Source organism: Stenotrophomonas indicatrix (assembly GCF_002750975.1).
Classification (GTDB): Bacteria; Pseudomonadota; Gammaproteobacteria; order Xanthomonadales; family Xanthomonadaceae; genus Stenotrophomonas; species Stenotrophomonas indicatrix.
Genome location: NZ_PEJS01000001.1, coordinates 3,414,993 through 3,527,710, shown reverse-complemented (window position 1 = coordinate 3,527,710; position 112,718 = coordinate 3,414,993). Strand labels below are relative to the sequence as shown.

The following is a 112,718-nucleotide window of genomic DNA, read 5'->3' as shown; positions in this document are numbered from 1 at the left end:
GCCACCTGCGCTCGGTATCCTTGCGCGATGCGCCCGCCCGAACCGCCCACCACCAAGGACCTGCCAACGCCCGCCCGGCCGGTGCGGTTCCGTTGGGCGTGGTGGCTGCTGGCCTATGCCAGCCTGGGCACCGGCATCGTCGGCATCTTCGTGCCGGGGCTGCCTACCACCGTATTCATCCTGATCTCGGCCTGGGCCGCCTCGCGCGGCTCCGAGCGCCTGCACGGCTGGCTGCTGCAGCACCCGCGCTTCGGCCCGGCCATCGCCAACTGGCAGGCACATGGTGCGGTGAGCCGCTACGGCAAATGGATGGCCACGATCACCATGGCGGTGTGCGCCGGCATCATGTTGTGGTGCGTGCCGGTGGCCTGGGTGAAGTGGTTCTCGATCGGCAGCATGACCTTGGTGGCGATCTGGCTGTGGACCCGGCCGCTGCCGCCGGCCGATTGATCTCTCCCGCCGGGCATGGCCCTGCGTTGCCACGGTGCCGGGTTGCGGCAGCGCCGGGCCATGCCCGGCGGATGCGTGGCGCGGCGCCCTGCACCAACCGCTCAGCCGCCAATGGCTATACTCGGGGCATGAACATCCCCCATCGCAATGTCATCCTGATTCCGCTGGCAGCGGCCTCGCTGCTGTTCCTCGCCGCATGCGGCAACAAGGGCCCGCTGGTGCTGCCGCAGAAGCCGGTGCCGGTGGAAGAAGCCGTCGAACCGGCCGCTGATGCCGACGCCACGCCTGCTGCCACCCAGGCCCCGCGCGACGGCAGTCCGTCCGTCACTCCTGATCCGGCCAAGAAGGTGGACGACGGGAATGAGTAAGGCCGGTACCAACGGCCTGCGCTTCAGCAAGATGCACGGCGCGGGCAACGATTTCGTAGTGATCGACCTGCGCGACGGCACGCCGCCGCCCACCCCGGAACTGGCCGCGCGCCTGGCCGACCGCCATACCGGCGTCGGCTGCGACCAGATCCTGACCATCGAGCCGCCGCGCGCCGAAGGCTCCGTCGCCTCTTACCGCATCTGGAACGCCGATGGTTCCAATTCAGAGCAGTGCGGCAACGGCGCGCGCTGCATCGCTGCCTGGCTGGTGCGCGAGGGCAGTGCGCAGGGCGACCGCTTCGTCATCGACAGCCCGCTGGCCAGCCACGCCGTGGATGTCCTCGGCGATGGCCAGTACGCGGTGGCGATGGGCGTGCCGCTGTTCGATCCGGCGCAGGTGCCGCTGATCGGCTTCGCCCACCCGCGTGAGGAGTACCTGCTGCCACTGCAGGGTGAGACCGTGCGCTTCGCGGCGGTGTCGATGGGCAATCCGCACGCGGTGATCGAAGTGGGCCTGGTCGATGCCGCACCGGTCGAGCGCGTGGGCGGACTGCTGCAGCAGCATGCCTCGTTCCCGAAGTCGGTGAACGTGGGCTTCGCCCAGGTAATGGGCCCGGAACATGTGCGCCTGCGCGTGTTCGAGCGCGGCGCGGGTGAAACCCTGGCCTGCGGCAGTGGCGCCTGCGCGGCGGCAGTGACCCTGATGCATCGCGGCCGCCTGCAGCGCGATGCGCGCATCAGCCTGCCTGGTGGCGACCTGCGCATCCAGTGGCCGGGCGATGGCCAGCCGGTGGTGATGGCGGGCCCGACCGCATTCGTCTTCGAAGGGGAGTGGATCGCATGACTGAGACCGTCGACAAGCTCGGTGCCCATGAAGTCGCCGCCTGGTTGCGGCGCCATCCGGGTTTCCTCAAGCAGTTCCCGGACCTGGCGCTGACCCTGGTGGTGCCACGCGATGACGGCCCGACCGCATCGCTGGCCAGCTACCAGCTGGAAGTGCTGCGCGAGAAGAACCGCGAGCTGGCGCGACGGTTGGCCGACCTGGGCGCGACCGCGCAGGTCAACGAGCGGTTGGCGGTGCGCACGCATCAGCTCACCCTGGCCCTGATGAAGCAGGACAACGCCGCCGACACGCTGCGCGCGATGGCGGCGTCACTGCAGGAAGATTTCGCCGGCGATCTGGTGCGGCTGGTCGTGCATGCGCCGGTGGCCGGGCTGGAGCAGGCCGAGTGGCTGCAGGTGCTGGCTGCCGATGATGCGCAGCTGGGCCCGTTCCGCGACTGCCTTAAGGATGGTGAGCCGATCTGCGGCCGCCTGCACAGCGACAAGAACGCGGTGCTGTACGGCGCGCGCAGCGAGGAGGTGCAGACCACCGCGCTGCTGCCGCTGCCGGGTGTTGGCCTGATCGCGGTGGGCAGCCATGATCCGAACCGCTTCTATCCCGGCATGGGCACGCTGTTCCTGCGGATGATGGGCGAGGCCCTGGTGACCGGGCTCAAGCGCTTCGCGGATTGAGCGGGAAACGACGACGATGAGCGCGGTGCAGGCGTTCCTGCAGCACCTGCAGGTGGAGCGGCGGATGTCGGCGCATACGCTCGACGCCTACCGCCGCGACCTGGATGCGTTGTCGGTGTGGGCCGAACCCCGCGGGGTGGCCGTGGAGGCGCTGGATACCGATGCGGTGCGCCAGTTCGTTGCCGATGAACACCGCCGTGGCCTGTCGGCCAAGAGCCTGCAACGCCGGCTGTCGGCCTGCCGCAGCTTCTATGCCTGGCTGCTCAAGCATGGCCGCATCGAGGCCAGCCCGGCAGCGACACTGAAGGCGCCGCGTGCGCCGCGACGGCTGCCGCAGGTGCTCGACGCCGATGAAGCCGTGCAGCTGGTTGAACTGGAACCGGAAGGCGAGCTGGGTCGTCGTGACCGCGCGCTGCTGGAACTGTTCTATTCCTCCGGCCTGCGCTTGAGCGAAGTCTGTGCGCTGACCTGGCGCGATCTGGATTTCGCCAGCGGCCTGGTCAACGTGATGGGCAAGGGCAACCGGCAACGTCGCGTCCCCTTCGGAAAGCCGGCACGCGAAGCGCTGCTGACCTGGCGCAGCGAAAGTGGCGGTGGTGGCGCCACACCGGTTTTTCCCGGCCGCAACGGGCCGATCAGCCAGCGCGCGGTGCAGATCCGCATCCGCCAGCTGGCGCAGCGCCAGGGCCTGTTCAAGCACGTGCACCCGCACATGCTGCGGCACAGTTTCGCCAGCCACATCCTGGAATCCTCCGGTGACCTGCGCGGTGTGCAGGAACTGCTCGGCCATGCCGACATCGCCACCACGCAGATCTACACCCACCTGGATTTCCAGCATCTGGCCAAGGTCTACGATGCTGCGCATCCGCGCGCGAAACGTCGCAAAGACCCGCCCGACACGGGGGGGTAGCGCCGGGCCATGCCCGGCGGCTGTGCGATCCATGTGGCGTGTATGCGCCGCCGCCCGCGCTGCGCGCTCGCCGGGCATGGCCCGGCGCTACCGGAACGGCCGCCGCTTGATCTGGATCAGGGCGGGGGCAGTGGTCGCCGGTGCATCGTGGCCGCAGGCCACGACGAGATGCCGACCATGGCAAAGCCCATTCCGCTGCGTCCCAATCACCCCGAGCGCATCTGCTGGGGCTGCGACCGTTACTGCGCTGCCGACGCACTGGCCTGTGGCAACGGCTCGGGCCGCACCCAGCACCCGATCGAGACGCAGGGTGAGGACTGGTACGTGGCATGGGGCATTGAACCCAATCCGGACCGGCCATCGCATGCCAAGCGCTGAACGGCAGCTATCGGCGCAGGCTTGATCGCTTCGGCGGCTGTCCCCATGTCCCGTGAACAGCTATCGGAGGCCGCATGGACCCCAGTCAGAATCCCACCGTTTTCCACGCCACCACCATCGTCTGCGTTCGTCGCGGCGAGCACGTGGCCATTGCCGGCGACGGCCAGGTCACCCTCGGCCACACGGTGATGAAGGGCAACGCACGCAAGGTCCGCCGCCTTGGCCGCGATGGCCAGGTGCTGGCCGGCTTTGCCGGTGCCGCCGCCGATGCCTTCACCCTGTTCGAGCTGTTCGAAGCCAAGCTGGAAAAGCATGGCCAGCTGCAGCGTGCCGCGGTGGAACTGGCCAAGGATTGGCGCACCGAGCGCCGCCTCGGCAAGCTCGAAGCCCTGCTGGCGGTGGCCGACAAGGAAACCTCGCTGATCATCAGCGGCACCGGCGACGTCATCGAGCCGGAGGACGGCATCATCGCCATCGGTTCCGGTGGTTCGTATGCGCTGTCCGCTGCACGCGCGCTGATGGCGCACACCGAACTGGATGCACGCACCATCGCCAGCGAAGCGATCAACATCGCCGGTGACATCTGCATCTACACCAACCGCAACGTGGTGGTCGAGGAGTTGTGACGGGGAACCGTCACACGCATTCCTGATCCGCCGGGCATGGCCCGGCGCTACCGACAACGCATTCGTGAGCACACCCATGCCGCACAAGATCGAAGTTTCCTCCGCCACCATGACCCCGCGCGAGATCGTGCAGGAGCTGGACCGGCACATCGTCGGCCAGCACGACGCCAAGCGCGCGGTCGCCATCGCCCTGCGCAACCGCTGGCGCCGCATGCAGCTGCAGCCCGAGCTGCGCAACGAGGTCATGCCCAAGAACATCCTGATGATCGGCCCGACCGGCGTCGGCAAGACCGAGATCGCGCGCCGCCTGGCCACGCTGGCCAACGCGCCGTTCGTCAAGGTCGAAGCGACCCGCTTCACCGAAGTCGGCTATGTCGGCAAGGATGTCGAGCAGATCATCCGTGACCTGGCCGATACCGCGGTCAAGCTGTACCGCGAGCAGGCCAAGGTGCGCGTGCGCACGCAGGCCGAAGAGCGCGCCGAAGACCGCATCCTCGATGCGCTGCTGCCGCGCCGCAGCGGTGGCATCGGCTTCGACCCGGAGGCTGCGCGCAACGAACCGTCGGCGCAGGACAACGAGACCCGCATCAAGTTCCGCAAGATGCTGCGCAACGGCGAGCTGGACGATCGCGAGATCGAGCTCGACCTGACCGCCAACGTCAGCATGGACATCATGACCCCGCCGGGCATGGAGGAAATGGGCCAGCAGCTGAAGTCGATGTTCGCCAACCTCGGTGGTGGCGCCAAGGCCCACAAGCGCACGCTGACCATCAAGGCCGCGCGTCCGCTGCTGCAGGAGGAAGAGGCTGGCAAGCTGGTCAACGAGGACGACATCCGCACTGCCGCGATCGAGGCCTGCGAGCAGCACGGCATCGTGTTCATCGACGAGATCGACAAGGTCGCCAAGCGGGGTGACAACGTGGGCGGTGGCGATGTCTCGCGCGAAGGCGTGCAGCGCGATCTGCTGCCGCTGGTGGAAGGTTCCAACGTGTCCACCAAGTACGGCACGATCAAGACCGACCACATCCTGTTCATCGCATCGGGTGCGTTCCACCTGGCCAAGCCCAGTGACCTGATCCCGGAACTGCAGGGTCGCTTCCCGATCCGCGTGGAGCTGGGTGCGCTGAGCAAGGCTGATTTCGTGCGCATCCTGACCGAGCCGAAGGCTGCGCTGACCAAGCAGTACGAAGCGCTGCTGGCCACCGAAGGCGTCAAGGTCAGCTTCACCACCGATGCCATCGACCGCCTGGCCGAGATCGCCTTCCAGGTGAACGAGCGCCAGGAGAACATCGGTGCGCGCCGCCTGCATACCGTGCTGGAGCGCCTGCTGGATTCGCTCAGCTACGAAGCACCGGACCGCGATGGTGAAACCCTGGCTATCGACAGTGCCTATGTCGATGCGCACCTGGGTGAACTGGTGCAGGACCCGGACCTGAGCCGTTACATCCTGTAACCGGGAATGCGAAAAGGCCGCCGAAAGGCGGCCTTTTTCGTTATGCAGGGTCGGCTCCCTCGCCATGGCGAGGGCTCCGACCCGTTACGTACTCGCCGGGCATGGCCCGGCGCTACATTTGTGGCCGAATCTGCGGTAACGCCGGGCCATGCCCGGCGGCGCCGTCACGCCTCCGGCAGCGGCTCGGGTACCGAACCCGGTACGAACACGCCTTCCTTCACGTAGGCGGCCAGGGTCATGTCCAGCGCCAGCATGCCGTCGCGCTTGAGGTCCATCAGGTCCGGTTCGACCATCGCCCCGTGCAGCACGCCGAGCACGGTGGCGTGCAGCATGCGCGCGGCGATCTTCGGGTCGGCGCCGTCGCGCAGCTGGCCCAGGTCCTGGGCACGGCGCAGGGCGCGTTCCATCCGGTCCAGGGCATCGCGGAAACCGCTCTGCTGCAGTTCGGTCAGCACCCTGGTGTCGGCCGAGGCATCGCTGCGCAGCATGATCTCCATGGTCTTGCGCAGGCGCTCGTCCTCGGACAGCTCGATGAACGAGTGGATCATCACCGCGCGCAGGTCATGCACCGGCGTGTCGCGCTGGTCGGTGGAGGTGCGCTCCAGCTCCTGCATGAAGGGCAGGTGCACCCGTTCGACGATCGCGGTCAGCACCTCGCCCTTGTTCTTGAAATGCCAGTACACGGCGCCGCGGGTGTAGCCGGCGCGGGCACCGATCATCTCCAGCGTGGTCCGGGCCACGCCGTGTTCGTGGAAACAGGCTTCGGCGGCATCCAGGATGCCTTCGCGGGTTGCCTGGGTGTCCTCTTTGGTTTTGCGGGCCATGAGCGGGTACGAGTGCGGGTGAAACGTGGCTGAATTGTACCGCTTTACAAACAAACACGCATGTATGTATATTTCCCTCCCATCATTCCCGTCGTGTGCGTGGCAGGCCTGTCCTGGCTCCCACTTCACGCGGGTGGGCGCTGTCCGCGCGGTCTTCACTCCTGCAAGGGGAGGGGCCGTCGTATCAGCACCTGCTGAGATCCCTCCCTTCAAGAGCCATTCCCATCATGTTGCTGAGCCGAATCCGACCCTTCGCGTTGTCGCTGGCCATCGCTGCCACCGTCGCTGCCTGCGGCGGCCAACCCCAGGCACCCGAACAGGGGCCGGGCCAGGTCAGCGTGGTCACGCTGAAGTCCGAGACCGTCGGGCTGACCCGTGAGCTGCCGGGCCGCACCAACGCCTTCCTGGTGGCCGAAGTGCGCCCGCAGGTCAACGGCATCGTCGCCAAGCGCCTGTTCACCGAGGGTGGGATGGTCAAGGCCGGCGAGCCGCTGTACCAGATCGAGGACGCCAGCTATCGCGCCCAGGCCAACAGTGCGCGTGCACAGCTGGCCCGCGCCGAAGCCACCGCCAATGCGGCGCGGCTGAGCGCCAAGCGCATCACCGAGCTGGCCAAGGTCGACGCGGTCAGCCAGCAGGATCTGGAAAACGCCGTGGCTGCGCAGAAGCAGGCAGAGGCCGATGTCGGCGCCGCCAAGGCCTCACTGGATGCCGCCAACGTGACCCTCGGCTATGCGCGCATCACCGCGCCGATCAGCGGCCGCATCGGCAAGTCCACCGTCACCCAGGGCGCGCTGGTCAGCGCCGGCCAGGCCACGGCGCTGGCAACCGTGCAGCAGCTGGACCCGATCTACGTCGACCTGACCCAGTCCTCGGCCGAGCTGCTGCAGCTGCGCCGCGAGCTGGCCGCCGGCCGCCTGCAGGACAACCAGCAGACGCCGGTCAGCATCCTGATGGAAGACGGCAGCACCTTCGAACACAAGGGCACGCTGGAGTTCTCCGAAGTCAGCGTCGATCCGGCCACCGGCAGCTTCGCGCTGCGGGTCAGGGTCGACAACCCCGATGGCCTGCTGATGCCGGGCATGTACGTGCGCGCGGTGATCGGCGGCGGTGTGCGCAGCGATGCGGTGCTGGTGCCGATGCAGGGCATCGCCCGCGATCCGAAGGGCGATACCAGTGCAATGGTGGTCGGCAAGGACAACAAGGTCGAAGTGCGCCCGGTCAAGGTCAGCCGCACCGTCGGCGACAAGTGGCTGGTCGAGGACGGCCTGAAGGCCGGCGACAAGGTCATCGTCGAAGGCCTGCAGAAGATCGGCCCGGGCATGCCCGTGAATGCCACCGAACAGGGCGCCGCCCCGGCCAAGCCGGCCGCCGCCCAACCTGCAGCTGCGGCCGCAGGCGCGAAGTAAGCGGAGAACTCCATGGCACGTTTCTTCATCGATCGACCCATCTTCGCGTGGGTCATCGCGATCATCATCATGCTCGCCGGCGGCCTGGCCCTGTTCAAGCTGCCGATCTCGATGTACCCCAACGTCGCACCGCCGGCGGTGGAAATCAGCGCCAGCTACCCGGGTGCTTCGGCCAAGGTGGTCGAAGACTCGGTGACGCAGATCATCGAGCAGAACATGAAGGGCCTTGATGGCCTGATCTATTTCTCCTCCAACAGTTCGTCCAATGGCCAGGCCACCATCACCCTGACCTTCGAGAGCGGGACCAACCCCGACATCGCCCAGGTGCAGGTGCAGAACAAGCTGCAGCTGGCGATGCCGCTGCTGCCGCAGGAAGTGCAGCGGCAGGGCATCAACGTGGCCAAGTCCAGCTCGGGCTTCCTGAACGTCATCGCGTTCGTGTCCGAAGACGGCAGCATGGATGCCAACGACATCGCCGACTACGTTGGTTCCAACGTCGTGGACCGTCTCAGCCGCGTTCCGGGCGTGGGCAACATCCAGGTGTTCGGTGGCAAGTACGCCATGCGCATCTGGCTGGACCCGAACAAGCTGCACACCTACGGCATGTCGGTGCCGGAAGTGGTCGCTGCGGTGAAGGCACAGAACGCGCAGGTGGCCATCGGCCAGCTGGGTGGTGCGCCGTCGGTGAAGGGCCAGCAGCTCAACGCCACCATCAACGCGCAGTCGCGCCTGCAGACCCCGGAACAGTTCCGCAACATCATCGTGCGCGGTGCGCAGGACGGTGCCGAACTGCGCCTGGGCGATGTAGCCCGCGTCGAGCTGGGCGCCGAGTCGTACGACTTCGTCACCCGCTACAACGGGCAGCCGGCCAGCGGCCTGGCGGTCACCCTGGCCACCGGCGCCAACGCGCTGGATACCGCTGCCGGTGTTGATGAAACGCTGAAGGAACTGGAAGGCTTCTTCCCGGCCGGCCTGAAGGCCGAGATCCCGTACGACACCACCCCGTTCGTGCGCGTGTCGATCAAGGGCGTGGTGCAGACCCTGCTCGAAGCGATCGTGCTGGTGTTCGTGGTGATGTACCTGTTCCTGCAGAACTTCCGCGCCACCCTGATCCCGACCATCGCCGTGCCGGTGGTGTTGCTGGGTACCTTCGGCGTGCTGTCGGTGCTGGGCTTCTCGGTGAACATGCTGACCATGTTCGCGATGGTGCTGGCCATCGGCCTGCTGGTGGACGATGCCATCGTGGTGGTGGAGAACGTCGAGCGCATCATGTCCGAAGAGGGCCTGTCGCCGCTGGAAGCCACCCGCAAGTCGATGAGCCAGATCACCGGCGCGCTGGTGGGCATCGGCCTGGTGCTGTCGGCGGTGTTCGTGCCGATGGCCTTCATGAGCGGCTCCACCGGCGTGATCTACCGGCAGTTCTCGGCGACGATCGTCTCGGCGATGGCGTTGTCGGTGCTGGTCGCGATCGTGCTTACCCCGGCGCTGTGCGCCACCATGCTCAAGCCGCTGAAGAAGGGTGAGCACCATGTCGCCCACCGCGGGTTCGCCGGTCGCTTCTTCAACGGTTTCAACCGTGGCTTCGACCGCACCAGCGAGAGCTACCAGCGCGGCGTGCGCGGCATCCTGCATCGCCCGTGGCGGTTCATGGGCATCGTGGCCGCGCTGTTCCTGCTGATGGGCGTGCTGTTCGTGCGCCTGCCCAGCTCGTTCCTGCCCAACGAAGACCAGGGTGTGCTGATGGCGCTGGTGCAGGCACCGGTAGGCGCAACCCAGGAGCGCACGCTGGAATCGATCGCCGCGCTCGAAAAGCACTTCATGGAAAACGAGAAGGGTGCCGTCGAATCGGTGTTCTCGGTGCAGGGCTTCAGCTTCGCCGGCATGGGCCAGAACGCGGGCATGGCCTTCGTCAAGTTGAAGGACTGGAAGGATCGTGACGCCGACAACGGTGTGATGCCGATCACCGGACGTGCGATGGCCGCGCTGGGGCAGATAAAGGATGCCTTCATCTTTGCCTTCCCGCCGCCGGCCATTCCGGAACTGGGTACGGCTTCCGGCTACACCTTCTTCCTGAAGGACAACAGCGGCCAGGGTCACGAGGCATTGCTGGCGGCCCGCAACCAGCTGCTCGGCTTGGCGGCCGGCAGCAAGAAGCTGGCCAACGTGCGACCGAACGGCCAGGAAGACACGCCGCAGTTCCGCATCGATATCGATGTGGCCAAGGCCAGCTCGCTGGGCCTGTCGATCGACCAGGTCAACACCACCCTGGCCACCGCGTGGGGCAGCTCGTACATCGATGACTTCATCGATCGCGGCCGCGTCAAGCGCGTGTTCGTGCAGGCTGACCAGCCGTTCCGCATGGTGCCGGAGGACTTCGATCTCTGGTCGGTGAAGAACGACAAGGGCGAGATGGTTCCGTTCAGCGCCTTCGCCAGCAAGCATTGGGACTACGGCTCGCCGCGCCTGGAACGCTACAACGGCGTGTCGGCTACCGAAATCCAGGGCGAGCCGGCCCCGGGCGTGGCGTCCGGTGATGCCATGGCCGAGATCGAACAGCTGGCCAAGCAGTTGCCGGCGGGCTTCGGCGTCGAGTGGACGGCGATGTCCTACCAGGAGCGCCAGGCGGGCTCGCAGACGCCGCTGCTGTACACCCTGTCGCTGATGATCGTGTTCCTGTGCCTTGCCGCGTTGTATGAAAGCTGGAGCGTGCCGACCTCGGTGCTGCTGGTGGCGCCGCTGGGTATTCTCGGTGCGGTGCTGGCCAACACCTTCCGTGGCATGGAGCGCGACATCTATTTCCAGGTGGCGATGCTGACCACGGTGGGCCTGACCAGCAAGAACGCGATCCTGATCGTCGAGTTCGCCAAGGAGCATCTGGAGAAGGGCGCGGGGCTGATCGAAGCGACGATGCACGCGGTCCGCGACCGTCTGCGCCCGATCATCATGACCTCGCTGGCCTTCGGCATGGGCGTGCTGCCGCTGGCGATCTCCAGCGGTGCCGGCTCCGGCGCCAAGCAGGCGATCGGCACCGGCGTGCTCGGTGGCATGGTGGTCGGCACCGTACTCGGCGTGTTCTTCGTGCCGCTGTTCTTCGTCGTGGTGCAGCGCGTGTTCAAGAAGCGCAACGCCACCAGCTGATTCGAAACGGTAGTGCCGGCCGCTGGCCGGCAGCTGCTGCTCGCTTGATGTGAATCCAATGAGGTTGCCGGCCAGCGGCCGGCACTACCTCCTGCCATCCGGCAGTACCGATGGAAGTCATTCCAATGAAAAGTGCATCTCTGTTCCTCTCCATCGCTGCGGCACTGGCGCTTGCCGGCTGCGGCACCCTGGCGCCGAAGGACACCGCAGTGGCCCCGGCCATTCCGTCGCAGTGGCCGGCTGAAGCCGCGCAGGGCGAAGTGGCCGATGCGGCCGCGGTCGGCTGGCGTGACTTCTTCACCGACGAGCGCCTGCAGCAGGTGATCGGCCAGGCGCTGGACAACAACCGCGACCTGCGCGTGGCCGTGCTCAACGTCGAAAAGGCGCGTGGCCAGTATCGCGTGCAGCGCGCAGACCGGGTGCCGGCCGTGGCCGTGACCGGGCAGATGGACCGCCGCGGTGGCGACGTGCCGGTCACCGAGCAGTTCAGCGCGGGCGTCGGCGTGGCCGAGTTCGAACTGGACCTGTTCGGCCGCGTGCGCAACCTGAGCGAAGCCGCGCTGCAGCAGTACTTCGCTGTAGCCGCCAACCGCCGCAACGCGCAGCTGAGCCTGGTGGCCGAGACCGCCACCGCGTGGTTGACCTACGGTGCCGACGCGCAACAGTTGAAAATCGCCGAAGCCACGGTGAAGACCTATGAGGATTCGCTGCGCCTGGCCGAAGCGCGCCATGAGCGCGGTGGCAGTTCAGGGTTGGAACTGACCCAGACCCGCACCCTGGTGGAAACCGCGCGTACCGATGCCGCACGCCTGCGTGGACAGCTGGCCCAGGACCGCAACGCGCTGGCGCTGCTGGCCGGTGGCCAGCTGGATCCGGCGCTGTTGCCGGACAGCATCGCGCCGCAGGTGCTTGCGTTGGCACCACCGCCGGCTGGCCTGCCCAGCGACGTGCTGCTGCAGCGCCCGGACATCATGGCGGCGGAGCATCAGCTGTTGGCAGCCAATGCCAACATCGGTGCCGCACGCGCTGCCTTCTTCCCCAGCATCTCGCTGACCGGCAGCATCGGCAGTGGCTCGGGTGAATTGTCCGGCCTGTTCGACAGCGGTACGCGGGTGTGGAGCTTCCTGCCGAAGCTTACCTTGCCGATCTTCCAGGGCGGCAAGCTGCGCGCGAACCTGGCCGTGGCCAACGCCGACCGCGATATCGCGCTGGCGCAGTACGAAAAGTCGATCCAGAGTGGTTTCCGCGAAACCGCCGATGCGCTGGCATTGAATGTCAGCCTGGATGAACAGGCGGCCTCGCAGCAGCGCCTGGTGGAAGCGGCCGAGCAGGCCAACCGCCTGTCGCAGGCGCGCTATGACGCGGGCCTGGACAGCTTCGTCACCCTGCTGGATGCACGTCGTACGGCCTACAACGCGCAGCAGAGCCAGCTGCAGACACAGCTGGCGCAGCAGGCCAACCGCATCACGCTGTACAAGGTGCTGGGCGGCGGCTGGCACGAGCGCGGGTAAGCCGCTCTGATTCCGGTAGCGCCGGGCCATGCCCGGCGGCTTTCCTGTTCGGTGTTCACAGTGTCTGATGCGTTCCGCACTTGCGGCTAAGCCGCTCCGATTCCGGTAGCGCCGGGCCATGCCCGGCGGCTTTCCCGTTCGGTGTTCACGGTGTCTGATGCGTTCCGCGCTTGCGGCTAAGCCGCTCTGATTCCGGTAGCGCCGGGCCATGCCCGGCGGCTTTCCCGTTCGGTGTTCACGGTGTCTGCTGTGTTCCGCGCTTCGCGCTCGCCGGGCATGGCCCGGCGCTACCGCATCGACCAGCGGCACCACGCAAAGGGATACTCATTCAATTGGCTGGTGAGTCCCGCCCGAATGGGATTGCCCAGGATGTAGAGAGCGTGACGCCTCAAGGCTTCCTCATGACGCACCGCATGGTCAAAGTAGCTGGGCTGCCAAAGCGGTGTATCCACTCCGAACTGTTGCCCCAAGTGTCTGCTGCTGCGTGACTTCACCGTTCCCATCAGTCGGGCAAGTGTTCCACTGCGCAGTTGCACCAGCCAATGGAGATGATCGGGCATGATGACCCAGGCAAACGAGTGGCTCATGCCTGCACGTTCCACGAACCGCAGCGCTTCCAGCAGGCATGCGGCATGGTCGGGGTCTTCGAAAACCCGACGCCGCTGGCGTACGACAGTGGTGAGCACATAGCAGCTATCGACCCGGGAATCGCGGCCACGAGCAAGATGACGACTGGACATGAAGCCAGTCTGTTGGAACAGCGTGTCTGCTGGCATCGGCAATCGCCACTGATTCTTGTGGGGATCCTCCAGCCTGCGCGCTGGTTGAGCGCCATCCGTATGTGCACACTGCGGTAGCGCCGGGCCATGCCCGGCGGCTTTCCCGTCGGGTGTTCACGGTGTCTGCTTCGTTCCGCGCTGCGCGCTCGCCGGGCATGGCCCGGCGCTACCAGAGGGGGAATTCCCGGTCGCGCCGGGTCATGCCCGGCGAGCGTTGCTGCCGTCACACCGCTTCGTCGTCGCGCCGCTCGGTGCGGCAGGCGCGTACCCGCGTCAATGCGTCGCCGGCTTCGCGCGCCATCCTTTCGTACTCGGCGCGGATCTCTTCCAGGCGCTCTTCGTCCAGCTCTTCCAGGTCCAGCAGCTCGTTGTTGGCCTCGGCGGTGGCGCGGATCAGTTCATCCAGCTTGATCTGCATCGCCGCGGTGTCAGAGTTCTGCGTGTGCTGGATCAGGAACACCATCAGGAAGGTGATGATGGTGGTGCCGGTGTTGATCACCAGCTGCCAGGTGTCGTTGAACTTGAATATGGGGCCGCTGATGCCCCACAGCACGACGATCGACACTGCGGCCAGGAAGGTCCACGGCGAGCCGGTGGCGGCCGCGGCCTTCTTGGCGATCGTATTGAACAGGTTCCTTGCGCTCATCGTCATCGTTCCACGGGAATGGCGACGATCATCGGCACATGGCCGTGCAGGTGCCGTGCAGCAGGCGTGGACTCAGGCGCGCAGGCGCGGTGCTTCCTGGCTGCGCACCGGGCTGGCCAGGTAGACGTGCTGCCAGCAGCGTTCGACGAATTCGCGGGCCTGCGCTTCACTCAGGCGCGGCATGATCTGCAGGGCGTACTGGGTCTGGAACAGCTCATCGCGCTGGGCGTTGCTGGCGCGTGGCTGGGTGATCAGCGAATCACAGGCGAACTTGATCCACGGGACATAGGTGCCGAACGAGGTGTGCGCGAGTGCGCCATCGGCGTGCTGGCGGCGCCAGTAATCCAGCTCCGCATCGACATTGATGACAGGGGGAATGGCGGGAACTTCAGCGTGCATGACGATCCAATCGGTTGGAGGTGAAGGGAGTGGGGGCCCATTACAGTGTGGCCCGGGCGGCGGTGCATGCCGTGTCAGCGTGATGTGCAGCCAGCGTGGCGATGGCGCAGCAGCTGTGCGTGTTCAACCGCACCCAGGCGTTCGGCCATGGCGGCCATCGCATTGCACAGGCGCACCAGGTCGCGGGGATGGTCGTGCAGCAGATCCTGCTGCATGTCCTGGTAGGCGCTCCAGAACGGGGCACTGCGCTGGTGCAGTGCGTATTGCTGCTGCAGTCGGCTCCAGATCGCGGCCAGGGCCGGGTCACTGAGAGGACGTACGGCATGCGCTTGCATGGTCGGCTCCAATCCGGGGCGGGGGCCCGGTTGCATTCCACCCTAGACGTCGCTGCGCAGCAGGATGTTAGTGGCGCGTGTTGACCGCACGCAGCTGACTGCGCAGCAGTTCACGTTGAAGCGTGCAGACGCTGCCGGCACAAGGCTGTGCCGGCACTGAAGCGTTCATCAAGGCGGGCTCATCAGCCGTGGCGGATGCTCATTCGCCGATGTCTTCGTTCCAGATTTCCGGATGTTGCGCAATGAAACCGCCAAGCAGGTCCACGCATTCCTGGCTGTCCAGGTCGATCACGTTGACGCCGTTTTCCCGCAGCCAGTCGATGCCGCCCTGGAAAGTGCGCGATTCGCCGACCACCACCGTGCCGATGTTGAATTGCCGCACCAGGCCCGAGCAGTACCAGCAGGGGGCCAGGGTCGTAACCATGATGGTGTCCTGGTAGCGGCGCTGGCGGCCGGCCTTGCGGAAGGCATCGGTCTCGCCATGCACGGACGGGTCACCTTCCTGCACGCGGCGGTTGTGGCCGCAGCCGAGCAGGCGGCCGTCGTTGTGGTACAGCGCCGCGCCGATCGGCACGCCGCCTTCGGCCAGCCCCTGGCGGGCTTCGGCAATGGCGGTCTGCAGCAGGGCCTGGTAGTCGGGCGTGGTGATCATGCGGGGCTCCGGTAGGTCGTGGGGCGCCATGATACGGCCAGCGTTCCCCGCAGGGGCCCGGCGGTGCGATAATCGGGGGCATGAGCGAATCCCCCTACAAATCCGGTACCACCCATTTCGGGTTCCGCGACGTTGACGCCAAGGACAAGCAGAAGCTGGTCGGCCAGGTGTTCACGTCGGTCGCGCGCAACTACGACCTGATGAACGACCTGATGAGCATGGGCGTGCACCGGGCATGGAAGCGCTACTACGTCGCCACCGCGCAGGTGAAGCCGGGTGACCGCGTGCTCGACCTGGCCGGTGGCACCGGCGATATCGCCGCGCTGCTGAAGGAGCGCGTCGGTGCCGAGGGTTCGGTGGTGCTGGGCGACATCAACGCCGGCATGCTGTCGGTCGGCCGTGACCGCCTGACCAACCGCGGCCTGGTGCTGGGCCTGGACTACGTGCAGTGCAACGCCGAGGCCCTGCCGTTCCCGGACAACAGCTTCGACCTGGTGACCATCGCCTTTGGTCTGCGCAACGTGACCGACAAGGACGCCGGCCTGCGCGAGATGTACCGCGTGCTGAAGGTGGGTGGCCAGGCCCGCGTGCTGGAGTTCTCCGAAGTCACCGCCGACTGGTTCAAGCCGATCTACGACTTCCACTCGTTCAAGATCCTGCCGAAGCTGGGCAAGCTGTTCGCCAACGATTCGGACAGTTACCAGTACCTGGCCGAGAGCATCCGCAAGCATCCGCCGCAGGAAGAGCTGAAGGCGATGATGGGGCAGGCCGGCTTCGAGCGCTGCCACTACAAGAACCTGACCGGCGGCATCGTCTCGATCCACTCCGGCTACAAGCTGTAAGCCTTGACGGTCGCCGGGCATGGCCCGGCGCTACCACGCAACGTCCCGGCACGGTCCTGGTAGGTGCCAACCTTGGTTGGCACACGCCCGTCCGCGAGCGCTGACAGGTCCGTGCCAACCAAGGTTGGCACCTGCCAGAAGCAGCAAGGTCGGCACGTGGCGCGAGCGATGATGGATCCGTGCCAACCAAGGTTGGCACCTGCCGGGCCATCGCGGGGCCGGCCATTACCCCGCACCGCGCAACGCTTCCCGGCCGGGGGAGAGGTACCATTGGGGTTTGTTCCCCGTAACGGTCCCGATTCATGCGCAATCCGCTGATGCTCCTTCCGCTGGCCGTGGCCCTGGCCGCCGGCTGCTCCCAGGAGGCGGCCGCACCCGCCGCCGCCCCGACTGCCCAGAAGGCTCCCGCCGCCCCCGTGAACGCCGAAAACCGCAGCCACGATGAAAGCTCGTACGCCGAGCCGGACAAGGTCGTCGTCAAGGACATCGCGCTGGACCTGAAGCTGGACTTCGACCAGAAGCAGATCGGCGGCACCGCCACCTACACCCTGGAATGGAAGCAGAAGGACGCCAGGCAGCTGGTGCTGGACACCCGCGAGCTGAGCATCGCCAAGGTCGAAGCGATCGCCGCCGACGGCGCGCGCAGCCCGCTGCAGTTCGTGCTGGCCCCGGCCGACAAGGTGTTCGGCAGCAAGCTGACCATCGAAACCCCGGAACAGCCGGCCAAGGTCGAGGTGACCTACCACACCGCACCGACGGCTTCGGGCCTGCAGTGGCTGGCGCCGTCGATGACCGAGGGCAAGAAGCTGCCCTTCATGTTCAGCCAGTCGCAGGCGATCCACGCCCGTTCCTGGGTACCGTTGCAGGACACCCCGAGCGTGCGCTTCACCTACAGCGCGCACGTGGTCTCGCGCCCGGACGTGATGGTGCTGATGAGCGCCGACAACGATCCCAAGGCCGCGCGTGACGGCGACTACACCTTCAAGATGCCGCAGCCGATTCCGTCCTACCTGCTGGCCATCGCCGCCGGCGACCTGGTGTTCGAGCCGATCTCCGGTCGCTCCGGCGTCTGGGCCGAGCCGACCATGGTCAACAAGGCCGCCAAGGAATTCGAAGACACCGAGAAGATGATCGGTGCCGCCGAAAAGCTGTACGGCGAATACCGCTGGGGCCGCTACGACATGCTGGTGCTGCCGCCGTCGTTCCCGTTCGGCGGCATGGAAAACCCGCGCCTGACCTTCGCCACGCCGACCGTGATCGTCGGCGACAAGTCGCTGGTCTCGCTGGTCGCCCATGAACTGGCGCACAGCTGGTCGGGCAACCTGGTGACCAACGCCAGCTGGAAGGACATCTGGCTCAACGAAGGCTTCACCACCTATGTCCAGGGCCGCATCACCGAAGCCCTGTATGGCAAGGAGATGGCCGAAATGGAAAAGCAGATCGACCAGACCGATCTGCTGGCCGAAGTGAAGGACATGAGCCCGGCCGACCAGGCGTTGGCGCTGCCGCCGCTGAACGAACGTGACCCGGACGAAGCCCTGAGCCAGGTGGCCTACGTCAAGGGTTCGTGGTTCCTGGAGTTCCTGGAACAGCGCTTCGGCCGCGAAACCTTCGACCCGTTCCTGCGCGGCTGGTTCGATGACCACGCCTTCCAGAGCGCCAACACCGACCAGTTCGTCGAGTACCTGAAGAAGAACCTGCTGCCGAAGAATCCGTCGGCGGTGACCGAGGCCGAACTGAAGGCGTGGCTGGACGAGCCGGGCATTCCGGCGTTCGCAGCCAAGGCGCAGTCGCGCAATTTCAGCAGCGTCGATACCGCGCGCATCGCCTTCGCCAGCGCCGGCACCGTGCCGAGCAGCCAGGTGATTGCCGAGTGGAGCACCCAGGAGTGGGTCCGCTTCATCGACGGCCTGGGTGCTACCCAGCCGCTGGACAAGCTGGCCACGCTGGACAAGGCGTTCCACTTCACTGGCACCCCGAATGGCGAGATCGCCATGCGCTGGTACCCGCTGACCATCCGCAGCGGCTACGAGCAGGCCAATGAAGCGGCTGCTGCGTTCATCGAGCGTGTCGGCCGTCGCAAGCTGATCCTGCCGATCTACGCTGAACTGGTGAAGACCCCGAAGGGGCTGGAGCTGGCCAAGCAGGCGTTCGAGAAGGCCAAGCCGGGCTACCACCCGATCACCACCGCCTCGGTGCAGGACATGCTGGCCAAGGCTGAAGCCAAATAAACGGTAGTGCCGGCCGCTGGCCGGCAACCTGATGCTGCTTTACCAGCAACGGCGGGGAAACCCGCCGTTGCTGTATCCGCTTTTCGCTGCCGATAGAATCGGGATGCACCCGTAAAGGACTCCGCCATGAAACGACTGATCCTGCTCACCGCCTGCACCCTGGCCCTGGCCGCCTGCAGCAACCCCGAGGAAGAACGCAAGGCGCAGGAGGCCGCTGTGGCCGCCGTGCAGGCGCAGAAGGAAGCCAAGGCCGAGGACGTGGCCAAGCAGTACGACATGGCGGTGGCCGCGCAGGATTGGGAGCGCGCGCGCCTGCACGGTGCCTCGCTGCTCGACCAGTACAAGGACACGGCCGCCGCCGAGCGCATCGCCGCCGGCTTCGACGAGGTCAAGGCCAAGGGCGATGCCGCGCGCGATCTGCGCCGCATGCAGGCGCTGTGGCAGTACAACCAGATTCCGGTCGGCAGCAAGGGCAACCAGGTGTCGGCGCAGATCTTCAGCAAGGAGCGGGTGGATGTGGATGGCAGCGGCGCCAAGCCGGTGCAGCTGGTGTTCCGCGACCACCCCGAATGGAAGCGTCATGCCTACCTGGTGCTGCAGGCCGGCGATTTCCGTTGCCCGCAGTGCACGGTGAAGGTCACCGTGGATGACGGCAAGCCGATCTCCATGGCGGCCTGGCGGCCGAAGACCGATGAAGCCATCGCGATGTTCATCACCGACCAGAAAGCGCTGTGGAAGCTGGCGGCCAAGGGCAAGTCGATCAGCATCCAATTCCCGGTCAAGGCCGGTGGCACGCGCACGGCCGTGTTCGAGACCGGTGGCGTGGACGCCAGCCGCATGCCGGCGTGGTGGCGTTGACCGTGCAGGCACCGGCGGCTGCGTCGTCGTTGTCGGCGATCCGCCACTGGGTGTTCGACATGGATGGCACGCTGACCGTGGCGGTGCATGATTTCGCGCGGATCAAGCGCGAACTGGCGATTCCGCAGGAGGATGACATCCTCACCCACCTGGCCGGGTTGCCGGCCGCAGAGGCCAGCGCCAAGCACGCCTGGCTGCTGGCGCACGAGCGTGCGCTGGCCGCTGCTTCCCAGCCGGCAACGGGAGCGGTGGCGCTGGTACGCGCGCTGCAGGGCGCCGGCTGTCGGCTGGGCATCCTGACCCGCAACGTGCGCAGCCTGGCGCAGGTCACCCTGCAGGCGATCGGGCTGGGCGACGTCTTTGCCGAAGACGACATCATCGGCCGCGACGAGGCCGAGCCGAAACCCTCACCGGCCGGGCTGCAGTACTTCCTGCGGCGTTGGCAGGTGGAACCTTCGCAGGTGGTGATGGTAGGCGACTATCGCTTCGATCTGGAATGCGGCCGGGCGGCGGGCAGCCGCACGCTGCTGGTCAACGCTCCGGACAACCCGTGGCCGGGCATGGCCTGTTGGCACCTGGCCGATTGCGCGGCGGTGCTGGAGCGCTGGGGAGGCTAGCGCGGCGCTCTGTGCGCGCGCTGGCAGGCAGCCAGGGGCCGCACCTGCAGTCAACTGCCGACTGTCATCACAGTGTATTGTGCGCGGTCGGCGGGACGTTCTTCGAATGACCCTCCGGGGCTGAAGCGGAAGCGGTTGCGGAACCACCGCCGCTCACTGCCGCAGCCCGATTGAAGCTGAGGTGGATGCTGAAGGTGCCGGCGGGAAGTTCCGCTGCGCTGGCGGTGGTGTCGGGTAACACGTTGTCCGGTGTGGCCCGCTGCCAAGGATGGGGCATGGGTGTCCTTTGCTCCATTTCTGGATTCCTTTCATGCTCCGAGCTGCGTGGGTGTCGCTGTACCGGCGTCTGTGTCCGATTGCCGCCTTCTTCCTGTTTGGCCTGGTCGCCCTGTCGTTGTCCCGGCTGGGGCTGTCGCTGTGGCATGCCGCGCGGGTGAGTGCTGCCGACGGCTGGTCCACGGTGTTGCTGCAGGGGCTGCGGGTGGATGTGTCGACCCTGTGCCTGCTGTACGGCATCCCTGCGGTGCTGGCGCTGCTGTTGCCGCTGGAGGGACGCGTGGGCCGCGCGTGGCGCCATCTGTTGCGGTGGTGGCTGATCCTGGCAAGCGTGCTGCTGGTGTTCATGGAACTGGCCACGCCGAGCTTCATGGCCGAGTACGGCCTGCGCCCCAATCGGCTGTTCCTGGAATACCTGATCTATCCCGAAGAAGTCGGGATGACGCTGCTGCGCGGCCATCTGCTGGCCGTGGTGATCGAAGTTGCCGCTGTGATCGTGCTGTTCTGGGCATTGCTTCGCGGGTCGCAGCGCTGGGTCGGCAACAGCCCGGCGCTCGCAGTCGAAGCCGGATGGCTGTGGCGGCTGCCATTGGCGTTGCTGGTGCTGCTGCTGGTGGCGCTGGGCGTGCGTTCCAGCCTGGGTCATCGGCCCTTGAATCCGGCGCTGGTGGCATTCTCCACCGACCCCACCATCAACGCCTTGCCGCTGAATTCGCTGTACACCGTCGGCTATGCCGCGCGGCAACTGGCGACCCGCAGCGAAACCTCTCGCGTCTACGGTGACCTGCCGCTTGCCGAGGTGACCAGCGAAGTGCGCGCCAGCAGCGGCCTGCCGGCATCGGCGTACGTCTCCGATGCGTTGCCGAGCCTGGCGCTGCGTCCGCCGCAGTACCAGGGCAAGCCGCGCAATCTGGTGATCGTGCTGGAAGAAAGCCTGGGCGCGCAGTTCATCGGCAGTCTCGGCGGACGACCGTTGTCGCCCAACTACGACCGCCTGAGCAGGCAGGGCTGGGCGTTCGAGCGGCTGTATGCCACCGGTACGCGTTCGGTCCGCGGCATCGAGGCGGTCCTGACCGGGTTCCCGCCGACCCCGGCCGAATCGGTGGTGAAGCTGCCTGCCAGCCGCCAGCGCTTTTTCACCCTGGCCGATGTGCTGGGGCGGCATGGCTACGACACCGGCTTCTACTACGGCGGTGAAAGCCACTTCGACAACATGCGCGAGTTCTTCCTCGCCAATGGCTTCACCCGCATCGTGGACCGCAAGGATTACCGCAAGCCGGCCTTCGTCGGCTCCTGGGGCGCGTCGGACGAGGATCTGTTCGCTCGCGCCGACCAGCAGTTCCGGCAGCTGAAAGCGCAGGGCACGCCGTTCTTCGGCCTGGTGTTCACCTCCAGCAACCACGATCCCTTCGAGTTCCCCGACGGCCGAATCGACCTGTACGAGCAACCGAAGCAGACCCGCGACAACGCCGCCAAGTACGCCGACTACGCGCTGGGCGAGTTCTTCCGCAAGGCGATGGCCTCACCGTACTGGCAGGACACCGTGTTCCTGGTGGTGGCCGACCATGATTCGCGGGTGTTCGGCAAGAACATGGTGCCGATCGGCAACTTCCATATTCCCGGGTTGATCCTTGGCGGCGGCATCGAGGCGCGCCGCGATGCCCGCATCGTCAGCCAGATCGATCTGCCGCCGACGCTGTTGTCATTGCTGGGCATTGCCGATGCCACCCCCACCGTTGGCCAGGACCTGACCGACCTGCAGCGGCTGCAGCCCGGACGCGCGCTGATGCAGTACGACCGCAATCTGGCGTGGATGGAGGGCAACGACGTGGCCATCCTGCAGCCGGACAAGCCAGCGCAGGGCTTCCGCTACGACCCGGCCAGCGACCAGCTGCAGCCGCAGCCGCTGCGGCCGGAACTGGCACGGCGCGCACATGCCTACGCGATGTGGGGCACGCTGGCCTACGAGAAAGAGCTGTACCGCTTGCCGGAGAAGGCCAGGCCCTGAGCCGGAAGGGCGGGGCGGCGATGCGGTGCCGGCCGTTGGCCGGCAGTGCCGACCAAGGTCGACACCTACCAGAGGCATTCCCGCCAGAAGCATTCCCGATAGCGCCTCGGGTGGAGAGCCCCCTTGTTGTTCAAGGGGGCGCGCCGAAGGCGCGGGGATAAGGAGAAATGCGCGGGCAGTTCGTTTACGCGTTCAACGCGTAACCGAACTGCTGCTTGAACTGCTCGTTGAACTCATCGAAGGTGAAGCGCTGGTTCTGGGTGCCCGGGTGCTCGACCTTCAGCGCGCCCATCAGGTTGCCCATGCGGCCGATGGTCAGCCAGTCGAAGCCCTTCTGGATGCCGTAGATCAGGCCGGCGCGGAACGCGTCGCCACAGCCGGTCGGATCGACCACGCGGCGCTCGTGCGCCGGCGGGATGTCGTAGCTCTTTTCCGGGGTGTGGATCACTGCGCCCTTCGGGCCGCGGGTGGTGATGTAGGCCTTGACCCGGCTGACGATCTCCTTTTCGTTCCAGCCGGTGCGTTCCTGCAGCAGGTTCGACTCATAGTCGTTGACCACCACGTAATCGGCCTGCTCGATGAACTCGCGCAGTTCCGGGCCGTTGAACAGCGGCATGGCCTGGCCCGGGTCGAAGATGAACGGCACGCCGTCTTCGTGGAATTCCAGCGCGTTCTGGATCATGCCTTCGCGGCCGTCCGGGCCGACCAGGCCCAGGCTGACGCCCGGCACGTCGCGCACGTGGTTTTCGTAGGAACGCATCATCGCGCCCGGGTGGAAGGCGGTGATCTGGTTGTTGTCGTGGTCGGTGGTGATGAACGCCTGCGGGGTGAACAGCTCATCGATCACGCGCACGCGGGTGAGGTCGATGCCCAGGGCATCGAAGTGCTCGCGGTACGGGCCGAAGTCCGAACCCACCGTGCCCATCGGGATCGGATCGCCACCGAGCAGGTGCAGGTTGTAGGCGATGTTGCCGGCGCAGCCGCCGAACTCGCGGCGCATGCGCGGCACCAGGAAGGACACGTTCAGGATGTGCACCTTGTCCGGCAGGATGTGATTCTTGAACTGGTCCGGGAACACCATGATGGTGTCGAAGGCAAGAGAACCACAGATCAGAGCGGACATCGATGTAAGCCTATGCGGTGAATTTTGGGGTGGGCCTGCCCACTTCGGCAGGCAAGCAAACGGCGCCCTTGGGCGCCCGACGGCGCAAAGGTTACCCGCTGGTGCCGCTCAGGGCCAGAACCGGGTGATGCCCGATCAGGCCGAAAGCCTGTGAAGGCGCGGGTTCAGCTAGTTTTCTCCTTGCTCGGCGGCAGGCAGGTTGCTAGGCTTGTCGACCTCGATTTCTGCCCATTTTTTCGCCATCCCGCGTTGGGCGCGACACCCCTCAGGATCAACTCCCAGATGTTCAAGAAACTGCGCGGCATGTTCTCCAATGACCTGTCCATCGACCTGGGCACGGCCAACACCCTCATCTATGTGCGTGGGCAGGGAATCGTGCTGAACGAGCCGTCCGTGGTCGCTGTGCGCCAGGATCGCGCCATTGGTGGCACCCGGTCGGTGGCAGCCGTTGGCGCCGAGGCCAAGCAGATGCTTGGCCGTACCCCGGGCCACATCACCACCATCCGCCCGATGAAGGACGGTGTCATCGCCGACTTCACCTACACCGAAGCGATGCTCAAGCACTTCATCAAGAAGGTGCACAAGTCGCGCTTCCTGCGCCCGAGCCCGCGCGTACTGGTCTGCGTGCCGGCCGGCTCGACCCAGGTCGAGCGCCGCGCCATCAAGGAATCGGCCGAGGAGGCCGGTGCCCGTGACGTGTTCCTGATCGAAGAGCCGATGGCGGCTGCGATCGGTGCCGGCATGCCGGTCACCGAGGCCCGTGGCTCGATGGTCATCGATATCGGCGGCGGCACCACTGAAGTGGCGGTGATCTCGCTCAACGGCATCGTCTATTCCGCCTCGGTGCGGATCGGCGGCGACCGCTTCGACGAATCGATCACCAACTACGTGCGCCGCAACCACGGCATGCTGATCGGTGAAGCCACCGCCGAGCGCATCAAGGTCGAACTGGGCTGTGCCTACCCGCAGGCGGAAGCGATCGAGATGGAAATCTCCGGCCGCAACCTCGCCGAGGGCGTGCCGAAGATGATCAAGATCAGCTCCAACGAAGTGCTTGAAGCGCTGCACGAGCCGCTGTCCGGCATTGTCAGCGCGGTCAAGCTGGCACTGGAACAGACCCCGCCGGAACTGTGCGCCGACGTCGCCGAGCGCGGCATCGTGCTGACCGGTGGTGGCGCCCTGCTGCGCGACATGGACCGCCTGATTTCCGAGGAAACCGGTCTGCACGTGCAGGTGGCTGACGACCCGCTGACCTGCGTGGCCCGCGGTGGCGGTCGTGCGCTGGAACTGGTCGACATGCACGGCAACGAGTTCTTTGCGCCGGAATAAGCCGTCCCGGCTGCCTGCGCCCGCAGCGCCCCTCCGGGGTGCGGCCCGCCACATCGGCGGGTCGGCACCGGCGGGGCGCCCGCGTGTTTCCCTTCCGCCTTCTGCCAGTTGAATCGCTGCCGTGCCGCCCTACGCCGGACCTCCCGTCGCTTCCCGATCCGGTGATGCCGCCAGCCCGCTGCGGCTGCTGGCCTATCTCGCACTGGCAATCACCTTGATCGTCCTCGACGACCAGGCTGGCTGGCTGGCGCGTCTGCGCGAGCAGGCCAACAGCCTGGTGCAGCCGGTGTGGGCCCTGGCCGGCCTGCCCGGCAAGCTCGGCGGCCAGGTGCGCGACACCGCCGCCAGCCACGGCCAGCTGGTGACCGAGAACCGCGAGCTGCGCAACCAGCTGCTGCTGGCCAACGCCCGCCTGACCCGCCTGCAGACCGCCGCACTGGACAACGCGCAGCTGCGCGAACTGCTGAACGTGGCCGAGCGCAGTGGCCTGGACGTGCAGCTGGCGCCGATCCTGGACATCGACCTGGACCCGGTCAAACAGCGCCTGGTGCTGGACGCCGGCAGCCGCGAAGGCGTGCACGTCGGCCAGGCGGTGATCGATTCCGGCGGCCTGATGGGCCAGGTGATCAGCGTGACCGCGGGCAGCTCCACCGTGCTGTTGCTGACCGACCCCGACCACGCGGTGCCGGTGACCGTGGCCCGCAATGGCGTGCGCCTGATCGTCTACGGCCGCGGTGACAAGCTGGAACTGCGCGACATCCCGCTCAGCGCCGGCGTGGAAGTGGGCGATGAGATCGTCACGTCCGGTCTCGGTGGCCGCTTCCCGGCCGGATTCCCGGTCGGCACCATCACCGGGCTGCGCCCGGACGATACCCATGCCTTCCTGGTGGGCGAACTGAAACCGGCCGCCCAGCTTGATCGCGGCCGCGACGTGCTGCTGCTGCGCCCTGGCGCTGCGATCCGCATTCCGCCGAACCTGCGCCTGCAGATGGAACAGGCCGCTCCCGGTGGCCCGGCCGATGCCCCGGCGCTGCCGACCGGCCCCGCGCCTGCAGCAACGCAGGCTACCCCGGTAGTGCCGGCCGCTGGCCGGCAGCCGTCCTCGTCTGCGACGAGCCCGGCTGCCCGCGCATCCTCCCTTAACCCTGCGCCTTCGGCGCGCCCCCTTGAACAACAAGGGGGCTCTCCACCCGCTGGGTCCACGGTAGTGCCGGCCGCTGGCCGGCAACCGCAGCAAACTCAACCGCAGCCCACCCAACCGCAGTCCACCCAACCGCAGCCCACTCAACCGCAGTCCACCCAACCGCAGCCGGAGGCGCAGCGATGAGCCGCCTTCGCGACAACCGCTGGGTGCTGCCGGCCAGCTTGGTGGTGGCCCTGCTGCTGGGCCTGCTGCCGTTGCCCGCGCTGCTGCAGCCGCTGCGTCCATATTGGCTCGCACTGGTGCTGGCCTACTGGGTCATCGAAGCGCCCGAGCGCGTCGGCCTCGGCATCGCCTTCGCCAGCGGCGTCGTCGCCGACCTGCTGTATGGCGGGGTGCTGGGCGAGCAGGCGCTGCGCTTGGTGATGCTGGCCTTCATCCTGCAGCGCTTCCGCGCGCGCATCCGCTTCTTCCCGATGTCGCAGCAGATGCTGGCCATCGGCGGCCTGCTGTTCAACGATCGCATCGTCAGCGCGCTGGTCCATATCCTGGTGGGCGAGCCGACCCTGCCGTGGTCGTACTGGTGGGCACCGTTGCTGGGCATGGGCCTGTGGCCGCTGGTGTTCGTACTGCTGGACGCGGTGCGCTTCGGCAAGCGCGGGCGCTGAGCCATGCTGCCGCGCCGCCAGGTCAAGAATCCGCACGCCGAAGCCGAACAGTTCCGGCGCCGTGCGGCGTTGGGCTTCTTCGGCGTGCTGGTCTGCCTGCTGGGCCTGGGCGGCTGGTACTTCAAGCTGCAGGTGCTGGACCACGACATCTACGCCACCCGATCCGAAGCCAACCGCATCAAGCCGCGGCCGGTGGTGCCCGGGCGCGGCATGATCTATGACCGCAATGGTCGGTTGCTGGCCGAGAACGTGCCGGCGTTCCGCCTGGATGTGACCCCGGACAAGGTCAAGGACATGGACGCCACCCTGGAAGGACTGGCGAAGATCATCCAGATCAGTCCGGAAGAGCTGGAAGCGTTCAACAAGTCGCGCAAGGCGCGCCGCAAGTTCCTGCCGGTCACGCTGAAGCTGCGCATGAGCGATGAGGAAATGGCGCGCTTCGCGGTGGACCGCTGGCGCTTTCCCGGCGTCGAGCTGGAACCGTACCTGACCCGTCGCTATCCCTATGGCGACCTGTTCGCGCACATCATCGGCTACGTCGGCCGGGTCGACGACAAGGACCTGGAGATCCTCGGCGAGGGCAATGCCGCGCTGACCCACATCGGCAAGTCCGGCCTGGAGCGTTATTACGAGCAGGAACTGCGCGGCAAGGTCGGCTACGAGCAGGTCGAGACCAACGTGCAGGGCCGCGCGATCCGCACCATCGGCCGTGTCGCTGCGCAATCCGGCGCCGACCTGCGGCTGTCGATCGACGCCGACCTGCAGCGGGCGATGGTGGCTGCCTTCGGTGATCAGGAAGGCTCGGCCGTGGCGATGGACCCGCGTACCGGTGAAGTGCTGGCGATGGTCAGCCTGCCGTCCTACGACCCGAACCTGTTCGTCAACGGCATCTCGCATGCTGATTTCAAGGCGCTGAACGACAACCCGTCGCGCCCGCAGTTCAATCGCCTGGTACTCGGCGGCGTTGCCCCCGGTTCGACCCTGAAGCCGCTGATCGGCCTGGCCGGCCTCGATTCGGGCGTTCGCCGTCCGGAGGACAAGGTGCTGTCGACCGGCATGTTCTACCTGCCGGGCACCTCGCGTGGCTGGGGTGATTCGCATCGTGGCGGTCACGGCTGGACCGATCTGCGCAAGTCCATCGCGCAGTCGGTCAATACGTACTACTACCGGCTGGCATTGGACCTGGGCATCGAGCGGTTCGACCATTACATGGAGTACTACGGCTTCGGCCAGCCGACCGGCATCGATCTGACCGGCGAGATCTCCGGCATCCTGCCGTCGCCGGCCTACAAGCGGAAAAGCCGCAAGGAAGCCTGGTATCCCGGCGACACGGTGAACATCAGCATCGGCCAGGGCGACTGGAAGGTCACCCCGCTGCAGCTGGCCCGTGGTGTCAGCGGCCTGGCCAATGGCCAGCTGCGCACGCCGCATCTGGTGATGCAGCAGCGTGCTGGTTTCGACAGCGACTGGATGGCGGCGGAGCCCGGCCCGAGCAAGCCGGTCAGCCCCAACCCGAACAATCTTCAGGCCGTGCGCGAAGGCATGATGGCCACCATGCTTCCCGGCGGCAGCGCCGCACGCATGGCGGCCGGCGCGCCGTACACGATGGCGGGCAAGACAGGCACGGCACAGGTCGTCAGCCGCAAGGGCACGGCCGCGGTCAATCCCAGAAGCCTGCCGATGCACCTGCGCCACCGTGCGCTGTTCGTCGGCTTCGCGCCGGCCGAGCAGCCGGTAATCGCGCTGGCCATCGCCGTGGAAGGCGGCGGTTACGGCGGCGCGGCGGCCGCACCGATCGCGCGCAAGATCTTCGATGCCTGGCTGCTGGGCAAGATGCCTGAAGGCATGCAGCCGCTGGACAGCGAACGCGGCACCACCGCCATCGGCATCACCGCCTTCGACAATGAGGACGTGAACGCGCGTCCGGCCGGCGACGCCGCCGCCGCCGAGCTGGGCGAGCACCCGGTGCTGATCGGCATGCCCGCACCGGCGCCGGCACCGGTTCCGGGTTCGCCATCTGCTGCGGCGGTGCCCGTCGGTCCTCGCCCGACCGTCGCGGCGGAGGCCAGCCGATGAGCGCCTTCCTGCGCTGGGCCGGGGAAATGCTGCAGCGGTTCTTCAGCAGCCTCGACTGGTTGCTGTGCCTGGCTCTGGGCGCGCTGATGGTGATCGGCCTGGCGACGTTGAAGAGTGCTGGCGGCGATGGCCTGGTGATGGCGCAGGGCGTGCGTTTTGCCGTGGGTCTGGCGGCGATGTGGGGCATTTCGCGGGCGCCGATCCTGCGCATCCGCTCGGCCACGCCACTGATCTACGCCATCTCGATGATCCCGTTGCTGGCGGTGTTCGCGCTGGGAACGGGAAAATACGGCCGGCAGTGGCTGGACCTCAAGTTCTTCTACCTGCAGCCGGCCGAACTGCTCAAGGTCAGCCTGCCGATGATGGTGGCCTGGTACCTGCACAAGATGCCGCTGCCGCCGCGCTTCAACACGGTGCTGGTGGCGATGGTGATCATCGGTGTGCCGACCGGGCTGGTGATGCTGCAGCCGGACTTCGGCACCGGCGTGCTGATCGCCGCCAGTGGTGTGTTCGTGCTGCTGCTGGCGGGCCTGCCGTGGTGGTGGGTGGGGCTGGGCGTGGGCGGTGTGGCAGCGGTGGCGCCGGTCGCCTGGTTCTGGTTGCTGCGGCCGTACCAGAAGGACCGCATCATGATGTTCCTCGACCCGGAAATGGATGCGCTGGGCGCGGGCTGGAACATCATCCAGTCGAAGATCGCCATTGGTTCCGGCGGTTTCGACGGCAAGGGCTGGGGCGAAGGCTCGCAGTCGCACCTGAATTTCATTCCCGAGCAGACCACCGACTTCGCGTTCTCGGTGCTGAGCGAGGAGTTCGGCTGGATCGGCGTGGCGCTGGTGCTGACGTTGTACCTGGTGGTGATCGGGCGCTGCCTGTGGATCGCCAGCCAGTCGCGCGATTCGTACTCGCGCCTGCTGGCCGGTGCCACGGGTCTGGCGTTCTTCGTCTATGTGCTGGTGAACGGCGGGATGATTTCCGGCCTGCTGCCGGTGGTGGGTGTGCCGATGCCGTTGATCAGTTACGGCGGTACGTCGGCGGTGTCGCTGCTGGCGGGGTTCGGGTTGGTGATGGCGGTGCGTCGTCACAATCCGGTGCATGGCGGTTACGGGTAGTTTCCAGCCATCGGCGCAGCCCCTCGTGGGTGGTTGCTGAAGGCAACAGCCGTGGTTGGCCGGGCGGGGTGGATTCGCGGGGGACGCCGTGAACCCATCCCTGGGGGCTTGGCCGCGGCATCCATGCCGCGGACACCCCCGCGAACCCACCCCGCCCGGCCTCTGACAGTTTCCTGCGGTGGCCACCCACGCAAAGAGAAATAAAGCAGAGCAGAAGCGGGTCGCTTCGCTCTTTGTAGTGCCGAGCCATGCTCGGCTCTTCAGGAATGCACGCGTCACGCGGCCTGCAGCTGCACATCCACATATTCCGACAGGCCTCGGCAGGCCAGCAGCAGGCCTTCGCGGGCGTCGTCGGGCAGATGCTGCGTGTCGTCGCCGTCCACGCGCATGCGTTCGCTGGCGTGCAGCAGTTCCAGCAGGAAGGTCAGCCCGGCATTGGCGCGGTCGATGCGTGCCATCGCCATGCGCTGCGCTTGCGTTCGCCCTTTGCTCGGCCACGGCTGGCCATCTGCCGCTTCCACCTGGCGGATGCGCTGCAGGCAGTCCAGCAGGGTAGGGCCGCCGGGCGCGTTGGCGGCCTGCGTTGCAGTGAGCGTGGTTTCCAGCGCGCGGGCGATGTCATGCGGCAGCTGGTGAGCAGCCTCGCCCAGCGTGGCGAACAGGTATGGGTAGGTGGAAGCGGACATGGCGGGGTCCTCGTGCGGTCGGCAAGGGCCACCCCGCGTGGAGGCGAGGGTGGCAGGCGATGCGTGGCTCCAATACCGGTGATAGACGCTGGAACGCCGGCGGGCACGAGGCCCTCCACGCACCGCCCGCCAAAGACGCACGGACGGATTGCCAGCCGACGCCGCTCAACAAGGAAAAAGCGACGCCGGCTGGCAAGCGTAAACAACGCATCTATCAAACGGGATTGGAGTCCCGTGCCACCCGTTGTCGGTGGCCGCACATGATGTGCACGGGGCCCTTGCGGCTCCAATCAGAATTGTTTGAAACCCGAAAAATCCGGGCGCCCAAGGCAGTTGTCGCCGAAGGAGTCGATAGCGTCAAACAGCGCTGACAGCTTCGCGAAAGCGCCGGTTGCTACCGTGCCGCGGGTGAAATGGAAACGAATGCTTGGTGGCTGCCGTGAGGCGCTGCGCACGATCGATCTGCCGTTGCTGATCGCGTTGTTGATCCTGATGGGCGCAGGCCTGGCGGTGCTGCACAGCGTGAACGGGCCGGTGCACGGGCAGGCGATGCGCTTTGCCGGTGGCCTGGCAGCGATGTGGCTGCTGTCGCGGGTTTCGCTGCTGCGCCTGCGCGCGTGGACGCCGGCGATCTATGCACTGTCGATGCTGCCGCTGATGGCGGTGTACGTGATCGGCACCGGCAAATACGGGCAGCGCTGGCTCAACCTCGGCGTGTTCTACCTGCAGCCTTCGGAACTGCTCAAGCTCAGCCTGCCGTTGATGATGGCCTGGTATCTGCACCGCCAGCCGCTGCCGCCATCGCCGCGCACGGTGCTGACGGCCGCAGTACTGATCGGGGTGCCAGCGCTGCTGATCCTGATGCAGCCCAATCTCGGCACTGCCACCCTGGTCACCGCCAGCGGCGTGTTCGCCCTGCTGCTGGCGGGCCTGCAGTGGCGCTGGGTGGCGGCCGGACTGGGCGCGGTGTCGGTGGCTGCGCCGTTGGCCTGGTTCGGGCTGCTGCGGCAATACCAGAAGAATCGCGTGCTGACCTTCCTGGATCCGGCTGCCGATCCGTTGGGCACCGGCTGGAACATCCTGCAGTCGCGCATCGCCATCGGCTCGGGTGGCATGCAGGGGCGCGGCTGGGGCCACGGCACACAGGCCACGCTGGATTTCCTGCCCGAGTACACCACCGATTTCGCGTTCTCGGTGCTTGCCGAGGAATTCGGCTGGATTGGCGTGGTGGTGGTGTTCGCGCTGTATCTGTTCGTGGTCGGGCGTTGCCTGTCGATCGCGGTGCAGGCACGCGACACGCACGCGCGGTTGTTGGCTGGGAGCCTCGGCCTGGCGTTCTTCGTGTACGTGCTGGTCAACGGCGGGATGATTTCCGGATTGCTGCCGGTGGTGGGCATTCCGATGCCGTTGATCAGTTATGGCGGCACCTCGGCGGTGTCGTTGCTGGCGGGGATCGGGCTGGTGATGGCGGTGCGGGGGCATCGGCCGGTGCACGCGTAGGTTTCCAGCCAACGGCGCAGCCCCTCGTGGGTGGGGGCGGGTGGGTCGTGGAAAGCTGGATTGCTGAGGGCTGGCCGGGCGGGTGGATAGTGCGGGGACGCCGTGAACCCATCCTTGGGGGCTTGGCCGCGGCATCCATGCCGCGGACACCCCGCACTATCCACCCGCCCGGCCGCTGACAGGTTCCTGCAGCGTCCACCCACGCAAGAAGAAAAAAAGATCAAAAGCAAAAGCAGCATGGCCGGTTGCCCACGCTTCCTGTAGAGCCGAGCCCACGCTCGGCTCAGAGCGAAGCGACCCGCTGTTGCTCTTCGCTCTTCTTTTTTCTCTTTGCGTGGGTGGAAGCTGCAGGAACCTGTCCGTGGCCGGGTAGATGGGCTGCGCAGGGGTGTCTGCGGCATGGATGCCGCGGACAAGCCCCCAAGGATGGGTTCACGGCGTCCCCTGCGCAGCCCATCTACCCGGCCAACCCTCATGAATCGCTTTGCGCCCACCCACGAGGGGCTGCGCCGTTGGCCGACCTTCGCCGCCGATGCGCGCATGAATCTGCGCAAGCGCATTTCTGTAATCGTTCCCACAACGCCGCACAGCAGCATCGCCGCTGACGAAGTTCCATTAAAAGTGGGCGCCAATTCACATTTTGACGCCGCGTTGATCCTGATCAATGGACTTGTCGCAATCGGCCTGCACAATGGCGGCCCGTTCGGCATGGCGCGCCGTCTTTGATGCAGCGCGAGGGGCGTCGGATGGGAAAGCAGTACTGATCCAACGGGTACAGGGAGCGCGGAGCACTGCCACTGGGGAGCGGCAGCCGCGCAGGTACCGACCGGGTCCGGCGGCCGGTTGCGTCTGCGGGGATGGGGACGCAACCGGCAACCTCTGCCTGAATGGGGCAGGTCAATCACAACGTCTTCACATTTCGCGCTGAACGCGTGCAAATCGTTGTGATTCATGGTGTTAGGGGTTTTAATTCATCCATGACCTGCTAACCTGCGGTGATGATTCGACGTTCTCTGGCCTGCATGCTCACCCTCGGCCTGGTCGCCTGCGCGACCCAGCCGACGTCCCCACCGACTTCGCCACAGGCCAGCAGTACGCCGCGCCACCCGGCGGCCAAGCCCCACGGCCCGGCCGAGGCCGCGCCGGAAGCGACCGCGGCCACGGCAGCACCGGTCGATCTCACCCCGGTGCCCTTCGAGACCGCGCGCGCCAGATTCATTGCCGACACCGCCAAGCGCTACGGCCTCAAGCCCGACGAGATCCGCAACGTGCTCGACCAGGCGCAGGTGCGCCAGCCGATCATCGCCGCCATGTCGCGGCCGGCCGAACGGGTCAAGCCGTGGAACGAATACCGGCCGATGTTCATCAGCAAGGCACGCATCGATGGCGGCAAGGCGTTTCTTGCCCAGCATCGCGCCGAACTGGACCGTGTGCAGCAGCGCACCGGCGTACCGGCGGAAGTGATCGTGGCGATCATCGGCGTGGAAACCAGCTACGGCAAGAATGCCGGCAGCCATCGCGTGCTCGATGCGCTGTACACCCTGGCCTTCTATTACCCGCGCAGTGGCGACCCGGCCAAGCTGGAGCGCGAAGTGCGCCGCGAGCTGTTCTTCCGCGATGAACTGGCCAAGCTGTTCGAGCTGGGTCGCGAGGAAAAGCTGGACATCACCACGCTCAAGGGCAGCTATGCCGGTGCGATGGGCATGGGCCAGTTCATGCCCTCCAGCTACCTGGATTACGCCGTGGACGGCAATGGCGATGGTCGTCGTGACCTGTTCACCAGCTACGACGACGTGTTCTCGTCCATCGCCAACTACTTCGTGAAGAAGGGCGGCTGGGTGCGCGGCGGCCAGGTTGCCGTGCCGGCCACGCTCGCCGCCGGCCGCGAGGAGTTCAACCCGACCGAGTGGATGCCCACCTGGTCGCTGGCCGACCTGGCCCAGCGCGGCTACCAGCCCAGCGCGCCGGTGCAGCCCGGTGCCGCTGCTACCCCGATCACCCTTGAAGGCAGCACCGGCAAGCAGTACTGGCTGGGCTTCCAGAACTACTACGCAATCACCCGCTACAACCTCTCGAAGATGTACGCGATGGCCGTGTTCCAGTTGTCGCAGGCCATTGCCGGACAGGAGCTGCCCCCGGCATGAACATCAGATGGCTGGTCCCTGGATTGATCGTCCTCGCGCTGGCCGCCTGCAGCAGCGCGCCGAAAAAGCCGGCGACCGCCGGCCACGGTGGCAAGCCGTCCGGCACGGTTGTGCAGGGCAAGGGCGGGCGTCCGGCGCATTGTCCGGAGGGCTCGCCGTACGCGGCGGCCACCGAGGACCTGTCCACCCGTGGCAACTACACCGCCGGTGGCCTGTACAAGCCCGGCGTGAAAGACACCACGCCCAGTTACGTGCCCAACGTGGCCTGTATTCCCGAGCCGGTGGTGACCAATGAGGATCGCTCGGCGATCGGCAACAAGTCGCCCTACGTGGTGCTGGGCAAGCAGTACAAGGTGCTCGACGACACCCGCAACTACGTTGAACGCGGCACCGCTTCGTACTACGGCGCCAAGTTCCATGGCCGCCTGACCTCCAACCGCGAGGTCTACGACATGTACCAGTTCACCGCTGCGCACAAGACCCTGCCGCTGCCCAGCTTCGCCCGCGTGACCAACCTGGACAACGGCGAATCGGTGATCGTGCGCGTCAATGATCGTGGCCCGTTCCACGATGGCCGCGTGGTCGATCTCAGTTACGCCGCCGCTGTGCGCCTGGGCATCACCCAGCGCGGTACCGGCAACGTGGAAGTGCGCGCAGTGCAGCCGGGTGAAACCAACCTGATGGCGCAGAAGCCGTCGCGCCGCGAACGCCGTGCTGCTGAAGCGGCTACGGCTACCGCTGCCGTTGCCAGCGCACGCCCCGCACCCGCCGCACGTGCGGTTGCCGACAGCGACATCGATCGACTGGTCAAGCGCCTGCCGGCCGACGCCGCGCCCGAGCGCGGCCAGCCGGCTACCACCCAGGCCGCTGTCAGCACGATGCCGGAAGTGGCGGTCAGCAGCCTGCCGCCCAGCGCACCCGCATCGCGTCCGGCAGCGCCGGTCGTGGCCACCGCCATGCCGCGCAGCCCGGCCCCGGCCAGCAGCCCCAGCCTGTCGCAGAAGGTGGTGGGCGCGGTGATGCTGCAGGTCGCCAGCTTCTCCAACCGCGACAACGCCAACCGGGCGATGGGCCAGCTCAACGCTGCCGGCATCGTCGGTGCCACCATCAGCGACATCGCTGCCGGTGGTCGTACCCTGTGGCGCCTGCGGGTACCCGCCAGCGACCATGCCAGCGCGGCGGAACTTGCCGGGCGCATCTCGGGTCTGGGCTTTGGCTCGCCACAGATCGTCAAGGACTGATTCCGCCCGGGCCGGTGCTGCCGGCCCTTGCCACCTCGGCCTTACAATGGCCACCTCGCCCCATCCTTCATTTTCCGGCCGTCCCCTGGAGCCTGCTGTCCCATGAATTTCCGTTCCGCCGCCACTGCCCTGGCCGCCACCCTGGTGGTGGGCCTGGCCTCCGCCCAGACGCCGCTGCCGACCCCGGCCACCCCGGCGCCTGCCGCCGCTGCTGCCCCCGCCACCGTGGCCACGCCGCCGGCGCCTGCACCCAGCGTTTCCAAGGCCTGGGTGCTGATGGACTACGCCACCGGCCAGGTGCTGGCAGGCGAGAACATCAACGAACAGCTGGCCCCGGCCAGCATCACCAAGGTGATGACGTCGTACGTGATCGCCGCCGAGGTCAAGAACGGCAAGGTCCGTCCCGATGACCAGGTGATGATGAGCGAACGCGCCTGGCGCGAAGGTGGTGCCGGCACCGACGGCAGCTACAGCGGCTTCCCGGTCAACCAGACCGCGCGCCTGGAAGACATGGAAAAGGGCATGGCGATCCAGTCCGGCAATGACGCCGCGATCGCCCTGGCCGAGCACGTGGCCGGCAGCGAAGAAGCCTTCGCTTCGCTGATGAACAGCTACGCCGCCAAGATCGGCATGAAGAACTCGCACTTCGTGAACGCCCACGGCCTGACCGCCCCGGGCCATCACAGCAGCGCCTACGACCTGGCCCTGCTGGGCCGCGCGATGGTGCGCGACTACCCGGAAACCTACGCGTACAACAAGATCAAGGAATTCCAGGTCGGCACCATCAAGCAGCCCAACCGCAATCTGCTGTTGTGGCGCGATGGCAGCGTGGACGGCATCAAGACCGGCCACACCTCCGAGGCCGGCTACTGCCTGATGAGCTCGGCCCAGCGCGGTGACCAGCGCCTGGTCGCGGTGGTGCTGGGCGGCGCGTCGGAAAAGCAGCGCGCCGATGACAGCCTGGCCCTGTTGAACTGGGGCTTCCGCTTCTTCGAGACCCACCGCCTGTACGAGCCGGGCAAGGCCGTGGCCGAGCACAAGGTATGGAAGGGCACCACTGACAAGGTGCAGCTGGGCGTGGCGCAGCCGATGCTGGTCAGCGTGCCGCGCGGTCGCTACAACGACCTGAAGCCGAGCATCGACGTGCCCAAGACCCTGGAAGCGCCGTTCACCGCTGGCCAGCAGATCGGCACCGTCAAGGTCACCCTGGATGGCAAGCTGGTGGCCGAAGCGCCGCTGGTGGCTGTGGCCGCCGTCGAGCAGGCCGGCTTCTTCAAGCGCCTGTGGGACAGCTTCTGGATGTGGTGGGAATCGGAATGATCCGCAGCCTGCTGCGGTGAATGGAAAAGGCCGGCGAATGCCGGCCTTTTTCGTAGGGTTCCGCCGGGCATGGCCCGGCGCTACCGATGATCGGGTAGCGCCGGGCCATGCCCGGCGGACGCAGCCCCTCGCTTACAGCGAGCGATTCAATCCGGTGTGCCGACCAACGGTCGGCACCTACCCGCTTCACCATCAGCCCCTCGCTTACAGCGAGCGGCTGATGGTGAAGCTGCCGAACACCGGGGCTTCGCGCTGGCCATTGAACTCGCGGGTGCTGTGGTAGCGGGCTACCGCGAATTTCCAGCGGCCGCGCATCACTGCCACGCCGTAACCGCCGTAGGCGACCACGTGGCGCTTGTCCACGCTGTGGCTGTTGCGGAACGTGTTGCCGTCCAGGGTGATATCGCGGATCACCCACGCCGCATCGGTGGTGGCGAACATGTGCCACGACCAGCCACTGGGCTTGCCACCCCGGGTCGGCGCGGTGTTCTCGCCGGCCGGGCGCAGCGGGGTGCTGCCGAAATCGTCGGGAAGCTTCCAGCCGAAACGCACTTCGCCGCCGACGTTGGCCTTGGTTTCCAGGTTGCCGATCGAGCCGCCGTAATGGCTGATCGCATCCCAGCCCCAGCCGTCGGCATTGATGCTGGCATCGCCCGGCCAGCGGCGCATGCGCTCGTGGGTCAGCATGAACACCGGTTCGTTGTGCAGCTGGTTGTCCCAGCCCTGGAATTTCTCATCACCCAGCACGTCGTGCACCGCGTTCTGCACCTGCCGGCCCTGCGCCCACGGGCCCACCACGCCCAGGGTCAGCTGGGTGGTCTGCAGGTGGTCGCCGCTGCGTGCGTTGTAGCCGAAGCTGGCCACCAGCACGCCCGCATACGGGCGGTCGTCTTCGATCAGGTCCTTCCGGGTGAAATCGGTGGGGGTGAAGATGCCCTGGGCCAGGCTGAAGATCATGTTCTGCTGTTCGAACCTGCCCGGGTGCAGTGCCTCCAGGTGGCTGTTCACCCAGCGCGCCAGGCGCGGCAGGCACGGGTCGTCGGTGTAATCGACCAGATTGGGCGAGACCAGGGTCAGCTGGGCGCCGTTGGTATAGCCCTGGTCCTGGTGGCGGCCGCCGAACAGGTCGTTGTCGACGCGGAAATTGACCTGCGGCGGATGCTCGCGCATCGCGTCCGGGCCGCATTGCTCGGCTGCGTAGGCGGAAAGGGGGAGGGCGGTGGCCAGCAGGCCGGACAATCCAAAGGATGCGAGGTAGCGCATGGATGGGATGATCATCGGGAAGGGGGCTTTTGTCTGTCGTTTTATGCAACGACACGGTACTCCCGGCGCTGTGATGGAACGAGCGCGCTGGGATCACTTGTCTGTTCCGAAAACAACATTGTCTGATCGATACAATCGGTTACCGCAGGTGAAGCCGCAGCGATGGGGCAGGGGCCCTGGGAGGTGGGTCCCAGCCTGAATGGATGTTCAGCTGCAACGCAGCGGCCCGCCCGCAGTGCCGCCGGCTTACATGAATACTCTTGGGTTTGTTGCCCTGCGGCCCGATAATGGGCGCATGGAAATCAAGTCCGACAACCCCGAACACGGCTTCCAGTTCCCCGGTCAGTTCGAGCTCAGCGCGATGGGCCCGGCCAACCGCGGCCTGGAGCATGAACTCCCCCGCCTGCTGCTGGCTGCTGGCGTTGACGTGGTGAACGAGCGCATCAGCTGGAAGCATTCGTCCAACGGCAAGTACGTCTCGGTGCGCCTGGTCTTCCGGGCCGAGAACCGTGAACAGTACGACGTGGCCCACCAGGCCCTGCGCGACCACCCGGAAGTGAAGTGGACGGTGTAGCCGTCAGCTGTCCTGCCGAAGCGGCTGCCCCCGAGGCGCGCCCGCCGCGCCCGGCGGTAGTGCGTGACCTGGGGCGCCAGGCCTACGAGCCGGTCTGGCACGCCATGCAGCGTTTCACCGACCAGCGCGACGATGACACGCTGGACGAGCTGTGGGTGGTCGAGCACGATCCGGTGTTCACCCTGGGCCAGGCCGGCAAGGTCGAACACGTGCTGGCGCCGGGTGAGATCCCGGTGGTCCACGTCGATCGCGGTGGCCAGGTGACCTACCACGGCCCCGGCCAGATCGTGATCTATCCGCTGCTGCGGCTGCCGCGGCTGGGCATCGGCGTGCGCGACTACGTATGCCGCATCGAGCAGGCCATCATCGATACCCTGGCGGAATGGAACATCGGTGCCGAACGGCTCGATGGCGCCCCGGGCGTCTACGTCGGCGGCGCCAAGATCGCCGCGCTCGGCATCCGCGTGCGGCGCGGCTGCACCTTCCACGGCCTGGCCTTCAACGTGGCCATGGACCTCGATCCTTTCCACCGCATCAACCCCTGTGGTTACGAGGGGTTGCAGGTGACCACGGTGCTAGACTTGGGCGGTCCGTCCGGGATGGACGCCGTCAAGCCGGTGCTGCTGGACCACCTGGCCCGCCAGTTCGGCCTGCTGCTGCAGCCCGTGCCTGAACTGCCTGATCTCTCTGCGGCCGCCTGACCGCCCCCGGAAACGCCATGACTGAAACCACTGCCCGCACCATTCCCCTGCAGATCGTGCAGGCCGAGCTTCCGTCCACCGCGCCGTTGCAGGCCGGGGTCAAGCAGATGGGTGGGGACAAGATCAACCGTTCGCCGGTGCAGTTCGCCGACGTGCCGGTGCTGCGCAAGCCCTCCTGGATCCGCGTGCGCATTCCTTCGGGCAATGCCGTGCAGAACCTGAAAGCCAAGCTGCGCGAGAACCGCCTGGTGACCGTGTGCGAGGAAGCCAGCTGCCCGAACATCCACGAATGCTTCGGCCACGGCACCGCCACTTTCATGATCCTGGGCGAGGTCTGCACCCGCCGCTGCTCGTTCTGCGACGTGGCACACGGCCGGCCGAAGCCGCCCGATGCCAACGAGCCGGCCAGCCTGGGCCAGACCGTGGCCGACATGGGCCTGAAGTACGTGGTGGTGACCAGCGTCGACCGCGATGACCTGCGCGACGGCGGTGCCCAGCACTTCGTCGACTGCATCACCGCCATCCGCCAGAAGTCGCCGGGCACCCGCATCGAAGTGCTGACCCCGGATTTCCGCGGCAAGGGCCGCATGGAGCGCGCACTGGAGATCCTCGCGCAGAACCCGCCGGACGTGTTCAACCACAACATCGAAACCGTGCCGGACCTGTACCGCAACGTGCGCCCGGGTGCCGATTACCAGTGGTCGTTGAACCTGCTGAAGAACTTCAAGGCGCAGCACCCTGACGTACCGACCAAGTCGGGCATCATGCTGGGCCTGGGCGAAGACTTCGAACAGATCAAGGCCACCATGCGCGACCTGCGTGCGCACAATGTGGACATGATCACCATCGGCCAGTACCTGCAGCCGACCGCGCACCACCACCCGGTGCTGAAGTACTGGACCCCGGACGACTACAAGGCGCTGGAAGTCTACGGTTACGAGCTGGGCTTCAGCCACGTGGCCTCCGGCCCGATGGTGCGCTCGTCGTACCACGCCGACGTACAGGCCAAGGGCGCCGGCGTCCAGTAAGCGGTTGCGCGATGCGCGCTACCGCTTCCCACGGTGTGCTGCGCACACCGTGGGCCCCGGCTTACCACCACCCACACCCCCGCCGCTTCGCGGCCGCCCCCTGACTCAGGGGGCTTGCAACCCGACGGCCTCCGTAACCTGATAGACGTCACCGCAAGGTGGGCCGCTCTTCAGCCATTCACAATTTGCTACACCGGCCCCGCTAGGCTGGTTTTCCACTGGAAGTGGACGGGTGACAAACCCGGCAACTTTCGGCACTGTCGTGGTGTCTGAACACCCTGCAGTCTCCCCCTTGGCAAGGCGCCTTCGAGCACGTCAATGAAATTCAAAGCCCCCGCATTCCTGATGGCCCTGGCGCTGGTTGCGCCGTTGGCGCTGGCGGCCAAGGCCGACTCGCCGGCGTTGCCGGCGGCGGCTACCGCCGATCAGGTGACCACCTCCAAGCTGGTCTACGGCCTGTTGTCCGACAGCCGCTACGCCTATCGCCCGCGTGCGCTCGATGAAGCCACCTCCAAGGATGTGTTCAAGCGCTACCTGGAGACACTGGACGGCGGCAAGCAGTACTTCACCCAGGCCGACATCACCCGCTTCGCACCGTTCCAGGCCGGCATTGCCAATGCCATCCGCGGCGGCGAGCTGGAGCCGGCCTTCCAGGTGTTTGCGGTCTACAAGCAGCGCGTCGGCGAGCGCGTGGCCTATGCGCGCAAGCTGCTGAAGCAGGAACCGGATTTCACCACCGACGAGCGCTTCGAGTACGACCGCAAGGACGTGCCGTGGGCAGCGTCCAACGCCGAGCTCGACGAGCTGTGGCGCAAGTCGGTGAAGAATGACTGGCTGCGCCTGAAGCTGGCCGGCAAGAAGTCCGATGACATCCGCAAGACGCTGGACAAGCGTTACGCCACCCTGGAAAAGTCGGTCAACGAGCTGAAGGGCGAAGACACCTTCCAGTTCTTCATGAACGCCTACACCAGCGCGGTTGATCCGCACACCGATTACTTCACCCCGCGCACCGCCGAGAACTTCAATCAGGCGATGTCGCTGTCGCTGGAAGGCATCGGCGCGCAGCTGCAGCGCCAGGACGACGTGGTGGTGATCCGCGAGATCATCGCCGGTGGTCCGGCGGCCGTGGACGGCACGCTGAAGCCGGGTGACCGCATCGTCGGCGTCGGCCAGGGCAAGTCCGGGCTGGTGGAAGATGTGATCGGCTGGCGCATCGATGATGTCGTGGCCAAGATCCGTGGCGCCAAGGACACCCAGGTGAAGCTGGAGTTCATTCCGGCCGAAGCGGGCGTCGACGGCAAGCACCACACCCTGGTGCTGACCCGGCAGAAGGTGCGCCTGGCCGAACAGGCCGCCAAGGGCGAGACCATGACCATCCCGGCCGTCAATGGCGAGCCGGCACGCAAGGTCGGCGTGATCAAGCTGCCGACCTTCTACCAGGACTTCGAAGGCCGTCGTCGCAACGCCACCGATTACGCGTCGGCCACCCGCGACGTGGCCAAGCTGCTGGCCGGTTTCAAGACCGACAAGCTGGACGGCGTGGTGCTGGACCTGCGCAACAACGGTGGCGGTTCGCTGGATGAGGCCATCGAGCTGACCGGTCTGTTCATCGAGCAGGGTCCGGTGGTGCAGGTGCGCGAATCCGGTGGCCGGGTCACCGTCAACAGCGACCGCAACCAGGGCGTGGCATGGGACGGTCCGCTGGCCGTGCTGATCAACCGTGGTTCGGCCTCGGCGTCGGAGATCTTTGCTGGTGCCATCCAGGACTACGGCCGCGGCCTGGTCATCGGTGAAACCAGCTTCGGCAAGGGCACGGTGCAGAACATCGTTGACCTGGACCGTTGGCCGAGTGGCGAAGCCCAGCGCTTTGGCCAGGTGAAGCTGACCATCGCCCAGTTCTTCCGCATCAGCGGCAGCAGCACCCAGCACAAGGGTGTGGTGCCGGACCTGGCGTTCCCGGCCAGCGTCGATGCCACCGAGTTCGGCGAGAGCACCTACGACAATGCCCTGCCGTGGACCCGCATCGCCGCGGTGCCGCACACCCAGTACGGCAACTTCGCGCCGCTGCTGCCGAAGCTGGAAACGCGTCACGACGCGCGCATCGCCACCGACAAGGAATTCCAGTGGTGGAACGAGGACGTGGAGCAGTTCCGTACTGAAGCGGCGAAGAAGTACGTCTCGCTGAATGAAGCGACCCGACGTGCCGAGCGCGAGCGCCAGGACACCCAGCGCAAGCAGCGCCAGATCGTGCGCAAGGAACTGGGCCTGGCCCTGGACCCGCTGGCCGATGACAGCAGCGATGACGGCCTGACCGGCAACGAGCGCGACATCGTCAAGGATGCCGCCCGCGAGAAGGCCGCCGAGAAGCGTCCGGATCCGTTGCTGCGTGAATCGGCCTCGATCCTGGCCGACGCGGTGAACCTGCTGGAGGCCGACCGTCCGCTGTCGGCGCAGGTGCTGCCGCAGTCCACCGCCGCAGGCCGCTGGGCCGACTGATTGACTGAAAAAGGGGACGGAGGGATCAAGTCGTTAGTGGCACAAACGACTTGATCCTTCCGTCCCCTTTTTGCATGAACCGGGTACAACGGTGGCGGACGGGCCCGGTGTTTTCGACCCGGCGCACACGTGCAGGGGGCTACCCTCGGGGATAACGTCTTCGCAGGAGTACCCATGCGGGCCTCCCTTCTTTCTGCTTCCCTGCTGGCCGCCACCAGTGCCTTGGCATTGACCGCCTGTGGCGGCCGTGCCGCCGACAGCAGCCTGTTGCGGGAGTCCTTCGACTCCGGCGACACCTTCTCGCGCACCGTCGATGGCCGTCCGGCCGAAGCCTGCGAAGCAGCCCGGCGCACGCTGCTCAGCCAGGGCTATGCGATCGCACGCTCGGACGATGCGCAGGTGGAAGGCAACAAGAACTTCCAGCCGCGCGAGGACGACCATGAGCAGCTGGTACTGCGTATCTCGTGCGCGCCGCGTGGCAGTCAGGCGTTGGTGTTCGTCAGCGCCGTGCAGGACCGCTATGCACTGAAGAAGAGCCCGACCTCGGCCAGTGTGGGCGTGGGCGCGCTGGGCTCGGTGTCGCTGCCGTTCGGCAGCAATGACGACTCACTGGTGAAAGTGGCCAGCAGCACGATCACCGATGCCGAGTTCTATCGGCGCTTCTTCCAGCGCCTGCAGCAGTACCTGCCAGCGGCAGCGAAGCCAGAGCCGCAACCGCAACCGGCCGCGTCGCCGCAGCCTCCTGCCGGGCCTGAGCCCGAACCAGCGCCGGCAGCAACGGACCAGGGCTGAGCGTGCGCGGCAGGGTGATGGCGTGGGCCCTGCTGTTGGGCTGGCCCCTGAGCACGCTGGCCGCTACGGCCGAGTGCAGCCAAGGCCTGCTGCAGCGGCTGGGATGGCGCTTTGAAACCGCAGCGATCACCACGCCACAGGTACAGGGTGGGCCGGTGTGTACGCGTGCCTCGCTGGCCGAGGCGCAGGCGGCCGGTGATCTGCGCGTGCGTTGGCCGGGAACGCTGGCCGCGGCCGACCGGCAGGCCCTGTTGCAGCAGTTGCTGGATGACCCGGCCACGGTCTGCGCCTACGCCTTTGAACTGGGCGCTGCCGTGCAACGCGCTACGCAGGCACTGCAGGACAATGAATCCTTCCGCTTCACCGGTGTGCAGCTGGGCTGGATCGGCTTTGGCGCACGCGGTGCTCCGGCACAGGGATGGCAGCGGGTGCGCAGCTTCGGTCGTGGCTATGTGCCTGCCGCCAGCAACAGCCGCGCACTGGATGCGTTCTATACGGGCCACGTTCGCGCCGAGTGCGGCGTCGGCCGCCAGGTCGCGCAGCTGGCCACGCAGCGCGAGCTGTACGGCGATGCGGCCTTCGATGCGGAATTCGCGCCCGCCGAACTGTCCATCGGCACGTTCCTTGGCCTGCACGACACCGACAGCATCCTGCTGGGCGCGCAGGCCGGCCAGTTCATGGCCGACGGCAAGGCCGTGCGCACGTCGGCGATGGGGCGGCAGGCCTTTGTCGGGCTGCCGGCCTTCATCGAGCACGTCTTCGACAAAGGCACCTTGGACGATCTGAGCAACCAGGCGGAGAACTTCGTCGTGGTGGAGGTGGGCGAAGGCGCGGCGCAGGCACTGGCGGAGCACGGTGGCCTGGCCTGGTATGACCAGCGCAACCGTGCCCTGTGGCAGCTGGCGCAGGGCATTCCGCGTGTCGGCCAACGCTATTTCGAGCGGTTGCTGTACGAACGCGATCCAGCGCTGCGTGCGCAGCTGGCCCCGCGCTATCGTGACGTCGTGCAGCAGATGGACCAGTTGCTGGACGATCCGTTCTACCAGCAGTTCGTGATCTACGCGCACCCACGCGGTATACGTCCTGTCGGCTACCACATCATCCGCCTGCTCGACCGGAATCCGCGCACGCCGTTTTCCATCGACCTGGCGTTGCACAATCTGCATACCACGCTCTACCGGCGTTGGCGCGAGGCGCAGTTGCGCCACTGCGCAGCCACCGGCAGGCCAGGCAGCCTGACCCTAGACCCCAACTGAAGGTGAAACAATGGATATTGCAATGATCGGCCTCGGCCGGATGGGCGCCAACATGGCCCAGCGCCTGCACCGCGGTGGCCACCGCGTTGTCGGCTACGACCCGGGCGAGGGCGCCCGCCAGCGCGCCGCCGAGGCCGGCCTGGAGGTGGTTGATTCGCTGGCCGCAGCAGTGGCCGCGCTGCCGGTGCCGCGCGTGGTGTGGCTGATGGTGCCCGCCGGCGAGACCGTGGACCAGACGCTGGGCCAGTTGACCCCGCACCTGGCCGAAGGTGACATCGTCATCGACGGTGGCAACTCCAACTACCAGGACTCGATCCGTCGCGCCAAGGCGCTGGCCGAAGATGACCTGGGCTACGTGGACTGCGGCACCAGCGGCGGCGTGTGGGGCCTGCAGGAAGGCTACAGCCTGATGGTGGGTGGCGATGCAGCGGTGGTCGAACAGATCGCACCGCTGCTGCGCACGCTGGCACCGGCCGAGGACCGCGGCTGGGCGCGCGTCGGCCCTTCCGGCGCAGGCCACTTCACCAAGATGGTCCACAACGGCATCGAGTACGGAATGATGCAGGCCTACGCCGAAGGCTTCGCGTTGATGGAGCGCAAGCAGGAGATGGAACTGGACCTGGCGCAGGTGGCCGAGGTCTGGCGCCACGGCAGCGTGGTGCGTTCGTGGCTGTTGGACCTCAGCACCGAAGCACTCAAGCGCAATCCCGCGCTGGATGGCATCGCACCGTACGTGGAAGATTCCGGTGAAGGCCGCTGGACCGTCGCCGAAGCGATCGCGCTGGACGTACCGGCCCCGGTGATCACCCTGTCGCTGCTCGAACGCCTGCGTTCGCGCGAATCCAATTCGTTCACCGACCGCCTGCTGTCAGCGATGCGCAATGAATTCGGCGGCCACGCCATCAAGAAGTCGTAAGCACCGGTTTTATGTAGATCCACGCATGGCGTGGATCTACTGTGTCGACCAAGGTCGACACCCACCAAGAGCAGGCCATGCCGTGTCGACCAAGGTCGACACCCCCAAGAGCAGCGGACAACTGTCGAAGGCGGGGTGGGTCCGGTTGCGGGGGTGTCCGCGGCATGGATGCCGCGGCCAAGCCCCCAGGGATGGGTTTACGGCGTCCCCCGCAACCGGACCCACCCCGCCATCCCACGGAATGCCCGCTGTTGCTTCGGCCGTTGCCGTTGCCGTTGCCTTGGCGTCGGCAGGTGCAGGGCGCAGCCCTGCCGATCACCCCACCTGCACCCGCCGCCCTTCGCGCGCGCTATCCATCCCCGCCTGCAGCAGCCGCATCACCTGCAGCGCCTGCTGCGCGCTGACCGTCGGCTCGCCCTCACCCTGCATCGCCGCCGCGAAGTCGGCATACAGGCGCCGATAGTCGCCCGGCAGGTTGTCCACGGTGCTGCGCAGGACGTTGTCCTCCGCATCGCAGTGCAGCAGCTCGCCGTGGCGCGGATCGATACCCCATCCCGGCGCACCTGGCGCGATGCCGCGACGCAGCTGCCCCTCCTGCACGTCCAGGCCATGCTTGATCCAACTGGCCCGCGTGCCATGCACGGAAAAACGGGGGGCAGGCGCAGCGACCAGTGAACCGGCATGCACGATCGCGCGATGGCGCGGGTAATGCAGTACGGCGTGGAAATAGTCGACGCCGCTGCCGCCTTCGCGCTGCACCGCAAGGTCCGCATCGATCGCCTGCGGACAGCCGAACAGCACCAGCATCTGGTCCAGCAGGTGCGGCCCCAGGTCGTACCACAGACCGCTGCCCGGTCCGTCCTGCTCGCGCCAGCGTTCGCGCACCTGCGGACGGTAGCGGTCGAAATGTGCGTGGCATTCGGCGATGTCACCGAGCGAGCCATCGGCAAGCAGCGCCTGCAGGGTCAGGAAGTCCGCATCGAACCGCCGGTTCTGGAACACGGTGGCGATGCGTCCAGCGTCGCGCGCTGCGGCCAGCACCTGTTCGGCTTCGCGCACGCTCACGGCGAACGGTTTGTCCACCAGCACATGCTTGCCGGCGGCCAGCGCGGCGATGGCCAACGGTGCGTGCTGTTCGTTCGGCGTGGCGATGACCACCGCATCCACTGCAGGGTCATCGAAGACCTCCTGTGCGGTAGCGCGTACGTGGACGTCGCTGAAGGTGCGCAGCAGCGTATCGCGCTGCGAACTGACCACGCTGTGCAGGGCCAGCCCCGGCGTGTGCTGGATCAGCGGGGCGTGGAAGACGCGGCCGGCAAGGCCGTAGCCGATCAGGGCCAGTTGCAGTTCAGGGCGCATAGGAGGACTCCGCGCAGATCGTGAAGTGCAGGACAGGAACCTCAGGGTAAACGAGATGACTACGCGCCCGGAAGCTGAACCATTCCCGCTGCGGGTGCGCCCATTCACGTGAGCGTGACCGCAGCGCCACGCCTGCACTACAAGCACTTGGCGACACTGGGCGCACCAACCAGTAGGAGAACCAAACGATGAGCACCACGACCCGTACGCTGTTGGCTTCCGCCCTCACCCTGGGCCTGGCGCTGTCCTCCTCGGCCGCATTCGCCCAGGACGCCGCAGCGAAGAGCCCGCCGAAAACCGATCATTCGGCGATGACCCATGCAGACCGCCATGATTCCAACGAGCCGGTCACCGACAGCTGGATCACCACCAAGGTCAAGGCCGATCTGCTCGCCAGCAGCAATGTGCCGGGTACCGAAGTAAAGGTGGAGACGGTCAATGGCGTGGTCAGCCTGAGTGGCACCGTTGCCACCAAGGCCGAGCATGACAAGGCCATCGCCACCGCCAAGGGCATCAAGGGCGTGACCCGCGTTGATGCCGCCGCACTGAAGGTCAGCGCCGCCAAGCGTTGATCGACGCCGCAGGTTATCGGCAGGGGCGCTCCCACGGGGGCGCCCCTGTTTTGTGCTGTGGCGCCTGCTCGATACGTGCTGGTGGGCGCCCCGCCGAATGACCCATTGCCCCAGAGATGTGACCGGCTGCGCTATATTGCCGGTTCCGCCGTGGCCGGTCCTGCCCGGATCGCACTCCCCGGCTGAGCTGACGAGGAACTATGGCGCTGGTTTTCAGTGATGACATCTGGGATCGCTGGCGACTGCCTGCTTTGGCACTGGCAGCGGCAGCCATCATCGTGGTCCCGTGGTTGACCCTGCGCAAACTGCAGCAGGACAACGAACTGGCCATGGGCTGGGTGACCCATACCCAGCAGGTGACCGTGGCCCTGCAGCAGCTGCAGACCGACGTGCGCGACATCGAATCTGCTGCGTTGACGCTGTCCAAGGGCGTGGACGCGCCGGGCCTGCGCGAGCGCATGGGCAAGGCCAACGACATCCCCGAGCGTCTGGCCGAACTGGGCCGGATGACCCGCGACAATCCCGACCAGCTGATCCGCATCGGCCGCATCCAGTCGATGCTGGAAGGCCGGCTGGGGGTTGCGCGTGAACTGGCGAAGTCCGAGCCGAACAGCGACCAGCGCGAGCTGGTGCAGGACCTGAGCACGCGCTACCCGATCCGCGGCCTGGTGGAAGAGCTGCAGGCCAGTGAGGAAGCGCTGCTGGCCCAGCGCACCGCGCAGGCGGAGCGACAGAAGCGGCAGACCAACTTCGTGTCGTGGAGCTCGCTGCTGGTGCAGCTGGCACTGCTCGGCCTGGTGCTGTGGCTGCTGCAACGGCAGATCGGCCGCCGCCTGCAGGCAGAGCGGCAGTCGCAGCGCGCAGCGGCACGCGCGGCGTCGGTGCTGCAGACCGTGCGCGAACCGATCGTGCTGCTGGATCGCGAGCTGCGCGTGCAGCTGCACAATCCCGCGTTCTCCGAGTTGTACGGGCTGCAGGATGAGCGCGCCGACGGCCTGCTGCTGGAAGACGTAGGCGAGGGCGCGTGGCGTGACCCGGTGGTGCGCCAGCGTCTGGCCGATGTGTTGCTGCGCGGCCGCGAACTGTGGGATTTCGAACACGAACAACGCACCGTCGACGGCATGTCCCGTTACATGCTGCTCAACGCCCGGCGCATGCCGCTGCCTGACACCGACGATGAAGTGGTGCTGCTGACCGTCAGCGATGTGACCGTGCAGCGTGCGGTGCAGACACGTGTTGAAGAACTGAACCGGCAGCTGGAGGGCAAGGTTGCCCAGGTCTCGGAGGTCAACCGCGAACTGGAAGCGTTCAGCTACTCGGTGTCGCACGACCTGCGCGCGCCGCTGCGCCATGTCGCCGGTTTCTCGGACAAGCTGTCTCGCCATCTGGGCGAGGCTGCCGACGAGAAGAGCCAGCACTACCTGGGGGTGATCTCCGGTTCAGCGCGGCGCATGGCCACGTTGATCGACGACCTTCTGGTCTATTCGCGCCTGGGCCGCGTGGCGATGCGCCAGCAGACCGTGGACATGCAGTCGCTGGTGGCCGATACGCGCGCGATGCTCGACGCGAACGTGCAGAGCGAAGCCGAGAGCAGTGGCCACGCCCATCAGGTGGAGTGGAGCATCGCGCCGCTGCCGATCGTGGTGGGCGACGAAAACATGCTGCGCCAGGTCTGGCTGAACCTGCTGGGCAACGCGGTGAAGTATTCAGCCAACCGCGAGCCGGCCAAGGTCCGCGTGGACTACCAGCAGCAGCCCGATGGCGGTCATCAGTTCACGGTCAGCGACAATGGTGCAGGCTTTGACATGGCCTACGCCGGCAAGCTGTTCGGTGTATTCCAGCGCCTGCACAAGGCCAGCGACTATCCCGGCACCGGTATCGGCCTGGCCAGCGTTCGCAGGGTGCTGACCCGCCATGGCGGCCGCATCTGGGCCGAAGCCGCACCGGATGCCGGCGCCACCTTCCACTTCTATCTTCCCCCCGTGCTCGACACGGACAAACAGGGCCCCATCGCATGACGACGCTGCGCACCATCCTCCTGGCCGAAGACAGCCCGGCCGACGCCGAAATGGCGATCGATGCGCTGCAGGAAGCGCGCCTGGCCAATCCCATCGTGCACGTCGAAGACGGCGTGGAAGTGATGGATTACCTGCTGCGCCGTGGCGCCTTCGCCAGCCGCGAAGAGGGCCTGCCGGCGGTGCTGCTGCTGGATATCAAGATGCCGCGCATGGATGGCCTGGAAGTGCTGCGGCAGATCCGCGAACACGATGAGCTGAAGCGGTTGCCGGTGGTGATCCTGTCCTCCTCGCGCGAGGAAAGCGACCTGGCCCGCAGCTGGGACATGGGCGTGAACGCGTACGTGGTCAAGCCGGTGGACGTGGACCAGTTCTTCGGCGCAGTGCAGACCTTGGGCAAGTTCTGGGCACTGATCAACCAGGCTCCGGAGATCGAGTAGGCCCATGCCCCTGACCGGTCCCGCGCTCGGCGCATTGCGCATCCTGCTGGTGGAAGATTCCCCGGAGGATGCCGAGCTGATGTCCGAACAGATGCTCGATGCAGGCCTTGAGGCCACCTTCGAGCGTGTCGAGAGCGCGGACGACCTGCGCCATGCGCTGGCGCGCTTCCAGCCGGACATCGTGCTGTCCGACCTGAGCATGCCCGGTTTCTCCGGCGACGACGCGCTGCGCATCGTGCGCGATGCGTTGCCGGAGGTACCTTTCATCTTCGTCTCCGGCACCATGGGCGAGGAGAATGCGGTGGCGGCCCTGCAGAAGGGAGCCAACGACTACATCATCAAGCACCAGCCGGCGCGCCTGCCGTCGGCCGTGGCGCGCGCGGTGCGTGAGGCACGCAGCGCCATCGAGCGCTCGCGGGTGGAAACCGAGCTGATGCGCGCGCAACGGCTGGAAAGCCTGTCGTTGCTGGCCGCCGGGCTCAGCCACGATCTGCGCAACATCCTGCAGCCGCTGCTGATCATGCCGGACCTGCTGAAGGCGCGTACCGAAGATCCGCAGCTGCACCACCTGGCCGACGTGATCGCCGAATGCGGTCGCCGTGGCCATGAGATGGCCGAATCGATGCTGTCGTTCGTGCGCGGTTCGCGCAAGGCCAGCGAACGCATCCACATCGATGACCTGTTCCAGGCCGTGGCGCTGCTGTTGCGCAGCAACGTGCCCGATGGCGTCCGCCTGGACCTGGTGGTCGAGGATGAGGGGCTGGTGGTCGATGCCAACTACACCGAGCTGCAGCAGGTGTTGTTGAACCTGGCGCTCAACGCGATCCAGGCGATGCCCCAGGGTGGCAACCTGAGCCTGACCGCCAGCCATGGTGGCCAGCGCGATGGCGAGGACTGGCTGCGCATCGCGGTGGTCGATGAAGGCACCGGCATGGATGCGGACACGTTGTCGCACCTGTTCAACCCGTTCTTCACCACCAAGGCCGATGGCACCGGGCTGGGCCTGATTTCCTGCAAGCGCATCGTTGAAGGTGCCGGTGGCAGCATCCACGTCGACAGCCAGCTGGGGCGGGGCACCTGCTTCGAGCTGCGCTTGCCGATGCATGCCAGCGCCGAGGGCGGCGAACCGATCGAACAGCTCGTGGCACTGGGCAGTGGCCAGTCGATCCTGGTGGTCGATGGGGAAGCCACCCGCCTGTCGCTGTTGGGCAATGCACTGTCCAGCCAGGGCTATCAGCTGCAGTTGGCCTCCGATGGCCCGGCTGCGCTGCGCTGGATGCAGCAGGAGGCGATGCCGGCGCTGGTGATTGCCGATGCCGGCTCCAAGCTGTTGTCGGCCAGCCAACTGCTGGGCGAAATGGCCACGCTCGGCTACCGCGGCCCGGCACTGGTGCTGGAAGACGCTGCCGGGGAGATGCCCGAAGATGTGTTCCCCGCTGGCATCGAGGTGCACCTGCTGCGCAAGCCGCTGCAGATGCAGCAGGTCTTCCGCGCGGTGGCCGACGCGCTGGGCTGAAACAGGGGTAGTGCCGGCCGCTGGCCGGCATCTGCGTGTGGTCGGATCATTGCGGTTGCCGGCCAGCGGCCGGCACTACCGGTCCTGGGGTTCCCACGGGAACCGCGGCAGGCTTTCCACCGCCTGTTCCAGCCGTCGCGACCAGTTCTGGTGGATGTCGGCATACAGCGGCGAATCGGCGCCCAGCCGCAGCTGCTGGCTGATCCGCAGTTCGCCGGCGCGCAGCAGCGCCAGGTCGACCGGCAGGCCCACCGACAGGTTGGAACGGATGGTCGAATCCAGCGAGACGATCGCCGTGCGTGCGGCATCTTCCAGGCGCGTGGACGGGGTCAGGATGCGGTCCAGGATCGGCTTGCCGTACTTGGACTCACCGATCTGCAGATAGGGCGTCTCCGGCGAGGCGGCAATGGCGTTGCCCAGCGGATAGACCATGTACAGGCCAGGCTGTTCACCGGCAATCTGTCCACCGAAGATCAGCGTCGCCTGGGTGTTCACCCCGTCGTGGCCATGCTCGGTGTGCTGGCTCTGTACCTGGCTGTCCACCAGCAGGGAGCCGACGTAGGCCGCAGCCTCGAACAGATGGGCCATGTCGCGCAGGTTCGGCGTGCGCCGCTCCTCGGCATCGCGCTTCAGCCGCGACACCAGCAACTGGGTCGTGGCCAGGTTGCCAGCGGCCATCACCACATAGGCGGCCTGGCCGGGATATTCGAACACGTGCAGTTTGCGGTGCACGCGGACATCGTCCAGCGCGGCATTGGTGCGGGTGTCGGCGGCGAAGACCAGGCCCTCGTCCACCTCGATTCCAACGCAATAGGTCATGTCGGTGCCCTATCATATGCGTCCCGGATTGTAGGCAGGCCGTTGTGACGATGGCATGCCCGCGCTCCACCTGATTGCCGTCACCGGAACCGCATGACCACCGTGCTCCTGAGCCTGGGCAGCAACGTCCATCCCCGCCGCTACCTCCACGCTGCGGTGGCGGCCCTGCGCGAGCGCTTTGGCGCGCTGCAGGTGTCTGCCGCCTACCGCACCGCTGCCGTCGGTTTCGACGGCCCGGCCTTCCTCAACAACGGCGTTGCCCTCGAGACCGACCTGCCGCTGCAGGAACTGGATGACTGGCTGCATGCGCTGGAAGATGCGCATGGTCGTGACCGCAGCGGCCCGCGCTTCTCCGACCGGACCCTGGACGTCGATGTGGTGTTCTATGGCGACCTGGTGGTGGAGGGCCCCGGCCATCTGCGTATTCCGCGCCCGGAACTGAAGCATGCCTTCGTGCTGAAGCCGCTGGCTGACATCGCCCCGGACTTCGTCGATCCGGTCAGCGGCCTGGACCTGGCCACGCTGTGGCGCGCGCACAAGCAGTTTGGTGAAGCGTTCGAGGTCGTGGACCTGGAATGATGGGTTGTTGTTGCCGCTGCGCTCGCCGGGCATGGCCCGGCGCTACCGGTAGTGCCGGGCCATGCCCGGCAACATTTCAGCTGACCGTACGCCCACCATCCACGCGCAACGTGTGGCCGGTGACGAAGCTGGCCTCGGCCGCCAGCCAGTAAACCGCTTCGGCGATTTCTTCGACGGTGCCGATCCGCGCCAGCGGCGTGCGCGCCAGCAGCGCCTCGCGGGCGAAATCGTCCTTGCCCTGTTCCGGCCACAGGATCGCACCGGGTGCCACCGCGTTCACCCGCACCTTCGGCGCCAGTTCCAGCGCCAGCGAGCGGGTCGCCATTTCCAGCGCGGCCTTGGCCATCGTGTAGGCAATGTGGTCGCGCATCGGGTCAGTGCCGTGCAGATCGGTCAGGTTGACGATGCAGCCGTGCTGGCGGCGCAGGTAAGGCGCGGCGGCCTGGGCCAGCAGCAGCGGCGCGCGCGCGTTGACCGCGTACAGCTCGTCCATCGCCTCGGCGGTGACCTGGCCGAGCGGGGTGGGGAAGAAATTGGAGGCGTTGTTGACCAGCGCATCCAGGCGGCCGAAGTGGGTGACCGCCTGCTCGACCAGATCGGCCAGGGCATCGGCGTCGCGCAGGTCGGCCTGCAACGCCAGCACGCTGCCGGGGCGCTCGTTGTCCAGGTTGAAGGCGGCCTGCTGCAGTTCGGCGCTGGAGGTATGGGCGTGCAGCACCACCGACCAGCCACAGGCGTGGAACTGGCGGGCGATGGCCGCGCCGATCCGGCGTGCGCTGCCGGTGATCAGGGCCACGGGGGCGGTGTCACTCATCGAGGGTCCTCCAAGGCTCGGCTATCCTGTGCACCATTGTCACCGCATTCGAAGACGCCATGCAGCCTACCTTCCCCCTGCCCGAAGCCGATGCCCTGGCCCACAGCGATCAACTGGCCGCCGCCCTGCGTGCCGAGATCCTCGCACAGGGGGGGGCGATGCCGTTCTCCCGCTTCATGGAGCTGTGCCTGTACACGCCGGGCTGGGGCTACTACAGCGCCGGTGCCAGCAAATTCGGCGGCAGCGGCGATTTCACCACCGCACCGGAACTCGGCAGCCTGTTCGCCGGCAGCGTGGCCAATGCACTGGCGCCGGTGTTCGGCCAGCTCGATGCGCACGCACGGATGCTGGAACTGGGCGGCGGTACCGGCGCCTTCGCCGAGGCGGTGCTGCTGCGCCTGGCCGAGCTGGAGGCGCTGCCGGCCCGCTACGCGATCCTCGAGCCCAGTGCGGACCTGCGCCAGCGCCAGCAGGAGCGCCTGCAGCAGAACCTGCCGCCCGAACTGGCCGGCCGGGTGGAATGGCTTGATCGTCCGTTCGAGGACGACTGGGACGGCGTGGTGTTCGCCAACGAGGTGATCGATGCGCTGCCGACACCGCGCTTCCTCATCAAGGACGGCGAGGTATACGAGGAAACCGTCGAACTGGACGGGCAAGGCAACTTCATCCGTGGCGCGCAGCCGGCCGACCTGCTGCTCAACGGCGCGGTGCGTCATCTCGAGCGCTACCTGGAAAAGCCCTTTGCCGACGGCTACCGTTCCGAAGTTCTGCCGCAGCTGCCGTTCTGGCTGCAGGCGGTGGCCGGTGGCCTGCGGCGCGGCGCGATGTTGTTCGTGGACTACGGCTACAACCGTGGCGAGTTCTACCAGGAAGAACGCGATGACGGCACCGTGCGCGCGTTCTACCGTCACCACGTGCACAACGAGATCCATCGTTGGCCGGGCCTGCAGGACATCACCGCATCGGTCGATTTCACTGCCATGGCCGAGGCCGGCCTGCATGGCGGATTTGAATTGGCTGGGTACTGCAGCCAGGCCAGTTTCCTGCTCGGCAACGGCCTGGACCAGGTACTGACCCTGGCCGAGGAGCGCACCGATGAAGTGGGCCGCATCCAGTTGCGCGACCAGGTGAAGAAGCTGACCCTGCCAACGGAGATGGGCGAGCGTTTCCAGGCCATTGGCCTGCAGCGCGACGTCGATTTCGAACCGGCCTTCGAACTGGGCGACCTGAGCTGGCGCCTGTGAGTGCAGCGTTGCCGGTGATCAAGCCGCTGCGGCGGCCACGACTGTGGACCGCGTTGTGGGTGTTGGCGGTGCTGACGGTGATCGTGGTCTGCCTGATTCCGCCGCCGCCGATCCCGCTGCCGGAAAACAGCGACAAGGGCGAGCATTTCCTGGCTTATTTCATCCTGGCTGGCAGCGCGGTGCAGTTGTTCCGGCGTGGCCGCCCGCTGCTGTGGGTGGGTGCTGGCCTAGTGCTGATGGGCGTCGGCATCGAGTTCGCGCAGGGCGCGTTGACCAGCAACCGCATGGCCGATCCGATGGATGCGGTGGCCAATACCGTTGGCGTGTTGGCGGGGATGGCTACCGCATTGACCCCGCTGCGCGACATGCTGCTGCGCTGGCGGGGGTAAGGCAGCCAGGCATGGCCTGGCTCTACTCTGGATCCACATCGCGTGTGGCTGAAACTTTCAGATGCGCGTAGATGCCCAGTAGATCCACGCCATGCGTGGATGAATCTCGCCGGCGGCACCCAAGGTTGGCGTCTACCAAAGGCAGCCAGGCGTGGCCTGGCTCTACGGCAGATCCACGCCATGCGTGGATGAAACCGCCGGCGCCAACCAAGGTTGGCGTCTACCAAAGGCAGCCAGGCATGGCCTGGCTCTACGGTAGATCCACGCGATGCGTGGATGAATCTTCCCGGCGCCAACCAAGGTTGGCGTCTAACAAAGGCAGCCAGGCGTGGCCTGGCTCTACGGCAGATCCACGCCATGCGTGGATGAAACCGCCGGCGCCAACCAAGGTTGGCGTCTACCAAAGGCAGCCAGGCATGGCCTGGCTCTACTGTAGATCCACGCCATGCGTGGATGAATCTCGCCGGCGCCAACCAAGGTTTGCGTCTACCAAGGCAGCCAGGCATGGCCTGGCTCTACAGTAGATCCACGCGATGCGTGGATGGATCTCGCCGGCGCCAACCAAGGTTGGCGTCTACCAAAGGCAACCAGGCATGGCCTGGCTCTACGGTAGATCCACGCGATGCGTGGATGGATCTCGCCGGCGCCAACCAAGGTTGGCGTCTACCGAAGTCAGCCAGGCATGGCCTGGCTCTACAGTAGATCCACGCCATGCGTGGATGAATCTCGCCGGCGGCAACCAAGGTTGGCGTCTACCAAGGCAGCCAGGCATGGCCTGGCTCTACAGTAGATCCACGCCATGCGTGGATAGATCTCGGCGGCGCCAACCAAGGTTGGCGACTACCAAGGCAGCCAGGCATGGCCTGGCGCTACGGTAGATCCACGCCATGCGTGTCCGCCGTTATTTCCCCAGCGTCACCTCATCCAGCACCCACATCGCCGGGCGCGTGTCGCCGGTGAAGTTGATGCACAGATCGCCCGTGCCCGAGGTGCCCTTCGGCAAAGCCGCACGCAGGGTCACGAAGCCGTCGACATCGGTCTGCGCCGGCAGCGGCACCTGCGCCAGGACCTTGCCGGTGCAGTCACCGCGACGGATCAGCATTTCGCCGTGCGCGCTCCGGGCCTTTTCGAAGCGACGCTTCGGCTCGTCGTGGGCCAGCTGGAAGTAGTACGGAATGCGGCCTGCGCGCACTTCCACGCTGCCGATGCCATCCAGCTGTGCCTGCGGCCAACGCCAGCACGGCTGGAAGATGTCAACGGTGAACACCGCACGCGCACCTTCGCGCGGACCATCATCTTCCAGGCGCAGTACCAAGCCCTTCTCGCCGACGCAGCTGCGCAGTGCTTCGCTGTGCCGCGACAGCAGCGACTGCGCGGTGTACGCCGCCACCGTCGGCTTCGCAGCCAGCGGCTGGCCCTGGTAGAAGGCGGCAGCCTGCACCGTCGCCGGCAGCGTGGACGTCAGTGGCTGCTGGTACAGCGGCGACTGTGCCGTCACCGGCTTGCCGTTGCTGCTGTAGCGCACTTCATAGCCCAGTGGATTGGCCAGCGACACGGTCACCGTGTTCGCCGCGCGGTCATCGGTGTAGGCCACGCCTACTTCGAACGGCGTCTGCGCGTAGGCCAGGCCCCAGGCCCGATAGCGCTGCAGCTGCGAGGGCAGGCGGGCCAGGAAGTCGCGGAAATCACGATGCTCCGGCGTGCTCCAGCCGGTCTCGGCCACGGCGGCCAGGCGCGGGAACAGGTTGTGCTGCAGACGCGCGTAAGTGCGCGTGTGCTCGGTGAACATGTTCGCCTGCAGGCCGAGGATGTGCCCGCGCTTGTCGGCGGCCAGTTCGGCCGGCACCGGTTCGTAATTGTAGAGCTTGGCCAGGTTCACCTGCGTCGGCCGGCCCGGCGGTTCGTTCGGCGAGGACGTCTGCAGGTAATCCAGGTACAGGTGGCTGACCGGCGACATCACCACATCGTGGCCGGCGCTGGCCGCAGCAAGGCCGCCTTCGGTGCCGCGCCAGGACATTACCGTGGCCTGCGGCGGCAGGCCGCCCTCAAGGATTTCGTCCCAGCCGATCAGGCGACGGTCGTGTTGTTCCAGGAAGGTTTCCAGGCGCTTGATGATGTGGCTCTGCATGGCCATCTCATCCTTGATGCCGAGCGCGCGCATGCGCTGCTGCACCCGTTTTGATGCTTCCCACTGGTCCTTCACCGCCTCGTCGCCACCCACATGCACATACCTGGCCGGGAACAGCTGGATCACTTCTTCCAGCACGTTTTCCAGGAAGGTAACGGTGCCGTCCTCGACGTTGAACAGGTTCGGGAACACGCCCCATTCGCTCAACGGCTTCAACGGCGTGTCGATCGTACCCAGTTCCGGATAGGCGGCGATGGCAGCGGTGGCGTGGCCGGGTACATCGATCTCCGGAATGACCTGGATATGCAGCTTGGCGGCGTAGGCGATCACTTCGCGGATCTGGTCCTGCGTGTAGAAGCCGCAGTACGGATGCTCCTTGCCACTGACCGGATCGATGCCGCCATCACCGGCCGGAAGGCGGCAGCTGCCGACTTCGGTGAGCTTCGGGTAGCGCTTGATCTCCATGCGCCAGCCCTGGTCGTCGGTCAGGTGCCAATGGAAAGTGTTGAGCTTGTGCGCGGCCATCGCATCGAGCACGCGCTTGATCTCGTCCAGGCTCTGGAAGTGCCGCGCCGAGTCGAGCATGAAGCCACGCCAGCTGAAACGCGGCGCATCCTGGATCTGCACGGCCGGCAGCACGCCGTTGCTGCCGCCGGTGGCGAGCTGGGCCAGGGTGGTGGCGCCGTAGAACAGGCCGGTCTCGTTGCCGGCCTGCACCAGCACGCCCTGCGCGGTGCTTTCCAGCGTGTAGCCCTCGCCGCTGTCGCGGAAGGTCGGCACGATCTGGAAGCGGATGCTGTTGCCCTTGGCGGCGGCCTTGCCGTTGGCCACGGCCAGTCGCGGCCCCCCACTGCGCGCCAGCAGGTCGGCGAACTGTGCGGCCACGCGCTGTGCGGCTTCGCCATCGGCATGCAGCACGGTAGTGGCGCCCACGGTGATGCCCGCGCCGTTGCCGCGCTGCACGTTGGCCGGTGCGGGAATCAACATCAGGCTGCCGGCGCGCAGCTGCGGGCCAGGGCCGGTATCGAGTGCCGGGGCATCGGCGGCCAGTGCCGGCAGCACAGGCAGGGCGGCCAGCAGGCTGCCCAGCAACAGAAGGCTGCGCATCCTGGCGCGGGTGGGCTTCGTCATCGGAAGGACTCCTTGGATCGGGTGCGATGTTCGCTATACATGAAAAACGCCGGGCCCGGAATGACCCAGGCCCGGCGTGCGTGCACGACTCGGCGATGAGGCTGCCGCTGGATCAGTACTTGAAGCGGAAGTTCAGGTAGTACTGGCGACCGTTGCTGTAGAACGAGGTCGGAATGGCCGCGGTCTGGTAGTACTTGTAGGTCGGGTTGTTGAGGTTCAGGCCATCCAGGCTGATGCTCAGCCAGTCGGTGGCCTTGAAGCTCAGCGACGCCGACAGCGTGCCGAAGTCATCCTGGTAGTACGGGTTGGTGCCCGACAGGCTGATCAGGAACGAGGAACGGTGGGTATAGCTGACCCGTGCACCGAAGCGCTCGTTCTCGAAGTACGCGCCCACGTTGTAGGTGTTCTTCGAGGTGCCCAGCAGGTTGTGCGAACCATCGGACCAGGTGTGCGCGGTCGTGCCGTTGGCGTAGGTGTAGTTGGCGTTGACGCCGAAGTATTCGCCGATCGGCTGCTCGTAGGCCACTTCCACGCCGGTGACCTTGCCGTCGGCATTGATCGGGGTGGAGATCTGGTAGGTCTCAAGCTGGTTGGTCAGTTCGCTGTACAGCTGGCGCGAGACGACGTCGAAGGCGATGTAGTCCTTCAGGTCCATGTGGTAGGCGCCGATCGACAACAGGCCGCGCGGCATGAAGTACCACTCCAGGTTGGCATCCAGGTTGGTGGACAGGGTCGGCTTGAGGTTCGGGTTGCCGCCGCCACCGGTCCGGTTCAGGTCGGAACCGTACGAGGACGCGCCCAGTGCCGAGTAGTCCGGCAGGGTCTGGGTCTGCGACGCGGCCACGCGCAGCACGAGGTTGTCGTCCAGGTCGAACTTGATGTTGGCGCTGGGCAGCACGCGGTTGCGCTTGTTCTGGAAGGCCATGCGTTCCCACATGCCGAACAGGCTGCTGACATCCGCATCGGCAGCATTGCTGACGGCGTTGTAGGTATCGATGTCCTGCTTGATGTTGACGTAGCGCAGGCCCAGGTTGCCGCTCCACCAGTCACCGCGGAAATTGGCCTGCACGTAGCCGGCGAAGTTCTTTTCCTTCACCCGCCACTCGGCGCCGTAATTGTGGCGACCGGTCGGACCGTCGTTGCCCGCCAGCCAGGTGGAGTTGTTGGTCACCGCCTCCTTCAGCGCACCGGGGGTGAAGTACCAGATGTTGCGCGGGAAGGTGCCGCCGATATCGCCGGCAAAACCGTTCGGGTAGTTGGAGGTGGCGCCGTTCTTCAGTGCACTCCAGATGTCACCCGGGGTCGCGCCTTCCGGCGACAGCGCTTCGCGCTTGTGATCGGCAAAGCGCACACCGAAATCGAGCGAGCTCAGCACGCCGCCGTCGTTGAAGTACTGGTTGAAGTCGAGCGTGGCCCACTTCTCCTTGTCTTCGGCGGTGACCTGCTGGTTGCCCCAGGTGCCGAAGCTGGTGACGCCGTTGGGCGAGAGGTCGCCGCCGACGTTCCAGTCGATCGGCGAGCCGCTGCCGTGCGTGGCCCAGCTGGCGCCACCGCCGCCGGCCAGGGTGACCTCGGCGATGTACTGGCGCGGGGTCTCACCGGTGCCCTTGGTGCTGCCGGCCTGGAACTTGGCGGTCAGGCTGTCGCTGATCTGCCAGTCGGCATCGAAGGTGACGTAGCTCGACTTGGCCTTCGACTCGCGGTAGATCATGTCGTACACCGCGTAGTTGGTGCCCGGCACGCCTGCGTAGGTGGCGTTGGTCAGCACGCCATCCTTGACCACATAGCCCGGGTTCGGCGCCTGCACCTTGGCGAAGCTGTTGCCGAACATCATGAAGTTGCGGTTGTAGTTGTTCGCCTTCAGCTCGGAGCTGAAACCATTCAGGCCCAGGGTGAGGGTGTCGGTCGGCTTGAACTGCAGCGAGACCAGGCCACCCTTGCGCTCACGGGTCTGTTCGAACAGGGTCGAACCCAGCAGGCCGGGAACGTTGACGCCGATCAGGTCCGGATTGGTCAGGGCCACCGGATCCTTGGGACCGATCTGGAAGAAGCCACCCGGAATTTCCTGCGCTTCACGGCGCAGTTCGCGCTTCTGGCTGAAGCCCTGCACCATCACGCCGAAGGTGTTTTCTTCGTTCTTGTAGTTGAACAATGCCGAGTACTGCGGGTCGTTGGACTTGGCCTGGTCCGAACGCACCATGCCGATCGAGCCTTCAGCGGTGAACTGCTTGGAGAACTCCAGCGGCTTGCGGGTGATGATGTTGACGGTACCGGTGGTGCCACCGTCCTGCAGCTTGGCCTGCGAGGACTTGTTCACTTCCACCGAGCTGACCAGTTCCGACGGCAGCAGCGAGTAGCTGACGCTGCGGCCGACGTTGTTGCCCTGGCTGAGCACGAACCAGTCGGCCGAACCGACGGTGTGGCCGTTGATCAGGGTCTGGGTGAGGCTGGGGCTGGTGCCGCGCAGGCTGACACGGTCGGCTTCGTCGAAGCCGCCCTCATCGGCGCTGGACGAGCTGATGTTGACGCCCGGCAGGCGCTGCAGGGTATCGGCGACGTTGTGCGCCGGCAGCTTGCCCACGTCTTCGGCGGTGACCACTTCCACGCGCGCATTGGCTTCGCGCTTGGTGTCCAGCGACTTCTCCATCGAACCGCGGATACCGGTAACGGTGACGGTGTCCAGATCGGTGGCGGTCGGGGCGGCCTGCTGCGCGTGCGCACTGAAGGCGATGCAGCTGACGATGGCGGCCGAAAGCAAGGTCTTGCGGGTATTCATGATGTCTCTCCTCATCACTCGATTGGATGCCGGCGGCGATATGGGATTGCGGTTGCGATGACGTGCGCGGGGCGGCGGCGATGTCCCGGCATTGGCGTGCCACGTACTGCGTGCTGCGATTGCGTTGAAGCCGATTGCAGGTTCAGGCGTCGGCGTGGAGCAGGTACCAGCTGGCAGCGCCGATCACGCCCAGCTGTCCGTGCTCGACCACCTTCACCGGGATGCGTGCCAGCGCCTCGCCCATCGGCCCCTTCTGCAGGTAGCGTTCGACGAAGGTGCTGGTGCGCAGGTACTCGCGGATCTGCGGCAGGATCCCGCCGGCCAGGTACACCCCGCCGTGGGCGCCATAGAACAGGGCCATGTCGCCGATGGTGCTGCCGAGCAGGCCGCAGAACACATCCAGCGCCTGACGCGCCAGCGGATCGGTGCCGGTCATCGCCGCAGCGGTGACCGCATCGGGGCTGGCCAGCGCCGGTGCCTGCCCCTGCAGCGCGCAGATCGCGCGGTACAGGTTCATCAGGCCGGGACCGGAAAGGGCATGTTCGATCGACACGTGCGCGCGGTCGCGTTGCATGTGGCGGACGATCGCCATTTCCAGTTCGGTGCTGGCGGCCAGGGTCGGCTGGCCGGCTTCGGTGGCGAGCACCACCGGGCCGTTGGCGGTGGGAATCCACAGCGCTGCGCCCAGGCCCGTGCCGGGGCCGACCACCAGGGTCGGGCCGCGCGGTGCCGTTTCCGGGCCGCACAGGTGCAGCACGCCGCTGGCATCGACCTGCGCGGCCGCGTAGGCCACCGCTTCGAAGTCGTTGACGATGTGCACCCGCTGCAGGCCGACGTCGGCCTCGATCTGCCGCGCCGACAACGGCCACGGCACGTTGGCGGTGATCACCGTGCCGTCTTCGCGGGCGTAGCCGGCGGTGGCGACCACGCAATGCGACGGGCGCGGGCCTTCGGCCAGAAAGTCGGCGAGGATCGCGCTGAGCCCGGCGTGGTCGGCGTTGCGGTACTTGCGGTAATCGAGCACCTGCACCGGATGGGCATCGTCGCCGCTGGCCTGGACCCGGGCGACACGCACATGGGTGCCGCCAACGTCGGCAGCCAGGAACGAGGGCGCGACGCGGGACAGGACATGGGCCGGGGCGGGATGGCTGGCGGTCACGCGGGCTCCTGCTGCAGGTGGGGCCGGCCCCGGGAAGGGCAACGATGGAGCCGGCGATTGGGGCGGAGTCTGTAACCGCGTTGACAACGATGTCAACGAGTTCGTGACACTTTCGTTGCTGCGCCGCAGCGAATGCAGATCGCCGTAAACGTTTACATGGCGTGAGTGCTGCATCCGGGCCGGAACCGTTGCAGCAAGGGGCTTCAAGGGCCAAGCGCATTCAGCGGACGGCCGTGCAGCGCGCTTGCGCAGTGCAACATGAGGCGTGGTGGCCTGTGCAGGGAAGTTGACAAACGGTCGCTGTCCATCGAAAGAATGTGACAACGTTGTTCCCAGCCACTCTCCGACGCCGTGTTCTGCGGCCGTCGCCGCAGGAGCCTTCCTGATGTCAGCCGTCCCCGCTGCAAGCGCACGCCCGAACGTGGCCTCGTCCATCGCCATCGTCGGCGTGCTGTTCTTCCTGATCGGCTTCTTCACCTGGCTCAACGGCCCGTTGATCACCTTCGTCAAACTCGCCTTCGAGCTGAGCGAGGTCGGCGCCTTCCTGGTGCTGATGGTGTTCTACCTGTCCTACTTCTTCCTGGCCCTGCCGGCGTCGTGGATCCTGCGCCGCACCGGCATGAAAAAAGGCCTGAGCCTGAGCCTGCTGGTGATGGCCGGTGGTGCGGCGTTGTTCGGTGAATTCGCCACCCAGCGCTGGTATCCCGGTGCTCTGGGCGGCCTGTTCGTGATCGGTAGCGGCCTTGCGCTGCTGCAGACCGCGATCAACCCGTACATCTCCATCCTCGGCCCGATCGAAACCGCCGCACGGCGCATCGCGATGATGGGCATCTGCAACAAGATCGCCGGCATCCTTGCGCCGATATTGATCGGCACCCTGGTGCTGCATGGCATCGGTGATCTCGACGCTCAGGTGCAGGCCGCCGATGCGGCCACCAAGGCCACGCTGCTCAACCAGTTCGCGGCCAAGATCCACGCGCCGTATCTGGCCATGGCCGGTTTGCTGGTGCTGCTGGCGGTGGCGGTATTGTTCTCGCCGCTGCCCGAAATCAAGGCCTCCGAGGCCAATGCCACACCGGCCGGCGTGCCAGGCAAGGCCGAGCGCAGCAGCATCTTCCAGTTCCCGCATCTGTGGCTGGGCGTGCTCTGCCTGTTCGTCTACGTGGGCGTGGAAGTGATGGCCGGAGATGCCATCGGTACCTACGGTCATGGCTTCGACCTGCCGCTGGACCAGACCAAGATGTTCACCGCGTTCACCCTGTTTGCGATGCTCATCGGCTACGTGGTCGGCCTGGTGTTGATCCCGCGAGTGGTCTCGCAGTCGCGCTACCTGACCGTCTCGGCGGTATTGGGCGTGCTGTTCTGCCTGGGCGCCTTCTTCACCCACGGCTATGTGTCGGTCGCCTTCGTGGCACTGCTGGGCTTTGCCAACGCGATGATGTGGCCGGCGATCTTCCCGCTGGCGATCCGTGGCCTGGGCCGCTTCACCGAAACCGGTTCGGCGCTGCTGGTCATGGGCATCGCCGGCGGCGCGATCATTCCGCAGCTGTTTGCCGTGCTCAAGCAGCACATCGACTTCCAGCTGGTGTTCCTGCTGCTGATGGTGCCCTGCTACCTGTACATCCTGTTCTACTCGGTGGTCGGCCATCGCGTCGGCCTGCCGCAGGACAAGGTCTGATCGGCGATGATGGACGGCAGCCAACCCCAGGAAAAGCCGATGCGCAGAGCGACCATCAAGGACGTTGCCGAAAAGGCCAAGGTCTCGCTGAAGACGGTGTCGCGGGTGATCAACAACGAGCCCTCGGTGATGCAGGCCACCCGTGCGCGGGTGCTGCGTGCCATTGCCGAGCTCGACTACGAACCCGATCCGTCGGCGCGCAACCTGCGCAGCGGCACCACCTTCGTGATCGGGCTGGTGTACGACAACCCGAACCCGTACCACATCATCGGCGTGCAGAACGGCGTGCTCGCGGCCTGCCGCGAAACCGGCTTCGGCCTGCAGATCCATCCGTGCGATTCCAGTTCGCCGCTGCTGGCCGATGAACTGGCCGACTGGGTGCAGCGCTCGCGCCTGGCCGGGCTGGTGCTGACCGCACCGATGTCCGAACGTCGCGACCTGGTCCAGGCGCTCACCGCGCGCGGCATCAAGCTGGTGCGGATCATTGCCGCCACCGAAGATCCGGCCGATGGCGCCTGCGTGTTCGTCGACGACCGCGAAGCCGCCTATGAAATCACCGAGCACCTGATCCAGCTGGGCCACCAGCGCATCGGCTTCCTCTGGGGTGGCACCTCGCACCGTTCTTCGGGCGAACGCTACGCCGGTTACGAGGCCGCGCTGAAGGACTACGGCATGACCGTGGACAAGCATCTGGTGGTGCAGGGCGACTACACCTTCGACGATGGTTTCCGCGGTGCGCGGCGCCTGCTGGCACTGCGCGAACCGCCCACCGCCATCTTCGGTTCCAACGATGAAATCGCCGCCGGCGTGCTGGCCGCAGCGAAGTCGGCCGGCATGAACGTGCCCTACGACCTGTCCATTGCCGGCTTCGAGGACAGTCCGTTCTCGCGCCAGTCGTGGCCGCCGCTGACCACCGCCAAGCAGGCCACCGAAGACATCGCCCGCCATGCCGCGCGCCTGCTGATCGCACAGCTGCGCAGCGATGCCTACGACGATGCGCCGGCGCCGCTGCACAACCAGGGCTTCGTGCCGCAACTGGTGGTGCGCGGCTCGACCGCACCGATGCGTCCTGCCGCCGCGCGCCCCCTTCCTTCCGATCCTTCCTGAGCCTGCCATGTCGCTGTCCGATCCCACCGCCACCCTGATGTTCGCCGAGGCCGCCGAAGCGGCCGAGGTCGTTGCCCGCCAGTTCGCCCGCAACCACGCCGTGATGGAGACGCTGGCAGCCAGCCTGCGCGCTGTGCCGCCGCCGTTCGTGGTGACCTGCGCACGTGGCAGCTCCGACCATGCCGCCACCTACGGCAAGTACCTGCTGGAAACCCAGCTGGGCCTGGTCGTTGCCTCGGCCTCGCCATCGGTGGGCTCGGTCTACGCGGCACCGCTGCAGCTGCGCGGTGCGTTGTTCATTGTCATCTCGCAGTCCGGCAAGAGCCCGGACCTGCTGCGCAATGCTGAAGCGGCCAAGGCCGCTGGCGCGCGCGTGGTGGCGCTGGTCAACGTCGAGGATTCTCCGCTGGCACAACTGGCCGACACGGTCATTCCGCTGCATGCCGGCGTGGAGAAGAGCGTGGCGGCGACCAAGAGCTACCTCGCTTCGTTGTCCGCGCTGCTGCAGCTGACCGCGTACTGGAAGCAGGACAGCGCGCTGCGCAACGCTCTGGACCTGCTGCCCGATGCCATGCGCGAGGCCTGGCAATGCGACTGGAGCGCGGTGACCGATGGCCTGGTGGAGGCCAACAACCTGTTCGTGCTCGGCCGTGGCCTCGGCCTGGGCGCGGCGCAGGAAGCGGCGCTGAAGTTCAAGGAAACCTGCAGCCTGCATGCCGAGGCCTACAGCTCGGCCGAGGTCAAGCATGGTCCGATGGCGCTGGTCGATCGCGGCTTTCCGGTGCTGGCCTTTGCACAGCCCGATGAGACCGGCGCCGGTACCCGTGCCGTGGCTGAAGAGTTCACCGCACGTGGCGCCAAGGTGTGGCTGGCCGGTGCCGGCGGCAACCTGCCGGTCGCTGCCGCGCCGCATCCGCTGTGCGCGCCGCTGTTGACGGTGCAGAGCTTCTATCGCGCGATCAATGCACTGGCGCTGCGCCGTGGCTTCAACCCGGATCTGCCGCCGCATCTGAACAAGGTGACGGAGACGGTGTGATGGCAACCGTCCTGCGCAATGCCCGCATTCTTGCCGGCGATGAGTTCCGCGATGATCTTGCGGTGGTGATCGAAGACGGCCACATCAGCGCGCTGCTGCCCGACGCGGCGCCGCAGCTGGGTACGGCCGACGAGCAGGTGGATCTGGGCGGTGGCTGGCTGCTGCCCGGCTTCATCGATGTACAGGTCAATGGCGGTGGCGGCGCGCTGTTCAACAACACGCCCGACGTCGAGTCGCTGCACACGATTGCCCGTGCGCATCGCCGCTTCGGCACCACGGCGATGCTGCCGACCCTGATCAGTGACGACGTGGTCGTGATGCGCGAGGCGATCGGCGCGATGCGCCAGGCGATCGCACAGGGCGTGCCCGGCGTGATCGGCATCCACCTGGAAGGCCCTTACATCGCACCGGCGCGCAAGGGCACGCACGATGCCAGCAAGTTCCGCGTGCCGGACGAGCAGGAAATCGAACTGGCGTCGTCGCTGGACAACGGCGTGACCCTGCTGACCCTGGCGCCCGAGCGCGTGCCGCTGGAGACCATCCGCGCGCTGGTCGAGCGCGGTGTGATCGTCGCTGCTGGCCACACGGCCGGCACCTATGAAGAGATCCGTGCCGGCCTCGATGCCGGCGTGCGTGGCTTCACCCATCTGTACAACGCGATGTCGCCGCTGCAGGGCCGCGAACCCGGCGCAGTCGGCGCGGCGCTGGAAGATCGCGACAGCTGGATCGGCATCATCGTCGATGGCGTGCACGTGCATCCGGCCAGCCTGCGGGTGGCGCTGGCGGCCAAGCCGCGTGGCCGCCTGCTGCTGGTGACCGACGCGATGCCGCCGGTCGGTGCCGACGATCCGAGCTACGTGCTGTATGGCGAAACCATTACTGCCATCGACGGCGTGGTGCGCAACGCGGCCGGCTCGCTGGCCGGTTCGGCGCTGGACATGGCCACCGCCGTGCGCAACACCGTGCAGTTGCTGCGCCAGCCGCTGGCTGAAGCCGCGCGCATGGCCTCGACCTATCCGGCGCAGTTCCTCAATGTCGATGATCGCCTGGGTTACATCGCCGAGGGCTACCAGGCCGACCTGGTGCTGCTGGACGACGCGCTGCAGGTGCGTGGTACGTGGATCGCCGGCCAGTACGAGGCGGCCTGACGATGAGCAGCGCGCCGCCACACCGGTTGGGCTCGATCGACGCCCTGCGCGGCATGACCGTGGCGGCGATGCTGCTGGTCAACAACCCAGGCGACTGGAGCGCGGTGTTCGCACCGCTGCGCCATTCCGACTGGCACGGTTGTACGCCGACCGATCTGGTGTTCCCGTTCTTCCTGTTCCTTGTTGGCGTGTCGATGGCCTTCAGCGTCGCACCGCGCGCGCTGGATCCGGCCGCACGGCCTGCGCTTGCACGTGGCGTGCTGGAACGCGCGTTGCGCATCGCCGTTGCCGGTGTGCTGCTGCACCTGCTGGTGTGGTGGGCACTGCACACGAACCATTTCCGCATCTGGGGCGTGCTGCAGCGCATTGCGCTGTGCGCGGCCGTGGTGGGCGTGCTGGCGGTGTATGCGCGCCCGCGCGTGCAGGCGGCCGCGCTGGTAGCGCTGCTGGTGGGTTACGCCGCGCTGCTGCTGGGCGTGGGTGACCTGGCGCCGTGGACCAACCCGGCCAGTCGCCTGGATACCACCTTGTTCGCGCCATGGATCTACCAATGGCAGGCCGATACCGGTCTGGGCCATGACCCGGAAGGATTGCTGAGCAGTCTCGGCGCATTGGCCAGCACCGTGCTGGGCCTGCTGGCCGGTGGCCTGCTGCGCAGTGGCCGCGCCGGTGCATTGGCCGCGCTGGGTGCGGTCACCGCCGTGCTTGGCCTGCTGCTGGCAACCGTACTGCCGCTCAACAAGCAGCTGTGGACGCCCAGCTACGTGCTGTGGACCGGTGGCCTGGCCGCGCTGGCATTGTGGCTGGGCCACCTGCTGATCGACCGCAAGGGATGGCCGGCACTGGGCCGGCGCTTCGGCGTCAATGCCATCACCGCCTATCTGGGTGCCTCGGTGATGTCGGTGATCCTGTTGGCCACCGGCGCCTGGGGTTGGGTCTGGCAACAGTTGGCCGCAGCAATGCCACAGGCGCTGGAGCTGGCCTCGATGCTGCAGGCGCTGGCGTTCGTCGCGCTGTGGTGGGGCGTGGCGTGGTGGTTGGACCGACGTCGCATTTATCTGAAGATCTGAGCGCGGCAAACATCGTGGAGAAAGGCCCATCCACGCATGGCGTGGGTCTACTGGGCATGGCCAATCCGTGTGTGGTGTGGCGCCACGGTTCATCCACGCGTGGCGCGGATCCATGGCCCATCCACACGTGGCATGCCCGCTGTAGATCCACGCCATGCGTGGATGTTCCATCCGGGCGATGGGAAATGAATCGGTTCATCGACATGCGGGCTGCGTGACTACTTCCCGGTTTCACAACGAAAGCGTGACCGACTGCCGATAAGTTCACCTATCGAAACCATTCATGGCAGGGCAGACTGCATCAGCAGTGTCGTACAGAGCATCCGCAGTTCCTGATCCCCCGACCCAGGAGTGCTGTATGTACCATGTCGTCCCGCGCGGGTTCCGCCAGCGACACTTGACCGTTTCCCTGCTGCAGATTCTGGCGATGCCCTCGCTGCTTGCCCTGTCCGCCCCTGCCGCCTGGGCCGGGTGCGATACGACGGCTCCCGTGGCCGGGCAGACCGTCACCTGCAGCAGCACCGCCCCCAATCCCGAGACAGCAGCCATCAGCGCCAGTGGCGCGGCAGGCATCACCGTGAATGTTGGCAATGGCGCGCAGCTGCAGCAGGCCGGCGCGGGCAGCGCCGTCTCCCTGCTCGGCGCGGGCGGGCACGTGCTCACCAATCTCGGCACCATCAGCTCGGCGAGCGGTACCGCGGTACAGCTTGGCGGCGGCAGCCGCGTCGACAACACCGGCAGCATCAGTTCCGGCAGCGGTATCGCACTGCAGTTCAGCGGTGCCGGCGACAGCGAGCTGGTCAACCGCGGCACCATTAGTGGCAGCAGCGGCGTGCAGTTCGGTGCCGGCAACGATCGTCTGCAGATGCTGGGCGGCAGCATCAGCGGTGGCGTGCAGCAGGGCGATGGCAACGACGTGCTCCTGCTCAGCGGCGGCACCATCGACAGCCTCGACCAGGGCAATGGCGATGACCAGCTGACCGTCAACGCCGGCACCATCACCGGACTGGTGACGCAGGGCAGTGGCCGCGATGATTTCGTCATGACCGGCGGCACCATCGGCGCCCTGCAGCAGGGCGACAACATCGACACCTTCCGCATGAGCGGTGGCCGCATCGTCGGCGCGTTCGAAGATGGCGACCAGGCGTGGATGACCGGCGGCCGCATCGGCCGCGTCAACATGAAACTGGACAAGAACCTGTGGGACATGTCCGGCGGCACCGTCGACGGTAACGTGGTCACCGGCTTCGACACCGACACCATCATCATCTCCAACGACGCCTACATCGGCGGCAACATCAGCGTCAGTGGCGGCGTCGACAGCGTCACCATCACCGGTGGCACGGTGCGTGGCCAGGTGCTGCTGAGTACCGGCAACGACACCTTCAACTGGAATGGCGGCGGCATTGTCTACGGCGCCATCGACATGGGTCCCGACGATGACGTCGCGACCCTGGGCAATCTCAACCAGGCCAACCTCGGCGCTGTACCGCTGTTCGATGGTGGCACCGGCAGCGATCGCCTCAGCTTCAACAACGTCAAGACCGCTGGTGTCGGGCGCTTCCAGAACTGGGAAGCGATCAGCCTGGCCAGCAGCACCGAGCTCACCTTCGATGGCGACCTGGTGCTGGGCGACAGTGCCACCGGCACCGGCAGCTTGAACGTGGACGAGACCAGCACGCTGTTCGGCGGTGGCGGCAACCATGCGATCCGTCCGTTCGCGGCAGCTGCGCTGGTGAACATGGTCAACGCCGGGCGCGTTGATCTGACCAACAACAGCGGCGCCGGCGATGCCTTCACCATCCGTGGCAACTATCGCGGCGACGGCGGTGGCGTGTACCTGCAGACCGTGCTGGGTGCGGACGACTCAGCCAGCGACCGCCTGGTCTTTGATGGCGGCACCGCCACCGGCAGCACCGGCCTTGGCATCATCAACACCGGTGGCGGAGGAGCGGCCACGCTGGTCGACGGTATCCTGGTGGTGCAGGCGCTGAACGGCGCAACCACCGCGCCAAGCGCGTTCTCGTTGTTCGCACCGGTCTCGGCCGGTGCCTACGAGTATTTCCTGTTCAAGGGCGGCGTCAGCGCCGGCACCGGCGAGAACTGGTACCTGCGTTCGACATTGGCGGCAGGGCCGACGCCCGCGCCGAACGGCGGCGGCGACGTACTCCCGCCGCCACCGCCGACGCCCCCGGTGGCGCCACCGCCGCCGATTCCCCCGGCACCCCCACCGCCGCCAGAGGGCGCCACCGATCCGGACCTGACCGCAGGCGAGACGGCACCGCCGCCACCGCCGCCGGAACCTGCGCCGGTAGCGCCGCCCAGTGATCCACCCGTACCGGACGTGCCGGTGGCCGGTGGCAGCCTGCCCGGCACCGGTTCGCCGCCGCCCAGTGCGGGGGCAAGGCCCGCCGCGCCGAACGAGAACGGCCTGGTGCCGCTCTACCGCCTGGAGACCGCGGCCTACGCCGTGGTGCCACCGCTGCTGCGCGAGACCTCGCTGGCCAGCCTGGGGACCTTCCATGAGCGCCAGGGCGAACAGCGCCTGCTGTACAACCAGGGCGCCTTCCGCACGGCATGGGGACGGCTGGTCGGGCAGAGCAGCGAGATCCACTGGAAAGGCGATGCACGGCCCGGCTTCGATGGTGACGTGATGGGTGTGCAGGCAGGCCTGGATGTGTGGGCTGCCAGCGGTGACAGCCACCGCAACCAGATCGGCGTGTTCGTCGGCCGCACCCGCGCCGATGGCAGGATCACCGGCCTGGCGGTGGGCTGGGACAACGTGTTGGTCGGCCAGAGCCGGTTGGACGACAAGCACGTGGGCCTGTACTGGACGTTGACCGACAGCAGCGGCGGCTACATCGACGCGGTGGCGATGCAGAGCCGCTACGACGGCCGCACGCGCTCCTCGCGCGGGCTGGGCATCGACCTCAAGGGCGATGGCACCACGCTGTCGCTGGAAGCGGGCAAGCCACTGCTGCAGTTCGGGCAGTCAACGTGGTGGCTGGAACCGCAGCTGCAGGTGATCTGGCAGCGCAGTTCACTGGATGACCAGCGTGATCTGGTGTCCACCGTTTCCTTCGACAACGACAACGCCTGGACCGGCCGCGTCGGCCTGCGCCTGGCGGGCGATTACCAGTTGGCCGACAACGGCTGGCAGCCGTACTTCAAGTTGAACTACTGGCATGGCCGTTCGGGCGAGGACCGCATCCTGTTCGACAGCGACGCGATCATCAATTCGCAACGCTCGCGTGCTGTGGAGGCCGGTGTCGGCGTGGTCGGGCGCTTCAACCGCACGATCAGCGCGTATGCCGTGGCCGACTACACCCGCGAGGTGGGTGGCAGCGACAACGGCAAGCGCCGCATCATCGAAGGCAACATCGGCCTGCGCGCGGACTGGTGACGACCTTCGCTTGGGTGGGTGTCGACCTTGGTCGACACGAATCCAACCGACGCCATGACCCGCTCTGGTGGGTGCCGACCCAGGTCGGCACGAATCCCCCCGGCGCCATGATCCGCTCTGGTAGGTGTCGACCTCGGTCGACACGAATCCCTCCAGCGCCATGACCCGCTCTGGTAGGTGTCGACCTCGGTCGACACGCCCTGGCTACCAATCAAGCAATCCCAACGCCGCTGCATCACAACGGCGAACGCCCCAGCAACGCGCCCGCGTGATCGGCCAGCAGCTGCACCGCGTGCAACAGCCCTTCCTCCGTCAGCGGCGGGCACTGCGCTTCCGCGTCGTCCAGTTCACGCGCCGCCTGCGTCGCCAGCAGCACACCTCCCAGCGCCGACAACGCCAGCAGGCAGCGCGTGGTGCAGGCCAGATCGCGCGCCCGCGCCGGCGTGATGCGCAGTTCCGTCCACGGCTCGCCGTCAGCGGCGTGGCAGTGCGTGACGTCGCGCAGCCGCTTGAAGAAGGCGGGCGTGGGAGCAGCTTCATCGGCTTCGGTCAGCGCGTCTTCCAACGCTTCGGCAGTGGCATTGGGCAGCTGCAGGTCGGGCAGGGCATCGCCCAGCAATGTGTGCAGGCGCGGATAGGTGGGGTAGAGCGTGGTCATGGCAACAACCTCACAGGGCTGGGCCACCTGCGGAATGCAAGGTGGCGGGCGGTGCGGGTTGGCGTGCCGGTGAAGCTTTCCAGAGGAAATGAAGCCGGCGGATCCGGAAGATCCCCTCGCACCGCCCGCCGCAGAACGACGGACGGTGCATTGTTCGGTCCTGCAACGTCGTTGCAAGCCCGCCTCTGAAAAGCTTCATTCGGGACGCCAATCCCGGCCAACACAGAACGCGCTGGCATAAGGAATTTCACACGCTGGCCGGCCTGTTGGAATGAGTGAAGTTGCAGATTTCCGGAGGGTGCATGTCGTGCCAGAAACGACGCGTTGCGTGATAGCGCCAGGCCATTGGACACAGTTATCCTTCCCGTTCACTACATGACACGGAGTCGTCAATGCTGAAGTACAGGGATGCGCGCGTAGCCATGCTCGGCATGCTTCTGATTCCATCCGCTGCCGGAGCGGCGGAAGCTGCGGTCGAACTGCCTACGCCTGAAGCACGTGACCAGATGTTGGAACTGCTGGAAACGCAGTCGCTGTATCGCGACCGCGTGGATTGGAGCGAGGTGCGCATGCAGCTGGCCGCCGCTGGCAGTGACCGCGTTCTGCAACGCCGTTTGCTGGATGAGGCGGCTGCACGCAGCAGCGGAGGGCATGGGCGATGGATCTCGCCCGGCGAGCAGCACCAACGTTCCCAGCGCGCCCAGCGTTTGAACGGGGGCCAGAGCGCTGCCTTGTCCGCGCCTCGGCAGGACAACCCACGCATCGGCATATTGCAGGTGAGCCCCTTCGTTGAGGATCTGCGAAAGAGCGAGCAGGAGCGCTATACGGCGCGCAAGGCGTACGCGCTGGCGCTGCAGCAGCGCATCGCCACCTTGGATGATGGTGCACGGTGCGGTTGGGTGGTGGATGTAAGCAGCAATGGCGGCGGCAATATGTGGCCCATGCTGTTGGGACTGTTGCCGTTGCTGCATGGAACCACGGATCCCGAGGGAGGTGTGATTGGTGGGTTCCGCAGTGCTGGCGGCCTGCAGCCCTGGCGGCAGGGGGAGGGAGCGGTGACGGCCGGCGGCAATGGCTCGCTGCGCTCGCGTCAGGCCACCTACACGTTGCGGGTGTCGCCCGCACCTGTCGCGGTCGTGATGGGTGCAGGCACGGCCAGTTCCGGCGAGGCCGTGGCGCTGGCGTTCCGCGGTCAGCCGGGCAGCCGCAGTTTCGGCCAGCCCAGCGCGGGCCTTTCCACCGGCAACCGCCCGGTTCCTCTGGTAGATGGCTCGATGCTTGTGCTGACAGGGAATGTGATGACCGACCGCAGTGGACAGGGCGATGGCGCCAAGCTGCAGCCCGACCAGATCACGCCCAGTGGCCCTTCCACCCTGCTGGCCGCAGAAACATGGTTGCTCGCCCAGCCGGCCTGCAAGGACGGCTGAGCCATGCTGCTGATCGGCCAACACGAGCGGGTGCTGATTGTCGGCCCTACCGAATCCCACCACTGCCTGCGCTGCCAGACCGAAACCGAATTCGCCCCGCAACTGCGCTACAGGATGGCGCGCATCGACCTGCTGTTCGGCTTCGTCTACCAGCGCCGCTACGAGCTGGCCTGCACCGGCTGCGAACATGGCTGGGTGCTGGATACCGAAAGCATGGACCAGCAGCTGGGCGGGGTGCCGATCCCGTTCCGGCACCGCTTTGGGCTGCCGGTGATGCTGGTGATAGTGGCCGGGCTGGCGGTGGCGGGGTGGATGTGGCGGCATGGACACGGTGGGGGCTGACCGTATAACTGAAGTGCTGCGTGCGGCTTATGATCTGGTTGGCGCTTGTACTGCGGAGTTTCCATGAACATTCGTCCTGTTCGCACAGAAGTCGACTACCAGAACGCGTTGCGCGAGCTGGAGGCCTATTTCGAGAACGAACCTGCGCTGGATAGCGAAGAGGGAGATCGTTTCGAGATTCTCGCCACCTTGGTGGAGGCCTACGAAGCGAAGCACTACCCGATCGAGCTGCCGGACCCGATCGAAGCGATCCGCTTCCGCATGGAGCAGGGCGGTCTGACCGTCAAGGATCTGGTGCCCTCGATTGGTCAGCTCAACCGCGTATACGAGGTATTGAATCGCAAGCGCGGATTGACTCTGGAGATGATCCGCAATCTGCACCGCAACCTGGGCATTCCGGCGGAAAGCCTGATCGGCCGCTGAGGTCGATTCCGCTGTGGAACGGGGTGTACGTAGGCTGATGCCGGGCCTGCTAAAGTTGCAGCCAGCTACCACGTACCGGAACCGACCATGGACCACGAAACGCCGTTCGAACCCGCCAACGACCTGGAAGTGCGCCTGCTGCAGGCCCAGGACGGAACCCTCACGGCTTCGCAGTTCCTCGACGGCCTGCTGACCGCGCCGGTGTTCGTGCTGCTGGACAAGGCCATCGGTGAAGACGGCGCCTGGGACGAGAGCATTTCGCCGCTGGTGCTGACCAGCGAAAGCGGCGAGCCGATGTTTGCGGTGTTCACCGCGCCCGAGCGCGCGGAGATCTGGCACGAGCAGCTGCCGCAGTTTGCCCACGCCATGCCCATCGCGGTGCATGCACTGCTGTCGGGCATCGGCGAGGGCGTCGGCCTGGTGCTGAACCCCGGCCTGGACGTGGGCATGGAGATGATTCCCGATGCCGTGGCGCAGCTGAAAGAGCGCGCTGCGGCGATCACCCGCGGGATGGCGCACTGATAGCGCTGAGGTTGCCGGCCAGCGGCCGGCACTACTAGGTGCTTCAGCGGGCGGCGGCGATCGCCCGTACACGCGCCTTGGCCAGCGCCTCACCAATGGCCGGGCCTTTGAGGTGTGTGGTGTCCAGGTCACGCGCCTGCACTGACAGCGCCGCCCGGTGCAGGCGCTTCAGCGTCTCGCCCTGCGGGTAGTCGCTGTCCTCGAAACCGAGCCGGCCACGCTTGTCGGCCTCGCAGCACAGCGCGATGCGTGCCACCCGCTCCGGCCGGCGCAACGCATCGCAGCGGCCCAGCAGTTCCAGCACGGTGGCATCGCGCAGTTCGTCGATGCGATGCACGTTCAGATGCTCGCGGCAGACGGCCTCGGCCAGTTGCTGGTGCTCGGTCGGAATCTTCAGGCGCGCGCACAGTGCTTTCAGCGGTTTGATGCCGCGCTGCTCGTGCATGATGTGGCGCGGCCATTCCTCGGCTGGGGTCAGGCCCTTGCCGAGGTCGTGGGTCAGTGCGGCGAAGCCGACCAGGTCATCACCGGGCGCCAGCGTCGCCGCCATGTCGCTGACCATTTCCTGGTGGATGCCGGTGTCGACTTCCGGATGGAATTCCGCGCGCTGCGGTACGCCGTACAGCGCTTCCAGCTCCGGCAGTATCGGGCCAAGCGCGTGCGCGTCGTGCAGGGTGCGCAGGAACGCCGATGGGCGCTCGCACACAAGTGCCTTGCGCAGTTCCTGCCACACACGTTCCGGTACCAGCGCGTCGAGCTCGCCACTGGCGGCCACCTCGCGCATCAGCGCCATGGTTTCCGGCGCGACGGTAAAACCGAGCGAGGCGAAGCGGGCCATGAAGCGCGCCGCACGCAGGACGCGTAGCGGGTCTTCAACGAATGCAGGACCGACATGGCGCAGCACGCGCTGCTCGATGTCGCGCGCGCCGCCATAGGGATCGACCAGCGTGCCGCTGTCTTCATCGCAGGCGATGGCATTGATGGTGAAGTCGCGGCGCTGCAGGTCTTCTTCCAGCGTCACCGCCGGATCGGCATCAACGACGAAGCCGCGGTAGCCACGGCCGGATTTGCGTTCGGTGCGGGCCAGCGCGTATTCCTCGCCGGTCTTCGGGTGCAGGAAGACGGGAAAATCACGGCCCACGGCGGTGAAGCCCTGCGCTTCCATCTGCGCGGGCGTGGCGCCGACGACGACCCAGTCACGGTCGCCGGCAGGGCGCTGCAACAGGCGGTCGCGCACGGCGCCGCCGACAAGATAGATCTTCATGGGGGGATGATGGCACGGTAGCGCCGGGCCGTGCCCGGCCGAACACATGGCGTTCGCCGGGCATGGCCCGGCGCTACCGATACAACGTGATCAATCGCCGCCCTGGTCGGCGTTGGCGGCGCAGGTGAAGGCCTTGCGCTTGTCCACCAGGCGGCCCATCAGGCGGTCGCTCAGCGGCAATGCGTCGCCATTGAGTCGCCAGTCGTAGATCACGCTGAAGGCCAGCACGCGGGCGACATACTCGCGCGTTTCCTTGTAGCTGATGGTCTCGATCCACAGGTCCGGATCGAAGCCCGGGCGCTGGGTCTGCCAGCGTGCGGTCGGCGTCGGGCCCGCGTTGTAGGCGGCGATGGTCACGTAGGGCAGGCCGTCGTACTTGTTCATCAACTGCCGCAGGTACGCGGTGCCGATGGCGATGTTGGTATCCGGGTCGTACAGGCTGTCAGCGCCGCCGTAGCCGGTCAGGCCGATGGACCTGGCCACGCCGGCGCCGGTCGCCGGCAGTACCTGCATCAGGCCCATCGCATTGGCAGGCGAACGCGCGCGCGGGGTGAAAGTGCTTTCGGCGCGGATCTCGGCGGCCACCCAGGCCGGGTCGATGGCATTGCGTGCCGATTCACGGCGGATCGTGGCGTCGTGGTGCAGCGGGAAGCGCAGGTCGTACAGGCGTTGCTCCTGCGGCTGCTTGCCGAGCGCGAACACCGCGCGGTCGAACCAACCGTTGTCCTGCGCTACGCGCACGGCGAGGCGACGCTGGGTGTCATCGAAGCGCGACAGCGCATTGTTCCATTCGGCCACCGCCCAGCCGGCGCGGTCGATCTGGTACAGCGCCATCGCCCGCTGGATGGCCGGATCGCGGGCCACCGCGGCCTGCGCCTGTGCGCTGTCGTTGGGCTTCCACGGGCACAGCGTGTAGGGCTGCTGCAGCTTGTCCGCAGCGAGGAAGCCATGGAAGGTCGGTGCGCGCGCGGCTTCGCGGAACAACGGCTGCGCCTGCTGTGCCTGGCCGGTCTTTTCCAGCATGCGGCCTTCGAAATAGCGCCAGCGCGAATCGTTGCGCTGGGTCGGGCCCATCTTGCGGATCGCTGCCAGCGTCGCCGGCCAATCGCCGCGCGACATCGCTTCGCGTGCGCGCCATTCGTGCAGGCGTTCGTCGTAGGCCGCATCGGGCACGGCATTCAAACGGCGAGCCGAGTCGGGCAGGTACGACGCCACCGTCCACAGGGCGATCTGGTAACGCACCTGGCCCTGCTGTTCGGCGCTCAGGCCCAGCGCCTGCGCGTACTGCGGCAGCTGCTGTTCGGTAGCATCCGGGTCGGCCTTGGCCAGCTTGGCCAGGCCGTCGGTGGCGATGCGCCGGCTGCGCTCGTTGCGCGGCCAGTTCAGGGCGCTGGCATTGGGCTTGTCGACGAAGGTCGCGTAGGTGTTGGCCAGGGCAAGATCACTGGCCGGCAGGCCGCGCGCGGCCGAACGCATCACCGCCGGCTGCTGTGCATCGGCAGCGGCATCGATGCGTTCCCAGCGCAGCGCATCGCTCATGCCACCCTGCGCCTGCAGCACGGCGAACACGGCGTCGCAGGCATCGGGCAACGACTTGCCGTTCTTGCGCCACAGATCCTGGGCTTCACCGATCCACTGCGGGTCCAGCTTGCCGGTGGCCTGGCGCGCTGTCAGCTGCGCACAGCGCAGGCCGAGGTTGTCGGTGGGAGCCCAGTTGGCCAGCAGCGTCGGCCAGTCCTGGCGGCGCGCTACAGAGGGCAGCCAGGCGCTGCGGAAGCTGTTGGCCACGGCCTGGCCCTGGTAGCGCTTGAGGAAGGCCTGTGCCTGCGCCGTATCGACGGTGTCGATGTTGCGCCGCAGGTTGGCGAACTCCAGCCAGCCATACGCGGGATGGCGGCTTAGCGCGGCGGCCTGGCCGGGATCGAACTGGCCACGTTCGGCGGCGGCGATGGCGGCCTTCAGCTGGGCGTTCTGGGCATCGAGGGACTGGGCACTCGCGCAGCCGATCAGCAGCGTGGTGGCCAGCGGGAGCAGGGACAGGGCGGTCGAAGATCGTCGGGTCATGGCGACCAGCATAGCGGGCAGTGGCTGAATTCAGTTTCGCATCGTGTACACGGCCGAAGATGGCAACGACAGCTGAATGACGGCGGGATCCGCACTGCCGCGAAGGCGGTTGTCCGGCGTAGGTTTGGGCTGGGGCGACCGGCCCTGCTGCAGGGAGCGGCACATGGCATTCAGTAGCGCAGGAAGAAGCGGCCCGCTGGCGGACATCAACGTCACGCCACTGGTGGATGTAATGCTGGTGTTGTTGATCATCTTCATCGTGACCGCGCCGATGTTGTCGCGGCCGATCAACGTGCAGTTGCCGCAGGCCACCGATCGCGTGGTGGATCGCCCCGAACCGCCACCGCCGATCGAGCTGCGCCTCGATGCGTCCAGCCAGTTGAGCTGGGACGGGCAGCCGATGGCCATCGGTGATCTGCAGTCGCGCCTGCAGGCGCAGGCCAGCGAGCATGCCGGCAACCTGCCGGAGCTGCGCATCAGCACCGATCCGTCGGCCGAGTACGACGGTATGGCCAAGATCCTGGCCGCCGCCGAAGCCACCGGCATGCAACGCATCGCGTTCGTGCAGTGAGCGATTCATCGGTGCGGCCTTCCCAAGGGAAGGCCGCACGTGTACCGGTAGCGCCGGGTCATACCCGGCGGCAGACCTGCGATGTGCGCCGGGCTTGGCAGAGACCTCTTCGACAATTCGCCGGGCATGGCCCGGCGCTACCGTGACCCCGGGGGGAATGACCCAGCGCTACGGCGATGTTGTCGTACGCGCATTCCGGTGAATACGTAAGCAAATGACGTTATCTGCTTTCAGAATCGTCAAATTCGCGTGAAAGAGTGTCGGGCATCACGCCGCGATGTTTAACGCTTGTTTACAAAGGAGACGCTGCCGCCATGCAGGGGGGAGCGCGGCAGTCCATGTCCCGACATTCCTTTGGAGAGAGAGCGAATGAATTACCTGCATCACCGCCCCTTGGCGGTTGCCGTCGCGCTGTGCGTGACCGCACTGGCCCCGTTGGGGGCTGCTGCCCAATCGGCCACCACCGACCTGGATCGCGTCGAAGTCACAGGTACCCGCATCAAGCGCGCTGAAGTGGAAGGCCAGGTGCCGGTCCAGACGCTCAACCGCGCCGACATCGAACGCACCGGTCTGACCTCGATCGGTGAAGTGCTGCAACAGCTCACCGGCTCGGGCTCGGCACTCAATGCCAAGTTCAATTCCTCGGGCAACTTCGGTTTCCCACCCGACGGCAGCGGCGTCGGCGCGGGTTCGGCGCAGGTGGACCTTCGCCATCTCGGTGCCAAGCGTGTACTGGTGCTGGTCGATGGCATCCGCTGGGTCAATGAATCCTCGGCCTCGGGCGTGGGCTCGGCCACCGATCTCAACACCATCCCGCTGGCGATCGTTGAGCGCATCGAAGTGCTGGAAGACGGCGCATCGTCGCTGTACGGCTCCGATGCCATCGCCGGCGTGGTCAACATCATCACCCGCCGCGATTTCGATGGTGGCCAGGTGACGATGAACTACGGCCAGTACGGCAAGGGCGATGGCACGCAGAAGGGCGTGGACCTGGCCTGGGGCAAGAGCGGCGACCGTTACAGCCTGTTCCTGGGCGCAAGCTGGACCAAGCAGGACCCGGTGTATGCGAAGGACCGCGAGCAGTCGCGCTTCCCTATCCCCGGCACCGGCCTGGCCTTCGGCAGCGGCGGCATTCCGCAGGGGCGCTTCGCCTTCGTCGATCCCAACACCGGTGCCGAACAGGACATCGTGCCCAACACCGGCGTGAGCAGCCCGCGTTACGACGGCAGCGCCGGCTGCAACCGCACCGACGACTACCACTGCTTCACCAGCGCCGACCGCTTCAACTTCGCCGAATACAACATGGTGCTGACACCGTCGGAGCGTAAGGGCCTGTTCGGCCAGTTCCGGTTCGACATCACCGACAACGTGCAGTGGTACGTCAAGGCACTGGGCAACCGCCGCGAGTCGACCAACCAGGCCGGCCCGGAGCCGCTGTTCTTCGGCCCTGATGGTGCCACCGGCAATCCGCTGGCCGACAACATCGTGGTCTCGGCACTGAACCCGTACAACCCGTTCGGCTTCGACCTGGTGTCGTCGGGCAACATGAGCCTGATCGGCCGCCGTCCGGTGGAAGGCGGCGCGCGCGTATTCGAACAGCAGGTGGACACCACGTACTTCGCCACCGGCCTGGTCGGCAACTTCCAGGCCGCTGACCGCAGCTGGTACTGGGACGTCAACGGCATGTACAGCAAGAACAAGGCCGAGCAGACCAACTACGGCAGCTACAACATCTACAACGTCAACATGGCGCTGGGCGATCCTGCGGTGTGCGCGGCCACGCCGGGCTGCGTACCGCTGAACATCTTCGGTGGCGCCGGTTCGATCACCCCGGACATGCTGCGCTGGATCCAGCCGGTGGTGCGCGACCGCAGCCAGAACGAGCTGAGCCTGTTCACCGCCAACCTGTCCAGCGATCTGTTCACCCTGCCGGCCGGCCCGGTGTCCTTCGCCACCGGCCTCGAACACCGCAAGTACAAAGGTTCGTACCAGCCTGACCCGCTGACGGTGATCGGCCACTACAACGGCGTACCGTCGCAGCCGACGTCCGGCTCCTACGACGTCAACGAAGCGTACCTGGAGCTGAGCGTGCCGATCTTCGCCGACTCGGCACTGGGCAAGAAGCTGGACCTGAGCCTGGCTGGCCGCTACTCGGATTACTCGACCTTCGGTGGCGAGTTCACGCCCAAGTACGGCCTGCGCTGGCAGGTGACCGATGACTTCGTGCTGCGTACCACCTATGCCGAAGGCTTCCGCGCACCGTCGATCGGCGAGCTGTACGGTTCGGCCGCGCGCGCGGATCTGCAGTTGTTCGATCCCTGCTCGGTGGGCCTGGGTGGCACACCGCCGCGTGGCAGTGCGGCCAACTGCGCGTCGCTGGGCGTGCCGACCGGCTTCCAGCAGGCCAACTCGCAGATCTCGGTGACCACCGGCGGCAACCGCGAGCTGGAGCCGGAGCGGTCGCGCAGCTTCAGTGCCGGTTTCGTGTGGAGCCCCTGGTTCGGCAACGATGCATCGTGGTCGGAGCGCTTCGACGTGGAAGTGACGTTCTACCGCCACAACATCGATGGCGCGATCCAGGCGATCAACGCGCAGACCCAGCTGGACCTGTGCGTGGATACCCTGGACCCGATCTACTGCGACGGCATCACCCGTGCCAGCACCGGTGCGGTCAGCAGCTTCAACAACCGCCTGACCAACCTGGGTTCGATCAAGACCGACGGCTGGGATGTGGACCTGTTCTGGACCCTGCCGCAGAGCTCGATCGGCCAGTTCAAGCTGGGCTGGAAGAACACGTTCGTCGGTCGCTACGAGGCCACCGGTGCGGCCGGCCAGCGGCAGCCACAGAAGCCCGGCGTGGAAGTGGCTGACAGTTCGATTCCGGAGTGGACCAGCAACGCCAGCATCGGCTGGACGCTGGACAACTGGAGCGCCAACTGGACGGTACGCCACATTTCCGAACTGACCGAAGACTGCGGTGACGCCGTGGCGTTCCCGGTGTGCAGCAACCAGGCCGCCGGCACCAACACGCTGTCGGCCACCACCTTCCATGACATGCAGGTGGGCTACAAGATCGACTGGATGAAGGGCCTGCAGCTGACGGCGGGCCTGAACAACGTGTTCGACAAGGACCCGCCGATCTGCCTGTCGTGTTCGTTGAACGGCTATGACGCCTCGACCTACGACATCCCGCGTGGCCGTTACTGGTACCTGCGCGCGGACCTGCGGTTCTGATGTGGGTACAGCAGCGCCGGAGAGATCCCGGCGCTGCTGTTGCCGCGGTAGCGCCGGGCCATGCCCGGCAACGTTTCCTTCAGAACGACCAGGTAAACGTCAGCGAGCCGTTGCGACCATCGCCATACGCACCGTAGCCATTGATCTGCGAGAGGTACTTCTTGTCCAGCAGGTTGTTGAGGTTGGCCTGCACGCTGAACTCCGGCGAGATGCGGTAGCGCACGAAGGCGCTGACCAGTGCGTAGCCGCTCTGCTCGATGCGGCCATAGGCCGGCACCGGGTAGTAGATGCGGTTCTGCCAGTTGGCACCGCCACCGACAGTCAGTTCCTGCAGCGACTGCGGGGTGTAGCTGGTGAACAGCTTCAGCGCGGTCTGCGGCAGGTTGGTGTTGATGTCGGCGTCGTTGGCATCCTTGGCCACGTAACGGGAGGCGCCGAACGTGGCGTTCCAGCCCGGTGCCAGTTCGCCGTTGAGCTCGAACTCGAAGCCACGGCTGACCGTGCCGCGTGCGGCGCGATAGGCGAATTCGTTCTGGCTGCCGGGCACCGGCTCGCCAGTGATCTGGCCGACGTTGTCCTGTTCGATGCGGAACACCGCCAGCGAGGCATTCAAGCGGTTGTCGAACCAGGCGCCCTTGACGCCCACTTCGTAGCTTTTGCCATCCACCGGGTCAAGATAGCTGCCGTTGCGGTCCTTCAGCGTCTGCGGCTGGAAGATCTCGGTGTAGCTGGTGTACGCCGAGTAGGTGTCGTTGATGTCGAACACGAGGCCGGCATACGGCGTAGTCACCTTGTGCTGGCGATCTGCGCCTTCGCCCTCGCTCTTCCAGTCGGTGTAGCGCGCGCCGATGATCAGCTTCAACGGATCGGCCAGCGACAGGCGTGCAGCGGCATAGCCGGCCTTCTGGGTGATGGTGCCCTCGCTGGCCAGCGCCAGCGGGTTCCAGTTCGGCTCGCTGATGTTGCCCGTCCAGTTCAGGTAACTGGCGAACGGGTCCCAGCTCTGGCCGGCGCCGCCGACCTGGTAGTCGCCGTGGTTGGCGTAGTCGCGCTTGTTGTAGCTCAGCCCGGCCATGAACTGGTGCTCGCGGCCGAACAGCTGGAACGGACCATCAACGTAGCCATCGACACCGGTGACCTTGCGCTCGGTGTTGTAGAAGCCTGCGGACGGCGAAATGCCTGCACCGGTGGTCTTGTCGAAGTTCGAGGCGCCGGTGGTCCAATCGTTGTACGCAGGGTAGAACAGCTTGTCGTCGGCCTTGGTCTGGTCATGCGTTGCGCCGATCTTGAACTTCCAGCCGTTGCTGAAGGCGTGCTGCAGGGTGGCGAACGCGCGCTTGCTGGTGGTGTCCCAGTAGGTCCAGTTCGGGCTGGCGTTGAACGATTCGTCGTACGGGGTCGCGCTGCCGTCGGAGTACAGCATCGGGAAGCCACCCCAGGTCGCGCCGTTGGCGCGCTTCTGCTGGTAGTCGTAGCCCACGCTGAGCTGGGTATCCGGGGTCAGGTCGGCGTCGATCACCGCATAGCCCAGCGTCTTGCGCTGGTTGTAGCGGTCCATCTGCCCATCGGTGTCCAGGTAGCTGCCGATCACCCGGCCGCGCACGGTGCCGCTGGCGTTGAGTGCGCTGCCCACGTCCACGGTGGTGCGGGTGCGGCCCCAGCTGCCGACGTTGACCGACACGCTGCCGGTCAGTTCGGCGCTGTCGGCGTGCTTGCGGATCAGGTTCACCGAGGCGGAAGGATTGCCGGCGCCGCTGAGCAGGCCGGTGGCGCCGCGCACCACTTCCACGCGGTCATACAGGGCCAGGTCCAGGCCGGAGTCACCGTAGCTCCAGTTCTGCACCATCTGCGTGGGCAGGCCATCGAACTGGTACGCATCGATGTAGAAGCCGCGCGCATAGAATTCGGTGCGCTCGCTGTCGGACTGGGTGCTGGTGACGCCGGTGGTGTTGCCCAGCACGTCGATGATGTCGTCCAACTGCTGATCTTCGATGCGCTGGTGGCTGATGATGCTGACCGACTGCGGGATCTCGCGCGGCGCCAGGTCGAAACGGGTGCCGGCCGAGGTACGGCGCACCGAATAGCCTTCGGCGCGCTCGCCCTTCACTACGACCTTGTCGAGGGTGGTCGGGTCGGTGGCGGTTTCGGCGAAAGCGGTGGGTGCGACGGCGCAGAGCGCGACGAGCACGGCAACGGACAGCCGCTGCGGCTGCGGGGTACGGAGGGCGGAACGGATCATGCGGATTCCTGCAACGGGCACGCGCGTTCGGCCGTCATCCAGGAGTCGAGGCGCTACGGGTAGGGGAAGGGCGGGCAGGCCGTCCTGGCACCACCGGAAACGAAAGAAATGGTAATACGAACTATTCCTATTTACAAATCATGAACAAACGCGTGCGGCCTCGAGGCTCGGCTCGGTTGCCGTCAGCGGGTGCCCTGCGGTTGCAGCAGCGGCAGCGGGTCCCGCGCGCCATCGGCGCCATAGATGCCCCAATGCAGATGGGGCGGCGTGCCCTTGGCGTTGCCGGTGTCGCCAACATGGCCGAGCAGGTCGCCGGGTTGCACCACCTGGCCGCGCGCCAGGCCATCGGCCCAGTCTTCCAGGTGCGCGTAGTAATAGCGCTCGCGTCCCGGCCCGATCACCCAGACCTGGCGGCCACCGAGTCCGCTGTCGCGGATGTCGGCGACAACGCCGGGGGTAGCGCTGCGCACCGGCGTGCCGCGCTTGCCGAAGATGTCGATACCCGCGTGCGTGCGGTCGCGCCCGCGCGGTGCGCCGAAGGTATCGGCGATCTGCCGGGGCCGCACGCCGTCCACCGGTACCGGCAGTTGCGTGGCCGGTGGCATGCGCGAGAGTGTCCACAGCATCTTCGGTGCGGCAGCCCACGGGCTGTTCCAGAAGGCCATCGCCGCGATGACCAGGATCAGCAGGAAGGCGCCACGCAGCAACCAGCGGCGCAGGCGTCTGGCGTTGGAGGGGGAAGCGGTGTTCATGCGTCACCAGTGTAGGAGCAGGACAGGCTCGACGGCATCTGCGTCATGTCAGCGGCACGTCGAACCCGCGCTTCAACGTGCCCAGCGCCACCGACGTGCGGAAGCGCTCGATGTTGTCATCACCGCCGAACAAGCGCTCGGTGATCGCCTCGTATTCCTCCATCGATGCCGCCGAGAGCAGCAGCAGGAAATCGCCGTCGCCGGTGATCGAGTAACACTGCTGCACGGCAGGGTCGTTCTGCACGCGGCGGCGGAACGGGGCGACCTTCTCGCGCTGTTCGCTGACCACGCGCACCTCGACGATGATGGTCAGCGGCCGGCCGATTTTCGCGGCGTCGATCACCGCCACATTGGCGGCGATCACCCCGCTGTCCTGCAGGCGCCTGATCCGCCGCTGCACCGCCGGCGTGGACAGGTGCACGGCTTCGGCGATCTGCCGCTGCGGCAGGGTGTTGTCCTGCTGCAGGAGGGCGAGGATGGCGCGGTCGAAGCTGTCCAGCACGGGGGCGGTGGCCATGGTGAGCAGAAGTTGCACGGACGGGCCGTCAATTGAGCCAAGTGCTCGCCGCCGACGCAATAGACTGGCGGCATGCAGACTTCTCGAATCGCGCCGATGTTGCCGGCGCTGGCGGTGCTCGGCTCGGTCACCGCACTGGCCATTGGTACCTCCTACGCCAAGCAGCTGTTTCCGTTGATCGGCGCGCAGGGCACCAGCGCGCTGCGCGTGGGCTTTTCGGCGTTGTTGCTGCTGCTGTTCTGGCGGCCATGGCGCTGGAAGACCAGCCGCGTGGATGCGGTCACCATCCTGCGCTACGGCCTCACCTTGGGCCTGATGAACCTGCTGTTCTACATGGCCTTGCGCACGATCCCGTTCGGCATCGCGGTGGCCATCGAATTCACCGGCCCGTTGACGGTGGCGATGCTGTCGTCGCGGCGTCCGATCGATTTCCTGTGGGTGGGTTGCGCAGCGGTCGGGCTGCTGTTGCTGCTGCCGATCGGCGGCGGCCCGGCACTGGACCCGGTGGGCGTGCTGTACGCCATGGGGGCAGCAGCGTGCTGGGGCCTGTACATCGTGTTCGGCAAGCGCGCCGGCCACCTGCACGCTGGGCATTCGGTGTCGCTGGGGCTGCTGGCCGCGTCGCTGGTGGTGGTGCCGGTGGGCGTGGTGCATGCCGGTGCGGCGTTGCTGGAGCCGAAGATCCTGCTGGCCGGGCTGGTGGTGGCGCTGGTGTCCAGCGCGATCCCGATGTCACTGGAAATGATGGCGCTCAAGCGCCTGCCGAAGGAGACCTTCGGCATCCTGATCAGCATGGAACCGGCGGTGGCCGCGCTGTGGGCGATGCTGCTGCTGCATGAGCACCTGCATGGCCTGCAGTGGCTGGCCATCGGCTGCACGGTACTGGCCTCGGTGGGCAGCACGATGACCGCACGGCGGTTGAAGGTGCCGGTGGCGCAGGCGGGGTAGCGCCGGGCCACATGCCCGGCGGAGAGCGTGCGGACCAACGGTCCGCACCCACCAGGGCAGCGTGCCAACCAAGGTCCCCTACCAGGGGCGGTAGCGCCGGGCCATGCCCGGCGAGCGCAGCGGCAGCGCTCAGCGCAGGGCGTCGGCCGGGACGTCGATTGCCATCGCCAGGGCAAGATGGTCGGAGAACGCAGCGGGCACCGCTTCCACGGTGCGGGTCTGCAGGCCGCTGCTGACCAGGATGTGGTCGATGGCGCGGTCGGGGCGCCAGCTGGGGAAGGTCGGCACGATGCAGCCGGGCGGCTGCAGCCGGGTCTTCTGGTACAGCACCTGCATTTCCGGACGCTCGGCCAGGCAGTTGAAGTCGCCCATCAGCACCGCATTGGGATGGTCGGACAACAGCTCGGCAATGAAGCCGAGCTGGGCCATCCGCGAACCGGCGCCCAAGGACAGATGCGCTACCGCGACGGCCAGGCCATCGCGACCGTCGCCGAACTTGGCCAGCAGCACGCCGCGCCCGCCGATACGGCCGGGCAGGGCATGGTCCTGCACTTCCACCGGTTCCAGCTTGCTCAGCAGGCCGTTGGCGCTGGAGGCGACGCCACCCATGCGCCGGTTCGGCTGGTGGCTCCAGTAATTGAAGCCGGCGCGTTGGGCCAGGTAATGGGTCTGGTTGGTGAAGCCCGAGCGCAGGCTGCCCGGGTCGGCCTCCTGCAGGCCGACGATGTCATGACCGCGCGCCAAAGTGGCAATCGCGTCAAGGCTGCTGCGCTTGCGACCCGCCGGCAGCGCATGTGACCAGCTGCGGGTCACATAGTCGCTGTAGCGGCGGGTACTTGAGCCGGCCTGGATGTTGGCCGTCAGCAAGCGCAGGGTCCGTGTTGTGGGGGAAGTCACGGCCGGGAAAACGTCTCTTTGATCAGTGAGCCTGGGCCGCACCGCGTTCGCGGGCGATCAGGTGGTCGGCAATGCGCAGCATGTCCGGGAAGCTCTTGCCCTTCACCAGGTACTTGCCGTTGACGATGATCGACGGGGTGCCGCTGATCTGGCTGCGCTGGGCGAACTGCTTGGCCGAGTTGGTCTTGGCATTGACCGCGAAGCTGCCCATGGTGGCGGCGAACTGCTTCGGATCCACGCCGTAGGCACCGTAGAACTTGGCGATGTCATCGACCGAATCAGCACCGCGCTCGCCCTTCAGGGTCTTCTGCGAGTGGATGGCCGAGTACAGCGCTTCGTGGGTCTTCTCCTGCACGCCCAGGGTCTGTGCGGCGTAGAAGGCACGGGCGTAGTTGTCCCAGGTGCCGCCGAACATGGCCGGCACGTAGACGAAGTTCACATCGCTGGGCAGGCCAGCCTTCCACGGGCCGACCAGCGGCTGGAACGCAGCGCAGGCCGGGCAGACGTAACCGAAGATCTCGACCACTTCGACCTTGCCGGCGGCCGGCTGGAACGGCTGGCCGTTCGGGATCAGCTGGTAGTCGGCGCCTTCCACCGGGGCCGGGCCGGTCAGCGCGGCGGTGGTCGGGGCCGGCGCGGCGCTGGCAGCGGTCTTGTCACCTTCGGCAGCCGGGGCAGCGGCTTCGCCGCCTGCGGCCGGCGCGGCCGGTTCGGTGCTGGCCGGGGTCGCGGCCGGTTCTGCCGGGGCGGAGGTGTTGGTGGTGCCATCGTCGGCCTTGCAGGCCGCCAGGATCGGCAGCAGCGCTGCGAGGGCGAGGGCGGCGAAACGGGTCTTCATGGAAGCGTCTCCAGCATCTGGAAAGGTGGGGCCGGCGTCAGGCGCCGGCCAGAGGGAAATGATGACATGCGGCGGCGACAGCGCCGTGTCGATGGTGTGTGTTGGTTCAGCGGCCGCGGGCGGCGCGGGCCTGGGCGATCAGCGCCGAGGCGATGCGCAGCTGGTCGTCGAAGCTCTTGCCACGGACCAGGTACTGGCCATTGATGATGATGGCCGGGGTTCCCGGCACCTGGGTGCGCTGGGCGAAGGCACGGGCGGCATCGACCTTCTTCTGTACCGCCTCGCCGCGCAGGGCCTGCGTGTAGCGCTCCGGGGTCACGCCGTAGGCCTTGTAGAAGTTGGCGAGCTCATCGGCCGAGACGTTCTGCATCGGCAGCGTGCCGTCATCGTGCAGGGCCTTGAACACAGCGGCGTGGCTGCGCTTGGCCACGCCCACTTCGTCGGCGGCGTAGTAGGCCAGTGCCCAGGCATCCCAGGCACCGCCGAAGGCGGCCGGGACCGGGGTGAAGCGCACGTCGGCCGGCAGCTTGGCGGCCCAGGCGGCCAGCTGCGGTTCGAAATGGGCGCAGTGCGGGCAGGTGTAGCCGAACACCTCGACCACCTCGATCTTGCCGGCCAGCGGCTGGAACGGGCCAGGCTGGGCGATGCGCTCGTAGTCTTTGCCTTCGACCAGCGGGGCGTTGGCGGGGGTGGCAGCGCAGGCCGCCAACGGCAGCAGCACCAGCAGGGACAGCAGAAGGCGGGGAATCAACCTCATCGACACGCATCTCCGTTGAAAATGACAACGCCGGCGCAGCCGCCGGCGTGAAGGAAACATACCGCAGCGACGGGCCGTCGTGGCGACCGGCGCCGACCAGTGGCGGTCAGGGGGCGGCAGCCGGTCGCGTCGAAGCGCCTTCGGCGGCGAGATCGTCGGCCTTGTTGTGCAGGCCCTGCAGGTAGCTGGAAAGGGCCTGCACCTCCTGCTCGGTCAGCTTCTGCGCCACCGTGGCCATGATCTGGAAGTGCGCCTTGTCGGTCTCGTTGGTCTGTCCGGCCTGGTACTCCTGCAGGCGCCGGGCGACATAGCTGGCGTGCTGGCCGCCGATGTGCGGGTAGGCCGGGCCGGGGTTGCCGGCGCCGCTGGGGCCGTGACAGGCCATGCAGGCCGGCAGCCCGCGCTGGGCGTCGCCGCCGCGGTAAAGCTGCTGGCCGATCTGGTAGAACTTCATGCCCTTGTACGGGCCTTCGGCCACCGGCGTGTCATCGGCGATGCCGGCGTTGGCCTTCTGCGTGGCGAAGAACGCGCCGATATCGCGCATGTCCTGCGGGGTGAGGTTCTGCACGAAGGGCACCATCGCCACGGCGGCGCCGGAACTGCGCTGGCCATTGGCGATCAGGGCCATCTGCTGGGCGACGTAGCGCTCGCTCTGGCCGGCGATGCTGGGATACATCTCCACCGTGGAATTGCCATCGGCACCATGGCAGGCGGCACACGCGGTGGCCTTGGTCTGGCCGGCCTTGGCATCGCCCCAGGTGGTCTTGCTGAAATCCACCTCGAGCGAGGCGGTCTTGATCGGGCCGTTGTCGGGCAGCGGGGTCAGCGTGGTCTGCGCAAAGGCAGCAGCGGCAACAACGGCAGTAGCAAGGGCGGATACGGCAAGAACGCGAGCGTGGCGCATGCTGAAGCTCCGTATGGACCGGCCGGGCGGCGGCGGCCGGCATCGCCCGGATTATCAACGCCGTTTCCTTGCACGGTCAACGCAGCAGTGCAGCATTTTCCCGCTGGAAGGCCCCGGGCCGGGCGCGCGGCGCCGCAACATGCGATCCTATGCGCATGTCATTGCTCATCGAACGCGCCCAATACCACCTCTCTGCCCACAACATGGGGCAGCTGCCGCCCGATGAAGGTTCTGAAGTGGCCTTTGCAGGTCGCTCCAACGCCGGCAAGTCCAGCGCGCTCAATGCGCTGACCCGCCAGAACAGCCTGGCCCGGGTCTCCAAGACGCCTGGCCGGACCCAGCAGCTGGTGTTCTTCCAGGTTACCCCGGACGCCCATCTGGTCGATCTGCCCGGTTACGGCTACGCCAAGGTGCCGCTGGACCTGCAGGCGCACTGGCAGGCCTTCATCGACCGCTACTTCCGCACCCGCGAGGCCTTGAAGGGGCTGGTGGTGGTGATGGACATCCGTCATCCGCTGAAGGACTACGACCGGCAGATGCTGGCCTATGCCGTGCAGCGTGGCCTGCCGGCGCATGCGCTGCTGACCAAGGCCGACAAGCTCAGCCGCAGCCAGCAGATGCAGACCCTGCAGAAGGTACGCAAGGAACTGCATTCGTCGTTCGGCGATACGGTGAGTGTGCAGGTGTTCTCCGGCTCGGCCCGTACCGGCGTGGATGAAGCCCGCGGCATCATCGGCGGCTGGCTGGGGCTGGAATAAGGCGCTCCGCTGCGCTCGCCGGGCATGGCCCGGCGCTACCCTGATGTTTTCCGTCACCGCGATCCGGTAGCGCCGGGCCATGCCCGGCGGCACATCATTTCAGTGGCGAATATTCCGCCGGTACCCACGCATAGGCCTGGCCTTCGCTGCGCACGTGCCCCAGGCCGGGGAAGGGCAGGTGCGCGCCGGCAACCCACCAGCCCTTGGCGGTGGCTTCCTGCAACAGGCTGCGACGGCTGGCCGTAGCCGCCGTGCGATCCGAATCGGCCTCGAATGCTGCTTCCGGGTGTGCGAACTGCACCGCATGGAAATGCAGCACATCGCCCCACACCAGCAGTGACTGGCCCTGGCTGTCGAAGCGGTAGGACACATGCCCCGGCGTGTGGCCGTGGGTATCCATCGCCACCGCGTGCCCCGGCAGGGCGTCGCCAGGCTGGAAGGTGTGCAGGCGACCGGCGGCCTGGTACGGCGCGATCGCGTTGCGTGCCAGCGCGAAGGCAAAGCGCACGCCCTGCGGTGCCGTGGCTTCGCTGGCCGGGTCGAGCCAGTAGCGGGCATCGGCCTTGGACAGCCACACCGTCGCATTCGGATAGGCCGGCTTGCCCTGTGCATCGAGGATCCCGCACAGATGATCGGGATGGGCATGGGTCAGCAGCACCTCATCGATCTCGGCCGGGTCTACGCCGGCCGCACGCAGGTTGCCCAGCACCTGGCCCTGGTCAGGGCCGAAGCACTGCGCGGTGCCGGCATCGACCAGGGTCAGGTGCTTGCCCTGGCGCACCAGGAAGGCGTTGATCGCGGTCTGCAGGCCCTTCTTGTCTTCGGGCACATAGCGGCCTTCGAGCAGGCGGCTGACCAGCGTTGGCGGCACGTCGACCACTTCCTGCCGGCCGAGCGCAACCACGCCGTCGAACAGGGCCGTGACCTGCAGCGCACCGATGCGCTGGTGTTGCACGCCCGGCACCTGCTGGGTGGGGGCGGGCGAGGTGGCTTCGGCCAGCGCGGCCAGCGGCAGGGAGGACAGGGCCAGCAGCAGGGCGGCGTGCAATGGCAGATGACGCAGGGTCATGGCGGTTCTTCTCGGTGAGTGATGGGCAGGCCCGTTGCGCACAGCGTGCCGTGTTGCGCGTGCGTGCGGCGCTCAAAGCACTGCGCGGAATGCTCAATGGGGGTTATCCGCAGGGCTGCGCCCTGCACCCGCAGAGGCAACAGCAACGGCAACGGCCGAAGCAACAGCAACGGCCGAAGCAACAGCAGAAGCTGGCTTCCTGTGGGGAGGCGGGGTGGGTCCGGTTGCGGGGGACGCCGTGAACCCATCCATGGGGGCTTGGCCGCGGCATCCATGCCGCGGACACCCCCACAACCGGACCCACCCCGCCTTCGACAGATTCCCGCGATCTGTTGGAATGGCATGACCTGCTTTTGGTGGGTGTCGACCTTGGTCGACACGTAGATCCACGCCATGCGTGGATGCTCTTCGAATTCAATTCGGAATCATCGAAATGAATCGAATGAACGTGGAGGAAATCATCCACGCATGGCGTGGATTTACGGGCCACCGGGAAACTGTCGAAGGCGGGGCGGTGTGGGTATGCAGGACCGTTGGCGCCATGGATGGCGCCATCGAGCCCCCATGGATGGGTTTACGGCGTGTCCTGCATACCCACACCGCCCCGCCACCCCACGGAATGCACGCTGTTGCTGTTGCTTCGGCTGTTGCCGTTGCCTCTGCGGGTGCAGGGCGCAGCCCTGCTGAAGAACCCTCAAATATCTGTGGGAGCCAGCCCGTACTGCTCGGCGAAGCGCTTGCTGAAACTCGCTGCGGAACGATACCCCGCGCGCGCTGCCACGGTCTTCAACGGCAGATCGGTGGTGTACAGCAGCTGCATGCCATGGGCCAGGCGCGCTTCGGTCAGCAGCTGGCGCAGGCTGGTGGCTTCGGCGGCCAACCGCCGCCGCAGGGTCGCACCGCTCAGCGCGAAGTGCGCCTCAACGTCGCGCGAATGCCAGTCGCGGGCCGGCTCGGCGGCGATGCGGTCGCGGATCTGCTCGCCCAGCGTCGGTGCGTGCGGCAACAGCAGGTTGCCGTGGCCCTGCCGGCACCACGCCAGCACCAGCGTGGCCAGCGCCAACCGCGCTTCGCTGTAGTGGCCGTCCTGCAACGACTGCCGCCAGCTGCGCAGTACCGTGGCGTGATCGCCCAGCGCCTGCCGGGCCAGCGCCGCTCCGGCCGTTGGCAAGGCCTCGCTCCACAGCGTGCGCGCTGCCGCCAGGACTTCCGTGCACAGCGGCACGATCGCGCTGAGGTAGCGGCCGGTCTGCGGGTCCGGTGTATTGACCACGTCGATGCGGCAGCGCTGGGTGATCAGCAGGATGTCGCCGGGGACGAAGGTCAGCGACTGGTGGGCGGTACGTACCTGCTTGCGGCCTTCCAGCAGGATGGCGAACTGTGGCTGGGGAATCTCCACCGAACTGGCACCGTGCTCGCGGCGGGCGGTGATGCAGGCATAGCCCTCAGCGCGTTGGCAGCCGGCCAGGCTGGCCATCTCCGCCAGTAGTGCCATGGCGGTGGGGGGCATACCGGTCATATGACGTGCGCGCCCAGCAGGCGACCGACCGCGGCCGCGGCGGCCATCGCCAGTGCACCCCAGAACATCACGCGCAGGGCGCCGCGCGTGGGTGATGCGCCGCCGGCGCGTGCCGCCATCGCGCCGGTCAGGCACAGGCCGGCCAGCGTGCTGACCGTGGTGGCCGTGGCGACGTTCTGTACCGGCGTCAGCAGTGCGGTCAGCACCGGCAGCGCGGCGCCACAGGTGAAGGCGGCGGCCGACGCCAATGCGGCCTGCAACGGCCGCGCGCGCAGTTCCTCGGTGATGCCCAGTTCGTCGCGCGCGTGGGCACCCAGCGCGTCGTGGGCGGTCAGCTGTTCGGCAACCTGGCGCGCCAACGCCGGCTCCAGCCCGCGATGGCGGTAGATCGCGGTCAGTTCGTCCAGTTCGCTGTGCGGGTCTTCGTGCAGCTCGCGCTTCTCCATCGCCAGATCGGCATTCTCGGTATCGGCCTGGGTCTGCACCGACACATACTCGCCGGCGGCCATCGACATCGCGCCGGCCACGGTGCCGGCCACGCCGGTGGCCAGGATCGTGCTGGCCGAGGCGCCGCTGGCGGCCACGCCGACCACCAGGCCGGCGACCGAGACAATGCCATCGTTGGCGCCCAGTACGGCGGCCCGCAGCCAGCCCACGCGATCGGCACGGTGCAGCTCGGGATGTCGTGAATGGCGGCTCATGGCCCTGAGTGTACGAGGGTCAAGAGGGTGTCGGTAGGATGCTGAAACCCGTCACCGTCGCATGACGTAACGAGCCGCCACGCTATAGTGCGCCCTTGCGATGCAAGGCTCCCAGCCCCACATCCCCTGCCACCGTCCAGCGAGCCACCCCCTTGTCGAGCCCCAGCCACGTCGCCGATACGCCCATTACCGACCGCTCGCAACTGGTGGCGGAGATCGCCTCCGGCGAGAAGCCCCGTTCGCAGTGGCGCATCGGTACCGAGCACGAGAAGTTCGGGTTCCGCCTGGATGACCTGCGTCCGCCGACCTTCGATGGCGAGCGCGGCATCGAGGCCCTGCTCAACGGCCTGGTCCGCTTCGGCTGGACGCCGGTGCAGGAGAACGGCAACACCATCGCCCTGCTGCGTGATGGCGCCTCGGTGACCCTGGAGCCGGCGGGCCAGCTGGAGCTGTCCGGTGCGGCGCTGGAAACCATTCACCAGACCTGCGTGGAAACCGGCACCCACCTCAATGAAGTGGCGCAGGTGGCCGGCGAACTGCAGCTGGGTTTCCTCGGCATGGGCTTCCAGCCGAAGTGGACGCGCGATGAAATGCCGTGGATGCCCAAGGGCCGCTACAAGATCATGCGCTCGTACATGCCCAAGGTCGGTTCGCTCGGCCTGGACATGATGACCCGCACCTGCACCGTGCAGGTGAACCTGGATTACGCCAGCGAAGCGGACATGGTGAAGAAGTTCCGTGTGTCGTTGGCGCTGCAGCCGATCGCCACCGCACTGTTCGCCGACTCGCCGTTCACCGAAGGCAAGCCGAACGGCTACCTCAGCTACCGCTCGCACATCTGGACCGATACCGATGCCGACCGTACCGGCATGCTCGACTTCGTGTTCGAGGACGGCTTCGGTTACGAGCGCTATGTCGACTACCTGCTCGATGTGCCGATGTATTTCTCCTACCGCGATGGCATCTACCACGATGCCAGCGGGCAGAGCTTCCGCGACTTCATGCAGGGCAAGCTGCCGGTGCTGCCGGGCCAGCTGCCGACCCTGCGCGACTGGTCGGACCACACCACGACCGCGTTCCCGGAAGTGCGGTTGAAGAAGTACCTGGAAATGCGCGGTGCCGATGGTGGCCCGTGGAGCCGGCTGTGTGCGCTGCCGGCCTTCTGGGTGGGCCTGCTGTACGACGACACGGCGCTGGATGCGGCGTGGGATCTGGTGCGTGACTTCAGCCTGGCCGAGCGCCATGCGCTGCGTGATGGGGTGCCCAAGCACGCGATGGGCCTGCCGTTCCGCGGTGGCACCGTGCGTGACCTCGCCCGCGAGGCGGTGAAGATTTCGGTGGATGGGCTCAAGCGCCGTGCGGCGCGCAATGCCGATGGCCAGGATGAAAGCAAGTTCCTGGACGTGCTGCAGGAAATCGTCGAGTCCGGCCTGACCCCGGCCGAGCGCAAGCTGGCGCTGTTCCATGGCCGCTGGCACGGCGACGTCGACCCGGTGTTCCGCGAGTTCGCGTACTGAAAATGCGCCCGCCGGGCATGGCCCTGCGCTACCCGCCACGAATCCGGTAGCGCCGGGCCATGCCCGGCGGGGGGCTTTCGCAAAAAAACCCCGGCAATGCCGGGGTTTTTCATTCCATCAGCGCAGCGATCAGGCCTTGATGGTGGCCATGTCGATCACGAAGCGGTAGCGCACATCGTTCTTGGCCATGCGCTCCCAGGCTTCGTTGACGTTCTTGATGTCGATCATCTCCACGTCGCTGACGATGCCGTGCTCGGCGCAGAAGTCCATCATCTCCTGGGTTTCGGCCATGCCGCCGATCGCCGAGCCGGTCAGGCTCCTGCGACCGAAGATCACGCTGCCACCGGTCAGCGGCGGGTCCAGTTCGGTCAGCACACCGACCAGGCACATGGTCGCTTCGCGCTTGAGCAGGCCCATGTACGGGTTGGTGTCATGGCTGACCGGGATGGTGTTGAGCAGGAAGTCGAAGCTGCCGGCATGCGCCTTCATCTGCTCGGCATCGCGCGAAACCAGCACTTCGTCAGCGCCCAGGCGCTTGGCATCGGCGCCCTTTTCCGGGGTGGTGGTGATCATCACCACGTGCGCGCCGAGCGCCTTGGCGAACTTCACGCCCATGTGGCCGAGGCCACCCAGACCGATCACGCCGACCTTCTGGCCCGGGCCGACCTTCCAGTGGCGCAGCGGCGACCAGGTGGTGATGCCGGCGCACAGCAGCGGCGCGGCTGCCTTCAGGTCCAGCGTTTCGGAGACCTTGACCACGAAACGCTGCTCGACCACCACGTGGTCGGAATAGCCGCCGTAGGTCGGTGCGCCGCTTTCACGCTCGCGGCCGTTGTAGGTCCAGGTCGCACCTTCGGCGCAGTACTGCTCCAGGTCGTGCTGGCAGGCATCGCAATGGCGGCAGGAGTCGACCATGCAGCCGACACCGGCGTGGTCGCCGACCTTGAAGCGGGTGACCTCGCTGCCGACTTCGGTGACCCGGCCGATGATCTCGTGGCCCGGCACCATCGGGTAGATCGAGCCACCCCAGTCGTCGCGGGCCTGGTGCAGGTCGGAATGGCAGATGCCGCTGTACAGGATCTCGATGCGCACATCGTTCGGGCCAACCGCGCGGCGCTCGAATTCGAAGGGCACCAGCGGGTCGGTATGGGTGTGGGCGGCGTAACCACGGGCGAGGGACATGGGGAATCCTTGGCAGGGTTTGTCGAAAGGCGTTTTACAATACGCTCCGTACCTCGGGGTAAGAAGCGTATATATCGGCATGATTCATCAAGGCAGACTGCACAATCATGGCCACTGACAACCTGACCCACCTGGCCGCCTTCGCTGCGGTCGCCCGCCACCGCAGTTTCCGCCGGGCTGGTGCCGAGCTGGCCCTGTCGACCTCGGCGGTGAGCTATGCGATCCGCGCGCTGGAGGAACGGCTGGGGGTGGGCCTGTTCCACCGTACCACCCGCAGCGTGGCCCTGACCGAGGCCGGGCAGCGCCTGCTGGAGCGCCTGCAGCCGGCGCTGGGGCAGGTGCATGACGCGCTGGAGGAAATGAACCACTTCCGCGCGGTGCCGGCCGGCCTGCTGCGGATCAATGCGACGCGGGCGGCGGTGGCGACCCAGTTGGGGCCGCGGCTGGCGCGGTTCCTGCACGCGCATCCGGACGTACGGGTGGAGCTGACCGAGAACGATGGCCTGGTCGATATCGTTGCCGAGGGCTACGACGCTGGCGTGCGCCTGCACGAGTTCGTGCCCGAGGACATGGTGGCGGTGCCGATGGGGCCGCCGCTGCGCGGATTGATTGTCGGTTCACCCGAGTACCTGCGGCGCCGGCCGGCCCCGCAGCATCCGCGCGACCTGGCCGCGCACGAGTGCGTACGTTTCCGTTTCGCCAGCGGCCATCTGTACAAGTGGCAGTTCGAACGCGATGGCCAGACCCTGGAGATCGACGTACCGGGTCGGCTGACGCTGTGCGAGCAGGGCACCGTGGTTGGCGCGGTGCTTGATGGCATCGGCCTGGCCTATGTGCTGGAAGACACCGCGCGGCCGTATCTGGACGACGGCCGACTGGTGGCGGTGCTGGAAGATTGGAGCGAACCGTTCGCCGGGTTTGCGCTGTATTACCCGAAGCAGCGGCAGATGCCAGGTGCGCTGCGTGCGTTCGTGGACATGCTGCGCGAGTGAATGGCGATCACCCGCATCAGTAGATCCACGCCATGCGTGGATTGGCGCCCGCTACGCAGCCAGCAATTCATTCGACCAGCGCGTCATACCCTGCATCGCTGAACTGGATCAGGCAGAAGCCATGGCCGAACGGATCGGACAGCACGGCGATCTTTCCCCAGCGGCGTTCGCGGATGGGACGTTCGAGCGCGGCTCCGCCCGCAACCGCGCGGGCAAGCGCCGCGTCGATGTCAGCGACCACCCAGTCCAGATGCACGGGTGTCCAGTGGCGCTCGTAATCGCGCACATCGCCGTCTTCGGTCGCTGCGCTGCCGGCATCGTTCTGCAGCAGGTACAGCGGCGTGGGGCCACCGAGCAGTTCCAGCGCACCGGGGCCAAGGCGGCGGCCGACCCGCAGGTCGAAGGCTGCGGTGTAGAAGATTTCAGCGGCAGCAAGATCGGGCACGTCGAGGTTGACGATGAACGAAGTGGTGACGGAGTTCATGGAGACTTTCGTCATGTTGTTGGGCACGGATGTGCGGTCTAGGATCGAACTGTAGTTCAGGATCGGAGTGCCCGGTCGTTGCGATCGGTGGCCTCGTTGCCAGGGAGGATTCCATGCGGGATCTGGAAGTGGAAGCGCGAGTACGCAAGCTGGAGCGACGGGCAGGCCGATGGCGCTGGCTGCTGGTAGCTACCCCCGTCCTATTGATGGCGATTGTGCTGGCCGGTCGCGGTTTTGCCAGGCTGGAGGTCGGCATTGTTCCGGAGATCCGCACCCAACGCCTGATCGTGCTTGATCAGGAAGGGCGCAAGCGGGTGGAGATCGGTGAGGACGCGCCGGATCTGGACATCAAGCGCAATGCCCGGGTGGCGGGGTTGATCATCTTCGATGGCAATGAACAGGAATGCGGAGGCATGGTCACCGCCGACGATGGCAGCGCTACGGTTGCCCTGGATGCGCCGCGTGGCGTCGGCTATCGCGTGTCAGATCGGGCCGGAATGAAAGTGGGAGCGGACGGTTCGGCGCTCATCGGTGTCCTGTCCAATGCCGGGGGCTTTGCCGCAAGGCTGATCGCGCAGGGGGCGGAAGGACAGTTGGAGGTGAGCCGCGTGGATTCCACCGAAGGCCGAGCATCCACCCGTGTGATCCACGTGGAGGCCGATAGCAGGTGATGGAACAACCACAGACTCAAACAGGGAGCGCAACATGCATGAGCAGGATATAGCCGTACGCCTGGAACGCCTGGAACACAGGCTGCGCCGCAGGAATCTGCTTGCTGCCTCGATGTTCGCGCTGGGCGCATCGTTGGCCCTGATCGGGACCAGCGTAGCCACGCCCGATGCCGACGTAGTGCCGGAGATCCGTACCTACAAGCTGACCGTGCTCGACAGTGAAGGGCGCACGCGCGTGCAGATTGCCGAGGATGCCAGTGACATTGCCCGCAACTCACGCGCAACGGGCATGACCATCTACGATGCGAAGGGCGATGAGCGCGGTGGCATCGGCACCATGGCCAACGGCAGCGCGGTAATGGCGTTGGATGCACCGGTTGGCGTGGGATACAAGGTTCGCGATCGGGCGGGTATGAGAGTCGCGCCCGATGGCACCGCCGTGATCACGGCACTGTCCAACGAGGGCAGCTTTGCCGCCAGCCTGGTGGCGCAGGGCAACCAGGGGCGGCTTGAGCTGAGCCGCAAGGACTCGGCCAGGGGCGAGATCAGCACCCGTGTGCTGACCTTTGATTCGGACTCGACGAAGGTCGAGAAGGTGCCGTGATGTGTTCGGTGGCGAATGGCGCGCCGCATCCACGCGTGGTGTGGATCTACGGGGCCGGCGGGTAGTCGAGGTAGCCCTCGCTGCCGCCGCCGTAATAAGTGCTGCGGTCGGGGATGGCCAGCGGGACATCGCGCTGCAGGCGCTCGACCAGATCCGGGTTGGCGATGAACGGTTGGCCGAAGGCGGCCAGATCGATGATGCCTTCCTCGACCAGGCGCAGGGCGCGTTCGCGGGTCATGCCGCCGGCCAGGATCACCGTGCCGCCGTAAGCCTGCTTGAAGGCCTTGAGGAAGGCCTCGCCGATCGCCGGTGCGCCGTGCAGGTAGTTGTCGTTCAGATGCACATAGGCCAGCCCGCGCTTGCCCAGTTCCTCGGCCAGGTACAGATAGCTGGCTTCGTTTTCCGCATAGGCGGGCATGTCGAAGACCTGGCTGTTCGGCGCAAGGCGCACGCCGATGCGGTGCGCGCCGATGCGCGCGGCCATCGCATCCACGGTGTCCAGGATCAGCCGCGCGCGGTTGCGCAGCGAACCGCCGTACACGTCCTGCCGGTCATTGGTGACCGGGTTGAGGAACTGCTCGAACAGATAGCCGTTTGCCGCATGCAGTTCGATGCCATCGAAGCCGGCGGCGATCGCGTTGTCGGCACCCTGCACGAAGTCGGCGACGATGCCCGGCACTTCTTCCGTGCTGAGTGCACGCGGCGGCGTCGGATCGGCATGGCCACGGCTGCCGTCGTCCAGATAGACGAACGAGGTGTTCTTCGGATCGCTCGCCACCGGCCGCGTGCCGGCGCTTACCGGCTGGCCGCCGTCGGGCTGCAGCGAGGCGTGTGACATGCGGCCGACGTGCCACAGCTGCGCGAAGATCGCGCCCTGCGCAGCGTGTACAGCGTCGGTGACAAGCGTCCAACCGGCCACCTGCTCGGCCGACCAGATGCCCGGCACGTCGATGTAACCCTGGCCCTGCGCCGACACCGGCGTGCCTTCGCTGATGATCAGGCCGGCGCTGGCGCGCTGCCGGTAATACTGGGCGGTCAGCGCATTGGCGATGGCGCCGGGGTTGCGGGCGCGGGTCATCGGCGCCATCGCGATGCGGTTGTGCAGGGGTAGTCCAGCGAGGTCGAAGGGGCGGAACAGGGCGGCGGTCATGTCAGTCATCTCGGAGCGGGGGAGGGCGCCAACGGCGCGACAGCACCATGATGGAGTTGACATGCGGGCACATAAAGGCGGTAGATTTCCCGTCAGGCGGGACAATCTGTCCCCAATGAGCGAGCCTGCCGATGCTTCCCGTCGAATCCCTGAATGGCCTGGCGACCTTCGTCACCACGGCGCGCTCGGCCACCTTCACCGAGGCCGCCGACGCGCTGGGCATCTCCCGCTCGGCGGTCGGCAAGGCCATCGCCCGGCTGGAAACGCGGCTGGGCGTGCGCCTGTTCCATCGCACCACCCGGCGCATCGCGCTGACCACCGACGGCGAGGCGTACTACGCCTCCTGCGCCGCGGCCCTGGATGAAATCGCGGCGGCCGAAGCCTGCCTGAGCTCGGCTGCGCATCTGCCGAGCGGCCGCCTGCGCATCGACATGCCGTCCTCGTTCGGGCGGCTGGTGGTGCTGCCGGTACTGCTGCGCATGTGCAATGAACACCCGGACCTGCAGTTGACGATGACCTTCACCGATCACTTCGTTGACCCGGTGGAAGAGGGCATCGACCTGCTGATCCGCTTTGGCGGCCTGCATCACGCCGAGCACCTGGTCGCGCGCAAGCTGGCCAGCCAGCGCCTGGTGACCTGCGCGTCGCCGGCCTACCTGCAGGCCTATGGTGTGCCGCAGACGCTGGACGAACTGCGCGACCATCGCAGCGTGGTCGGCTTCCGTCATGGCCAGTCGGTGGCGTGGCGGATCGGCAGCGAGGGCACCAACGGCAGCTTCATCCCCAGTGCCACGCACCAGCTCAACGATGGCGATGCGGTGATCGAGGGGGCGATCGCCGGGTTGGGGATCTGCCAGATGCCGATGTCTCTGGTGCGCCATCACTTGGAATCCGGTGCGTTGCAGTCGGTACTGGACCACTGCACGCAGCACCATGTGGACATCCATGCGCTGTGGCCACAGACGCGGCATCTGCGGCCGAAGGTGCGTTACGTGGTGGAAGAGCTGACCCGGCTGGCCGCAGAGGGGGCGTTCGATTGAGGTCCGGATCGGCTCCTGTATACTATCCCCCAGTATAGTTCCGAGGCCGGCCCACGATGCCGCACTCTCCCGAAGAGAAAAAGAAGGTTCTGGCCCGCGTGCGCCGCATCCGCGGCCAGTGCGATGCGCTGGACCGCGCGCTGGAAGCCGGCGCCGACTGCGGGCCGGTGCTGCAGCAGATCGCCGCCATCCGTGGCGCGGTCAACGGCCTGATGTCCGAAGTGATGGAAGCGCACCTGCGCGAGGAGTTCGGCCAGCCCGCCGCCTCCGATGAACAACGCGCCGAACGCGTGCGCGACATGAGTGCGTTGATCCGCTCGTACCTGAAATGAACGACGGCGCGACACAGCGCCGCGCATCCTGTTTTCCGCAAGCCCTTTCTGGAGAGTGCCATCATGAAATCCCGTGCCGCCGTCGCCTTTGGTCCCGGCCAGCCGCTGCAGATCGTCGAGATCGACGTCGCCCCGCCGAAGGCGGGCGAAGTGCTGGTCAAGATCACCCACACCGGTGTCTGCCACACCGATGCGTTCACCCTGTCCGGCGATGATCCGGAAGGCCTGTTCCCGGTGGTGCTGGGCCATGAAGGCGCCGGCATCGTGGTGGAGGTGGGCGAGGGCGTGACCAGCGTCAAGCCGGGTGACCACGTCATTCCGCTGTACACCGCCGAATGTGGTGAATGCCTGTTCTGCAAGAGCGGCAAGACCAATCTGTGCGTGTCGGTGCGTGCCACCCAGGGCAAGGGCGTGATGCCCGATGGCACCAGCCGCTTCAGCTACAACGGCGAGCCGATCTACCACTACATGGGCTGCTCGACCTTCAGCGAATACACCGTCGTTGCCGAGGTGTCACTGGCGAAAATCAACCCGGACGCGAACCCGGAGCATGTCTGCCTGCTCGGCTGCGGCGTGACCACCGGCATCGGCGCGGTGCACAACACCGCCAAGGTGCAGGAAGGCGACAGCGTGGCCGTGTTCGGCCTGGGCGGCATCGGCCTTGCGGTCATCCAGGGTGCGCGCCAGGCCAAGGCCGGGCGCATCATCGCGGTGGACACCAACCCGTCCAAGTTCGAGCTGGCCCGCGAATTCGGCGCCACCGACTGCATCAACCCGAAGGACTTCGACAAGCCGATCCAGCAGGTGATCGTGGAGATGACCACCTGGGGCGTGGACCACAGCTTCGAGTGCATCGGCAACGTCAACGTGATGCGTGCGGCGCTGGAATGCGCCCACCGTGGCTGGGGCCAGAGCGTGGTGATCGGCGTGGCCGGTGCCGGGCAGGAAATCTCCACCCGCCCGTTCCAGCTGGTCACCGGACGCAAGTGGATGGGCACCGCGTTTGGTGGCGTGAAGGGCCGCAGCCAGCTGCCGGGCATGGTCGAAGACGCGATGAAGGGCGATATCGAGCTGGCCCCGTTCGTCACCCACACCATGGACCTGGACAAGATCAACGACGCCTTCGACCTGATGCATGAAGGCAAGTCGATCCGTTCGGTCGTCCACTACTGAGCCGCGCCGGGCGGCAGGCGCTTGCCTGCCGTCCCTCGGGAGGAAACCTCATGGAACGTATCGAACACCGCGCCTGTGCCGGCGGTTGGCAGGATGTCTACCGCCATCATTCGACCACGCTGGGCTGCGACATGCAGTTCGCCGTGTACCTGCCGCCGCAGGCGGAAACCCGGAAGCTGCCGGTGCTGTACTGGCTGAGCGGACTGACCTGCACCGAGCAGAACTTCATCACCAAGGCCGGCGCGCAGCGCTATGCGGCCGAGCACGGCGTGATCATCGTCGCCCCGGACACCAGCCCGCGTGGCGATGACGTGGCCGATGCCGAGGGCTATGACCTGGGCAAGGGCGCGGGTTTCTATCTCAACGCCACACAGCAGCCGTGGGCCAAGCACTACCGCATGCACGACTACGTCGCTCACGAGCTGCCGGCGTTGATCGAGGCGGGTTTCCCGGCAACCGACGCACGAGGCATCAGTGGCCATTCGATGGGCGGCCATGGCGCGCTGGTGATCGCGCTGCGCAACCCCGGCCGCTACCGCAGCGTGTCGGCGTTCTCGCCGATCGTGGCACCCAGCCACGTGCCGTGGGGGCAGAAGGCATTCGCCGCCTACCTTGGTGACAACCCGGCCGACTGGGCGCAGTGGGATACCTGCGAACTTGTGGCCCACGTCAGCGAGCGCCTGCCGCTGCTGGTTGACCAGGGCGAGGGGGATGAGTTCCTGCACACCCAGCTGCAGCCGCAGCGCCTGCAGCAGGCCTGCGATGCTGCCGGTCATCCGCTGAGCCTGCGCCTGCAGCCCGGCTACGACCACAGCTATTACTTCATCGCCAGCTTCATCGGCGAGCACATCGCGCACCACGCCCGCGCGCTGTACGCCTGACGTTTTGCTGGTAGTGCCGGCCGCTGGCCGGCAACCTGCAGACCCGTGATTCCCTGGGGTTGCCGGCCAGCGGCCGGCACGACCAGAGCGTGTGCCCGGAGTGCCGTTTTGCCGCAGTGGATCACGCCGCTGTGGCGTGCCAGCGCGCTATCGTGCCGCCATACGGCCTTGCGCATGGGGGATGCATGCTGGTTGTGCTGGCGCTGATGTTCCTGATCTGCCATGGCGTGGTCGTGGCGTTCTGGCCGGGTGCGGCCGGTGAGGGGTCGTTCGTGTTCCTGACCGTGGCACCCCTGCTGGCGGCTGCGGCCTGCCTGTGGCGTGGCCAGCGCGACCGTGCTGCGCTGGGCTGGCGTGCCACTGCAGTGGCGCTGCTGCTCTGGGCCGGTGGCATGGCCTTCAACATGGCAGACGCACTGGGCGCCGGACGGGCCGACATCACCCCGCGCGCCAGCCTGCTGCTGTATGTGCTGTACGGTGTGCCGCTGGTGTTCATCCTGGCCCGCGCCCGTCGCGAACGCTGGACCATCAGCCTGATCGACGGCGTGATGGCGGCCCTGCTGGGTGTGTTGTTCTTCGTGCATACCCAGTCCTTCGCCGACCGCATCGATATTGACGACCAGGCGATGGCGCACATGCAGCGCATGTTCGACATCCAGAACCTGTGCATCGCCGGTTTCGCGGTGGTGCGCTGGGTCGCCGGCGATGCGCCTGAACGGCGCAGCTTCTACCGCGCGCTGGCGCTGTATGCGCTGTCTTATCTGCTGGTTGCGTTCTACATCAATCACTACACCGCCGAGCAGTCGTTCGGCGCCTACAACGATCTGCTGATCGACCTGCCGTTCCTGCTGCTGGCGCTGCTGGCGCTGCGCCAGGCACCCGCACCGGGCTTCGTGCTGCATCCTCGCCTGCTGCGATTGGTGCAGGCCGGTGGACCGATCATCCTGCCCTTGTTGCTGCTGGTGGTCGGCACCCTGGTGGTGGACCACGCGCGGCCGTTGGCGCTGACCGGGTTCGTGGTGGCAACGCTGGGCTTCAGCCTGCGCAGCACGTTGCTGCAGCTCGACCTGCTGGAACGACAGGCCGGCCTGGATCAGATGGCGCGGCAGGATGGCCTGACCGGCGTAGCCAATCGCCGTCAGTTCGATACGCTGCTGCTGGCCGAATGGAACCGGGCGCGCCGCAGCGGCAGCGAGCTGGCATTGCTGCTGGTGGACATCGACCATTTCAAGGCATTCAACGATCAGCACGGTCATCCTGCCGGCGACCGCTGCCTGCAGGCGGTGGCGGCGGTGCTGCAGGCCACCGCCGGGCGCGCGGCCGACAGCGTGGCGCGCTATGGCGGTGAGGAATTCGCGGTGATCGTGCCCGGCAGCCCACTGTCGGGTGTGCTGGCGCTGGCCGAGCGCCTGCGCGAGGCGGTGGAAGCGCTGCCGCTGCCGGAAGGCCGGGTCAGCATCAGCGTGGGCGTGGGTTACCTGCATCCGCCGGCGCTGGCCACCGCCGAACAGTTGCTGGCCGATGCCGATGCCGGCCTGTACGCGGCCAAGCGTGCGGGCCGCAACCAGGTGATCCTGCACGCACACGTGCTGGACGACGACGGGGGCGCGCACGACACGCTGGACTGTTGAGCATGGCTGCGCGACTGCCACGGCAGGAATGTGCGTGGTTGATCGGGGCTGGCGCGACCGCCCGGTCGGATCCAGCAGGCGCAGGCGTTGTCGGCCAGCGGCCGGCACTACCCTGGCAGGCAGCCCGCGTCAGGCCGCCGCAGGCCAGTACATCGCCATGGTGGCGATACCTACGGATCACGTGTTTCCACCAGCACCGGGCAAGGCGCATGGTCGATCGTCCATTGCCCCACCGAGGGCTCGAACAGGCGCTGCAGGCGTGACAGATGGCGGTGGCCGATGACGATCAGGTCGCATTGCAGGCGACGCGCCTGCGCGCTGATCACTTCGCCAGGATCGCCGGAAGGCAGCTGTGCGATGGCGTCCACGCCGCGCTCGCGCAGCTCGGCCAGGGCGTCGGCCAGTACCGCTTCGGCATGCGCCTGCTGCCGGGCGGCGGCGGGATACTCACGGCGGTCGGCATCAGTGGCACCAGCGGCCAGCGCGAATTCGGGGTCAAGCACGCACAGCAGGTGCAGGCGGCTGCGGGGGCCGGCCATGGTGGCGGCCAGGTCCAGCACGCGGTCGTGCTGGGGGCCGCCATCAAGCGCGACCAGCAGGGTGTTGAACATGGAAAGCTCCTTTGCAGGGCGCTGATGGTCGCTGATGTCGTCGCGCGCACCCATGCCGTGCGCCGCAGTCAATACGTGCGTACAACGCAATTCTGGATGATCTGGATTGCAGTAGAGTCATCCCATTTGCGGGAGACTGCCATGCCCTTGCCGGACCTGAACCTGTTGCTGGCACTGGATGTGCTGATCGACGAATGCAGCGTGGCGGCCGCTGCGCGACGGATGAATCTCAGTGCGCCGGCGATGAGCCGTACCCTGGGCCGGGTACGGGTAGCCCTGGGTGATCCGGTGCTGGTGCGCGCCGGCCGTGGGCTCGCCCCCACGCCACGCGCGCTGGAACTGCGTGAGCAGGTGCGCGATGTGATCGAGCAGGCACACCGCGTGTTCAATGCGGGCCGCGAGGTCGACATGGCCACGCTGGAACGAACGTTCAGCGTGCGCGCCAACGATGTGTTCATCGGCAGCTATGGCGGCCGCCTGCGTGATGTCTTCCGCCAGCAGGCACCGCGCTGCATGCTGCGCTTCGTGCCCGAAGGCGATACCGATGACGATGCGATGGTGCAGGGGCGGATCGACCTGTACATCAGCACGGCCGGCAAGCACAGCCCGGAAACCAAGGTGCAGCACCTGTTCACCACCTCGCTGCTGGGCGCGGCACGCGAGGACCATCCGTTGTTCGACGGCGACATCAGTGTCGAGCGCTTCGCCGCGTGCGACCACATCGCCGTGTCCCGGCGCGGGCTTGCGCATGGCCCGATCGACGAAGAGCTGGCAGCGCTTGGCCTGCAACGACGGGTGGCAGTGGTCATCCCTACCTTCCACGGCGCGATCTTTGCTGCCGCCGATTCGGACCTGGTGCTGCCGCAGATGCCAAGCGTGATGCTCGACCGCATCACCCGCATGGGCCTGCCGCTGCGGATGTTCCCGCTGCCGGTGCCGGTGCGGACCGTAGCGCTGGTGCAGGCCTGGCACCCACGCATGGACAACGACCCGGCCCACCAGTGGCTGCGGCGGGCGATCAAGGGCATGTGCGATTCGGTCGAGGCGGCCCACCACTGATTGCCCGCGGGCGTGCGCCGGACGCACGCCTGCGATGCCGGGCACGCCATTTTTCGCAGGCAACGGCCTTTCTAGACTGCGCTCCCGAAAGTTCCACCGAGCGCAATCCAATGTCTCCATATATGCCGTGTACTGCACGGATCGGCAGTCGGCAGTGAGCACGCCGGCCGCCATGCCCGCGGCGCCGGCAGTGCCCCGGCCCGTCGCTGCCCCCGGCTTCGACCGGCGCATCCTGGTTGGGCTGTGCGGTGTGCTGCTGGCAGTGCTGGTGTCGGGTTTCAACGAGAACGTCACCAAGGTCGCGCTGGCCGACATCCGCGGTGCGATGGGTTTCAGCGTCGATGACGGCAGCTGGATCGTGGCGCTGTACAGCGCCATGTCGGTCAGCGCGATGGCATTCGCACCGTGGTGCGCAGCCACCTTCTCGCTGCGCCGCTTTGCGCTGGCGATGATCGGCGGCTTCATGGTGCTGGGCGTGCTGTGCCCGCTCGCCCCCAACCTGCAGACCTTTCTGCTGCTGCGCGCATTGCAGGGCCTGTGTGGGGGCGCGCTGCCGCCGCTGCTGATGAGCGTGGCGCTGCGCTTCCTGCCGCCGGGCATCAAGCTGTACGGCCTGGCCGCCTACGCACTGACCGCCACCTTCGGCCCGAGCATGGGCACTCCGCTGGCCGCATTCTGGGTGGAGCAGGTGGGCTGGCACTGGGCGTTCTGGCAGATCGTGCCGTATTGCCTGGCGGCGATGGCGATGGTCGGCTGGGGCCTGCCACAGGATCCCCTGCGGCTGGAGCGCTTCGCACAGTTCGACGGCGTCGGCCTGATGCTCGGCCTGCCGGCGCTGGTGCTGCTGGTACTGGGCCTGGTGCAGGGCCCGCGCCTGAACTGGTTCGACTCGTCGTTGATCACGCTGATGCTGGGTGGTGGTGCGGGTCTGCTGGTGCTGTTCTTCATCAACGAGTGGTTCCATCCACTGCCGTTCTTCAAGCTGCAGCTGCTGGCCAACCGCAACCTCAGCTACTCGCTGATTACCCTCGGTGGCGTGCTGTTCGTGCTGCTGGCGGTGATCTCCATTCCTTCCGGCTTCCTCGCCAGCGTGCAGGGCTATCGCCCACAACAGACCGCGCCGATGCTGCTGTGGGTGGCGGTGCCGCAGGTCATCGCGCTGCCGTTGGTCGCCGCACTGCTGAACATCCGTGCGATCGATTGCCGTTGGGTGCAGGCCACCGGCCTGGCCCTGCTGGCGCTGGCCTGCTGGCTGGGCGCGCATCTGGACGTCAGCTGGATACGCGACAACTTCCTGTGGGTACAGCTGCTGCAGGTGTTTGCGCAGCCGATGGCGGTGCTGCCGTTGCTGATGCTGGCCACCGGCGGCCTGGCGCCACAGGACGGCCCCTTTGCCTCGGCGTGGTTCAACACGGTCAAGGGCTTTGCTGCGGTGCTGGCCAGCGGCGTGCTGGAAGCGGTCGCGCAGGGACGCCGCCATTTCCACTCCACCGTGCTGGTCGAGCGGCTTGGCGAACAGCCGTGGCTGGCCGAAGGGCCGCAGCTTGGCGCGCGCCTGCATGCGCAGGTGCAGGCGTTGACCTCGGCCGATCTCTACCTGCTGGTCGCGTTGGTCGCGCTGGCCTTCATTCCCCTCATTGCCTGGATGCCCACCCGCATCCATCCGCCACGTGCCGTGGCCTGATCCCCTTCGCAGGAACTCCCCCATGACAATCAATCGAACGTATCTCAACGCCGGCCTCGGCCTGGGCGTACTGCTTCTGGCCGGTGGTGCCTGGCTGCTGCTGCGCGATGGCCGCCACCAGACCACCAACAACGCCTATGTGGTCGCCGACTACACCGTGGTCGCACCGAAGATCGCCGGCTTCGTCAGCGCGGTGAACGTGGAAGACAACCAGGCGGTGAAGGCCGGTGACGTGCTGGCCCGCATCGATGACCGCGACTACCAGGTCGCGTTGCTGGCCGCCCGCGCCGACCTGGCCAATGCGCGCGCGCAGCTGGCCAACGCGCAGGCGGCGCTGGCACAGCAGGGCTCGCTGATCGAACACGCCCAGGCGAGTATGGATGTCAGCCGCGCCGAACTGACCCTGGCCAGCGCCGACCAGCAGCGTTACCGCGAGCTGGCCCGCGACGGTGCCGGTACCGTGCAGAACGCGCAGCAGGCGCAGTCGAAGCAGGCCGTGGCCAGTGCACATCTGCAACAGGGACAGGCCGCGTTGTCGACCGCACGCCAGCGCACCGACATCCTCGCTGCCGGGGTGCAGGCCGCACAGGCGGCCGTGCAGCGCGCCGAAGCCGCACAGGCGCGCGCCGAACTGGATCTTTCGCACACCGAGCTGCGTGCACCGATCGATGGCGTGGTGGGACGCCGCGCAGTGCGCGTCGGCGCCTACCTGACCCCGGGCACGCCGGTGGCCGCGGTGGTGCCGCTGCAGCGCGCCTTCGTGGTCGCCAACTTCCAGGAAACGCAGATGACCCGCATGCAGCCGGGGCAGCAGGTCGAACTGACGGTGGATGTATTTCCCGGCACGCGGCTGCGCGGCCATATCGACAGCATCGCCCCGGCCACTGGCGTGACGTTCGCCGCGGTGGCGCCGGAAAACGCGACCGGCAACTTCACCAAGGTGGTGCAGCGCATTCCAGTGAAGATCGTGCTGGAGCCGGAGCAGGCATTGCTGGGCCAACTGCGGGCCGGCATGTCGGTGGAAGCCAGCGTGGATCTGCAGCGTCCGCAGCGGGTGCAGAGTGCACAGCGCGAGCGGCACCGCACGGGCGGGGAAGGCGCATGATCCGCGTATTCCCGCGTGGACTGGCTGCAGCGGCACTGTGCACGGCGTTGACCGCCTGCACGCTGGGCCCGGACTTCGTGCGCCCGCAGGCCGAACTGCCCACGCAGTGGCAGGGCGAAGCGGTGGCTTCAGCTGCGCTGGATGACGACGCCAGGTGGTGGTCCGGTTTCGATGATCCGCTGCTGGGGCAACTGGCGACGCAGGTACTACAGGCCAATCTCGACCTGCAGCTGGCCGCCAACCGGGTGCAGCAGAGCCGCGCCGCGCGTGGCGTCACCGCGGCCGACCGGCTGCCCAGCGTCGGCGCCACTGCCAGTGGCGTACGCGCGCGCAACAGCCAGGTAGGCCTGAACGATCCGTCCGGTAATGGCGGCCGCGATGACTATGGGCTGTTCCAGGCCGGCATCGGCATGAGCTGGGAACTGGATCTGTGGGGACGCGTACGCCGTCAGGTGGAAGCGGCCGACGCACGCGTGCAGATGGCTGAGGAAGATGCACACGCGGTGCGCATCGCGCTGCTGGCCGAGACCGCGCGTGATTACCTGCAGTTGCGCGCAACGCGCCAGCTGCTGGCCATCACCGAGGACAACCTCAGCATCGCCCACGACATCAAGCGGCTGACCGAAGCGCGCCAGCGCCAGGGCGTGGCCAGCACGTTGCAGGTCTCCAGTGCGGCGGCGCAGGTGGCATCGCTGCAGGCTCGCATCGCACCGCTGCGGCACCGCGAATCGCAGCTGCGCAATGCACTCGCGTTCCTGCTGGCACAGCCGCCGCAGGCACTGGATACGCAGCTGCAGAGCGCGCGTCGCGATTGGCCCGCGTTGCCGACCGTGGCCGTGGGCGTGCCCAGTGAACTGGCCGAGCGTCGCCCGGATGTCCGCCGTGCCGAGGCTGCGCTGCATGCTGCCACGGCGGGAATTGGCGTGGCCAAGGCCAGCTTCCTGCCGCGCATCACCTTGAATGGCGATGCCGGTTTCCAGGCCAGGCAGCTGGATGATCTGGATGGCTGGAACGCGCATCGCTTCAGTATCGGCCCGTCGATCAGCCTGCCGATCTTCCAGGGCGGACGCCTGAAGGCCAACCTGGCGCTGAGCAGGCTGCAGCAGCAACAGGCGGCCCTGCAGTTCCGCCGTACCGTGCTGCAGGCCTGGCATGAAGTGGACGATGCCATCGACGGCTATGCCGCCGAACAGCAGCGTGCCGCGCAGCTGCACGTGGCGGTGGATGAAAGCGAGACGGCGCTGGGTGCGGCGCGTCGGCAGTACCAGGCCGGCGTGGTCGACATGCTGGATGTATTGAGCACCCAGCGCATCGCGCTGGACAACCAGGCCGCGCTGGCCAACAGCCAGGCGACCGCCGCGATTGCGCGCGTGGAGCTGTATCGCGCACTGGGCGGCGGTTGGTAAGGCGCAGGATGGGTAGTGCCGGCCGCTGGCCGGCAGGTGCCGTCTGCATGAGTTGCCGGCCACAGCCAGCACTACCCTGGCAGGCAGCCCGCGTCAGGCCGCCGGCTTTTCGCGCTTGCGGAACAGGAGATAGGGCCAGATACCGATCAACACCGCTGCGATGAGCGTGCCGTAGACCAGCGCGACCACCGACTTGCCAGGCTCGGTCCAGACCATGCCCAGCAGAAGCAGGCCGAACACGATGGTCGGCCCGCCCAGCAGGATCATGGCGAAGGTCTTTATCCGTCCACTGGTGGGCGCATTGGCGAGCTTGCCGACCATGTCGGTACCACCGAAATGCACCTGCAGTGCATCGTTGGTGGAACGGGCGGGCTGCGGTTTTGCGGGTTCCGGCGGCGCTACCGGTTGCTGCAGGTCCATGTCCTGAGTCGCCGACGGCAGCAGGTCCGACAGGTTGGTCTGCTCGATGAGCGCTTTCAGCTTGGGGTCCATGTGCAATCCGTGCGGTCACCGTTGGCGGCGGCACGATACCAGCACACCCAGATGCCGGGTAGTGCCGGCCGCTGGCCGGCAGCTCGGCAAGGTGAAGCCGGTAGTGGCCAACCTTGGTTGGCAGCCTTCAGGAAAGCGCCAACCAAGGTTGGCGCCTACCAGAGCCGGAACTCAGCGCACGTCGCGCAGTTCCCAGTGGTGCCCGGCCAGCAGGCGCAGGCGCTGCTTGAACACGTCACTGTCGATGCGGGTGGTGGCCACCAGGTTGATGCGCAGGTCCTTCTGCTCACCGGTCACGGTGGCCTCCGGATCGGTCGCCCCCCACTGCG

100 protein-coding genes and 1 pseudogene (1 of these 101 only partly in view) are annotated in these 112,718 nt (G+C 66.8%); 67 read left to right on the top strand and 34 right to left on the bottom strand.

Annotation, left to right across the window (positions count from 1 at the left end):
- Nucleotides 1-27 precede the first annotated feature (27 nt).
- The 8 genes from CR918_RS16160 (at nucleotide 28) to hslU (ending at nucleotide 5,700) form a co-directional block, all read left to right on the top strand.
- Nucleotides 28-450, top strand: coding sequence for a YbaN family protein (locus CR918_RS16160; protein ID WP_099785452.1), 423 nt, complete (start codon nucleotides 28-30; stop codon nucleotides 448-450).
- Between the two features lie 128 nt (nucleotides 451-578).
- On the top strand, nucleotides 579-818 hold the full coding sequence (gene lptM, locus CR918_RS16155; protein WP_099785450.1) for an LPS translocon maturation chaperone LptM: 240 nt from the start codon (nucleotides 579-581) through the stop codon (nucleotides 816-818).
- Nucleotides 811-1,662 carry a diaminopimelate epimerase gene (dapF, locus tag CR918_RS16150; RefSeq protein WP_099785448.1) on the top strand — a complete coding sequence of 284 codons (852 nt, stop codon included), beginning with the start codon at nucleotides 811-813 and terminating at the stop codon, nucleotides 1,660-1,662. The genes lptM and dapF overlap by 8 nt, the downstream gene beginning before the upstream one ends.
- Nucleotides 1,659-2,333: a DUF484 family protein gene (locus CR918_RS16145; RefSeq protein WP_025877290.1), complete on the top strand. Its 675-nt coding sequence runs from the start codon at nucleotides 1,659-1,661 to the stop codon at nucleotides 2,331-2,333. The genes dapF and CR918_RS16145 overlap by 4 nt, the downstream gene beginning before the upstream one ends.
- A 16-nt stretch (nucleotides 2,334-2,349) precedes the next feature.
- Nucleotides 2,350-3,243, top strand: coding sequence for a tyrosine recombinase XerC (xerC, locus tag CR918_RS16140; protein WP_080149813.1), 894 nt, complete (start codon nucleotides 2,350-2,352; stop codon nucleotides 3,241-3,243).
- Nucleotides 3,244-3,420: 177 nt separating this feature from the next.
- Entirely contained in the window at nucleotides 3,421-3,621 is a 201-nt protein-coding gene (locus CR918_RS16135) for a DUF3079 domain-containing protein (RefSeq protein ID WP_099786143.1), read from the top strand.
- 74 nt (nucleotides 3,622-3,695) lie between these two features.
- Complete coding sequence (gene hslV, locus CR918_RS16130; RefSeq protein ID WP_025877284.1) at nucleotides 3,696-4,247, top strand: ATP-dependent protease subunit HslV; 552 nt, start codon at nucleotides 3,696-3,698, stop codon at nucleotides 4,245-4,247.
- Nucleotides 4,248-4,323: 76 nt separating this feature from the next.
- Nucleotides 4,324-5,700: an ATP-dependent protease ATPase subunit HslU gene (gene hslU, locus CR918_RS16125; protein WP_025877282.1), complete on the top strand. Its 1,377-nt coding sequence runs from the start codon at nucleotides 4,324-4,326 to the stop codon at nucleotides 5,698-5,700.
- A 164-nt stretch (nucleotides 5,701-5,864) separates the two neighbouring features.
- Here the strand turns inward: hslU and smeT are convergent, their stop codons facing one another.
- Nucleotides 5,865-6,524, bottom strand: coding sequence for an efflux transporter SmeDEF transcriptional repressor SmeT (smeT, locus tag CR918_RS16120; RefSeq protein ID WP_025877280.1), 660 nt, complete (start codon nucleotides 6,522-6,524; stop codon nucleotides 5,865-5,867).
- A 227-nt stretch (nucleotides 6,525-6,751) separates the two neighbouring features.
- On the opposite strand from smeT, the gene smeD reads away from it, so the two are divergent.
- The 3 genes from smeD (at nucleotide 6,752) to smeF (ending at nucleotide 12,582) form a co-directional block, all read left to right on the top strand.
- A complete protein-coding gene (gene smeD / locus CR918_RS16115; RefSeq protein ID WP_099843711.1) occupies nucleotides 6,752-7,933 on the top strand; it encodes a multidrug efflux RND transporter periplasmic adaptor subunit SmeD in 1,182 nt (393 codons plus the stop codon).
- A gap of 12 nt (nucleotides 7,934-7,945) precedes the next feature.
- On the top strand, nucleotides 7,946-11,071 hold the full coding sequence (gene smeE / locus CR918_RS16110) for a multidrug efflux RND transporter permease subunit SmeE (protein WP_080149814.1): 3,126 nt from the start codon (nucleotides 7,946-7,948) through the stop codon (nucleotides 11,069-11,071).
- Between the two features lie 110 nt (nucleotides 11,072-11,181).
- A complete protein-coding gene (gene smeF / locus CR918_RS16105) occupies nucleotides 11,182-12,582 on the top strand; it encodes a multidrug efflux RND transporter outer membrane subunit SmeF (protein WP_133119695.1) in 1,401 nt (466 codons plus the stop codon).
- 287 nt (nucleotides 12,583-12,869) lie between these two features.
- Here the strand turns inward: smeF and CR918_RS16100 are convergent, their stop codons facing one another.
- The 5 genes from CR918_RS16100 to CR918_RS16080 form a co-directional block, all read right to left on the bottom strand.
- Nucleotides 12,870-13,322 carry an REP-associated tyrosine transposase gene (locus tag CR918_RS16100; RefSeq protein WP_099844399.1) on the bottom strand — a complete coding sequence of 151 codons (453 nt, stop codon included), beginning with the start codon at nucleotides 13,320-13,322 and terminating at the stop codon, nucleotides 12,870-12,872.
- Between the two features lie 262 nt (nucleotides 13,323-13,584).
- Complete coding sequence (locus tag CR918_RS16095) at nucleotides 13,585-14,007, bottom strand: low affinity iron permease family protein (RefSeq protein ID WP_025877275.1); 423 nt, start codon at nucleotides 14,005-14,007, stop codon at nucleotides 13,585-13,587.
- A gap of 72 nt (nucleotides 14,008-14,079) precedes the next feature.
- A complete protein-coding gene (locus tag CR918_RS16090; RefSeq protein ID WP_025877273.1) occupies nucleotides 14,080-14,406 on the bottom strand; it encodes a hypothetical protein in 327 nt (108 codons plus the stop codon).
- Nucleotides 14,407-14,480: 74 nt separating this feature from the next.
- Nucleotides 14,481-14,741, bottom strand: coding sequence for a hypothetical protein (locus CR918_RS16085; RefSeq protein WP_099843707.1), 261 nt, complete (start codon nucleotides 14,739-14,741; stop codon nucleotides 14,481-14,483).
- Between the two features lie 199 nt (nucleotides 14,742-14,940).
- Nucleotides 14,941-15,393 carry a nucleoside deaminase gene (locus tag CR918_RS16080; RefSeq protein ID WP_005411083.1) on the bottom strand — a complete coding sequence of 151 codons (453 nt, stop codon included), beginning with the start codon at nucleotides 15,391-15,393 and terminating at the stop codon, nucleotides 14,941-14,943.
- A gap of 80 nt (nucleotides 15,394-15,473) precedes the next feature.
- Here CR918_RS16080 and ubiE point away from each other — a divergent pair, with 80 nt between their 5' ends.
- The 5 genes from ubiE (at nucleotide 15,474) to CR918_RS16055 (ending at nucleotide 22,225) form a co-directional block, all read left to right on the top strand.
- Nucleotides 15,474-16,235 (top strand): bifunctional demethylmenaquinone methyltransferase/2-methoxy-6-polyprenyl-1,4-benzoquinol methylase UbiE, encoded by a 762-nt coding sequence (gene ubiE, locus CR918_RS16075; protein ID WP_032976541.1) that lies wholly within the window; start codon nucleotides 15,474-15,476, stop codon nucleotides 16,233-16,235.
- Nucleotides 16,236-16,537: 302 nt separating this feature from the next.
- A complete protein-coding gene (locus CR918_RS16070; protein ID WP_099785440.1) occupies nucleotides 16,538-18,466 on the top strand; it encodes a M1 family metallopeptidase in 1,929 nt (642 codons plus the stop codon).
- 126 nt (nucleotides 18,467-18,592) lie between these two features.
- Nucleotides 18,593-19,324 (top strand): outer membrane protein assembly factor BamD, encoded by a 732-nt coding sequence (locus tag CR918_RS16065; protein WP_099843705.1) that lies wholly within the window; start codon nucleotides 18,593-18,595, stop codon nucleotides 19,322-19,324.
- Nucleotides 19,312-19,941 (top strand): HAD family hydrolase, encoded by a 630-nt coding sequence (locus CR918_RS16060; RefSeq protein ID WP_099843703.1) that lies wholly within the window; start codon nucleotides 19,312-19,314, stop codon nucleotides 19,939-19,941. The genes CR918_RS16065 and CR918_RS16060 overlap by 13 nt, the downstream gene beginning before the upstream one ends.
- Before the next feature lie 310 nt (nucleotides 19,942-20,251).
- Nucleotides 20,252-22,225 (top strand): LTA synthase family protein, encoded by a 1,974-nt coding sequence (locus CR918_RS16055; RefSeq protein ID WP_099843701.1) that lies wholly within the window; start codon nucleotides 20,252-20,254, stop codon nucleotides 22,223-22,225.
- Between the two features lie 184 nt (nucleotides 22,226-22,409).
- On the opposite strand, the gene CR918_RS16050 is transcribed toward CR918_RS16055, so the two are convergent.
- Nucleotides 22,410-23,348 (bottom strand): carbohydrate kinase family protein, encoded by a 939-nt coding sequence (locus tag CR918_RS16050; RefSeq protein ID WP_059065157.1) that lies wholly within the window; start codon nucleotides 23,346-23,348, stop codon nucleotides 22,410-22,412.
- Nucleotides 23,349-23,630: 282 nt separating this feature from the next.
- On the opposite strand from CR918_RS16050, the gene CR918_RS16045 reads away from it, so the two are divergent.
- The 5 genes from CR918_RS16045 (at nucleotide 23,631) to rodA (CR918_RS16025) (ending at nucleotide 29,671) form a co-directional block, all read left to right on the top strand.
- Complete coding sequence (locus CR918_RS16045; protein ID WP_025877255.1) at nucleotides 23,631-24,677, top strand: rod shape-determining protein; 1,047 nt, start codon at nucleotides 23,631-23,633, stop codon at nucleotides 24,675-24,677.
- A gap of 121 nt (nucleotides 24,678-24,798) precedes the next feature.
- Nucleotides 24,799-26,004 carry a rod shape-determining protein MreC gene (gene mreC, locus CR918_RS16040; protein WP_099785432.1) on the top strand — a complete coding sequence of 402 codons (1,206 nt, stop codon included), beginning with the start codon at nucleotides 24,799-24,801 and terminating at the stop codon, nucleotides 26,002-26,004.
- The gene (mreD, locus tag CR918_RS16035) at nucleotides 26,001-26,486 is read left to right on the top strand and encodes a rod shape-determining protein MreD (RefSeq protein ID WP_025877251.1); all 486 of its coding nucleotides are present in this window, start codon (nucleotides 26,001-26,003) and stop codon (nucleotides 26,484-26,486) included. Before mreC ends, mreD begins: the two co-directional genes overlap by 4 nt.
- A gap of 3 nt (nucleotides 26,487-26,489) precedes the next feature.
- Nucleotides 26,490-28,562 (top strand): penicillin-binding protein 2, encoded by a 2,073-nt coding sequence (mrdA, locus tag CR918_RS16030; protein WP_099843699.1) that lies wholly within the window; start codon nucleotides 26,490-26,492, stop codon nucleotides 28,560-28,562.
- On the top strand, nucleotides 28,559-29,671 hold the full coding sequence (rodA, locus tag CR918_RS16025) for a rod shape-determining protein RodA (RefSeq protein WP_025877247.1): 1,113 nt from the start codon (nucleotides 28,559-28,561) through the stop codon (nucleotides 29,669-29,671). Before mrdA ends, rodA (CR918_RS16025) begins: the two co-directional genes overlap by 4 nt.
- Nucleotides 29,672-29,946: 275 nt before the next feature.
- On the opposite strand, the gene CR918_RS16020 is transcribed toward rodA (CR918_RS16025), so the two are convergent.
- On the bottom strand, nucleotides 29,947-30,357 hold the full coding sequence (locus CR918_RS16020; RefSeq protein ID WP_099843697.1) for a hypothetical protein: 411 nt from the start codon (nucleotides 30,355-30,357) through the stop codon (nucleotides 29,947-29,949).
- A 423-nt stretch (nucleotides 30,358-30,780) separates the two neighbouring features.
- Here CR918_RS16020 and rodA (CR918_RS16015) point away from each other — a divergent pair, with 423 nt between their 5' ends.
- The 5 genes from rodA (CR918_RS16015) (at nucleotide 30,781) to CR918_RS15995 (ending at nucleotide 36,562) form a co-directional block, all read left to right on the top strand.
- Complete coding sequence (rodA, locus tag CR918_RS16015) at nucleotides 30,781-31,857, top strand: rod shape-determining protein RodA (RefSeq protein ID WP_189487016.1); 1,077 nt, start codon at nucleotides 30,781-30,783, stop codon at nucleotides 31,855-31,857.
- Nucleotides 31,858-32,331: 474 nt separating this feature from the next.
- Nucleotides 32,332-32,583: a hypothetical protein gene (locus CR918_RS16010; protein WP_025878710.1), complete on the top strand. Its 252-nt coding sequence runs from the start codon at nucleotides 32,332-32,334 to the stop codon at nucleotides 32,581-32,583.
- 272 nt (nucleotides 32,584-32,855) lie between these two features.
- Nucleotides 32,856-34,001: a lytic murein transglycosylase B gene (mltB, locus tag CR918_RS16005; RefSeq protein ID WP_099843695.1), complete on the top strand. Its 1,146-nt coding sequence runs from the start codon at nucleotides 32,856-32,858 to the stop codon at nucleotides 33,999-34,001.
- Complete coding sequence (locus CR918_RS16000) at nucleotides 33,998-35,242, top strand: septal ring lytic transglycosylase RlpA family protein (protein ID WP_099785426.1); 1,245 nt, start codon at nucleotides 33,998-34,000, stop codon at nucleotides 35,240-35,242. Before mltB ends, CR918_RS16000 begins: the two co-directional genes overlap by 4 nt.
- A gap of 102 nt (nucleotides 35,243-35,344) precedes the next feature.
- A complete protein-coding gene (locus CR918_RS15995; protein ID WP_032975369.1) occupies nucleotides 35,345-36,562 on the top strand; it encodes a D-alanyl-D-alanine carboxypeptidase family protein in 1,218 nt (405 codons plus the stop codon).
- Between the two features lie 204 nt (nucleotides 36,563-36,766).
- Here CR918_RS15995 and CR918_RS15990 read toward each other — a convergent pair whose 3' ends face one another.
- Nucleotides 36,767-37,825: a lipid A deacylase LpxR family protein gene (locus CR918_RS15990; RefSeq protein WP_373695685.1), complete on the bottom strand. Its 1,059-nt coding sequence runs from the start codon at nucleotides 37,823-37,825 to the stop codon at nucleotides 36,767-36,769.
- Nucleotides 37,826-38,120: 295 nt separating this feature from the next.
- On the opposite strand from CR918_RS15990, the gene CR918_RS15985 reads away from it, so the two are divergent.
- From CR918_RS15985 to gnd, 7 genes are all read left to right on the top strand, one after another.
- A complete protein-coding gene (locus CR918_RS15985; RefSeq protein WP_032975372.1) occupies nucleotides 38,121-38,399 on the top strand; it encodes a YbeD family protein in 279 nt (92 codons plus the stop codon).
- A gap of 59 nt (nucleotides 38,400-38,458) precedes the next feature.
- Nucleotides 38,459-39,100, top strand: a complete 642-nt coding sequence (gene lipB / locus CR918_RS15980) for a lipoyl(octanoyl) transferase LipB (RefSeq protein ID WP_243379176.1) — start codon at nucleotides 38,459-38,461, stop codon at nucleotides 39,098-39,100.
- A gap of 17 nt (nucleotides 39,101-39,117) precedes the next feature.
- Complete coding sequence (gene lipA / locus CR918_RS15975) at nucleotides 39,118-40,128, top strand: lipoyl synthase (protein ID WP_025878703.1); 1,011 nt, start codon at nucleotides 39,118-39,120, stop codon at nucleotides 40,126-40,128.
- A 318-nt stretch (nucleotides 40,129-40,446) separates the two neighbouring features.
- The gene (locus CR918_RS15970) at nucleotides 40,447-42,624 is read left to right on the top strand and encodes a carboxy terminal-processing peptidase (protein ID WP_025878702.1); all 2,178 of its coding nucleotides are present in this window, start codon (nucleotides 40,447-40,449) and stop codon (nucleotides 42,622-42,624) included.
- A gap of 174 nt (nucleotides 42,625-42,798) precedes the next feature.
- Nucleotides 42,799-43,416, top strand: a complete 618-nt coding sequence (locus tag CR918_RS15965) for a DUF2242 domain-containing protein (protein ID WP_033832021.1) — start codon at nucleotides 42,799-42,801, stop codon at nucleotides 43,414-43,416.
- 17 nt (nucleotides 43,417-43,433) lie between these two features.
- Entirely contained in the window at nucleotides 43,434-44,672 is a 1,239-nt protein-coding gene (locus CR918_RS15960) for a hypothetical protein (protein WP_099843693.1), read from the top strand.
- A gap of 10 nt (nucleotides 44,673-44,682) precedes the next feature.
- Nucleotides 44,683-45,588 (top strand): phosphogluconate dehydrogenase (NAD(+)-dependent, decarboxylating), encoded by a 906-nt coding sequence (gene gnd, locus CR918_RS15955; RefSeq protein ID WP_099843691.1) that lies wholly within the window; start codon nucleotides 44,683-44,685, stop codon nucleotides 45,586-45,588.
- Nucleotides 45,589-45,903: 315 nt separating this feature from the next.
- Here the strand turns inward: gnd and CR918_RS15950 are convergent, their stop codons facing one another.
- Entirely contained in the window at nucleotides 45,904-46,947 is a 1,044-nt protein-coding gene (locus CR918_RS15950) for an oxidoreductase (RefSeq protein WP_099843689.1), read from the bottom strand.
- A 335-nt stretch (nucleotides 46,948-47,282) separates the two neighbouring features.
- Here CR918_RS15950 and CR918_RS21440 point away from each other — a divergent pair.
- The 4 genes and pseudogenes from CR918_RS21440 to CR918_RS15930 all read left to right on the top strand — a co-directional run.
- A pseudogene (locus tag CR918_RS21440) lies at nucleotides 47,283-47,519 on the top strand (BON domain-containing protein); the annotation flags it as partial.
- A gap of 200 nt (nucleotides 47,520-47,719) precedes the next feature.
- Nucleotides 47,720-49,537, top strand: coding sequence for a sensor histidine kinase (locus tag CR918_RS15940; protein WP_025878696.1), 1,818 nt, complete (start codon nucleotides 47,720-47,722; stop codon nucleotides 49,535-49,537).
- Nucleotides 49,534-49,974 carry a response regulator gene (locus tag CR918_RS15935; RefSeq protein ID WP_025878695.1) on the top strand — a complete coding sequence of 147 codons (441 nt, stop codon included), beginning with the start codon at nucleotides 49,534-49,536 and terminating at the stop codon, nucleotides 49,972-49,974. Before CR918_RS15940 ends, CR918_RS15935 begins: the two co-directional genes overlap by 4 nt.
- A gap of 4 nt (nucleotides 49,975-49,978) precedes the next feature.
- A complete protein-coding gene (locus tag CR918_RS15930; protein ID WP_032975381.1) occupies nucleotides 49,979-51,490 on the top strand; it encodes a hybrid sensor histidine kinase/response regulator in 1,512 nt (503 codons plus the stop codon).
- A gap of 75 nt (nucleotides 51,491-51,565) precedes the next feature.
- Here CR918_RS15930 and CR918_RS15925 read toward each other — a convergent pair whose 3' ends face one another.
- Nucleotides 51,566-52,309, bottom strand: a complete 744-nt coding sequence (locus CR918_RS15925) for a proteasome-type protease (RefSeq protein ID WP_025878693.1) — start codon at nucleotides 52,307-52,309, stop codon at nucleotides 51,566-51,568.
- A 93-nt stretch (nucleotides 52,310-52,402) separates the two neighbouring features.
- Between CR918_RS15925 and folK the strand changes: the two genes are divergently transcribed.
- Nucleotides 52,403-52,888, top strand: a complete 486-nt coding sequence (gene folK / locus CR918_RS15920; protein ID WP_025878692.1) for a 2-amino-4-hydroxy-6-hydroxymethyldihydropteridine diphosphokinase — start codon at nucleotides 52,403-52,405, stop codon at nucleotides 52,886-52,888.
- Nucleotides 52,889-52,964: 76 nt separating this feature from the next.
- Here the strand turns inward: folK and CR918_RS15915 are convergent, their stop codons facing one another.
- Nucleotides 52,965-53,702, bottom strand: coding sequence for a pteridine reductase (locus CR918_RS15915; protein WP_025878691.1), 738 nt, complete (start codon nucleotides 53,700-53,702; stop codon nucleotides 52,965-52,967).
- A gap of 59 nt (nucleotides 53,703-53,761) precedes the next feature.
- Here CR918_RS15915 and CR918_RS15910 point away from each other — a divergent pair, with 59 nt between their 5' ends.
- Both CR918_RS15910 and CR918_RS15905 read left to right on the top strand, forming a co-directional pair.
- Nucleotides 53,762-54,946 (top strand): class I SAM-dependent methyltransferase, encoded by a 1,185-nt coding sequence (locus CR918_RS15910; RefSeq protein WP_099843687.1) that lies wholly within the window; start codon nucleotides 53,762-53,764, stop codon nucleotides 54,944-54,946.
- Nucleotides 54,943-55,335: a VanZ family protein gene (locus CR918_RS15905; RefSeq protein ID WP_025878689.1), complete on the top strand. Its 393-nt coding sequence runs from the start codon at nucleotides 54,943-54,945 to the stop codon at nucleotides 55,333-55,335. Before CR918_RS15910 ends, CR918_RS15905 begins: the two co-directional genes overlap by 4 nt.
- Nucleotides 55,336-56,236: 901 nt before the next feature.
- On the opposite strand, the gene CR918_RS15900 is transcribed toward CR918_RS15905, so the two are convergent.
- From CR918_RS15900 to CR918_RS15890, 3 genes are all read right to left on the bottom strand, one after another.
- Nucleotides 56,237-58,594, bottom strand: a complete 2,358-nt coding sequence (locus tag CR918_RS15900; RefSeq protein ID WP_099843685.1) for a beta-N-acetylhexosaminidase — start codon at nucleotides 58,592-58,594, stop codon at nucleotides 56,237-56,239.
- Nucleotides 58,595-58,706: 112 nt separating this feature from the next.
- Nucleotides 58,707-61,370 (bottom strand): TonB-dependent receptor, encoded by a 2,664-nt coding sequence (locus tag CR918_RS15895; protein ID WP_032975386.1) that lies wholly within the window; start codon nucleotides 61,368-61,370, stop codon nucleotides 58,707-58,709.
- Nucleotides 61,371-61,512: 142 nt separating this feature from the next.
- The gene (locus CR918_RS15890) at nucleotides 61,513-62,529 is read right to left on the bottom strand and encodes a glucokinase family protein (RefSeq protein ID WP_033832013.1); all 1,017 of its coding nucleotides are present in this window, start codon (nucleotides 62,527-62,529) and stop codon (nucleotides 61,513-61,515) included.
- 385 nt (nucleotides 62,530-62,914) lie between these two features.
- Between CR918_RS15890 and CR918_RS15885 the strand changes: the two genes are divergently transcribed.
- The 6 genes from CR918_RS15885 to CR918_RS15860 all read left to right on the top strand — a co-directional run bounded on the left by CR918_RS15885 (nucleotide 62,915) and on the right by CR918_RS15860 (nucleotide 71,971).
- Nucleotides 62,915-64,207, top strand: coding sequence for a sugar MFS transporter (locus CR918_RS15885; RefSeq protein WP_025878685.1), 1,293 nt, complete (start codon nucleotides 62,915-62,917; stop codon nucleotides 64,205-64,207).
- Nucleotides 64,208-64,246: 39 nt separating this feature from the next.
- A complete protein-coding gene (locus CR918_RS15880) occupies nucleotides 64,247-65,314 on the top strand; it encodes a LacI family DNA-binding transcriptional regulator (RefSeq protein ID WP_025878684.1) in 1,068 nt (355 codons plus the stop codon).
- Between the two features lie 7 nt (nucleotides 65,315-65,321).
- The gene (locus CR918_RS15875; RefSeq protein ID WP_099843683.1) at nucleotides 65,322-66,350 is read left to right on the top strand and encodes an SIS domain-containing protein; all 1,029 of its coding nucleotides are present in this window, start codon (nucleotides 65,322-65,324) and stop codon (nucleotides 66,348-66,350) included.
- Nucleotides 66,350-67,498 carry an N-acetylglucosamine-6-phosphate deacetylase gene (gene nagA, locus CR918_RS15870; protein ID WP_099785414.1) on the top strand — a complete coding sequence of 383 codons (1,149 nt, stop codon included), beginning with the start codon at nucleotides 66,350-66,352 and terminating at the stop codon, nucleotides 67,496-67,498. The genes CR918_RS15875 and nagA overlap by 1 nt, the downstream gene beginning before the upstream one ends.
- Nucleotides 67,499-67,500: 2 nt before the next feature.
- Complete coding sequence (locus tag CR918_RS15865) at nucleotides 67,501-68,568, top strand: acyltransferase family protein (protein WP_099843681.1); 1,068 nt, start codon at nucleotides 67,501-67,503, stop codon at nucleotides 68,566-68,568.
- 358 nt (nucleotides 68,569-68,926) lie between these two features.
- Nucleotides 68,927-71,971, top strand: a complete 3,045-nt coding sequence (locus CR918_RS15860; RefSeq protein ID WP_099843679.1) for an autotransporter family protein — start codon at nucleotides 68,927-68,929, stop codon at nucleotides 71,969-71,971.
- 235 nt (nucleotides 71,972-72,206) lie between these two features.
- Here the strand turns inward: CR918_RS15860 and CR918_RS15855 are convergent, their stop codons facing one another.
- On the bottom strand, nucleotides 72,207-72,629 hold the full coding sequence (locus tag CR918_RS15855; protein WP_099843677.1) for a hypothetical protein: 423 nt from the start codon (nucleotides 72,627-72,629) through the stop codon (nucleotides 72,207-72,209).
- A 392-nt stretch (nucleotides 72,630-73,021) separates the two neighbouring features.
- Between CR918_RS15855 and CR918_RS15850 the strand changes: the two genes are divergently transcribed.
- From CR918_RS15850 to CR918_RS15835, 4 genes are all read left to right on the top strand, one after another.
- Nucleotides 73,022-74,056 (top strand): S41 family peptidase, encoded by a 1,035-nt coding sequence (locus CR918_RS15850; protein WP_099843675.1) that lies wholly within the window; start codon nucleotides 73,022-73,024, stop codon nucleotides 74,054-74,056.
- A gap of 3 nt (nucleotides 74,057-74,059) precedes the next feature.
- On the top strand, nucleotides 74,060-74,398 hold the full coding sequence (locus tag CR918_RS15845) for a hypothetical protein (RefSeq protein WP_088100945.1): 339 nt from the start codon (nucleotides 74,060-74,062) through the stop codon (nucleotides 74,396-74,398).
- 63 nt (nucleotides 74,399-74,461) lie between these two features.
- Nucleotides 74,462-74,821: a helix-turn-helix domain-containing protein gene (locus tag CR918_RS15840; protein ID WP_033832006.1), complete on the top strand. Its 360-nt coding sequence runs from the start codon at nucleotides 74,462-74,464 to the stop codon at nucleotides 74,819-74,821.
- Between the two features lie 87 nt (nucleotides 74,822-74,908).
- The gene (locus CR918_RS15835) at nucleotides 74,909-75,343 is read left to right on the top strand and encodes an SseB family protein (protein ID WP_059065110.1); all 435 of its coding nucleotides are present in this window, start codon (nucleotides 74,909-74,911) and stop codon (nucleotides 75,341-75,343) included.
- 43 nt (nucleotides 75,344-75,386) lie between these two features.
- Here CR918_RS15835 and CR918_RS15830 read toward each other — a convergent pair whose 3' ends face one another.
- Complete coding sequence (locus CR918_RS15830) at nucleotides 75,387-76,607, bottom strand: multifunctional CCA addition/repair protein (RefSeq protein WP_099843673.1); 1,221 nt, start codon at nucleotides 76,605-76,607, stop codon at nucleotides 75,387-75,389.
- Between the two features lie 90 nt (nucleotides 76,608-76,697).
- Nucleotides 76,698-78,683, bottom strand: a complete 1,986-nt coding sequence (locus CR918_RS15825; RefSeq protein ID WP_099843671.1) for a transglycosylase SLT domain-containing protein — start codon at nucleotides 78,681-78,683, stop codon at nucleotides 76,698-76,700.
- Nucleotides 78,684-78,834: 151 nt separating this feature from the next.
- Here CR918_RS15825 and CR918_RS15820 point away from each other — a divergent pair, with 151 nt between their 5' ends.
- Both CR918_RS15820 and CR918_RS15815 read left to right on the top strand, forming a co-directional pair.
- Entirely contained in the window at nucleotides 78,835-79,242 is a 408-nt protein-coding gene (locus tag CR918_RS15820) for an ExbD/TolR family protein (protein WP_025878672.1), read from the top strand.
- A 369-nt stretch (nucleotides 79,243-79,611) separates the two neighbouring features.
- Nucleotides 79,612-82,476: a TonB-dependent receptor plug domain-containing protein gene (locus CR918_RS15815; protein WP_059065107.1), complete on the top strand. Its 2,865-nt coding sequence runs from the start codon at nucleotides 79,612-79,614 to the stop codon at nucleotides 82,474-82,476.
- 79 nt (nucleotides 82,477-82,555) lie between these two features.
- Here the strand turns inward: CR918_RS15815 and fhuE are convergent, their stop codons facing one another.
- The 3 genes from fhuE to CR918_RS15800 form a co-directional block, all read right to left on the bottom strand.
- Nucleotides 82,556-84,715 carry a ferric-rhodotorulic acid/ferric-coprogen receptor FhuE gene (gene fhuE, locus CR918_RS15810; protein ID WP_099843669.1) on the bottom strand — a complete coding sequence of 720 codons (2,160 nt, stop codon included), beginning with the start codon at nucleotides 84,713-84,715 and terminating at the stop codon, nucleotides 82,556-82,558.
- Nucleotides 84,716-84,897: 182 nt separating this feature from the next.
- Nucleotides 84,898-85,467 carry a M23 family metallopeptidase gene (locus CR918_RS15805; RefSeq protein ID WP_099843667.1) on the bottom strand — a complete coding sequence of 190 codons (570 nt, stop codon included), beginning with the start codon at nucleotides 85,465-85,467 and terminating at the stop codon, nucleotides 84,898-84,900.
- Between the two features lie 43 nt (nucleotides 85,468-85,510).
- On the bottom strand, nucleotides 85,511-85,984 hold the full coding sequence (locus CR918_RS15800; protein WP_099843665.1) for an Lrp/AsnC family transcriptional regulator: 474 nt from the start codon (nucleotides 85,982-85,984) through the stop codon (nucleotides 85,511-85,513).
- Between the two features lie 72 nt (nucleotides 85,985-86,056).
- On the opposite strand from CR918_RS15800, the gene CR918_RS15795 reads away from it, so the two are divergent.
- Nucleotides 86,057-86,932, top strand: a complete 876-nt coding sequence (locus CR918_RS15795; protein WP_025878667.1) for an EamA family transporter — start codon at nucleotides 86,057-86,059, stop codon at nucleotides 86,930-86,932.
- Nucleotides 86,933-87,061: 129 nt separating this feature from the next.
- Here the strand turns inward: CR918_RS15795 and CR918_RS15790 are convergent, their stop codons facing one another.
- The 4 genes from CR918_RS15790 to CR918_RS15775 all read right to left on the bottom strand — a co-directional run bounded on the left by CR918_RS15790 (nucleotide 87,062) and on the right by CR918_RS15775 (nucleotide 90,328).
- Nucleotides 87,062-87,829, bottom strand: coding sequence for an endonuclease/exonuclease/phosphatase family protein (locus tag CR918_RS15790; protein ID WP_032952088.1), 768 nt, complete (start codon nucleotides 87,827-87,829; stop codon nucleotides 87,062-87,064).
- A gap of 22 nt (nucleotides 87,830-87,851) precedes the next feature.
- Nucleotides 87,852-88,667 (bottom strand): thiol:disulfide interchange protein DsbA/DsbL, encoded by an 816-nt coding sequence (locus CR918_RS15785; protein ID WP_025878665.1) that lies wholly within the window; start codon nucleotides 88,665-88,667, stop codon nucleotides 87,852-87,854.
- A 106-nt stretch (nucleotides 88,668-88,773) separates the two neighbouring features.
- Entirely contained in the window at nucleotides 88,774-89,424 is a 651-nt protein-coding gene (locus CR918_RS15780; protein WP_025878664.1) for a thiol:disulfide interchange protein DsbA/DsbL, read from the bottom strand.
- A 106-nt stretch (nucleotides 89,425-89,530) separates the two neighbouring features.
- Nucleotides 89,531-90,328 (bottom strand): c-type cytochrome, encoded by a 798-nt coding sequence (locus CR918_RS15775; protein ID WP_025878663.1) that lies wholly within the window; start codon nucleotides 90,326-90,328, stop codon nucleotides 89,531-89,533.
- A 155-nt stretch (nucleotides 90,329-90,483) separates the two neighbouring features.
- On the opposite strand from CR918_RS15775, the gene yihA reads away from it, so the two are divergent.
- The gene (gene yihA, locus CR918_RS15770) at nucleotides 90,484-91,086 is read left to right on the top strand and encodes a ribosome biogenesis GTP-binding protein YihA/YsxC (RefSeq protein WP_025878662.1); all 603 of its coding nucleotides are present in this window, start codon (nucleotides 90,484-90,486) and stop codon (nucleotides 91,084-91,086) included.
- 94 nt (nucleotides 91,087-91,180) lie between these two features.
- On the opposite strand, the gene CR918_RS15765 is transcribed toward yihA, so the two are convergent.
- From CR918_RS15765 to CR918_RS15750, 3 genes are all read right to left on the bottom strand, one after another.
- Complete coding sequence (locus tag CR918_RS15765) at nucleotides 91,181-92,155, bottom strand: MBL fold metallo-hydrolase (RefSeq protein WP_033831998.1); 975 nt, start codon at nucleotides 92,153-92,155, stop codon at nucleotides 91,181-91,183.
- Between the two features lie 694 nt (nucleotides 92,156-92,849).
- Complete coding sequence (locus CR918_RS15755) at nucleotides 92,850-93,674, bottom strand: helix-turn-helix transcriptional regulator (RefSeq protein ID WP_099843661.1); 825 nt, start codon at nucleotides 93,672-93,674, stop codon at nucleotides 92,850-92,852.
- Nucleotides 93,671-94,375 (bottom strand): VIT1/CCC1 transporter family protein, encoded by a 705-nt coding sequence (locus tag CR918_RS15750; protein ID WP_033831997.1) that lies wholly within the window; start codon nucleotides 94,373-94,375, stop codon nucleotides 93,671-93,673. Before CR918_RS15750 ends, CR918_RS15755 begins: the two co-directional genes overlap by 4 nt.
- Nucleotides 94,376-94,527: 152 nt before the next feature.
- Between CR918_RS15750 and CR918_RS15745 the strand changes: the two genes are divergently transcribed.
- Nucleotides 94,528-95,892 (top strand): glutamate--cysteine ligase, encoded by a 1,365-nt coding sequence (locus CR918_RS15745; RefSeq protein ID WP_025874082.1) that lies wholly within the window; start codon nucleotides 94,528-94,530, stop codon nucleotides 95,890-95,892.
- A 129-nt stretch (nucleotides 95,893-96,021) separates the two neighbouring features.
- Here CR918_RS15745 and CR918_RS15740 read toward each other — a convergent pair whose 3' ends face one another.
- The gene (locus CR918_RS15740; RefSeq protein WP_099843660.1) at nucleotides 96,022-97,074 is read right to left on the bottom strand and encodes an NAD(P)-dependent alcohol dehydrogenase; all 1,053 of its coding nucleotides are present in this window, start codon (nucleotides 97,072-97,074) and stop codon (nucleotides 96,022-96,024) included.
- Nucleotides 97,075-97,181: 107 nt separating this feature from the next.
- Between CR918_RS15740 and CR918_RS15735 the strand changes: the two genes are divergently transcribed.
- A complete protein-coding gene (locus CR918_RS15735; RefSeq protein WP_025874084.1) occupies nucleotides 97,182-98,066 on the top strand; it encodes a LysR family transcriptional regulator in 885 nt (294 codons plus the stop codon).
- 67 nt (nucleotides 98,067-98,133) lie between these two features.
- On the opposite strand, the gene CR918_RS15730 is transcribed toward CR918_RS15735, so the two are convergent.
- Nucleotides 98,134-98,550, bottom strand: a complete 417-nt coding sequence (locus CR918_RS15730) for a VOC family protein (protein WP_099843658.1) — start codon at nucleotides 98,548-98,550, stop codon at nucleotides 98,134-98,136.
- Between the two features lie 113 nt (nucleotides 98,551-98,663).
- Between CR918_RS15730 and CR918_RS15725 the strand changes: the two genes are divergently transcribed.
- Both CR918_RS15725 and CR918_RS15720 read left to right on the top strand, forming a co-directional pair.
- A complete protein-coding gene (locus CR918_RS15725) occupies nucleotides 98,664-99,221 on the top strand; it encodes a hypothetical protein (RefSeq protein ID WP_133119694.1) in 558 nt (185 codons plus the stop codon).
- Between the two features lie 34 nt (nucleotides 99,222-99,255).
- Nucleotides 99,256-99,825 (top strand): hypothetical protein, encoded by a 570-nt coding sequence (locus CR918_RS15720; RefSeq protein WP_099843654.1) that lies wholly within the window; start codon nucleotides 99,256-99,258, stop codon nucleotides 99,823-99,825.
- Nucleotides 99,826-99,871: 46 nt separating this feature from the next.
- Here the strand turns inward: CR918_RS15720 and CR918_RS15715 are convergent, their stop codons facing one another.
- Nucleotides 99,872-100,975, bottom strand: a complete 1,104-nt coding sequence (locus tag CR918_RS15715; protein WP_099843652.1) for an alkene reductase — start codon at nucleotides 100,973-100,975, stop codon at nucleotides 99,872-99,874.
- A 131-nt stretch (nucleotides 100,976-101,106) separates the two neighbouring features.
- Here CR918_RS15715 and CR918_RS15710 point away from each other — a divergent pair, with 131 nt between their 5' ends.
- The 5 genes from CR918_RS15710 to CR918_RS15690 all read left to right on the top strand — a co-directional run bounded on the left by CR918_RS15710 (nucleotide 101,107) and on the right by CR918_RS15690 (nucleotide 106,032).
- Complete coding sequence (locus CR918_RS15710) at nucleotides 101,107-102,015, top strand: LysR family transcriptional regulator (RefSeq protein ID WP_099843650.1); 909 nt, start codon at nucleotides 101,107-101,109, stop codon at nucleotides 102,013-102,015.
- A 56-nt stretch (nucleotides 102,016-102,071) separates the two neighbouring features.
- A complete protein-coding gene (gene frmR / locus CR918_RS15705) occupies nucleotides 102,072-102,347 on the top strand; it encodes a formaldehyde-responsive transcriptional repressor FrmR (RefSeq protein WP_005411009.1) in 276 nt (91 codons plus the stop codon).
- Between the two features lie 63 nt (nucleotides 102,348-102,410).
- The gene (locus CR918_RS15700) at nucleotides 102,411-103,520 is read left to right on the top strand and encodes an S-(hydroxymethyl)glutathione dehydrogenase/class III alcohol dehydrogenase (RefSeq protein WP_099843648.1); all 1,110 of its coding nucleotides are present in this window, start codon (nucleotides 102,411-102,413) and stop codon (nucleotides 103,518-103,520) included.
- Between the two features lie 50 nt (nucleotides 103,521-103,570).
- Nucleotides 103,571-104,401, top strand: coding sequence for an S-formylglutathione hydrolase (fghA, locus tag CR918_RS15695; protein WP_099843646.1), 831 nt, complete (start codon nucleotides 103,571-103,573; stop codon nucleotides 104,399-104,401).
- Between the two features lie 185 nt (nucleotides 104,402-104,586).
- Nucleotides 104,587-106,032: a GGDEF domain-containing protein gene (locus CR918_RS15690; protein ID WP_099843644.1), complete on the top strand. Its 1,446-nt coding sequence runs from the start codon at nucleotides 104,587-104,589 to the stop codon at nucleotides 106,030-106,032.
- A gap of 170 nt (nucleotides 106,033-106,202) precedes the next feature.
- Here the strand turns inward: CR918_RS15690 and CR918_RS15685 are convergent, their stop codons facing one another.
- A complete protein-coding gene (locus CR918_RS15685; protein ID WP_059065132.1) occupies nucleotides 106,203-106,643 on the bottom strand; it encodes a universal stress protein in 441 nt (146 codons plus the stop codon).
- 141 nt (nucleotides 106,644-106,784) lie between these two features.
- On the opposite strand from CR918_RS15685, the gene CR918_RS15680 reads away from it, so the two are divergent.
- The 4 genes from CR918_RS15680 (at nucleotide 106,785) to CR918_RS15665 (ending at nucleotide 111,897) form a co-directional block, all read left to right on the top strand.
- On the top strand, nucleotides 106,785-107,702 hold the full coding sequence (locus tag CR918_RS15680; RefSeq protein WP_025874094.1) for a LysR family transcriptional regulator: 918 nt from the start codon (nucleotides 106,785-106,787) through the stop codon (nucleotides 107,700-107,702).
- Between the two features lie 154 nt (nucleotides 107,703-107,856).
- On the top strand, nucleotides 107,857-109,386 hold the full coding sequence (locus tag CR918_RS15675) for an MFS transporter (RefSeq protein ID WP_099785371.1): 1,530 nt from the start codon (nucleotides 107,857-107,859) through the stop codon (nucleotides 109,384-109,386).
- A 22-nt stretch (nucleotides 109,387-109,408) separates the two neighbouring features.
- The gene (locus tag CR918_RS15670; protein WP_099843642.1) at nucleotides 109,409-110,491 is read left to right on the top strand and encodes an HlyD family secretion protein; all 1,083 of its coding nucleotides are present in this window, start codon (nucleotides 109,409-109,411) and stop codon (nucleotides 110,489-110,491) included.
- Entirely contained in the window at nucleotides 110,488-111,897 is a 1,410-nt protein-coding gene (locus tag CR918_RS15665; protein ID WP_099843640.1) for an efflux transporter outer membrane subunit, read from the top strand. The genes CR918_RS15670 and CR918_RS15665 overlap by 4 nt, the downstream gene beginning before the upstream one ends.
- Before the next feature lie 93 nt (nucleotides 111,898-111,990).
- On the opposite strand, the gene CR918_RS15660 is transcribed toward CR918_RS15665, so the two are convergent.
- Together CR918_RS15660 and CR918_RS15655 are read right to left on the bottom strand one after the other, a co-directional pair.
- A complete protein-coding gene (locus tag CR918_RS15660; RefSeq protein ID WP_099843638.1) occupies nucleotides 111,991-112,389 on the bottom strand; it encodes a hypothetical protein in 399 nt (132 codons plus the stop codon).
- 171 nt (nucleotides 112,390-112,560) lie between these two features.
- On the bottom strand, nucleotides 112,561-112,718 hold the 3' portion of the coding sequence (locus tag CR918_RS15655; RefSeq protein WP_025874099.1) for a hypothetical protein. The gene runs 181 nt beyond the window's last position; only the last 158 of its 339 coding nucleotides appear in the window; its start codon lies beyond the right edge, outside the window — the gene reads right to left on this strand; its stop codon occupies nucleotides 112,561-112,563.

Excerpts from the sequence above, each read along its gene's own strand:
- CR918_RS16160 (WP_099785452.1), top strand. The coding sequence starts at position 28 with ATGCGCCCGCCCGAACCGCCCACCACCAAGGACCTGCCAACGCCCGCC.
- lptM (WP_099785450.1), top strand. The coding sequence starts at position 579 with ATGAACATCCCCCATCGCAATGTCATCCTGATTCCGCTGGCAGCGGCC.
- dapF (WP_099785448.1), top strand. The coding sequence starts at position 811 with ATGAGTAAGGCCGGTACCAACGGCCTGCGCTTCAGCAAGATGCACGGC.
- CR918_RS16145 (WP_025877290.1), top strand. The coding sequence starts at position 1,659 with ATGACTGAGACCGTCGACAAGCTCGGTGCCCATGAAGTCGCCGCCTGG.
- xerC (WP_080149813.1), top strand. The coding sequence starts at position 2,350 with ATGAGCGCGGTGCAGGCGTTCCTGCAGCACCTGCAGGTGGAGCGGCGG.
- CR918_RS16135 (WP_099786143.1), top strand. The coding sequence starts at position 3,421 with ATGGCAAAGCCCATTCCGCTGCGTCCCAATCACCCCGAGCGCATCTGC.
- hslV (WP_025877284.1), top strand. The coding sequence starts at position 3,696 with ATGGACCCCAGTCAGAATCCCACCGTTTTCCACGCCACCACCATCGTC.
- hslU (WP_025877282.1), top strand. The coding sequence starts at position 4,324 with ATGCCGCACAAGATCGAAGTTTCCTCCGCCACCATGACCCCGCGCGAG.
- smeT (WP_025877280.1), bottom strand. The coding sequence starts at position 6,524 with ATGGCCCGCAAAACCAAAGAGGACACCCAGGCAACCCGCGAAGGCATC.
- smeD (WP_099843711.1), top strand. The coding sequence starts at position 6,752 with ATGTTGCTGAGCCGAATCCGACCCTTCGCGTTGTCGCTGGCCATCGCT.
- smeE (WP_080149814.1), top strand. The coding sequence starts at position 7,946 with ATGGCACGTTTCTTCATCGATCGACCCATCTTCGCGTGGGTCATCGCG.
- smeF (WP_133119695.1), top strand. The coding sequence starts at position 11,182 with ATGGAAGTCATTCCAATGAAAAGTGCATCTCTGTTCCTCTCCATCGCT.
- CR918_RS16100 (WP_099844399.1), bottom strand. The coding sequence starts at position 13,322 with ATGTCCAGTCGTCATCTTGCTCGTGGCCGCGATTCCCGGGTCGATAGC.
- CR918_RS16095 (WP_025877275.1), bottom strand. The coding sequence starts at position 14,007 with ATGAGCGCAAGGAACCTGTTCAATACGATCGCCAAGAAGGCCGCGGCC.
- CR918_RS16090 (WP_025877273.1), bottom strand. The coding sequence starts at position 14,406 with ATGCACGCTGAAGTTCCCGCCATTCCCCCTGTCATCAATGTCGATGCG.
- CR918_RS16085 (WP_099843707.1), bottom strand. The coding sequence starts at position 14,741 with ATGCAAGCGCATGCCGTACGTCCTCTCAGTGACCCGGCCCTGGCCGCG.
- CR918_RS16080 (WP_005411083.1), bottom strand. The coding sequence starts at position 15,393 with ATGATCACCACGCCCGACTACCAGGCCCTGCTGCAGACCGCCATTGCC.
- ubiE (WP_032976541.1), top strand. The coding sequence starts at position 15,474 with ATGAGCGAATCCCCCTACAAATCCGGTACCACCCATTTCGGGTTCCGC.
- CR918_RS16070 (WP_099785440.1), top strand. The coding sequence starts at position 16,538 with ATGCGCAATCCGCTGATGCTCCTTCCGCTGGCCGTGGCCCTGGCCGCC.
- CR918_RS16065 (WP_099843705.1), top strand. The coding sequence starts at position 18,593 with ATGAAACGACTGATCCTGCTCACCGCCTGCACCCTGGCCCTGGCCGCC.
- CR918_RS16055 (WP_099843701.1), top strand. The coding sequence starts at position 20,252 with ATGCTCCGAGCTGCGTGGGTGTCGCTGTACCGGCGTCTGTGTCCGATT.
- CR918_RS16050 (WP_059065157.1), bottom strand. The coding sequence starts at position 23,348 with ATGTCCGCTCTGATCTGTGGTTCTCTTGCCTTCGACACCATCATGGTG.
- CR918_RS16045 (WP_025877255.1), top strand. The coding sequence starts at position 23,631 with ATGTTCAAGAAACTGCGCGGCATGTTCTCCAATGACCTGTCCATCGAC.
- mreD (WP_025877251.1), top strand. The coding sequence starts at position 26,001 with ATGAGCCGCCTTCGCGACAACCGCTGGGTGCTGCCGGCCAGCTTGGTG.
- mrdA (WP_099843699.1), top strand. The coding sequence starts at position 26,490 with ATGCTGCCGCGCCGCCAGGTCAAGAATCCGCACGCCGAAGCCGAACAG.
- rodA (WP_025877247.1), top strand. The coding sequence starts at position 28,559 with ATGAGCGCCTTCCTGCGCTGGGCCGGGGAAATGCTGCAGCGGTTCTTC.
- CR918_RS16020 (WP_099843697.1), bottom strand. The coding sequence starts at position 30,357 with ATGTCCGCTTCCACCTACCCATACCTGTTCGCCACGCTGGGCGAGGCT.
- rodA (WP_189487016.1), top strand. The coding sequence starts at position 30,781 with ATGCTTGGTGGCTGCCGTGAGGCGCTGCGCACGATCGATCTGCCGTTG.
- CR918_RS16010 (WP_025878710.1), top strand. The coding sequence starts at position 32,332 with ATGAATCGCTTTGCGCCCACCCACGAGGGGCTGCGCCGTTGGCCGACC.
- mltB (WP_099843695.1), top strand. The coding sequence starts at position 32,856 with ATGATTCGACGTTCTCTGGCCTGCATGCTCACCCTCGGCCTGGTCGCC.
- CR918_RS16000 (WP_099785426.1), top strand. The coding sequence starts at position 33,998 with ATGAACATCAGATGGCTGGTCCCTGGATTGATCGTCCTCGCGCTGGCC.
- CR918_RS15995 (WP_032975369.1), top strand. The coding sequence starts at position 35,345 with ATGAATTTCCGTTCCGCCGCCACTGCCCTGGCCGCCACCCTGGTGGTG.
- CR918_RS15990 (WP_373695685.1), bottom strand. The coding sequence starts at position 37,825 with ATGCGCTACCTCGCATCCTTTGGATTGTCCGGCCTGCTGGCCACCGCC.
- CR918_RS15985 (WP_032975372.1), top strand. The coding sequence starts at position 38,121 with ATGGAAATCAAGTCCGACAACCCCGAACACGGCTTCCAGTTCCCCGGT.
- lipA (WP_025878703.1), top strand. The coding sequence starts at position 39,118 with ATGACTGAAACCACTGCCCGCACCATTCCCCTGCAGATCGTGCAGGCC.
- CR918_RS15970 (WP_025878702.1), top strand. The coding sequence starts at position 40,447 with ATGAAATTCAAAGCCCCCGCATTCCTGATGGCCCTGGCGCTGGTTGCG.
- CR918_RS15965 (WP_033832021.1), top strand. The coding sequence starts at position 42,799 with ATGCGGGCCTCCCTTCTTTCTGCTTCCCTGCTGGCCGCCACCAGTGCC.
- CR918_RS15960 (WP_099843693.1), top strand. The coding sequence starts at position 43,434 with ATGGCGTGGGCCCTGCTGTTGGGCTGGCCCCTGAGCACGCTGGCCGCT.
- gnd (WP_099843691.1), top strand. The coding sequence starts at position 44,683 with ATGGATATTGCAATGATCGGCCTCGGCCGGATGGGCGCCAACATGGCC.
- CR918_RS15950 (WP_099843689.1), bottom strand. The coding sequence starts at position 46,947 with ATGCGCCCTGAACTGCAACTGGCCCTGATCGGCTACGGCCTTGCCGGC.
- CR918_RS15940 (WP_025878696.1), top strand. The coding sequence starts at position 47,720 with ATGGCGCTGGTTTTCAGTGATGACATCTGGGATCGCTGGCGACTGCCT.
- CR918_RS15935 (WP_025878695.1), top strand. The coding sequence starts at position 49,534 with ATGACGACGCTGCGCACCATCCTCCTGGCCGAAGACAGCCCGGCCGAC.
- CR918_RS15930 (WP_032975381.1), top strand. The coding sequence starts at position 49,979 with ATGCCCCTGACCGGTCCCGCGCTCGGCGCATTGCGCATCCTGCTGGTG.
- CR918_RS15925 (WP_025878693.1), bottom strand. The coding sequence starts at position 52,309 with ATGACCTATTGCGTTGGAATCGAGGTGGACGAGGGCCTGGTCTTCGCC.
- folK (WP_025878692.1), top strand. The coding sequence starts at position 52,403 with ATGACCACCGTGCTCCTGAGCCTGGGCAGCAACGTCCATCCCCGCCGC.
- CR918_RS15915 (WP_025878691.1), bottom strand. The coding sequence starts at position 53,702 with ATGAGTGACACCGCCCCCGTGGCCCTGATCACCGGCAGCGCACGCCGG.
- CR918_RS15910 (WP_099843687.1), top strand. The coding sequence starts at position 53,762 with ATGCAGCCTACCTTCCCCCTGCCCGAAGCCGATGCCCTGGCCCACAGC.
- CR918_RS15900 (WP_099843685.1), bottom strand. The coding sequence starts at position 58,594 with ATGACGAAGCCCACCCGCGCCAGGATGCGCAGCCTTCTGTTGCTGGGC.
- CR918_RS15895 (WP_032975386.1), bottom strand. The coding sequence starts at position 61,370 with ATGAATACCCGCAAGACCTTGCTTTCGGCCGCCATCGTCAGCTGCATC.
- CR918_RS15885 (WP_025878685.1), top strand. The coding sequence starts at position 62,915 with ATGTCAGCCGTCCCCGCTGCAAGCGCACGCCCGAACGTGGCCTCGTCC.
- CR918_RS15880 (WP_025878684.1), top strand. The coding sequence starts at position 64,247 with ATGCGCAGAGCGACCATCAAGGACGTTGCCGAAAAGGCCAAGGTCTCG.
- CR918_RS15875 (WP_099843683.1), top strand. The coding sequence starts at position 65,322 with ATGTCGCTGTCCGATCCCACCGCCACCCTGATGTTCGCCGAGGCCGCC.
- nagA (WP_099785414.1), top strand. The coding sequence starts at position 66,350 with ATGGCAACCGTCCTGCGCAATGCCCGCATTCTTGCCGGCGATGAGTTC.
- CR918_RS15865 (WP_099843681.1), top strand. The coding sequence starts at position 67,501 with ATGAGCAGCGCGCCGCCACACCGGTTGGGCTCGATCGACGCCCTGCGC.
- CR918_RS15860 (WP_099843679.1), top strand. The coding sequence starts at position 68,927 with ATGTACCATGTCGTCCCGCGCGGGTTCCGCCAGCGACACTTGACCGTT.
- CR918_RS15855 (WP_099843677.1), bottom strand. The coding sequence starts at position 72,629 with ATGACCACGCTCTACCCCACCTATCCGCGCCTGCACACATTGCTGGGC.
- CR918_RS15850 (WP_099843675.1), top strand. The coding sequence starts at position 73,022 with ATGCTGAAGTACAGGGATGCGCGCGTAGCCATGCTCGGCATGCTTCTG.
- CR918_RS15845 (WP_088100945.1), top strand. The coding sequence starts at position 74,060 with ATGCTGCTGATCGGCCAACACGAGCGGGTGCTGATTGTCGGCCCTACC.
- CR918_RS15840 (WP_033832006.1), top strand. The coding sequence starts at position 74,462 with ATGAACATTCGTCCTGTTCGCACAGAAGTCGACTACCAGAACGCGTTG.
- CR918_RS15835 (WP_059065110.1), top strand. The coding sequence starts at position 74,909 with ATGGACCACGAAACGCCGTTCGAACCCGCCAACGACCTGGAAGTGCGC.
- CR918_RS15830 (WP_099843673.1), bottom strand. The coding sequence starts at position 76,607 with ATGAAGATCTATCTTGTCGGCGGCGCCGTGCGCGACCGCCTGTTGCAG.
- CR918_RS15825 (WP_099843671.1), bottom strand. The coding sequence starts at position 78,683 with ATGCTGGTCGCCATGACCCGACGATCTTCGACCGCCCTGTCCCTGCTC.
- CR918_RS15820 (WP_025878672.1), top strand. The coding sequence starts at position 78,835 with ATGGCATTCAGTAGCGCAGGAAGAAGCGGCCCGCTGGCGGACATCAAC.
- CR918_RS15815 (WP_059065107.1), top strand. The coding sequence starts at position 79,612 with ATGAATTACCTGCATCACCGCCCCTTGGCGGTTGCCGTCGCGCTGTGC.
- fhuE (WP_099843669.1), bottom strand. The coding sequence starts at position 84,715 with ATGATCCGTTCCGCCCTCCGTACCCCGCAGCCGCAGCGGCTGTCCGTT.
- CR918_RS15805 (WP_099843667.1), bottom strand. The coding sequence starts at position 85,467 with ATGAACACCGCTTCCCCCTCCAACGCCAGACGCCTGCGCCGCTGGTTG.
- CR918_RS15800 (WP_099843665.1), bottom strand. The coding sequence starts at position 85,984 with ATGGCCACCGCCCCCGTGCTGGACAGCTTCGACCGCGCCATCCTCGCC.
- CR918_RS15795 (WP_025878667.1), top strand. The coding sequence starts at position 86,057 with ATGCAGACTTCTCGAATCGCGCCGATGTTGCCGGCGCTGGCGGTGCTC.
- CR918_RS15785 (WP_025878665.1), bottom strand. The coding sequence starts at position 88,667 with ATGAAGACCCGTTTCGCCGCCCTCGCCCTCGCAGCGCTGCTGCCGATC.
- CR918_RS15780 (WP_025878664.1), bottom strand. The coding sequence starts at position 89,424 with ATGAGGTTGATTCCCCGCCTTCTGCTGTCCCTGCTGGTGCTGCTGCCG.
- CR918_RS15775 (WP_025878663.1), bottom strand. The coding sequence starts at position 90,328 with ATGCGCCACGCTCGCGTTCTTGCCGTATCCGCCCTTGCTACTGCCGTT.
- yihA (WP_025878662.1), top strand. The coding sequence starts at position 90,484 with ATGTCATTGCTCATCGAACGCGCCCAATACCACCTCTCTGCCCACAAC.
- CR918_RS15765 (WP_033831998.1), bottom strand. The coding sequence starts at position 92,155 with ATGACCCTGCGTCATCTGCCATTGCACGCCGCCCTGCTGCTGGCCCTG.
- CR918_RS15755 (WP_099843661.1), bottom strand. The coding sequence starts at position 93,674 with ATGACCGGTATGCCCCCCACCGCCATGGCACTACTGGCGGAGATGGCC.
- CR918_RS15750 (WP_033831997.1), bottom strand. The coding sequence starts at position 94,375 with ATGAGCCGCCATTCACGACATCCCGAGCTGCACCGTGCCGATCGCGTG.
- CR918_RS15740 (WP_099843660.1), bottom strand. The coding sequence starts at position 97,074 with ATGTCCCTCGCCCGTGGTTACGCCGCCCACACCCATACCGACCCGCTG.
- CR918_RS15735 (WP_025874084.1), top strand. The coding sequence starts at position 97,182 with ATGGCCACTGACAACCTGACCCACCTGGCCGCCTTCGCTGCGGTCGCC.
- CR918_RS15730 (WP_099843658.1), bottom strand. The coding sequence starts at position 98,550 with ATGAACTCCGTCACCACTTCGTTCATCGTCAACCTCGACGTGCCCGAT.
- CR918_RS15725 (WP_133119694.1), top strand. The coding sequence starts at position 98,664 with ATGCGGGATCTGGAAGTGGAAGCGCGAGTACGCAAGCTGGAGCGACGG.
- CR918_RS15720 (WP_099843654.1), top strand. The coding sequence starts at position 99,256 with ATGCATGAGCAGGATATAGCCGTACGCCTGGAACGCCTGGAACACAGG.
- CR918_RS15715 (WP_099843652.1), bottom strand. The coding sequence starts at position 100,975 with ATGACCGCCGCCCTGTTCCGCCCCTTCGACCTCGCTGGACTACCCCTG.
- CR918_RS15710 (WP_099843650.1), top strand. The coding sequence starts at position 101,107 with ATGCTTCCCGTCGAATCCCTGAATGGCCTGGCGACCTTCGTCACCACG.
- frmR (WP_005411009.1), top strand. The coding sequence starts at position 102,072 with ATGCCGCACTCTCCCGAAGAGAAAAAGAAGGTTCTGGCCCGCGTGCGC.
- CR918_RS15700 (WP_099843648.1), top strand. The coding sequence starts at position 102,411 with ATGAAATCCCGTGCCGCCGTCGCCTTTGGTCCCGGCCAGCCGCTGCAG.
- fghA (WP_099843646.1), top strand. The coding sequence starts at position 103,571 with ATGGAACGTATCGAACACCGCGCCTGTGCCGGCGGTTGGCAGGATGTC.
- CR918_RS15690 (WP_099843644.1), top strand. The coding sequence starts at position 104,587 with ATGCTGGTTGTGCTGGCGCTGATGTTCCTGATCTGCCATGGCGTGGTC.
- CR918_RS15685 (WP_059065132.1), bottom strand. The coding sequence starts at position 106,643 with ATGTTCAACACCCTGCTGGTCGCGCTTGATGGCGGCCCCCAGCACGAC.
- CR918_RS15680 (WP_025874094.1), top strand. The coding sequence starts at position 106,785 with ATGCCCTTGCCGGACCTGAACCTGTTGCTGGCACTGGATGTGCTGATC.
- CR918_RS15670 (WP_099843642.1), top strand. The coding sequence starts at position 109,409 with ATGACAATCAATCGAACGTATCTCAACGCCGGCCTCGGCCTGGGCGTA.
- CR918_RS15665 (WP_099843640.1), top strand. The coding sequence starts at position 110,488 with ATGATCCGCGTATTCCCGCGTGGACTGGCTGCAGCGGCACTGTGCACG.
- CR918_RS15660 (WP_099843638.1), bottom strand. The coding sequence starts at position 112,389 with ATGGACCCCAAGCTGAAAGCGCTCATCGAGCAGACCAACCTGTCGGAC.